The organism is Klebsiella michiganensis, assembly GCA_000963575.1.
Classification (GTDB): Bacteria; Pseudomonadota; Gammaproteobacteria; order Enterobacterales; family Enterobacteriaceae; genus Cedecea; species Cedecea michiganensis_A.
In genome coordinates this window covers 1-115,343 of record CP011077.1, presented here as the reverse complement: position 1 = coordinate 115,343, position 115,343 = coordinate 1, and the positions used below count along the sequence as shown (strand labels likewise).

The 115,343-nt window shown below is 52.7% G+C and carries 103 protein-coding genes and 2 rRNA genes; 49 read left to right on the top strand and 56 right to left on the bottom strand.

The features are described from left to right. Window positions 1–76: 76 nt before the first annotated feature. Window positions 77–1,477, top strand: coding sequence for a pyridine nucleotide transhydrogenase (locus tag VW41_00525; protein AJZ87637.1), 1,401 nt, complete (start codon window positions 77–79; stop codon window positions 1,475–1,477). Here VW41_00525 and VW41_00520 read toward each other — a convergent pair. The 5 genes from VW41_00520 to VW41_00500 all read right to left on the bottom strand — a co-directional run bounded on the left by VW41_00520 (window position 1,460) and on the right by VW41_00500 (window position 7,117). Beyond that, entirely contained in the window at window positions 1,460–2,377 is a 918-nt protein-coding gene (locus tag VW41_00520; protein ID AJZ87636.1) for a transcriptional regulator, read from the bottom strand. The two genes, VW41_00525 and VW41_00520, sit on opposite strands and share 18 nt — an antisense overlap. A 242-nt stretch (window positions 2,378–2,619) precedes the next feature. Continuing rightward, window positions 2,620–3,993: an argininosuccinate lyase gene (locus tag VW41_00515; protein ID AJZ87635.1), complete on the bottom strand. Its 1,374-nt coding sequence runs from the start codon at window positions 3,991–3,993 to the stop codon at window positions 2,620–2,622. Window positions 3,994–4,071: 78 nt separating this feature from the next. Continuing rightward, window positions 4,072–5,289, bottom strand: a complete 1,218-nt coding sequence (locus VW41_00510) for an argininosuccinate synthase (GenBank protein AJZ87634.1) — start codon at window positions 5,287–5,289, stop codon at window positions 4,072–4,074. Window positions 5,290–5,319: 30 nt separating this feature from the next. Beyond that, window positions 5,320–6,093, bottom strand: coding sequence for an acetylglutamate kinase (locus VW41_00505; protein ID AJZ91806.1), 774 nt, complete (start codon window positions 6,091–6,093; stop codon window positions 5,320–5,322). A 19-nt stretch (window positions 6,094–6,112) separates the two neighbouring features. Continuing rightward, window positions 6,113–7,117 carry an N-acetyl-gamma-glutamyl-phosphate reductase gene (locus VW41_00500; GenBank protein AJZ87633.1) on the bottom strand — a complete coding sequence of 335 codons (1,005 nt, stop codon included), beginning with the start codon at window positions 7,115–7,117 and terminating at the stop codon, window positions 6,113–6,115. 186 nt (window positions 7,118–7,303) lie between these two features. Between VW41_00500 and VW41_00495 the strand changes: the two genes are divergently transcribed. The 3 genes from VW41_00495 to VW41_00485 all read left to right on the top strand — a co-directional run bounded on the left by VW41_00495 (window position 7,304) and on the right by VW41_00485 (window position 13,409). Then, window positions 7,304–8,455, top strand: a complete 1,152-nt coding sequence (locus VW41_00495; protein ID AJZ87632.1) for an acetylornithine deacetylase — start codon at window positions 7,304–7,306, stop codon at window positions 8,453–8,455. Window positions 8,456–8,690: 235 nt separating this feature from the next. After that, the gene (locus VW41_00490) at window positions 8,691–11,342 is read left to right on the top strand and encodes a phosphoenolpyruvate carboxylase (protein ID AJZ87631.1); all 2,652 of its coding nucleotides are present in this window, start codon (window positions 8,691–8,693) and stop codon (window positions 11,340–11,342) included. A gap of 333 nt (window positions 11,343–11,675) precedes the next feature. Continuing rightward, window positions 11,676–13,409, top strand: a complete 1,734-nt coding sequence (locus VW41_00485; protein AJZ87630.1) for a hypothetical protein — start codon at window positions 11,676–11,678, stop codon at window positions 13,407–13,409. A 61-nt stretch (window positions 13,410–13,470) separates the two neighbouring features. Here the strand turns inward: VW41_00485 and metF are convergent, their stop codons facing one another. The 3 genes from metF to VW41_00470 all read right to left on the bottom strand — a co-directional run bounded on the left by metF (window position 13,471) and on the right by VW41_00470 (window position 18,185). Beyond that, window positions 13,471–14,361: a 5,10-methylenetetrahydrofolate reductase gene (metF, locus tag VW41_00480; protein ID AJZ87629.1), complete on the bottom strand. Its 891-nt coding sequence runs from the start codon at window positions 14,359–14,361 to the stop codon at window positions 13,471–13,473. A 228-nt stretch (window positions 14,362–14,589) separates the two neighbouring features. Further along, complete coding sequence (gene metL, locus VW41_00475; protein AJZ87628.1) at window positions 14,590–17,022, bottom strand: aspartate kinase; 2,433 nt, start codon at window positions 17,020–17,022, stop codon at window positions 14,590–14,592. A 2-nt stretch (window positions 17,023–17,024) separates the two neighbouring features. Beyond that, window positions 17,025–18,185, bottom strand: coding sequence for a cystathionine gamma-synthase (locus VW41_00470; protein AJZ87627.1), 1,161 nt, complete (start codon window positions 18,183–18,185; stop codon window positions 17,025–17,027). A gap of 276 nt (window positions 18,186–18,461) precedes the next feature. On the opposite strand from VW41_00470, the gene VW41_00465 reads away from it, so the two are divergent. Then, window positions 18,462–18,779, top strand: coding sequence for a transcriptional repressor protein MetJ (locus VW41_00465; GenBank protein AJZ87626.1), 318 nt, complete (start codon window positions 18,462–18,464; stop codon window positions 18,777–18,779). A 105-nt stretch (window positions 18,780–18,884) separates the two neighbouring features. Here VW41_00465 and rpmE read toward each other — a convergent pair whose 3' ends face one another. Continuing rightward, window positions 18,885–19,100 (bottom strand): 50S ribosomal protein L31, encoded by a 216-nt coding sequence (gene rpmE, locus VW41_00460; protein AJZ87625.1) that lies wholly within the window; start codon window positions 19,098–19,100, stop codon window positions 18,885–18,887. A 206-nt stretch (window positions 19,101–19,306) separates the two neighbouring features. Here rpmE and VW41_00455 point away from each other — a divergent pair, with 206 nt between their 5' ends. From VW41_00455 to VW41_00425, 7 genes are all read left to right on the top strand, one after another. Further along, window positions 19,307–21,505, top strand: coding sequence for a primosome assembly protein PriA (locus VW41_00455; protein ID AJZ87624.1), 2,199 nt, complete (start codon window positions 19,307–19,309; stop codon window positions 21,503–21,505). Window positions 21,506–21,666: 161 nt separating this feature from the next. Then, a complete protein-coding gene (locus tag VW41_00450; GenBank protein AJZ87623.1) occupies window positions 21,667–22,701 on the top strand; it encodes a transcriptional regulator in 1,035 nt (344 codons plus the stop codon). 89 nt (window positions 22,702–22,790) lie between these two features. Continuing rightward, on the top strand, window positions 22,791–23,831 hold the full coding sequence (locus VW41_00445) for a cell division protein FtsN (GenBank protein AJZ87622.1): 1,041 nt from the start codon (window positions 22,791–22,793) through the stop codon (window positions 23,829–23,831). Window positions 23,832–23,920: 89 nt separating this feature from the next. Beyond that, the gene (locus VW41_00440; protein ID AJZ87621.1) at window positions 23,921–24,451 is read left to right on the top strand and encodes an ATP-dependent protease subunit HslV; all 531 of its coding nucleotides are present in this window, start codon (window positions 23,921–23,923) and stop codon (window positions 24,449–24,451) included. Window positions 24,452–24,460: 9 nt separating this feature from the next. Next, on the top strand, window positions 24,461–25,795 hold the full coding sequence (gene hslU / locus VW41_00435) for an ATP-dependent protease ATP-binding subunit HslU (protein AJZ87620.1): 1,335 nt from the start codon (window positions 24,461–24,463) through the stop codon (window positions 25,793–25,795). A 77-nt stretch (window positions 25,796–25,872) separates the two neighbouring features. Next, window positions 25,873–26,799: a 1,4-dihydroxy-2-naphthoate octaprenyltransferase gene (locus VW41_00430; protein AJZ87619.1), complete on the top strand. Its 927-nt coding sequence runs from the start codon at window positions 25,873–25,875 to the stop codon at window positions 26,797–26,799. A gap of 95 nt (window positions 26,800–26,894) precedes the next feature. After that, complete coding sequence (locus tag VW41_00425) at window positions 26,895–27,380, top strand: ribonuclease activity regulator protein RraA (GenBank protein ID AJZ91805.1); 486 nt, start codon at window positions 26,895–26,897, stop codon at window positions 27,378–27,380. Window positions 27,381–27,443: 63 nt separating this feature from the next. Here the strand turns inward: VW41_00425 and VW41_00420 are convergent, their stop codons facing one another. After that, on the bottom strand, window positions 27,444–27,683 hold the full coding sequence (locus tag VW41_00420) for a septal ring assembly protein ZapB (GenBank protein ID AJZ87618.1): 240 nt from the start codon (window positions 27,681–27,683) through the stop codon (window positions 27,444–27,446). 434 nt (window positions 27,684–28,117) lie between these two features. Here VW41_00420 and VW41_00415 point away from each other — a divergent pair, with 434 nt between their 5' ends. From VW41_00415 to VW41_00400, 4 genes are all read left to right on the top strand, one after another. After that, a complete protein-coding gene (locus tag VW41_00415) occupies window positions 28,118–28,972 on the top strand; it encodes a glycerol uptake facilitator GlpF (protein ID AJZ87617.1) in 855 nt (284 codons plus the stop codon). A 21-nt stretch (window positions 28,973–28,993) separates the two neighbouring features. Next, a complete protein-coding gene (gene glpK / locus VW41_00410) occupies window positions 28,994–30,508 on the top strand; it encodes a glycerol kinase (protein ID AJZ87616.1) in 1,515 nt (504 codons plus the stop codon). A 106-nt stretch (window positions 30,509–30,614) separates the two neighbouring features. Beyond that, a complete protein-coding gene (locus tag VW41_00405) occupies window positions 30,615–31,625 on the top strand; it encodes a fructose 1,6-bisphosphatase (protein AJZ87615.1) in 1,011 nt (336 codons plus the stop codon). 99 nt (window positions 31,626–31,724) lie between these two features. Next, window positions 31,725–32,471, top strand: a complete 747-nt coding sequence (locus VW41_00400; protein AJZ87614.1) for a ferredoxin-NADP reductase — start codon at window positions 31,725–31,727, stop codon at window positions 32,469–32,471. Between the two features lies 1 nt (window position 32,472). Here the strand turns inward: VW41_00400 and VW41_00395 are convergent, their stop codons facing one another. Then, window positions 32,473–32,892, bottom strand: a complete 420-nt coding sequence (locus tag VW41_00395) for a membrane protein (GenBank protein AJZ87613.1) — start codon at window positions 32,890–32,892, stop codon at window positions 32,473–32,475. A gap of 117 nt (window positions 32,893–33,009) precedes the next feature. On the opposite strand from VW41_00395, the gene VW41_00390 reads away from it, so the two are divergent. After that, window positions 33,010–33,609, top strand: coding sequence for a hypothetical protein (locus tag VW41_00390; protein AJZ87612.1), 600 nt, complete (start codon window positions 33,010–33,012; stop codon window positions 33,607–33,609). 108 nt (window positions 33,610–33,717) lie between these two features. Further along, on the top strand, window positions 33,718–34,485 hold the full coding sequence (locus tag VW41_00385) for a triosephosphate isomerase (protein ID AJZ87611.1): 768 nt from the start codon (window positions 33,718–33,720) through the stop codon (window positions 34,483–34,485). A gap of 48 nt (window positions 34,486–34,533) precedes the next feature. Here the strand turns inward: VW41_00385 and VW41_00380 are convergent, their stop codons facing one another. The 10 genes from VW41_00380 to cpxP all read right to left on the bottom strand — a co-directional run bounded on the left by VW41_00380 (window position 34,534) and on the right by cpxP (window position 44,814). Further along, window positions 34,534–35,838 (bottom strand): citrate transporter, encoded by a 1,305-nt coding sequence (locus VW41_00380; GenBank protein ID AJZ87610.1) that lies wholly within the window; start codon window positions 35,836–35,838, stop codon window positions 34,534–34,536. A gap of 9 nt (window positions 35,839–35,847) precedes the next feature. Continuing rightward, window positions 35,848–36,570 (bottom strand): GntR family transcriptional regulator, encoded by a 723-nt coding sequence (locus VW41_00375; GenBank protein ID AJZ87609.1) that lies wholly within the window; start codon window positions 36,568–36,570, stop codon window positions 35,848–35,850. 59 nt (window positions 36,571–36,629) lie between these two features. After that, window positions 36,630–37,670, bottom strand: coding sequence for an ADP-ribosylglycohydrolase (locus VW41_00370; protein ID AJZ87608.1), 1,041 nt, complete (start codon window positions 37,668–37,670; stop codon window positions 36,630–36,632). Window positions 37,671–37,673: 3 nt separating this feature from the next. Further along, complete coding sequence (locus VW41_00365) at window positions 37,674–38,636, bottom strand: aminoimidazole riboside kinase (GenBank protein AJZ87607.1); 963 nt, start codon at window positions 38,634–38,636, stop codon at window positions 37,674–37,676. Between the two features lie 10 nt (window positions 38,637–38,646). After that, on the bottom strand, window positions 38,647–39,981 hold the full coding sequence (locus VW41_00360; GenBank protein ID AJZ87606.1) for a sodium:galactoside symporter: 1,335 nt from the start codon (window positions 39,979–39,981) through the stop codon (window positions 38,647–38,649). Between the two features lie 365 nt (window positions 39,982–40,346). Beyond that, window positions 40,347–41,336, bottom strand: coding sequence for a sulfate transporter subunit (locus VW41_00355; GenBank protein AJZ87605.1), 990 nt, complete (start codon window positions 41,334–41,336; stop codon window positions 40,347–40,349). Between the two features lie 151 nt (window positions 41,337–41,487). Further along, the gene (locus VW41_00350) at window positions 41,488–42,450 is read right to left on the bottom strand and encodes a 6-phosphofructokinase (GenBank protein AJZ87604.1); all 963 of its coding nucleotides are present in this window, start codon (window positions 42,448–42,450) and stop codon (window positions 41,488–41,490) included. A gap of 182 nt (window positions 42,451–42,632) precedes the next feature. Continuing rightward, on the bottom strand, window positions 42,633–43,535 hold the full coding sequence (gene fieF, locus VW41_00345; GenBank protein AJZ87603.1) for a ferrous iron transporter: 903 nt from the start codon (window positions 43,533–43,535) through the stop codon (window positions 42,633–42,635). Between the two features lie 105 nt (window positions 43,536–43,640). Beyond that, a complete protein-coding gene (locus tag VW41_00340) occupies window positions 43,641–43,943 on the bottom strand; it encodes a hypothetical protein (protein ID AJZ87602.1) in 303 nt (100 codons plus the stop codon). 361 nt (window positions 43,944–44,304) lie between these two features. Further along, window positions 44,305–44,814, bottom strand: coding sequence for a periplasmic repressor CpxP (gene cpxP, locus VW41_00335; GenBank protein AJZ87601.1), 510 nt, complete (start codon window positions 44,812–44,814; stop codon window positions 44,305–44,307). 151 nt (window positions 44,815–44,965) lie between these two features. Between cpxP and VW41_00330 the strand changes: the two genes are divergently transcribed. The 3 genes from VW41_00330 to VW41_00320 all read left to right on the top strand — a co-directional run bounded on the left by VW41_00330 (window position 44,966) and on the right by VW41_00320 (window position 47,606). Further along, window positions 44,966–45,664 carry a transcriptional regulator gene (locus VW41_00330; GenBank protein ID AJZ87600.1) on the top strand — a complete coding sequence of 233 codons (699 nt, stop codon included), beginning with the start codon at window positions 44,966–44,968 and terminating at the stop codon, window positions 45,662–45,664. Further along, complete coding sequence (cpxA, locus tag VW41_00325) at window positions 45,661–47,031, top strand: two-component sensor protein (protein ID AJZ87599.1); 1,371 nt, start codon at window positions 45,661–45,663, stop codon at window positions 47,029–47,031. The genes VW41_00330 and cpxA overlap by 4 nt, the downstream gene beginning before the upstream one ends. A 101-nt stretch (window positions 47,032–47,132) precedes the next feature. Then, window positions 47,133–47,606: an rRNA methylase gene (locus tag VW41_00320; GenBank protein ID AJZ87598.1), complete on the top strand. Its 474-nt coding sequence runs from the start codon at window positions 47,133–47,135 to the stop codon at window positions 47,604–47,606. Here the strand turns inward: VW41_00320 and cysE are convergent. The 5 genes from cysE to VW41_00295 all read right to left on the bottom strand — a co-directional run bounded on the left by cysE (window position 47,603) and on the right by VW41_00295 (window position 50,744). Further along, on the bottom strand, window positions 47,603–48,418 hold the full coding sequence (gene cysE / locus VW41_00315; protein ID AJZ87597.1) for a serine acetyltransferase: 816 nt from the start codon (window positions 48,416–48,418) through the stop codon (window positions 47,603–47,605). The two genes, VW41_00320 and cysE, sit on opposite strands and share 4 nt — an antisense overlap. A gap of 78 nt (window positions 48,419–48,496) precedes the next feature. Then, window positions 48,497–49,516 carry a glycerol-3-phosphate dehydrogenase gene (locus VW41_00310; protein AJZ87596.1) on the bottom strand — a complete coding sequence of 340 codons (1,020 nt, stop codon included), beginning with the start codon at window positions 49,514–49,516 and terminating at the stop codon, window positions 48,497–48,499. Beyond that, window positions 49,516–49,983: a preprotein translocase subunit SecB gene (locus VW41_00305; GenBank protein AJZ87595.1), complete on the bottom strand. Its 468-nt coding sequence runs from the start codon at window positions 49,981–49,983 to the stop codon at window positions 49,516–49,518. Before VW41_00305 ends, VW41_00310 begins: the two co-directional genes overlap by 1 nt. Window positions 49,984–50,039: 56 nt before the next feature. After that, complete coding sequence (locus VW41_00300; GenBank protein AJZ87594.1) at window positions 50,040–50,291, bottom strand: glutaredoxin; 252 nt, start codon at window positions 50,289–50,291, stop codon at window positions 50,040–50,042. A gap of 21 nt (window positions 50,292–50,312) precedes the next feature. Then, entirely contained in the window at window positions 50,313–50,744 is a 432-nt protein-coding gene (locus VW41_00295; GenBank protein AJZ87593.1) for a hypothetical protein, read from the bottom strand. A 247-nt stretch (window positions 50,745–50,991) separates the two neighbouring features. Between VW41_00295 and VW41_00290 the strand changes: the two genes are divergently transcribed. From VW41_00290 to VW41_00280, 3 genes are read left to right on the top strand one after another with little or no spacing between them, the layout of a single operon-like run. After that, window positions 50,992–52,539, top strand: a complete 1,548-nt coding sequence (locus VW41_00290) for a phosphoglyceromutase (protein ID AJZ87592.1) — start codon at window positions 50,992–50,994, stop codon at window positions 52,537–52,539. A 9-nt stretch (window positions 52,540–52,548) separates the two neighbouring features. Then, complete coding sequence (locus VW41_00285; protein ID AJZ87591.1) at window positions 52,549–53,811, top strand: AmiB activator; 1,263 nt, start codon at window positions 52,549–52,551, stop codon at window positions 53,809–53,811. 3 nt (window positions 53,812–53,814) lie between these two features. Beyond that, entirely contained in the window at window positions 53,815–54,750 is a 936-nt protein-coding gene (locus tag VW41_00280) for a hypothetical protein (GenBank protein AJZ87590.1), read from the top strand. Window positions 54,751–54,789: 39 nt separating this feature from the next. Here the strand turns inward: VW41_00280 and tdh are convergent, their stop codons facing one another. The 3 genes from tdh to VW41_00265 form a co-directional block, all read right to left on the bottom strand. Then, entirely contained in the window at window positions 54,790–55,815 is a 1,026-nt protein-coding gene (tdh, locus tag VW41_00275; GenBank protein AJZ87589.1) for an L-threonine 3-dehydrogenase, read from the bottom strand. A gap of 10 nt (window positions 55,816–55,825) precedes the next feature. Beyond that, entirely contained in the window at window positions 55,826–57,022 is a 1,197-nt protein-coding gene (locus VW41_00270) for a 2-amino-3-ketobutyrate CoA ligase (GenBank protein AJZ87588.1), read from the bottom strand. A gap of 280 nt (window positions 57,023–57,302) precedes the next feature. Then, the gene (locus tag VW41_00265; GenBank protein ID AJZ87587.1) at window positions 57,303–58,160 is read right to left on the bottom strand and encodes a hypothetical protein; all 858 of its coding nucleotides are present in this window, start codon (window positions 58,158–58,160) and stop codon (window positions 57,303–57,305) included. A gap of 301 nt (window positions 58,161–58,461) precedes the next feature. Here VW41_00265 and rfaD point away from each other — a divergent pair, with 301 nt between their 5' ends. The 4 genes from rfaD to VW41_00245 are packed head-to-tail and all read left to right on the top strand — an operon-like array spanning window position 58,462 to window position 62,659. Next, on the top strand, window positions 58,462–59,394 hold the full coding sequence (gene rfaD, locus VW41_00260; GenBank protein ID AJZ87586.1) for an ADP-L-glycero-D-manno-heptose-6-epimerase: 933 nt from the start codon (window positions 58,462–58,464) through the stop codon (window positions 59,392–59,394). A 16-nt stretch (window positions 59,395–59,410) separates the two neighbouring features. Next, on the top strand, window positions 59,411–60,460 hold the full coding sequence (locus VW41_00255; GenBank protein AJZ87585.1) for an ADP-heptose--LPS heptosyltransferase: 1,050 nt from the start codon (window positions 59,411–59,413) through the stop codon (window positions 60,458–60,460). Beyond that, entirely contained in the window at window positions 60,460–61,422 is a 963-nt protein-coding gene (locus VW41_00250; protein AJZ87584.1) for an ADP-heptose--LPS heptosyltransferase, read from the top strand. Before VW41_00255 ends, VW41_00250 begins: the two co-directional genes overlap by 1 nt. Window positions 61,423–61,450: 28 nt before the next feature. Further along, entirely contained in the window at window positions 61,451–62,659 is a 1,209-nt protein-coding gene (locus VW41_00245) for a ligase (protein ID AJZ87583.1), read from the top strand. Between the two features lie 72 nt (window positions 62,660–62,731). On the opposite strand, the gene VW41_00240 is transcribed toward VW41_00245, so the two are convergent. The 6 genes from VW41_00240 to VW41_00215 form a co-directional block, all read right to left on the bottom strand. Continuing rightward, window positions 62,732–63,874: a lipopolysaccharide 1,2-N-acetylglucosaminetransferase gene (locus VW41_00240; protein AJZ87582.1), complete on the bottom strand. Its 1,143-nt coding sequence runs from the start codon at window positions 63,872–63,874 to the stop codon at window positions 62,732–62,734. 7 nt (window positions 63,875–63,881) lie between these two features. Then, the gene (locus VW41_00235; protein ID AJZ87581.1) at window positions 63,882–64,895 is read right to left on the bottom strand and encodes a glucosyltransferase; all 1,014 of its coding nucleotides are present in this window, start codon (window positions 64,893–64,895) and stop codon (window positions 63,882–63,884) included. Window positions 64,896–64,979: 84 nt separating this feature from the next. Further along, window positions 64,980–65,990, bottom strand: coding sequence for a lipopolysaccharide 1,3-galactosyltransferase (locus tag VW41_00230; protein ID AJZ87580.1), 1,011 nt, complete (start codon window positions 65,988–65,990; stop codon window positions 64,980–64,982). A gap of 65 nt (window positions 65,991–66,055) precedes the next feature. Further along, window positions 66,056–66,853 carry a heptose kinase gene (locus VW41_00225; protein ID AJZ87579.1) on the bottom strand — a complete coding sequence of 266 codons (798 nt, stop codon included), beginning with the start codon at window positions 66,851–66,853 and terminating at the stop codon, window positions 66,056–66,058. Then, window positions 66,846–67,970, bottom strand: coding sequence for a glucosyltransferase I RfaG (locus tag VW41_00220; GenBank protein ID AJZ87578.1), 1,125 nt, complete (start codon window positions 67,968–67,970; stop codon window positions 66,846–66,848). The genes VW41_00225 and VW41_00220 overlap by 8 nt, the downstream gene beginning before the upstream one ends. Then, a complete protein-coding gene (locus VW41_00215; GenBank protein AJZ91804.1) occupies window positions 67,970–69,001 on the bottom strand; it encodes a lipopolysaccharide core heptosyltransferase RfaQ in 1,032 nt (343 codons plus the stop codon). Before VW41_00215 ends, VW41_00220 begins: the two co-directional genes overlap by 1 nt. Window positions 69,002–69,411: 410 nt before the next feature. Here VW41_00215 and VW41_00210 point away from each other — a divergent pair, with 410 nt between their 5' ends. Continuing rightward, complete coding sequence (locus VW41_00210; protein AJZ87577.1) at window positions 69,412–70,689, top strand: 3-deoxy-D-manno-octulosonic acid transferase; 1,278 nt, start codon at window positions 69,412–69,414, stop codon at window positions 70,687–70,689. A gap of 8 nt (window positions 70,690–70,697) precedes the next feature. Further along, window positions 70,698–71,177: a phosphopantetheine adenylyltransferase gene (gene coaD / locus VW41_00205; protein AJZ87576.1), complete on the top strand. Its 480-nt coding sequence runs from the start codon at window positions 70,698–70,700 to the stop codon at window positions 71,175–71,177. Here coaD and VW41_00200 read toward each other — a convergent pair whose 3' ends face one another. The 4 genes from VW41_00200 to VW41_00185 form a co-directional block, all read right to left on the bottom strand. Next, the gene (locus VW41_00200) at window positions 71,178–71,987 is read right to left on the bottom strand and encodes a formamidopyrimidine-DNA glycosylase (GenBank protein ID AJZ87575.1); all 810 of its coding nucleotides are present in this window, start codon (window positions 71,985–71,987) and stop codon (window positions 71,178–71,180) included. A 68-nt stretch (window positions 71,988–72,055) separates the two neighbouring features. After that, window positions 72,056–72,223 (bottom strand): 50S ribosomal protein L33, encoded by a 168-nt coding sequence (gene rpmG / locus VW41_00195; GenBank protein ID AJZ87574.1) that lies wholly within the window; start codon window positions 72,221–72,223, stop codon window positions 72,056–72,058. Between the two features lie 20 nt (window positions 72,224–72,243). Beyond that, window positions 72,244–72,480: a 50S ribosomal protein L28 gene (gene rpmB, locus VW41_00190; GenBank protein AJZ87573.1), complete on the bottom strand. Its 237-nt coding sequence runs from the start codon at window positions 72,478–72,480 to the stop codon at window positions 72,244–72,246. A 214-nt stretch (window positions 72,481–72,694) separates the two neighbouring features. Further along, window positions 72,695–73,372, bottom strand: a complete 678-nt coding sequence (locus VW41_00185; GenBank protein AJZ87572.1) for a hypothetical protein — start codon at window positions 73,370–73,372, stop codon at window positions 72,695–72,697. A gap of 161 nt (window positions 73,373–73,533) precedes the next feature. Between VW41_00185 and VW41_00180 the strand changes: the two genes are divergently transcribed. The 3 genes from VW41_00180 (at window position 73,534) to slmA (ending at window position 75,901) form a co-directional block, all read left to right on the top strand. Next, the gene (locus tag VW41_00180) at window positions 73,534–74,748 is read left to right on the top strand and encodes a bifunctional phosphopantothenoylcysteine decarboxylase/phosphopantothenate synthase (GenBank protein AJZ87571.1); all 1,215 of its coding nucleotides are present in this window, start codon (window positions 73,534–73,536) and stop codon (window positions 74,746–74,748) included. Further along, complete coding sequence (locus tag VW41_00175; protein AJZ87570.1) at window positions 74,726–75,184, top strand: deoxyuridine 5'-triphosphate nucleotidohydrolase; 459 nt, start codon at window positions 74,726–74,728, stop codon at window positions 75,182–75,184. Before VW41_00180 ends, VW41_00175 begins: the two co-directional genes overlap by 23 nt. Window positions 75,185–75,304: 120 nt before the next feature. Then, window positions 75,305–75,901, top strand: coding sequence for a division inhibitor protein (gene slmA / locus VW41_00170; GenBank protein AJZ87569.1), 597 nt, complete (start codon window positions 75,305–75,307; stop codon window positions 75,899–75,901). 35 nt (window positions 75,902–75,936) lie between these two features. On the opposite strand, the gene pyrE is transcribed toward slmA, so the two are convergent. Both pyrE and rph read right to left on the bottom strand, forming a co-directional pair. Continuing rightward, window positions 75,937–76,578, bottom strand: a complete 642-nt coding sequence (gene pyrE / locus VW41_00165) for an orotate phosphoribosyltransferase (GenBank protein ID AJZ87568.1) — start codon at window positions 76,576–76,578, stop codon at window positions 75,937–75,939. Window positions 76,579–76,643: 65 nt separating this feature from the next. Further along, the gene (rph, locus tag VW41_00160; GenBank protein ID AJZ87567.1) at window positions 76,644–77,360 is read right to left on the bottom strand and encodes a ribonuclease PH; all 717 of its coding nucleotides are present in this window, start codon (window positions 77,358–77,360) and stop codon (window positions 76,644–76,646) included. 125 nt (window positions 77,361–77,485) lie between these two features. On the opposite strand from rph, the gene VW41_00155 reads away from it, so the two are divergent. Next, window positions 77,486–78,349, top strand: coding sequence for a hypothetical protein (locus tag VW41_00155; GenBank protein ID AJZ87566.1), 864 nt, complete (start codon window positions 77,486–77,488; stop codon window positions 78,347–78,349). Between the two features lie 324 nt (window positions 78,350–78,673). Then, a complete protein-coding gene (locus VW41_00150) occupies window positions 78,674–79,291 on the top strand; it encodes a membrane protein (GenBank protein ID AJZ87565.1) in 618 nt (205 codons plus the stop codon). On the opposite strand, the gene ligB is transcribed toward VW41_00150, so the two are convergent. Beyond that, window positions 79,285–80,976 carry an NAD-dependent DNA ligase LigB gene (gene ligB / locus VW41_00145; GenBank protein ID AJZ91803.1) on the bottom strand — a complete coding sequence of 564 codons (1,692 nt, stop codon included), beginning with the start codon at window positions 80,974–80,976 and terminating at the stop codon, window positions 79,285–79,287. The genes VW41_00150 and ligB overlap by 7 nt on opposite strands. Window positions 80,977–81,232: 256 nt before the next feature. On the opposite strand from ligB, the gene VW41_00140 reads away from it, so the two are divergent. The 5 genes from VW41_00140 to VW41_00120 are packed head-to-tail and all read left to right on the top strand — an operon-like array spanning window position 81,233 to window position 87,104. Further along, window positions 81,233–81,856 (top strand): guanylate kinase, encoded by a 624-nt coding sequence (locus VW41_00140; GenBank protein ID AJZ87564.1) that lies wholly within the window; start codon window positions 81,233–81,235, stop codon window positions 81,854–81,856. 54 nt (window positions 81,857–81,910) lie between these two features. Beyond that, window positions 81,911–82,186: a DNA-directed RNA polymerase subunit omega gene (gene rpoZ / locus VW41_00135; protein AJZ87563.1), complete on the top strand. Its 276-nt coding sequence runs from the start codon at window positions 81,911–81,913 to the stop codon at window positions 82,184–82,186. Window positions 82,187–82,204: 18 nt separating this feature from the next. Then, a complete protein-coding gene (locus VW41_00130) occupies window positions 82,205–84,325 on the top strand; it encodes a (p)ppGpp synthetase (protein ID AJZ87562.1) in 2,121 nt (706 codons plus the stop codon). A gap of 4 nt (window positions 84,326–84,329) precedes the next feature. Continuing rightward, window positions 84,330–85,019, top strand: a complete 690-nt coding sequence (locus VW41_00125) for a tRNA guanosine-2'-O-methyltransferase (protein ID AJZ87561.1) — start codon at window positions 84,330–84,332, stop codon at window positions 85,017–85,019. 3 nt (window positions 85,020–85,022) lie between these two features. Then, window positions 85,023–87,104, top strand: coding sequence for an ATP-dependent DNA helicase RecG (locus tag VW41_00120; GenBank protein ID AJZ87560.1), 2,082 nt, complete (start codon window positions 85,023–85,025; stop codon window positions 87,102–87,104). On the opposite strand, the gene VW41_00115 is transcribed toward VW41_00120, so the two are convergent. After that, on the bottom strand, window positions 87,101–88,303 hold the full coding sequence (locus tag VW41_00115) for a sodium:glutamate symporter (GenBank protein ID AJZ87559.1): 1,203 nt from the start codon (window positions 88,301–88,303) through the stop codon (window positions 87,101–87,103). The two genes, VW41_00120 and VW41_00115, sit on opposite strands and share 4 nt — an antisense overlap. 228 nt (window positions 88,304–88,531) lie before the next feature. On the opposite strand from VW41_00115, the gene VW41_00110 reads away from it, so the two are divergent. Together VW41_00110 and VW41_00105 are read left to right on the top strand one after the other, a co-directional pair. Continuing rightward, window positions 88,532–89,923 (top strand): xanthine permease XanP, encoded by a 1,392-nt coding sequence (locus VW41_00110; protein AJZ87558.1) that lies wholly within the window; start codon window positions 88,532–88,534, stop codon window positions 89,921–89,923. Window positions 89,924–90,044: 121 nt separating this feature from the next. Then, window positions 90,045–91,727 carry a hypothetical protein gene (locus VW41_00105; protein ID AJZ87557.1) on the top strand — a complete coding sequence of 561 codons (1,683 nt, stop codon included), beginning with the start codon at window positions 90,045–90,047 and terminating at the stop codon, window positions 91,725–91,727. 12 nt (window positions 91,728–91,739) lie between these two features. On the opposite strand, the gene VW41_00100 is transcribed toward VW41_00105, so the two are convergent. The 5 genes from VW41_00100 to VW41_00080 all read right to left on the bottom strand — a co-directional run bounded on the left by VW41_00100 (window position 91,740) and on the right by VW41_00080 (window position 96,590). Beyond that, window positions 91,740–92,681 carry a hypothetical protein gene (locus VW41_00100; GenBank protein ID AJZ87556.1) on the bottom strand — a complete coding sequence of 314 codons (942 nt, stop codon included), beginning with the start codon at window positions 92,679–92,681 and terminating at the stop codon, window positions 91,740–91,742. A 37-nt stretch (window positions 92,682–92,718) separates the two neighbouring features. Continuing rightward, a complete protein-coding gene (locus VW41_00095; protein ID AJZ87555.1) occupies window positions 92,719–93,156 on the bottom strand; it encodes a D-tyrosyl-tRNA(Tyr) deacylase in 438 nt (145 codons plus the stop codon). After that, entirely contained in the window at window positions 93,153–94,025 is an 873-nt protein-coding gene (locus tag VW41_00090) for a hypothetical protein (GenBank protein AJZ87554.1), read from the bottom strand. Before VW41_00090 ends, VW41_00095 begins: the two co-directional genes overlap by 4 nt. After that, a complete protein-coding gene (locus VW41_00085) occupies window positions 94,022–94,618 on the bottom strand; it encodes an alpha-D-glucose-1-phosphatase (GenBank protein ID AJZ87553.1) in 597 nt (198 codons plus the stop codon). Before VW41_00085 ends, VW41_00090 begins: the two co-directional genes overlap by 4 nt. Window positions 94,619–94,766: 148 nt before the next feature. Continuing rightward, the gene (locus tag VW41_00080) at window positions 94,767–96,590 is read right to left on the bottom strand and encodes a GTP-binding protein TypA (GenBank protein ID AJZ87552.1); all 1,824 of its coding nucleotides are present in this window, start codon (window positions 96,588–96,590) and stop codon (window positions 94,767–94,769) included. Between the two features lie 376 nt (window positions 96,591–96,966). Here VW41_00080 and glnA point away from each other — a divergent pair, with 376 nt between their 5' ends. The 3 genes from glnA to glnG all read left to right on the top strand — a co-directional run bounded on the left by glnA (window position 96,967) and on the right by glnG (window position 101,109). Next, window positions 96,967–98,376: a glutamine synthetase gene (glnA, locus tag VW41_00075; GenBank protein ID AJZ87551.1), complete on the top strand. Its 1,410-nt coding sequence runs from the start codon at window positions 96,967–96,969 to the stop codon at window positions 98,374–98,376. A 259-nt stretch (window positions 98,377–98,635) separates the two neighbouring features. Beyond that, window positions 98,636–99,685, top strand: a complete 1,050-nt coding sequence (gene glnL, locus VW41_00070; GenBank protein ID AJZ87550.1) for a nitrogen regulation protein NR(II) — start codon at window positions 98,636–98,638, stop codon at window positions 99,683–99,685. Window positions 99,686–99,693: 8 nt separating this feature from the next. Continuing rightward, window positions 99,694–101,109 carry a nitrogen regulation protein NR(I) gene (gene glnG, locus VW41_00065; GenBank protein ID AJZ87549.1) on the top strand — a complete coding sequence of 472 codons (1,416 nt, stop codon included), beginning with the start codon at window positions 99,694–99,696 and terminating at the stop codon, window positions 101,107–101,109. Between the two features lie 263 nt (window positions 101,110–101,372). Here glnG and VW41_00060 read toward each other — a convergent pair whose 3' ends face one another. Both VW41_00060 and VW41_00055 read right to left on the bottom strand, forming a co-directional pair. Continuing rightward, on the bottom strand, window positions 101,373–102,746 hold the full coding sequence (locus VW41_00060; GenBank protein ID AJZ87548.1) for a coproporphyrinogen III oxidase: 1,374 nt from the start codon (window positions 102,744–102,746) through the stop codon (window positions 101,373–101,375). Between the two features lie 190 nt (window positions 102,747–102,936). Further along, entirely contained in the window at window positions 102,937–103,452 is a 516-nt protein-coding gene (locus VW41_00055) for a GTPase activator (GenBank protein AJZ87547.1), read from the bottom strand. A 450-nt stretch (window positions 103,453–103,902) separates the two neighbouring features. Here VW41_00055 and VW41_00050 point away from each other — a divergent pair, with 450 nt between their 5' ends. Continuing rightward, window positions 103,903–104,538 carry a GTP-binding protein gene (locus VW41_00050; protein ID AJZ87546.1) on the top strand — a complete coding sequence of 212 codons (636 nt, stop codon included), beginning with the start codon at window positions 103,903–103,905 and terminating at the stop codon, window positions 104,536–104,538. Window positions 104,539–104,869: 331 nt separating this feature from the next. On the opposite strand, the gene VW41_00045 is transcribed toward VW41_00050, so the two are convergent. After that, entirely contained in the window at window positions 104,870–107,656 is a 2,787-nt protein-coding gene (locus VW41_00045; GenBank protein ID AJZ87545.1) for a DNA polymerase I, read from the bottom strand. Between the two features lie 446 nt (window positions 107,657–108,102). On the opposite strand from VW41_00045, the gene VW41_00040 reads away from it, so the two are divergent. Continuing rightward, a complete protein-coding gene (locus tag VW41_00040; protein AJZ87544.1) occupies window positions 108,103–109,011 on the top strand; it encodes an acyltransferase in 909 nt (302 codons plus the stop codon). Window positions 109,012–109,026: 15 nt separating this feature from the next. Here the strand turns inward: VW41_00040 and VW41_00035 are convergent, their stop codons facing one another. The 3 genes from VW41_00035 to VW41_00025 form a co-directional block, all read right to left on the bottom strand. Next, on the bottom strand, window positions 109,027–109,650 hold the full coding sequence (locus tag VW41_00035; GenBank protein AJZ87543.1) for a protein disulfide isomerase: 624 nt from the start codon (window positions 109,648–109,650) through the stop codon (window positions 109,027–109,029). A gap of 27 nt (window positions 109,651–109,677) precedes the next feature. After that, window positions 109,678–110,664: a serine/threonine protein kinase gene (locus VW41_00030; protein AJZ87542.1), complete on the bottom strand. Its 987-nt coding sequence runs from the start codon at window positions 110,662–110,664 to the stop codon at window positions 109,678–109,680. An 85-nt stretch (window positions 110,665–110,749) separates the two neighbouring features. Further along, window positions 110,750–111,019 (bottom strand): hypothetical protein, encoded by a 270-nt coding sequence (locus VW41_00025; protein ID AJZ87541.1) that lies wholly within the window; start codon window positions 111,017–111,019, stop codon window positions 110,750–110,752. Between the two features lie 130 nt (window positions 111,020–111,149). Between VW41_00025 and mobA the strand changes: the two genes are divergently transcribed. Further along, complete coding sequence (gene mobA, locus VW41_00020) at window positions 111,150–111,677, top strand: molybdopterin-guanine dinucleotide biosynthesis protein MobA (GenBank protein AJZ91802.1); 528 nt, start codon at window positions 111,150–111,152, stop codon at window positions 111,675–111,677. Further along, window positions 111,659–112,183 (top strand): molybdopterin-guanine dinucleotide biosynthesis protein B, encoded by a 525-nt coding sequence (locus tag VW41_00015; protein AJZ87540.1) that lies wholly within the window; start codon window positions 111,659–111,661, stop codon window positions 112,181–112,183. Before mobA ends, VW41_00015 begins: the two co-directional genes overlap by 19 nt. Before the next feature lie 315 nt (window positions 112,184–112,498). On the opposite strand, the gene VW41_00010 is transcribed toward VW41_00015, so the two are convergent. After that, window positions 112,499–112,614 (bottom strand): 5S ribosomal RNA (locus VW41_00010). A 67-nt stretch (window positions 112,615–112,681) separates the two neighbouring features. Further along, window positions 112,682–115,343, bottom strand: a 23S ribosomal RNA gene (locus VW41_00005).

Below are 115,343 nucleotides of genomic sequence, written 5' to 3'. Positions count from 1 at the left end.
CAACGAGAATTGGGGAAATTCCTGGTTGATGTTACCATCGTGTTGCCTTTATGTATAAAAACAGGTAAGCCTTACCATGCCACAAACCTACGATTATGACGCAATAGTGATTGGTTCCGGTCCCGGGGGCGAAGGTGCCGCCATGGGGCTGGTGAAACAAGGAGCCAGGGTAGCGGTGATTGAGCGCTACCACAATGTCGGCGGCGGTTGCACCCATTGGGGCACCATCCCTTCGAAAGCCCTCCGCCACGCCGTTAGCCGCATTATTGAATTCAATCAAAACCCGTTATACAGCGACCACACTCACCTTCTCCGCTCCTCTTTTGCCGACATCCTGAACCACGCCGACAGCGTGATTAACCAGCAAACCCGCATGCGCCAGGGCTTTTACGAGCGTAACCGCTGCGAGATGCTGCAGGGCGATGCGCACTTTGTGGATGAGCACACTATCGAGCTTCTTTGCCACGATGGGTCGGTCGAGACCTACACCGCCGAGAAATTTGTGATCGCCTGCGGCTCTCGCCCTTACCGCCCGCCGGAAGTGGATTTTACCCACCCGCGCATCTACGACAGCGACTCAATCCTAAGCCTGCATCACGAGCCACGCCATGTGATCATCTATGGTGCCGGGGTGATCGGTTGTGAATACGCTTCTATCTTCCGTGGGATGAACGTCAAAGTTGATCTGATCAACACCCGCGATCGCCTGCTCGCTTTCCTCGATCAGGAAATGTCGGACTCGCTCTCTTATCACTTCTGGAACAGCGGTGTAGTCATCCGCCACAACGAAGAGTTTGAGAAGATTGAAGGCGTGGACGACGGCGTGATTGTCTCTCTGAAGTCCGGCAAAAAAGTGAAGGCAGATTGCCTGCTTTACGCCAATGGACGTACCGGGAATACAGATTCGCTGACGCTGGAAAATATCGGGCTCGAAGCCGACAGCCGTGGACTCATCAAGGTCAACAGCATGTACCAGACTGCGCTGCCGCATATTTACGCGGTAGGTGACGTTATTGGTTATCCAAGTCTGGCTTCAGCAGCTTACGATCAGGGGCGTATCGCCGCTCAAGCGCTGGTGAAAGGTGAAGCCACGGGTCATCTGATCGAAGATATTCCGACCGGCATTTATACCATTCCGGAAATCAGCTCCGTGGGCAAAACGGAACAACAACTCACCTCGATGAAAGTGCCTTACGAAGTGGGCCGGGCGCAGTTTAAGCATCTCGCTCGGGCGCAAATCGTGGGCATGAACGTTGGGACGCTGAAAATTCTGTTCCACCGTGAGACAAAAGAAATTTTGGGGATCCACTGCTTTGGCGAGCGCGCGGCCGAAATTATTCACATCGGCCAGGCGATTATGGAGCAGAAAGGTGGCGGTAACACCATTGAGTACTTCGTTAACACCACCTTTAACTACCCAACCATGGCGGAAGCCTATCGGGTAGCGGCGCTTAACGGCTTAAATCGCCTGTTTTAGCGCTGAGTCGAAATGGCCATCCATCTGCGTGCGGATGGCCTCTGCCAGCTGCTCATAGCGGCTGCGCAGCGGTGACCCCGGACGATAAACCAGGCCGATGGTACGACGCGGTTCTGGTTTATAACACGGCAGATAAACTACACCGTCGCGCTGGCGTTCGTGCGGCACGGCAAGGGCTGGCAAGAGCGTAATGCCACTTCCTGCCGCCACCATGTTACGCAGCGTCTCTAAGCTTGTTGCCCGGAAATGGGTATCTTCATCCGCGCCCGCTTCAAAACAAAAGCCCATGGCCTGATCGCGCAGGCAGTGCCCGTCTTCCAGCATCAGCAGCTTTTCACCGGCCAAATCGGACATCGGCACGCGGTCGCGGTTTGCCCAAGGGTGATCCTGATAAACCGCCAGCACCATCGGCTCATCAAACAGCGGCACTTCGATAAACGCTTCGCTCTCTTTTACCAGCGCCAGAATGGCACAGTCCAGCTTGCCGCTGTCGAGCTGCGCCAGCAACTGATGGGTCTGAGCTTCATGCAGATACATTTCCAGCTTAGGGAAGGTCTGATGCAGCATAGGAATAATTTGCGGCAGCAGGTAAGGCCCCACGGTAGGGATCAGGCCAATATGCAGCGGCCCGGACATCGCCTCACCCTGCTGGCTTGCCATCTCTTTCAGTACTTTGACTTCACGCAGCACCGTTCGCGCCTGATCCACCAGCAACAAACCAGCCTGGGTGAACAGCACTTTACGGCTGGTGCGTTCCAGCAGCATAACGCCCAGCTCATCTTCCAGCTTGCGGATCTGGCCGCTCAGGGTCGGCTGGCTAACGTGACAGGCATCCGCTGCCCGACGAAAATGGCGGTGCTCGGCCAGCGCCACCAGGTATTCAAGATCTCGAATATTCATTCTCTATCCTCCTGCGCCACGATAGTTCATGGCGATAGATAGCATAGCAACGAACGATTATCCCTATCAAGCGGTGTTGGTGAATAATAGCCAGCAACAGCAAGACGCCTCGCTCCGACTTACCCCGGAACGATGCGCCGCTGCAGAGACTCTCTGTTCTCTGAACCTGACGAATTATTAAAGCCAACGTGAACTTTTAGCGGACAGTATGTCCGCTTTTTTTTGTTCAAATTTCGAGGGAGTTAGACCAGGCGCTGTTTAGCGTCGGCTATTGCCAGGGCAACCTGCTTAGGTGAAACCCCGCCTTTAGCGGCACGTTTGTCAAGACAGGATTGCAGCGACAGGATCGGATAAACGTCTTCACCAATGACCGCGCTGAACTTCTGCAAATCGGCAAGGGTTAAGGCTTCCAGCGCTTTACCTTGTTTAATCGCTTCGACGACAGCCTCACCTACAATGTGGTGGGCTTCACGGAACGGCACGCCTTTGGCAACCAGGTAATCCGCCAGCTCGGTAGCGTTGGCATAGCCCTGTTCAGCCGCTTCCTGGCAGCGAGGACGTTTCACCTGAATGCCGTCCAGCACCAGCCCGGACATATGCAAGCAATCGAGCCAGGTATCAAGCGCGTCGAACAGGCCTTCTTTGTCTTCCTGCATGTCTTTGTTATACGCCAGCGGCAGACCTTTCAGAGTCATCATCATGCCGGTCAGCGCACCCTGGACGCGGCCGCACTTGCCGCGGATAAGCTCCAGCGCATCTGGGTTCTTCTTCTGCGGCATCAGTGAAGAGCCTGAAGTCACGCGATCGGACAGCTCAACAAAACCCGCTTCCCCGGTGTTGAAGAAGATCAGGTCTTCTGCAAAACGGGACAGGTGAACCATGCCAATAGAAGCGTTGGACAGCAATTCCAGCACATGATCGCGGTCAGAGACGCTGTCGAGGCTGTTGCGGGTCGCGGAAGCAAAACCTAACCAGCCAGCAAGCTGTTCACGGTCAATTTCATAGGCTGTACCTGCCAGCGCGCCGCTGCCCAGCGGGCTAACGTCCAGGCGCTGTAGAGTACTTTGCAAACGGCTTTCATCACGCGCCAGCATCTCAACGTAAGCCAGGCACCAGTGGGCAAAAGTGACCGGCTGCGCGCGCTGCAGGTGTGTATAACCCGGCATCACCGCATCCTGATTGGCTTCGGCGGTTTCAATTAACGCCTGCTGTACCTGACGAGTGGCAGCCAGCAGCTCGCCGATCTGCATTTTGCACCACAGCTTCAGGTCGGTTGCGACCTGATCGTTGCGGCTACGGCCAGTGTGGAGTTTTTTACCCAGCGCACCGACTTTATCGATAAGCTTGCCTTCCACCCAGCTGTGAATATCTTCTGCATCGCTTTCCAGGATAGCCTGCGGATTAACCTGCACTTCTTCCAGCAAGACTTTCAGGGCCTGCTCAAGCTGCTGTTGCTCAGCTTCAGTCAGCACGCCCACGGTGACCAACGCTTTGGACCAGGCGACAGAACCTACGATGTCTTGCTCAGCCAGGCGATAGTCAAAGCGTAAAGAGTCATTGAATTGCTTAAACCGTTGATCGGCTGCCTGAGTAAAACGCCCACCCCAAAGTGCCATAGTCATGCTCCATTCATCATATTGATATTCGTTTGCCCCTCACGCACTCCCAGCCTGGGAACACGTGAGGGTAAAAAATTACTTCTTAAGTTCGTTCAGCGCACGGATACGGGAAGAGAGCGAGAACAGACGGATAAAGCCGCCGGCATGGCTGTGATCGTAAACTTCATCTTCACCGAAAGTTGCAAACTCTTCGCTGTAGAGGCTGTTTGGTGATTTTTTCTGAATTGCCGTCACCTGGCCTTTGTACAGCTGCAGCACAACTTCACCGTTCACTTCTTCCGCCAGCGACTCGGCAGACGCCTGCAGAGATTTACGCAGCGGTGCAAACCAGCGGCCATCGTACACGACGTAGGACATTTCGAGACCCAGCTGCTCACGCCATTTGAAGGAATCGCGATCCAGCACCAGCTGCTCAACGCCACGCAGCGCGGCCATAATAATCGTGCCCCCTGGGGTTTCATAGCAGCCACGGGACTTAATGCCCACCAGACGGTTTTCTACGATATCAATACGGCCAATACCGTGCTTAGAACCAATCGCATTCAGGGTTTCCAGGCACTTGAACGGGCTCATCGCTTCGCCGTTAACGGCGACAACTTTGCCCTGTTTAACGGTAACGGTCACCTGCTCGGCCTGATCCGGCGCTTCCTGCGGGTCAACGGTCCACACCCAGCAATCTTTGTTCGGCGCATTCCACGGGCTTTCCAGCACGCCGCCTTCGGTAGAAATGTGCCAGGCGTTTTCGTCACGGCTATAGATTTTTTCAAGCGTTGCGGTTGTCGGGATATCACGCTCTTTCAGGTAGTCGAGCAGCGCTTCACGGGAACGCAGGTTCCACTCACGCCACGGCGCAACAACCTTCAGATGTGGAGCCAGCGCGGCCCAGGTGGATTCAAAACGTACCTGGTCATTACCTTTGCCGGTTGCACCGTGGCACAGCGCATCTGCACCCACTTTATTCGCCACGTCCACCAGCGCCTTAGCGATCAGCGGACGCGCCATAGAGGTCCCGAGCAGATAGCTGCCTTCATACAGCGCCCCGGTCTGCAGCACAGGGTAAACATAGTCGCTGATAAACTCTTCACGCGCATCTACCACGTAGCACTCTGAAGCCCCGGAGCGCAGCGCTTTCTGCTCAACGCCTTTAAGATCTTCACGATCCTGACCGATATCCACCACGCAGGCGACAACTTCGCAGCCGCCGTAGTTCTCTTTCAGCCATGGAATGATGGCTGAAGTGTCGAGGCCGCCAGAGTATGCGAGAACGATTTTTTTGATGCCGTGATTTTGCATTGTCTTGTCCTTGTTAAAACTATTCTTTGTCTATGCCAGAATCCGGGTGCCGATAGCCACACCGTTGAATAAAGAGGGTAGCTGATCCGCGTGGCGCCATGAGGCAATATCCACCGGACGCCCCAGGGTACGGGCCGCATCCAGCGCCGCGTTCACTTTCACAATCATGCCGTCGGTAATAATACCTTGCTCAATCAGCTGTTCAGCTTTGGCAGCCGTCATCTCAGCGATGCGCTGGCCTTTACCGTCCAGGATACCGCTCACATCAGAGAGCAGGATTAAATCCGCCCCAAGCGTTGCGGCCAGCGCCGTTGCCGCCTGGTCCGCATTGACGTTCATCAGTTCACCTTCTGTGGTCACGCCGATGGAGCTAACAATCGGCAGAAAGCCGTTTTCCAGCAGCGTATTAATCAGTTTTGGCGAACCCGGTTTAGCGAGGCCGACGTGGCCAAGCGCTTCGTCAAGCTGAGTCACCGTGACGCTATCCCCGTCGCCGAGGCTTAAGCCCACCCCGTTAATCCCATGCTTCTTCGCCCATGCCAGCAGAGTCTTGTTGGCCGTGCCCGCCAGCGCACCGGTAATAATGTCAATCTGGTCAGCAGGCGTCACACGCAGGCCATTTTTCTTTTCCACCGGTAACGCCAGCTTTTTCATTAACTCATCCACCAGGCAACCGCCGCCGTGGACAATCACCAGCGGACGCTGATGTGACTGACGATAGTTCACCAGGGCGGTAAACAGGCGCTCCAGCGCCTCTTCGCTATCCAGCAGTACGCCGCCCAATTTGATAATTAAAGGATTCATCATTTCACCCGACCGACGGTTAAATAAGGGACTGCGTTTCGGCGAAGCCAAAACGAATATTAAGACACTGTACTGCCTGCGCCGCGGCGCCTTTAAGCAGGTTATCCTCTGTGGCAACAACAATCAGGTGCTCATCCTGCACGGCAAAACCGATGTCGCAGAACGGCAGGCCAACCACATTTTTCAGCGCCGGTACGCCTTTTTCATACAAGCGAACCAGCGGCTTGTCGCCATAGGCCTGAGTAAACGTCTCCGCGATTTGCTGCTGCGTTACGCCAGCTTTCAGGCGACAGGTAATCGTCGCCAGAATGCCGCGTGGGAAATTACCGAGGTGCGGGGTGAAAATAACCGGCGCGCCAAGATGGGTGGCGATTTCTGGCTGATGGCGGTGATTAAACACGCCGTAAGGCTGCAGGCTGACTTCGCAGAAGCTGTTGGAAATCGCAGCCTTGCGCCCGGCACCGCTTACGCCACTGGTGGCGTTGATCACCGGCCACTGGTTCAAATCCAGCAGATCGGCGTCGATCAGCGGCTTCAGCGCCAGCTGAGACGCCGTCGGGTAGCAGCCCGGCACGGCAATTAAATTACTCTCTTTTAGCTCAGCGCCCTGCCATTCGGCCAGGCCGTAAACCGCTTTTTCCAGCAGCTCTGGATGCTGATGGGTAAAACCGTAATAACGTTCATAGAACGCAGGATCGTTAACACGGAACGCGCCGGAGAGATCGATCACCACGCAGCCTGCAGCCAGGAACTGCGGGGCCAGGTCGTGGCTGACTTCGTGGGCGGTGGCAAGGAATACCACATCCACGCCTTCGCTAAACTCGCTGATGTCTGACATCGCCTGCAGCGGCAGATCAACGATGCCTTTTAACTGTGGATGCAAATCAGATATCAATTTTCCTGCATCTGAACTTTGCGCTGAAACCGTCAAAGCGGTTATGTTCATATCAGGATGGCGATTCAAATAGCTTACAAGCTCTGCGCCTGCATAACCGCTTGCACCCACAATCAGCGTATTCAACATCTGGGTCGTTCACCTTGTCTTTTCGGTCTGCTCAGAGTGCCAGCCTGACGCTTTCACCCACGTCCGTTAGCGTGGTTTTTTATTCACCGGAACGCTTAACTGTTCCTTTACGCTCAACGTTATTGTATTTTTATTCACAATTACTGCATGAATATTGATACTATCCTAACCTAAGGCCTGTCAACAGTGAAGATGAAATTACCGCCTTTTATCGAGATCTACCGCGCCCTGATCGCGACACCTTCCATCAGCGCCACCGACAGCGCGCTGGACCAAAGCAATGAGTCTTTAATCAATTTACTGGCCGGCTGGTTCCGTGACCTCGGTTTTAACGTCGAAATTCAGCCCGTACCAGGCACACGCAATAAATTCAATATGCTGGCGAGCAGTGGCCAGGGCGCTGGCGGCCTGCTGCTGGCAGGGCACACCGATACCGTGCCGTTTGACGATGGCCGCTGGACGCGGGACCCGTTTACCCTGACCGAGCACGACAACAAGCTTTACGGCCTGGGTACTGCCGACATGAAAGGGTTCTTCGCGTTTATTCTGGATGCACTGCGCGACGTAGATGTGACAACCCTGAAAAAGCCGCTCTACATCCTGGCTACCGCCGATGAAGAGACCACCATGGCAGGTGCACGCTATTTCTCTGAAACAACCTCGCTGCGCCCGGACTGCGCAATCATCGGCGAACCGACATCTTTACAGCCGGTACGCGCGCACAAAGGCCACTTGTCGAACGCCATTCGTATTCTTGGGCAGTCCGGCCACTCGAGCGATCCCGCGCGCGGTGTCAACGCGATTGAACTGATGCATGATGCCATCGGCCACATCCTCGCGCTGCGCAATACCCTGAAAGATCGCTATCACCATGATGCCTTCACTGTGCCATACCCAACCCTTAACCTCGGACACATTAGCGGCGGCGACGCGGCAAACCGCATTTGTGCATGTTGCGAACTTCACATGGACATTCGCCCGCTGCCGGGCATGACATTAAACGATCTGAACGGTTTACTGACTGAAGCACTAGAACCGGTAAGCCAGCGCTGGCCTGGCCGACTGACGGTCTCTGAACTACATCCGCCGATTCCAGGCTACGAATGCCCGCCGGACCACCAGCTCGTGCAGGTCGTTGAGAAACTGCTCGGGGCGCAAACGGAAGTGGTGAACTATTGCACCGAGGCGCCGTTTATCCAGACAGTGTGCCCGACGTTGGTTCTTGGGCCAGGCTCCATCAACCAGGCGCACCAGCCGGATGAATACATCGACACCCGCTTTATCAAGCCAACCCGGGAATTAATTACTCAGGTAGTGCATCATTTTTGTTGGCATTAATTAATCGCGGCAAAAGGGGGTTTTACCCCCTTTTTAATCTGCAATAATCACTATTCCTATAAGAATTGCTTATGAGCGAAGTTGGTAATTAAATTTCATAAATTCGCGCCATTTCCTCGTTTGCTGAAACGATTTCGTAGCAATTGACGAATGGTTTATGACGTGGCTTTATAAAAGGCGGTGTTGAACCTTCACGGGTGAAATTAAGTTACATAATAGATTGGGCTGGAGTCATATGAACGAACGCTATTCTGCTTTGCGAAGTAATGTCAGCATGCTCGGAAAACTGCTCGGAGATACCATCAAAGATGCGCTGGGGGAAAATATCCTCGACCGCGTAGAAACGATCCGTAAGTTATCCAAGTCCTCCCGCGCCGGTAATGAAGCCAATCGTCAGGAGCTGCTGAGCACGCTGCAGAACCTCTCAAATGATGAACTGCTCCCCGTCGCCCGTGCTTTTAGCCAGTTTCTTAATCTTGCCAACACCGCAGAGCAGTATCACAGCATCTCCGCGACGGGCGAAGCGGCCAGCAACCCGGAAGTCATCGCTAACACGCTGCAAAAACTAAAAAATCAGCCGGGTATCAGTGAAGCAGACATTCGGGCAGCCGTTGAGTCTCTTTCTCTGGAGCTGGTACTCACCGCTCACCCGACCGAGATCACTCGCCGCACCCTGATTCACAAACTGGTTGAAGTGAACAGCTGCCTGAAGCAACTCGACCACAGCGATCTCGCCGACTACGAACGCAACCAGATCATGCGCCGCCTGCGCCAGTTGGTTGCTCAGGCGTGGCATACCGACGAAATTCGTAAGCACCGTCCTTCTCCGGTCGACGAAGCCAAATGGGGCTTCGCGGTGGTAGAAAACAGTCTGTGGGAAGGGGTGCCAAATTACCTGCGCGAGCTGAACGAACAGCTCGAAGAAAACCTGAATTACAAACTGCCGGTCGACTTCGTCCCGGTACGCTTTACCTCCTGGATGGGCGGCGACCGCGACGGCAACCCGAACGTGACTTCCGAGATCACCCGCCACGTCCTGCTCCTCAGCCGCTGGAAGGCCACCGATCTGTTCCTGCGCGATATCGCGGTGCTGGTTTCCGAGCTGTCGATGGTGGAATGCACGGCGGAGCTTAGCGAACTTGCGAGGCCGGATGCAGGCCAGGAACCTTATCGCCACATCATGAAAGGCCTGCGCCAGCAGCTGCTCGCCACCCAGGCCTGGCTTGAAGCTCGCCTTAAAGGCCAGCGCCTGCCGAAACCGGAAGGTTTGCTCATTCAAAACGAGCAACTTTGGGACCCGCTCTACGCCTGTTATCAGTCCCTCCAGGCTTGCGGCATGGGCATCATCGCTAACGGGCAGCTGCTGGATACCCTGCGCCGCGTGAAATGCTTCGGTGTGCCGCTGGTACGCATTGATATTCGTCAGGAAAGCACGCGCCACAGCGAAGCGTTGGGCGAAATGACCCGCTATATTGGCATCGGCGACTACGAAAGCTGGTCAGAGGCCGATAAACAAGCCTTCCTGATCCGCGAACTGAACTCCAAGCGCCCTCTGCTGCCTCGTCAATGGGAGCCCAGCGAAGAAACCCGGGAAGTCCTGGAAACCTGTAAAGTGGTGGCTGAAGCCCCACGCGGGTCTATCGCGGCCTACGTGATTTCGATGGCAAAAACGCCGTCCGACGTCCTGGCCGTTCACCTGCTCCTGAAAGAAGCGGGCTGTACCTTCGCCCTACCGGTGGCGCCGCTGTTTGAAACCCTGGACGACCTGAATAACGCCGACGACGTCATGACTCAGCTGCTGAATATTGACTGGTACCGTGGCTTTATCCAGGGCAAGCAGATGGTAATGATTGGTTATTCTGACTCGGCGAAGGACGCGGGCGTGATGGCCGCATCCTGGGCACAGTACGAAGCACAAGATGCCCTGATCAAAACCTGTGAGAAAGCCGGTATCGCCCTGACGTTGTTCCACGGTCGCGGCGGCTCCATCGGCCGTGGCGGTGCGCCAGCGCACGCAGCCCTGCTTTCTCAGCCGCCGGGAAGCCTGAAAGGCGGCCTGCGCGTAACCGAGCAAGGCGAGATGATTCGCTTTAAATACGGCCTGCCGGAAATCACCATCAGCAGCCTGTCGCTCTACACCAGCGCGATCCTTGAAGCTAACCTGTTGCCGCCGCCGGAGCCGAAGAAAGAGTGGATTCAGATCATGAACTCCCTCTCTGCGACGTCGTGCGAAATGTATCGCGGCTATATTCGGGAGAACAAAGACTTCGTGCCGTATTTCCGTTCCGCCACACCGGAGCTGGAATTGGGCAAGCTGCCATTGGGTTCTCGCCCGGCGAAACGTCGTCCAAACGGCGGGGTAGAATCTTTACGTGCGATTCCGTGGATTTTTGCCTGGACCCAAAACCGCCTGATGCTGCCGGCCTGGCTGGGCGCAGGTGCGGCACTGCAAAAAGTCGTGGAAGAAGGAAAACAAAGCGAGCTGGAAACAATGTGCCGCGACTGGCCGTTCTTCTCTACTCGCCTCGGCATGCTGGAGATGGTGTTTGCGAAAGCTGACCTTTGGCTGGCGGAATACTACGATCAGCGTCTGGTGAAGCCTGAGCTATGGAAGCTAGGCACACAGCTGCGTGACCAGCTGGAAGCCGACATCAAAGTCGTGCTGGATATCGCCAACGATTCGCATCTGATGGAAGATTTACCATGGATTGCCGAGTCCATTACTCTGCGTAACATCTATACAGACCCGCTGAACGTCCTGCAGGCCGAGCTGCTGCATCGTTCACGTCAGTCGGAAGAGAAAGGTGAAGCGCCAGATGCCCGCGTAGAGCAAGCCCTGATGGTCACCATCGCCGGCGTTGCGGCCGGGATGCGTAATACCGGTTAATTCTTTTCTAGCTCCATCAAAACCCCGCTTCGGCGGGGTTTTTTATTGCAGGCTAATTAAAAGGTTCATCATTATTGCGATTCGCCTTAACGTCTTATTCTTCTTAAATAAAAAGACAATGAACGCTTAAAAAAATCGCTAGCTTAAATCGCACCAGAACAAGCACAAATTTCCGCTGTCATTATTTCGACACATTTCCTATATTGTGCGCAAAAGTCACCCAACTATGGGTGACTTTTTTCGTGAGTACAAGCCACCGTAGCGTTCATAACTAAGGCTTACTTAAGGTTTTCTCATTACGGTTAATGATAATTTTATAGCACAGGCAAGAGTATGCACTTCACATTGAAACAGTCTGAACGCAAGTTCAGCATTAAAGCCCTTGGATGGGTTTTACTCTACTTTTGGTATTTTTCCTCAGTTTTGCAGATTGCCATATTAGCGACAGGCTACAGCGGTACAACGGGGCTTCGTGACTCCTTACTGTTTAGCTCCCTGTGGTTTATTCCTGTATTTCTGTTCCCACAGCGCACGCGCATTATTGCCGCCTTCATCGGCGTTATCCTTTGGGCAGCCTCAATAGCCGCCCTGGGCTATTACGTTGTCTACGGGCAGGAGTTCTCACAAAGCGTTCTGTTCGTGATGTTCGAAACAAACGCTAACGAAGCCAGCGAATACCTGAGTCAGTACTTCAGCCTGAAGCTGCTGTTCATTGCGGTTGCCTATACGCTGGTAGCTATCTTTCTTTGGACACGTCTGCGCCCGGTTTATATTCCAAACCCGTGGCGCTGGCTGGTTTCCTTCGCCATTCTATTTGGCCTGGTGCTTAACCCGGTGGGCAAAGAGTGGCTCATCAACAAACGCAGCATCGCGGAGTCATTCTCCAGCATTTCTTATCGCCTTGAGCCTGCGGCTCCCTGGCAGTTTATCGTCGCCTATACCGAATATCGCCAGCAGTTGGACAGCCTGAACAACATGCTAACCTCCAATAACGCGCTGCCGCCGTTGGCTAACCTGAAAGACGCCTCCGGTAACGCCCCGCGCACTTTGGTGCTGGTTATTGGCGAGTCAACGCAGCGCGGCCGCATGAGCCTTTACGGCTATCACCGCCAGACAACGCCGGGACTGGATGAGCTGCATAAAACTGACCCGCAAATGACGGTGTTTAATAACGTCGTTACTTCACGTCCTTACACCATTGAAATTCTGCAGCAGGCGCTGACTTTCGCGGACGAGAAAGAACCCGACCTCTACCTGACTAAGCCTTCGCTGATGAACCTGATGAAGCAGGCAGGCTACAAAACCTTCTGGATCACTAACCAGCAGACAATGACCGAACGCAACACCATGCTGGCCGTATTCTCGAAGCAGACCGACAAGCAATATTACATGAACCAGCAGCGCACCCAGAGCGCTCGCGAGTATGACACCAACGTCCTGGCGCCGTTTAAAGAAGTGCTTGCCGATCCGGCACCGAAGAAATTTATTATCGTGCACCTGCTCGGGACGCATATTCGCTACGACTTCCGCTACCCGGAAAACTGGGGCAAGTTTGACGGTAAAACCGATGATTTACCTGCAGGGTTAACCAAAGCTCAGCAAGAAGCCTACAACAGCTACGATAACGCCAACCTGTTTAACGACCACGTGGTTTCCACGCTGATCAAGGACTACAAGGCCAGCGATCCTAACGGCTTCCTGCTCTATTTCTCTGACCATGGTGAAGAGGTGTACGACACACCGCCGTACCAGACCCAGGGCCGTAACGAAAGCAACCCAACGCGGCATATGTACACCATACCGTTTATTGTCTGGACGTCACCGACCTGGCAGCAGGCTCACCCTCGTGACCTCTCGCAAGATATAAACCGTAAATACAGCAGCTCTGAGCTGATCCATACCTGGTCTGATTTGGCCGGTTTAAGCTATGACGGCTACGACGCGACGCGTGCCATCGCCAGCCCACAGTTTGTCGAAGCGACACGCTGGATTGGCAACCCGTATGAGAAGAACGCCCTGCGGGATTACGACGCGCTGCCTTACGGCAAGCAGGTGGGGAATCAGTAACCCTTTTGCTCAAAACAAAAAGCCCCGCTCAGCAGAGCGGGGCTTTTTTTTCAACTACGGCTTACAACGTAGGACGAACACCCAGAGTGTGGCAAATCGCGTAGCTCATTTCCGCACGGTTAAGGGTATAGAAATGAAAATCCTTCACGCCTTCACGACTTAAGATCTTCACCATATCCATCGCGATATTCGCCCCAACCAGTTGGCGAGTTTCCGCGTCGTTGTCCAAACCTTCAAACATTTGCGCCATCCACGACGGAATACGCACGTTGGTCATATCGGCAAATTTTTTCGCCTGCTTAAAGTTAGACACCGGCAGAATGCCTGGGATTATCTCTACATCAATACCGGTCGCCGCACAGCGATCGCGGAAACGAAGATAGCTTTCAACATCGAAGAAGAATTGAGTAATCGCGCGATTAGCCCCGGCTTCAATTTTACGGCGCAGGCTGAGTAAATCCGCCTGCGCACTTTTGGCTTCGGGATGAACTTCCGGATAGGCCGCAACGGAAATATCGAAGTCGCCGACATCCTTCAGCAGCCCCACCAGGTCAGAAGCATACATATCTGGCTTACCGCTGCCAGGCGGCAGGTCGCCACGCAACGCGACGATATGGCGAATGCCGTTGTTCCAGTAGTCCTGCGCGATCGCGCGCAGTTCATCACGCGTTGCATCGACGCAGGTCAGATGCGGGGCCGCCTCAAGACCAGTGCGTTCTTTAATGCCTTTGATAATGCTGTGGGTACGGTCACGCTCGCCGGAGTTCGCGCCGTAAGTCACGGAAACAAACGTTGGCTTCAGGATGCTCAGCCTGTCGATAGACTTCCAAAGGGTTTGTTCCATTTCACTGCTGCGCGGCGGGAAAAACTCAAAGGAAACATGAATATGCCCGGCCACTTCGGCCAGACTCTGGTTCAGCGCTTCCCGCTGATTCGCGTGAAAAAAGCTCATACCCTTACCTCGTCAATCGCATCATTATCGTGTGGTGGCGTTTATTGCTATCCAGACGTTTAGACGTCCAGATAGAAAGATGACCGAAAAGGCGAAAGTCGTCAATGAAAATGTCACCACAAAAAGTGGAGGAATTCTCACTCAAGTTGAATTTTTTTCAGGATAGGCAGAGAAAGGGGGTACAGGAAGCGCACTCTCCTCGGGAGGAGGAGAGTGCGGCAAAGAGAACTACAGCAGTTGCGCCAGGCGGTTCAGATCGGACTGAATAGCCCCGGCGGTAACATCACGGCCGGCACCTGGCCCGCGGATCACCAGCGGATTATCACGGTACCAGCGGCTTTCAATGGCGAAGACATTGTCGCACGGCAGCAGAGCGGCCAGCGGATGCTCTGCCCGCACGGCTTCAACGCCAACGCGCGCCTTGCCGTTCGCATCAAACCGGGCCACGTAACGCAGCACCAGCCCCATTTCCTGCGCAGCCTCCAGCCGTTGCAGCATTTGTTCGTTCAGCTCATCACCATTTTCAAAGAAATGATCGATGGAGCCGCCTTCACAGCCAGCGGGCACCAGGGATTCCACGCGAACCTGATCCGGCTCGATGTCATAACCCGCTTCACGAGCCAGGATCACCAGCTTACGCATGACGTCCTTACCGGACAGGTCAACGCGCGGATCCGGCTCGGTCAGCCCCTGCTGCCAGGCCTGATCAACCAGTTCAGTAAACGGCACGGTGCCGTCAAACTGCAGGAATAACCATGACAACGTCCCCGAGAAAATACCGCTGATAGCCAAAATGGCATCGCCGCTGTCGCGCAGGTCGCGAACCGTGTGGTTAACCGGCAGGCCTGCGCCGACTGTGGCGTTATACAGCCAGTGCCGGCCCGTTTTCTCAAACGCATCGCGAATCTGGCGATACTTCTGGCCGTTCCCCGCGCCGGCAAGCTTGTTGGCGCTGATCACATGGAAGCCGTGGCTGGCGAAGTCCAGGTATTGATCGGCGAGCTGCTCGCTGGCGGTCACGTCCAGTACCACTAAATCATCATACGGGTGAGCCCGCATCCACAGGAACAGCGACTCTTCGTCCTGCTGTACAGCTTCATCATTGAAGAAAGCCAGTGCCCGGCTGGCATCCAGACCTTCGTAGTTGAGCAAGCTACGGCTGCTGTCCACCACGCCGGCCAACACAAATTCAAACCCGGTACGAGCGGAGAGAATTTCCTGCTCACGGGCAAACAACTCAAGCCAGCGGGAGCCGATGTTGCCTTTGCCAAACAGCATCAGGCCAATACGCTTCTCCGCACGAAACAAGGACTTGTGCAACCCCTGAATCAGGCTTTCCGTTGGGCCTACGCGCAGCACAGCCACCAGGCTAATCCCGTCTTCCGACTGCCAGATAAACTCCACGGGATGATCTTTCAGCTGTTGCCAGAAACGGTGGCTATGCAGTGGGTTGCGGCAAACACCGGCCCCGACCATTGCCACCAGCGCCAGGCCTTCACGCAGGCGAAGCTCACCCTGCAAACTGGCATCCTGAAGAAGTTGCAGCACGCTGTTCGCTACTTCAGAGGTGTAGCAAAGCTGCAGCAGGCTGCGGTCAGGATGCACGCCAATCGACAGCGGACGCACCTGACCACGCTTGAGGATCAGATCCAGCTCTTTTTGCGCCAGCTTGAAATCCTGATGCGACGGTACCTGATACTCAATAAGGCAAACATCGTCGTGACTGGTCACAATCCGGGCGCCCGTGCCGGACGCCAGAACGCGCTCAATACGGGTAGAACCTTGTTCTGGCGAGTAGCTGCAGCGCAGTTGAAGGTCGATATCGCTTCCTGACACCGGCTGTAGAGTACGAGCGTGCAGTACCGGCGCTGCCAGGCGAGCCAGTTCGCTGGCTTCATCCAGGCGCAGCAGAGGCAACAGGCAGGCATCTTTCACTTTACGCGGATCGGCGCTGTAAACCCCGGCAACGTCGCTCCAGATAGTCACGCGAGAAACCCCAGCCAGGGCACCAATTTGCGTCGCTGAGTAGTCAGACCCGTTACGCCCCAGCAGAACGGTTTCACCGGCTTCGTTGCTACAGATGAAACCCGTCACGACCAGGCGTTTATTTGGATGTTGAGCAAGCAAGTTTTGCAACAGCGGCCAGGAACGGCCTTCGTCAACCTGTGGCTGAGCCGCACGCTCAGCGCGCATAAAATCACGAGCATCCAGCCAGGCGGCTTCAACGCCCTGCTGATTCAGCACCGCGGCCATCAAACGCGCAGACCAGACTTCCCCATGGCCAACCACTTCTGCATAAACGGCATCGGTCATTTTGCCGTCCAGCAGAACGGCAAGCCGCTCCAGGTCGTGGATAAACCCGGCAATCAGGCCATCGGCCACTTCCGGCGGCAGTAGGCCACTAATAAGATCGCTCTGGTAACGGCGCAGCGTTTGCTGCACCTGATGCGCGGAAAGCCTGTCGCTCTGGCTCAGTTTGAGCCAGTTAATCAACTGGTTAGTGGTACTGCCGGCGGCCGAAACCACCATCATGTCACCCGGTCTGGAATATTCGGTCATGATACCCGCCACGCGCAGGTAACATTTCACATCGGCAAGACTGCTGCCCCCAAACTTGTGCAGTTGACGAACCGGCGTCCCTGCTGGTGCTGAAACACTCATGCTTACCCCTCGGCAGCGACCCGGAAGGCATTTTCCAGATCGGCAATTAAATCTTCACTATCTTCTATACCTGTTGAAACGCGTAGCAGCGTCTCAGAAATTCCGGCGGCGGCACGCGCCTCCGGTGCCATGCCCGCATGGGTCATGGTTGCGGCGTGAGAAATCAAGCTTTCCACTCCCCCCAGCGATTCAGCCAGGGTAAACAGCGACAGCGCCCCCAGGAAACGACGCAGCGTTTGCTCATCACCGTCCAGCTCAAAGCTCAGCATCGCGCCAAACCCTTTTTGCTGACGAGCGGCAATCTCGTGGCCCTGGTTTTCCGGCAGTGAAGGATGATACAGCTTTTTCACCAGCGGTTGCTGCTTGAGAAACTCAACAATAGCTAAAGCATTACGCTGAGCCACTTCCATACGCGGCGACAAGGTACGCAGGCCGCGCAGCAGCAGGTAGCTGTCAAATGCGCTGCCGGTCACACCAATGTTATTCGCCCACCATGCCAGTTCGGTGACCGTGGCCGGATCTTTTGCAATCACCACGCCTGCAACCACGTCCGAATGGCCGTTGAGATACTTGGTGCAAGAGTGCAGAACCAGGTCGGCCCCCAGCGCCAGCGGGTTTTGCAGTGCCGGGCTCAGGAAGGTGTTGTCCACCACGCTAATCGCGCCCGCTTCACGGGCTGCGGCACAGATTTTCGCAATATCTACGACGCGCAACAATGGATTACTTGGACTTTCTACCAGCACCAGCTTTGGTTTTTCCGCCAGCGCAGAGTTTAAAGCTTCTTCATCGTTCTGATCGACGAATAAAACGCGGTAAGCCCCACGTTTTGCAAGACTATCGAACAGACGGTAGCTGCCCCCATAACAGTCGTGAGGCGCAACCAGCAGATCGCCAGGCTTGAGGAATACGGTGGTAACCAGGTGAATGGCCGACATGCCGGTATTAGTCATTACGGCCCCGGCGCCGCCTTCCAGCTCCGCCAGCGCCCGCTGTACAACGTCGCGCGTTGGGTTACCCCGGCGTGAATAATCATGGGCACGCGGTTCATTAAAGCCGGTGAAGTTATAGGTGCTGGACAGGTGGATAGGTGGAACGACGCAGCCGTACTGCTCGTCATCATTCAAACCGCTACGAACTGCTATGGTTGCCTGTTTACGCGTCATGGTGTGCCCGATCCTTGCTGGTCGAATAAAAGTCAGGCCTCAGAGTAAACAACCGCAGTATAGACGTCAATACATCTGGACATCTAAACCTCTTTGCGTATAGATTGAGCAAAAGGCAAATAGCCGTTAAAATTATGCGTTTTAGAGTGTATATGTCTGAGTTTCGCGCTCAGGAAAGGGTTATCCTACGCTGTACACTAAAAGAGATAATCGTCAACGCCGCGGATTTACCCGGCTTTGGCATGTTTTCATAGATTAAGAGGATTAAGGTATCTCATGGCTGAATGGAGCGGCGAATATATCAGCCCCTACGCTGAGCACGGTAAGAAGAGTGAACAAGTAAAGAAAATTACGGTTTCCATTCCTCTGAAAGTGTTGAAGATCCTCACCGATGAGCGCACGCGTCGCCAGGTGAATAACCTGCGTCATGCGACCAACAGTGAACTGCTGTGTGAAGCTTTTCTGCACGCGTTCACCGGCCAACCGCTGCCGAACGATGCTGACCTGCGTAAAGAGCGCAGCGATGAAATCCCGGAAGATGCTAAGGTCATCATGCGTGAACTGGGGATCGATCCGGATACGTGGGAATATTAAGACCTGTGGTTAAGGCGTCTCCGGGCGCCTTTTCTTATTGCTTTACCGGATAACAGATACAAAAAAGGCGCCTTCAGGCGCCTTTCTCTTTCCAGAGTGCGAAACTTATTTTTTCGCGCCTGGTACGCTGAAGCGCTTGTTGAAGCGATCAACACGGCCGCCGGTAGCAACATCACGCTGTTTACCAGTGTAGAACGGGTGGCACTGACCACATACGTCCAGGTTCAGATCGTGACCTACGGTGGAGCGGATCTTGATAACATTACCGCAAGAGCAGTTTGCAGTAATTTCTTCGTATTTAGGATGGATATCTTTTTTCATGGTAAACCTCGGTAAAGGCCGCGTCGCTCTTCCAGCCCTAACGCCAGACACCACGCGATGTTAATAAATTAGGTTTTTCGATACCAAAACTGCGCATCAAAGGCGGCGAATCATACAGAAATTACTCAGCCGGTGCAAACTGATCCGCAATTTTGCAAGCGCACAGTGTACACTAATACGTCATTTTTTTCAGCCTGGATGCTTTCATGCCCGTAGCCCACGTTGCTCTGCCGGTTCCGCTGGCCCGTACCTTCGACTATCTGCTGCCAGAGGGCGTGCAGGTTAGCGCAGGCTGCCGCGTGCAGGTGCCGTTTGGCAAGCAACGCGAAGCTGTCGGTATTGTTATGGCGGTCAGCCAGACGAGCGACCTGCCGCTCGAAAAACTCAAACCCGTTGGCGAAGTCCTGGATGGCCGCTCGCTCTTCACGCCGTCACTCTGGCGCGTGCTGCTGTGGGCAGCAGAGTATTATCACCACCCGATTGGCGAAGTGCTCTTTCACGCTCTGCCGATCCTTCTGCGCCAGGGAAAACCTGCGCATCATGCTCCACTCTGGTACTGGTTTGCTACGGAAGAAGGCAAAGCCGTTGATCTGAACAGTCTTAAACGTGCGCCTAAGCAGCAGCAGGCGCTGGCAGCCCTGCGGCACAATATTGTCTGGCGCCATCAAATCGGCGAGCTGGAAATCAGTGAGCCAGGGCTACAGGCGCTGAGAACAAAAGGCCTGTGTGATTTAAAAAGCGCGGCGCCTGCGGAAGAAGACTGGCGGGCAAACTATGCCGTTGCCGGTGAACGGCTGAGACTGAATACGGAGCAAGCCACCGCTGTGGGCGCTATCCACAGCGAATCCGATCGCTTCTCCGCCTGGTTACTCGCCGGCATCACCGGCTCCGGCAAAACTGAGGTTTATCTCAGCGTGCTTGAAAACGTACTGGCGCAGGGAAAGCAGGCTTTAGTGCTGGTACCGGAAATTGGTCTGACCCCGCAAACGATCGCCCGCTTCCGGGAGCGCTTTAACGCGCCGGTTGAAGTCCTTCACTCCGGGCTTAATGACAGCGAAAGGCTCAGCGTGTGGCTAAAAGCACGCAGCGGCGAGGCGGCCATCGTCATTGGCACCCGCTCCTCTCTGTTCACGCCGTTCTGCCGTCTCGGGGTCATCGTTATCGATGAGGAACATGACAGCTCCTATAAGCAGCAAGAAGGCTGGCGCTATCACGCTCGCGACTTAGCCGTTTACCGGGCGCATGCTGAAAACATTCCGATCATTCTTGGCTCGGCAACGCCGGCGTTAGAAACCCTGCACAATGTTCAGGTGGGAAAATATCGCCAGCTACGTCTGACCAAACGAGCCGGAAACGCACGCCCGGCGCATCAGCAGGTTGTCGATCTGAAAGGGCAGCAGCTCAAGGCAGGATTAGCCCCCGCACTTCTCAAAAAGATCGGCGAGCATCTTGCCGCGGATAACCAGGTAATCCTTTTCCTTAACCGCCGCGGCTTCGCACCTGCCCTGCTCTGTCACGAATGCGGTTGGATTGCGGAATGCGCACGGTGCGATCATTACTACACGCTGCACCAGGGCCAGCGCCACCTGCGTTGTCACCATTGCGACAGCCAGCGCGCTATCCCGCAGCAATGCCCGCAGTGCGGCTCCACGCATCTGGTTCCGGTGGGAATGGGGACCGAACAGCTTGAACACAGCCTTGAGCCGCTCTTCCCGAACGTACCGATATCCCGTATCGACCGCGATACCACCAGCCGCAAAGGGGCCCTGGAACAACAACTGGCCGAAGTTCATCGGGGCGGGGCACGGATCCTAATCGGCACACAAATGCTGGCTAAAGGGCATCACTTCCCTGATGTCACGCTTGTCGCCCTGCTCGACGTAGACGGCGCGCTTTTCTCCGCGGATTTCCGAGCCGCCGAGCGTTTTGCCCAGCTCTATGTCCAGGTTTCTGGTCGGGCGGGACGGGCCGGTAAGCAAGGGGAGGTTCTGCTGCAAACGCATCATCCCGAACACCCTTTGCTGCAAACTCTGCTGACCAAAGGCTACGATGCGTTTTCCAGCCAGGCATTGAACGAGCGCAAAACGGTATTTTTACCGCCTTACACCAGCCATGTATTGATTCGGGCCGAAGATCAGAACAACCACCAGGCACCGCTATTTTTGCAGCAGTTGCGTAATCTGCTGGAAGCCAGCCCGCTGCGCGATGAGCAACTCTGGATCATGGGTCCGGTCCCTTCACTGCAGCCAAAACGCGGCGGTCGTTTTCGCTGGCAAATACTGCTGCAGCACCCGTCGCGCGCGCGCCTGCAAAAGCTGGTCAGCCACTCGCTGACGCTGATCAACACGCTCCCCGAAGCCCGGAAAGTGAAATGGATGCTGGATGTCGACCCTATCGACGGGTAGCACAATCGGGCTGGTTATGCGAAGCCGATCGAAAAATCTAATACTCATCACATTTCTTGTGAAAAATTTGTAACCGCTTACAGCCAACTTCTGCTAAGAATGTGATGACTGTCAGACACACAGGAGTGTTGACGATAGCGGCGTGCATGTGAGGAGAAGAAGTGAAGCCCAAGAAACCGGTGGTGAATGCCACCATGAAAGATGTCGCCGTGCAGGCAAAAGTGTCTACTGCAACGGTATCCCGCGCCTTAATGAACCCGGACAAAGTTTCACAAAGCACCCGTAATCGCGTGGAACAGGCGGCGATTGAGGTGGGGTATTTGCCTCATTCTCTGGGGCGTAACATCAAGCGCAGCGAATCACGTACTATTCTGGTCATCGTGCCCGATATTTGCGATCCGTTTTTCAGCGAAATCATTCGCGGGATTGAAGTTACCGCAGCTTCACACGGCTATCTCGTGCTGATTGGCGATTGCGCCCACCAAAATCAGCAGGAAAAAACCTTCATCGACCTGATAATCACCAAACAAATTGATGGCATGCTGCTGCTGGGCTCGCGTCTGCCATTTGACGCCAGCAAAGAAGAGCAACGCAATCTGCCGCCGATGGTAATGGCCAACGAATTTGCACCTGAGCTGGAGCTGCCCACGGTGCATATCGACAACCTGACCGCCGCCTTTAACGCCGTTTACTATTTGCAAGAGCTTGGGCATCAGCGCATCGCCTGTATCGCCGGGCCCGAAGAAATGCCGCTTTGCCATTATCGCTTGCAGGGATACGTGCAGGCGCTTCGCCGCAACGGCATCGCCGTCGATCCTCACTACATTGCACGCGGTGATTTTACCTATGAAGCTGGCGCCGCTGCTCTGGCACAGCTTATTGCCCTGCCTGAACCGCCAACAGCCATTTTCTGCCATAGCGATGTGATGGCACTGGGGGCGCTGTCTCAGGCGAAGCGCAGCGGACTGAAAGTACCGGAAGATCTATCAATTATGGGCTTCGATGACATCGCCCTGTCGCAGTTCTGTGACCCGCCCCTCACCACCGTCGCACAACCCCGTTTCGATATTGGTAAGGAGGCTATGCTGCTATTGCTGGACAACATGAATGGCCAAAACGTTAACAGCGGCTCACGCCTGCTGGACTGCGATCTTATTGAACGAGGCAGCACCGCCGCGCCCGGCAGCAGAAATTGAGCCGTTTTTAAGACTGCATAAACTGGTCAAAGCCCCGCCCCTTAAGTAACATGGCGGACTGATAAACGAATAAAGACAGCGAAACGATAGTGGCACAACGAGATTATGTAAGCCGCGGGCAATCGGCAGGGACGCGGCGCAAAAAAAGTACACCCCGCAAAAAGCAACGTAGTCTGCCCTCCGTCTCTCCAACGATGGTTGCCATTGCGGCCGCAGTCGTGGTGGCCTTTGTCGGTGCTCTTTACTTTATTACTCACCATAAGAAAGAAGAGATTGACGCTCTCCCTGGCCACAAAGTGACCGCCAATGGCTTACCGCCAAAACCGGAAGAGCGCTGGCGTTACATCAAAGAGCTGGAGAACCGCCAGCCTGGCGTGCGTGCGCCTACCGAACCGACCGCCGGCGGTGAAGTCATGAATCAAAGCCAGCTAACCAACGAACAGCGCCAGTTGCTGGAGCAAATGCAGGCGGATATGCGCCAGCAGCCAACGCAGTTGAATGAAGTTCCGTGGAACGAGCAAACGCCTGCCCAGCGCCAGCAAACGCTGCAGCGCCAGAAACAGATTGTTCAGCAAACTCAGCCTGCTCAACAGCAGCAGTGGAATACGCAAACGCAGCAGCCACGGGTTCAGCAGCGCGTCGCCGAGCAGCCATACCAGCAGCCGCGCAACACGCAGCAAACTACGCAGCCTTATCAGCAGCCAAAAACCGTGCAGCAGCCGCCGAAAACCTCAACGGCAAATAATCAGCAACCTTATCAGGATCTGCTGCAAACGCCGCCGCACAGCCAGCAAAAGGCGCCACAGCAAGCCAAACCAGTTCAGCGTGAAGCTCAGCCGGCACCAATTACTCGTGAACCGGAAGTGGCTAAACAGGCTCCTGCTGTTCAGGAGAAAAAAGATGAAAAACGCTGGATGGTGCAGTGTGGTTCATTCAAAGGTAGCGAACAGGCCGAAACCGTTCGTGCCCAGCTGGCGTTTGAAGGCTTTGACTCCCGCATTACCACCAATAACGGCTGGAACCGCGTCGTTATTGGGCCAATCAAAGGCAAAGACAATGCTGATGGCACCATTAATCGGCTGAAGATGGCTGGACATACCAGCTGTATTCGTCTTGCCGCCGGGGGTTGAAACCCCAAAATTGCCCCCCATTTATAATGGCATTAGGCCCTGCGCACCGCGCAGGGCTCCTGTTTAGCTGATGCAAAAGGGGTCCGATCGTGACAACAATAGTAAGTGTACGTCGTAACGGCCATGTGGTTATTGCCGGCGATGGCCAGGCCACGCTGGGTAATACCGTCATGAAAGGTAACGTCAAAAAAGTACGTCGCCTGTACAACGATAAAGTGATCGCGGGTTTTGCCGGCGGTACTGCGGATGCCTTCACGCTGTTCGAACTGTTTGAGCGCAAGCTGGAAATGCATCAGGGTCACCTGGTGAAAGCCGCCGTTGAGCTGGCGAAGGATTGGCGTACCGACCGTATGCTGCGCAAGCTTGAAGCGCTACTGGCCGTGGCCGACGAAAGCGCATCGCTTATCATCACCGGCAACGGCGACGTCATCCAGCCTGAAAACGATCTGATTGCCATTGGCTCCGGCGGCCCGTACGCCCAGGCCGCAGCCCGTGCCCTTCTGGAAAACACCGAAATGGGCGCGCGTGATATCGCTGTGAAAGCGTTGGATATTGCAGGTGATATCTGCGTTTATACCAACCACTTCCATACCATCGAAGAATTACCGTCTAAAGCGTAAGGATCTCCCATGTCTGAAATGACCCCACGCGAAATTGTTAGCGAGCTGAATAAACACATTATCGGCCAGGACAACGCCAAGCGCTCAGTCGCTATCGCCTTACGTAACCGCTGGCGCCGTATGCAGCTTGATGAAGAGCTGCGCCATGAAGTTACCCCTAAAAACATTTTGATGATCGGCCCGACGGGCGTGGGTAAAACCGAAATTGCCCGCCGCCTGGCAAAACTGGCTAACGCGCCGTTCATCAAAGTTGAAGCGACTAAATTCACCGAAGTCGGCTATGTTGGCAAAGAAGTGGATTCCATTATCCGCGATCTGACCGATGCTGCGGTGAAAATGGTACGCATGCAGTCTATCGAAAAAAACCGCTATCGCGCTGAAGAGATGGCCGAAGAGCGTATTCTCGACGTGCTTATCCCGCCGGCGAAGAATAACTGGGGCCAGGCAGAAGCCCAGCAGGAACCTTCTGCTGCTCGCCAGTCGTTCCGCAAAAAGCTGCGTGAAGGCCAACTGGATGATAAAGAGATCGAAATCGATCTCGCCGCTGCGCCTATGGGCGTAGAAATTATGGCTCCTCCAGGCATGGAAGAGATGACCAGCCAGCTCCAGTCCATGTTCCAGAACCTGGGCGGCCAGAAGCAAAAACCACGCAAGCTGAAAATCAAAGATGCGATGAAGCTTCTGGTAGAGGAAGAAGCCGCGAAGCTGGTGAACCCGGAAGAGCTGAAGCAGGACGCCATCGACGCCGTTGAACAACACGGGATCGTGTTTATCGACGAAATTGACAAAATTTGTAAGCGCGGCGGCAACAGTTCCGGCCCGGATGTGTCCCGCGAAGGCGTACAGCGCGACCTGCTGCCATTGGTTGAAGGGTGCACCGTATCCACCAAGCATGGCATGGTTAAAACTGACCACATTCTGTTTATCGCTTCCGGCGCATTCCAGGTTGCCAGCCCGTCAGATCTTATTCCTGAGCTGCAGGGGCGTTTGCCTATCCGCGTTGAGCTGCAGGCGCTGACCGTGGACGATTTTGAGCGCATCCTGACCGAACCTAACGCGTCCGTCACCGTACAGTACAAAGCGCTGATGGCGACCGAAGGCGTGAATATCGACTTTACCGATGATGGTATTCGTCGTATTGCTCAGGCGGCCTGGCAGGTGAATGAGTCCACCGAAAACATCGGTGCTCGCCGCCTTCACACCGTGCTTGAACGCCTGATGGAAGATATCTCCTATGACGCCAGCGAGTTAGATGGCCAGTCCATCCTGATCGATGCCGAATACGTCGGCAAACATCTGGATGAGTTGGTTGCAGATGAAGACCTGAGTCGTTTTATCCTATAATCCGGCTAACGCATTTTCTTCATTTGAAATGGAGGGCTTATGCCCTCCATTTTTTTATCTAAACTGGCAACCAAATAATGAGCGATTCGCAACCTACAAGTGTCACCCAGGCCTGGCTGGAAAGCCTTCGCCCACGCACGCTGCCTCTGGCGTTTGCTTCAATCGTCTGCGGTTCGGCCCTGACTTACTGGCAAGGTGTCTTTGACCCCGCGGTGGCATTGCTGGCGCTGTTGACCGCCGGGCTCCTGCAAATTCTGTCTAACCTCGCCAATGACTATGGTGATGCGGTCAAAGGCAGCGACAAAGAAGACCGTCTCGGGCCGCTACGCGGGATGCAAAAAGGGATGATTACTCAGGCACAGATGAAACGTGCGCTGGTCATTACCATTGTCCTCATTTGTCTGTCGGGCCTGTCGCTGGTCGCTCTCGCCTGCCACACTTTCTCCGACTTCATGGGCTTTTTGCTGCTTGGGTTGTTGTCGATCGTCGCCGCCATTACCTATACCGTCGGCACCCGCCCTTATGGCTACATGGGGCTGGGAGATATCTCAGTGCTGGTGTTCTTCGGCTGGATTAGCGTGGCGGGCACCTGGTATCTGCAGGCTAACTCACTGTCAGCACTGGTTATTCTGCCTGCCACGGCCTGTGGATTACTCGCCACTGCGGTGCTGAACATCAATAACCTGCGTGATATCGATAGCGATCGTGAGAACGGTAAAAATACCCTTGCCGTGCGCCTTGGGCCTATTGTTGCGCGTCGCTATCATGCCGCTCTGCTCATAGGGGCTTTGGTCTGTCTCGCGCTGTTTAACCTTATCTGGCTCAAGAGCCTGTGGGGATGGTTGTTTGTTCTGGCCGCGCCGCTTCTGCTCAAGCAGGTTGCCTACGTTATACGGGAACAAGATCCCGTTGCGATGCGCCCGATGCTGGAACGTACCGTCAAAGCTGCATTACTGACAAACCTGCTGTTTGCTCTGGGCGTCGTCCTCAGCACCGTCGCCTGAGGACTGACAAATATCAATTAACAATTGATGATTTTGCCAACAGTTAACAGAACGAGATATACTGACAATTCCTGCAGCAAATGAACCTTAATCCTATGAAATACGATACTTCTGAGCTTTGTGACATCTACCAGGAAGAGGTCAACGTCGTTGAGCCGTTGTTCTCTAACTTTGGTGGCCGCTCGTCATTTGGTGGGCAAATCATCACGGTGAAATGTTTCGAGGACAACGGGTTGCTGTACGATCTGCTCGAAGAGAATGGCCGTGGGCGAGTCCTGCTGATAGACGGCGGTGGTTCGGTACGCCGGGCGCTAATTGATGCGGAACTGGCTCGTCTTGCGCTGCAAAACGAGTGGGAAGGCATTGTGGTTTACGGCGCGGTGCGTCAGGTGGACGATCTGGAAGAGCTGGACATTGGCATTCAGGCTATTGCCGCCATCCCGGCTGGCTCCGCGGGCGAAGGCATCGGCGAAAGCGATGTGCGCGTCAACTTTGGTGGTGTGACCTTCTTCTCAGGCGACCATCTGTATGCAGATAATACCGGTATCATTCTCTCTGAAGATCCACTGGATATTGAATAATCCAGCCGATAGATAGCAAAACGGGCGCCTGAGGCGCCCGTTCTTTTTTGTCGGAAGCGGGAGTTACACTTCTTCCATTTTGCCCAGCAGCGCGTGCAAACGCTCCTGCCAGACGTGCTGTTGTTCTTTCAGGCTGCTGTTTTCACGCACCAGCTCTTCATGGTTGCTTTGTGCCTGCTGAACTTCCTGAGCCAGACCGTTATTTTTCTCTTTCAGCTCTTCGATTTCCATCTGTAACAACGTAATCGTGTCAACCGCCTGCTGAACTTTTGCTTCCAGTTTCTCAAACACTTCAAATGACATTTCGAACTCTCCTGAATGGCAAGGCGTTGATGGATGGCTATCCTCGTCCCGATTCTTCGGCGACGCCTTTATGAACGTATGCGCAACACGTAGCGTAACTCGATTGTAAGTAGCCCGGATGCCCGTGTCCAGCGGCTTACCGCGCTCTTTGCGTAACATGACGTTTTTCAGCCTATGCCGAAAGTTACACTTCCAGGCCGACCCGAAGTGTTAGATAAACGTTAACAAAACGCGTAATCTCCCCAGTCCCTCCATGAGGCGTCGTTCATTTTTTAGCGCGAAAACGCTCATTTTCTTGACGCACCACGCACATTTTAAGTTCGATATTTCTCGTTTTTGCTCGTTAACGATAAATTAACACCATGCCTACATGGCATAAAGGTGACAAGGATGCTCAACAACAATAATCATCAATTTGCCTTCAGGACCCCACTATGAGTCAGACCGCTACAACAACCTTAAAAGGCCAGTGCATCGCCGAATTCATGGGTACCGCGTTGTTGATCTTCTTCGGTGTGGGATGTGTAGCTGCATTGAAAGTGGCCGGCGCCACCTTCGGGCAGTGGGAAATCAGCATCATCTGGGGCTTAGGGGTGGCGATGGCCATCTATATGACCGCAGGGGTTTCCGGCGCACATCTTAACCCGGCAGTAACGATCGCACTCTGGCTGTTCGCTTGTTTTGACGGACGCAAAGTCGTGCCGTTTATTATTTCACAGTTCCTTGGCGCATTCAGCGCCGCCGCGTTGGTTTATGGCTTATATTACAATCTGTTCCTCGACTACGAACAAACGCATCATATGGTGCGCGGTAGCGTAGAAAGTCTGGATTTGGCCGGTATATTCTCCACTTATCCAAACCCACACATTAACTTCGTTCAGGCATTCGCCGTAGAAATGGTGATCACTGCCATCCTGATGGGCGTCATTCTGGCGCTGACCGACGATGGCAACGGCGTGCCACGTGGCCCGCTGGCGCCGCTGCTGATTGGTCTGCTGATCGCGGTTATCGGCGCATCAATGGGCCCTCTGACCGGGTTCGCGATGAACCCAGCGCGTGACCTTGGGCCGAAGACCTTTGCGTGGCTGGCTGGCTGGGGCGACGTCGCCTTCACCGGTGGGAAAGATATTCCTTACTTCCTGGTGCCGCTGTTTGCGCCTATTCTCGGCGCATCCCTTGGCGCATTCGGCTACCGTAAATTGATTGGTCGCCACCTGCCATGCGACGTCTGCGTTGTCGAAGAAGACAAGCCGGACAGCAAGGTGACCTCTCAGCAAAAAGCACTGTAATACTGACTTCAGGACTTGATTATGACTACAGAAAAAAAGTACATCGTCGCTCTCGACCAGGGAACAACCAGCTCGCGTGCCGTCGTCCTGGATCATGACGCCAACATTATTAGCGTTGCGCAGCGTGAATTTGAGCAAATCTATCCTAAGCCAGGCTGGGTAGAGCATGACCCGATGGAAATTTGGGCCACCCAAAGCTCCACGCTGGTAGAAGTGCTGGCGAAAGCCGACATCAACTACGACGGAATTGCGGCCATCGGTATCACCAACCAGCGTGAAACCACGGTGGTGTGGGAGCGTGAAACCGGTAAGCCAATTTACAACGCTATCGTCTGGCAGTGCCGCCGTACCGCTGATATCTGTGAAGAACTGAAGCGCAACGGCATGGAAGAGTACGTGCGCCACAACACCGGCCTGGTGGTGGACCCTTACTTCTCCGGCACCAAGGTGAAATGGATCCTCGACCACGTCGAAGGCTCCCGTGAACGTGCTCGCCGCGGCGAACTGCTGTTCGGCACCGTCGATACCTGGCTCATCTGGAAGATGACGCAGGGGCGTGTACACGTCACGGACTACACTAACGCCTCTCGTACTATGCTGTTCAACATCCACGAGCTGGACTGGGATGACCGCATGCTGGAAGCGCTGGATATTCCTCGCGCTATGCTGCCGGAAGTGCGCAAGTCTTCCGAAGTTTATGGCCAGACCAACATCGGCGGTAAGGGCGGCACGCGTATTCCAATTGCCGGGATCGCCGGTGACCAGCAGGCCGCGCTATTTGGTCAGCTGTGCGTGAAAGAAGGTATGGCGAAGAACACCTACGGTACCGGCTGCTTTATGCTGATGAACACCGGTGAGAAAGCCGTTGCCTCCACCAATGGTCTGCTGACTACCATCGCCTGCGGCCCGAAAGGTGAAGTGAACTACGCGCTGGAAGGTGCCGTGTTTATGGCTGGCGCATCCATTCAGTGGCTGCGCGACGAAATGAAACTGATTGGCGACGCGTTCGACTCCGAGTACTTCGCCAACAAGGTGAAGGATACCAACGGCGTATACGTTGTACCTGCTTTCACCGGCCTCGGCGCACCTTACTGGGATCCGTATGCACGCGGTGCTATCTTCGGCCTGACCCGTGGGGTGAACTCTAACCACATCATTCGCGCCACGCTGGAATCAATCGCTTACCAGACTCGTGACGTGCTGGAAGCAATGCAGGCAGACTCCGGTATTCGCCTGCATGCGCTGCGCGTGGACGGCGGTGCGGTAGCCAACAACTTCCTGATGCAGTTCCAGTCAGACATCCTGGGTACTCGCGTTGAGCGTCCTGAAGTTCGCGAAGTCACCGCGCTGGGCGCCGCTTACCTGGCCGGCCTGGCCGTGGGCTTCTGGCAGAATCTCGACGAACTGCAGGAGAAATCCGTCATCGAGAAAGAGTTCCGCCCGGGGATTGAAACCACCGAGCGTAACTACCGCTACGCCGGCTGGCAAAAGGCGGTTAAACGCGCGCTTGCCTGGGAAGATCACGAAGAGAAGTAATCGCTACAAGGCCCCTGAAAAGGGGCCTTTCAGTCTCTGCCTTTCCCGCCCGCCTCCCCGCCTGTGCTAAACTCCCCGGCAATTCTGTTTGCTAAATGAGTCTGCTATGAAACGTGAACTTGCCATCGAATTCTCCCGCGTGACCGAAGCCGCCGCCCTTGCTGGCTACAAATGGCTCGGCCGTGGCGATAAAAATGTCGCCGACGGCGCAGCGGTAAACGCGATGCGTATCGTCCTTAACCAAATCAATATTGACGGCGAAATCGTCATCGGCGAAGGCGAAATCGACGAAGCACCGATGCTCTACATCGGTGAAAAAGTCGGAACCGGCAAGGGCGATGCGGTAGATATCGCCGTTGACCCAATCGAAGGCACGCGCATGACGGCGATGGGTCAGGCCAACGCTCTGGCCGTTCTCGCCGTGGGAGATAAAGGCACATTTTTGAATGCGCCCGATATGTATATGGAAAAACTGATTGTCGGGCCCGGAGCCAAAGGCGTCATCGATCTAAATCTCAGTCTTGAGGACAACCTCCGCCGCATCGCCGCTGCGCTGGAAAAACCGCTTAGCGAGCTGACAGTGACCATCCTGGCCAAGCCGCGTCACGACCAAACAATCAAAGAGATGCAGAAGCTTGGCGTGCGCGTGTTTGCTATTCCCGATGGCGACGTGGCCGCCTCTATTCTGACCTGCATGCCGGACAGCGAAGTTGACGTCCTCTACGGCGTTGGCGGAGCCCCGGAAGGTGTGGTTTCAGCGGCGGTGATCCGCGCGCTGGACGGCGACATGCAGGGCCGCCTGCTGGCCCGCCACCACGTAAAAGGCGACAGTGAAGAAAACCGTCGTATTGGCGAACAGGAGCTGGTGCGCTGCAAAGCTATGGGCATTGAGGCTGAACGCGTACTGAAGCTCGATGAAATGGCGCGTAACGACAACGTGATTTTCTCTGCCACGGGGATTACCAAAGGTGACCTGCTGGAAGGGATCACCCGTAAAGGCAATATGGCGACCACGGAGACGCTGCTGATTCGCGGTAAGTCCCGCACGATTCGCCGCATTCAGTCTATCCACTATCTCGATCGTAAAGATACCGAGGTACAGAAGCATATTCTGTAACGTTTCTCGTTTGTTGGTTCGAGCTTTCCGGCTCGTTTGGGCTGGAAATGCTGCCACATTCTGGTGAATATAGGTAAAAAGCAACGACGGGAGTACAACATGGCGGAGTGGGTAACAGGTAAAGTCACCAGGGTTCAAAACTGGACGGATTCTCTCTTCAGCCTGACGGTTCACGCGCCGGTACATGCGTTTACCGCCGGGCAATTCACCAAGCTTGGGCTGGAAATTGACGGTGAACGCGTGCAGCGTGCTTACTCCTACGTGAATGCCCCCAGCAATCCCGATCTCGAGTTCTACCTGGTCACCGTTCCGGAAGGTAAACTCAGCCCTCGTCTGCATGCACTTCGGCCAGGCGATGAAGTGCAACTGGTAAGCGAAGCCGCCGGGTTCTTCGTGCTTGAGGAAATCCCCGAGTGCAAAACGCTCTGGATGCTTGCGACCGGCACCGCGCTGGGGCCTTATCTTTCCATTCTGCAGGAAGGAAAAGACCTTGAGCGTTTTGAGAATATCGTGCTGCTCCATGCGGTACGCTACGCCAGCGACCTGAGCTATCTCCCGCTGATGATTGAGCTGCAAGAGCGCTACCAGGGCAAACTGCGCATTCAAACCGTAGTCAGTCGCGAAACCGTCGCAGGATCGCTCACCGGCCGTGTTCCAGCCCTCATTGAAAGCGGTGAGCTGGAAGCCGCCGTTGGTTTACCGATGGATATCGATACCAGCCATGTGATGCTGTGCGGTAACCCGCAAATGGTGCGTGATACTCAACAACTTCTGAAAGATACCCGGCAAATGGCCAAACATCTGCGCCGCAGGCCTGGCCATATGACCGCCGAGCATTACTGGTAAATCAGCGGAATTTAACTTCGCTGGTCTCTTTCCCGAAGCGGTTTTCACCCTGGGTGCCCACAAAAGCCCCCAGGTCCATCAGCACCATGACGAAAATAAGCGTCGGGATAAAACGCCCTAATCCCCACTGCCACAGAGTGCCAAAGGTTTCCCAGTTTCCCGCAACCAGCAGCCAGGCAGGAATAAACAGCAGCGCCCACCAGCCTTTTTTATCCCTGTCGTGCAGGCGCTTCACAATCACCGCCGCAGTAGGAATCAGCGAGCCGGTGAGGAAAAATCCCGCCGTGGAATACGGCATGATTTCGGCTCCGGCCAGGGTAAACAGAATAATCAGCCCGACTATCCACGCGCCGATCCAAATCCAAAAGTCGCGGCGTCCAATACGCCCTTTAAAAGAGAACAACCATTGCTGTATGGTCATAGGTAAGGTCCTTATTATTTTATCGCGGCGTAGTGTACCCCGATCACCGCCCGTTTTGACAAGCCAACGGATTGCCGATTTAATCGGGATGATGAATCCATCAGGAGAAGTGTGTCGATGAAATACCTGCTGCCTGCCCTTGCGCTGATGGCGCTGCCTTTGGCGGTGAGCTGGGCAGATCCTGCGTCAGACGCAGCTTCTCAGCTTCCAGCGGCGCCATATCTGCTGCCCGGCGCGCCCACTTTCGATCTGACCATTACCCAATTCCGTGGCAAATTTGATATCGATAATCCGTCGCTGCCGCTGAACGAATTTCGCGCCGTGGAGAAGAGCCGCGACAAAGCCAACCTGACCCGCGCCGCCACCAAGATCAACGAAAACCTTTATGCTTCTGCAGCCCTGGAACTCGGCACCCTAAAAATTAAGTCGATGCAGATAACCTGGCTACCCATTCAGGGGCCGGAGCAAAAGGCCGCCCGGGGCAAGGCGCTGGAGTACATGGCCGCGATTATCCGCAGCTTCACGCCAACGCTCTCGAAGGCGCAAAGCCAGCAGAAACTGACCAAACTGCTCAGCGACGGCAAAAATAAACGCTATTTCGCTCAGAACGATGGTGCTATTCGCTATGTTGTGGCAGATAACGGCGAAAAAGGGCTAACCTTCGCCGTTGAACCGATTAAGCTAACGCTATCTGAGACGCTAAACAGCGGCGAATAAATGACGAAAAGCAAAGCCTTTCGCCCGCTGACTCTCTATACTGTTTCACAGACCAAGCTGCCCAACGGGCAGTGATTCTTTTTATTGCTTACCGCGTGGAGAATTAAAATGCGACATCCTTTAGTGATGGGTAACTGGAAACTGAACGGCAGCAAACACATGGTTAACGAGCTTGTTGCTAACCTGCGTAAAGAGCTGTCTGGCGTGGAAGGCTGCGGCGTGGCTATCGCCCCACCAACCATGTACCTGGACCTGGCGAAACACGCTGCTGCCGGTAGCCACATCATTCTTGGCGCGCAGAACGTAGACGTTAACCTGTCCGGGGCGTTTACCGGTGAAGTTTCTGCAGACATGCTGAAAGATATCGGTGCTAAATACATCATCATCGGTCACTCCGAGCGTCGTACCTATCACGCTGAGTCTGACGAGTTCATCGCGAAGAAATTTGCTGTACTGAAAGCAGCAGGTCTGGTGCCGGTTCTGTGCATCGGTGAAAGCGAAGCGGAAAACGAAGCGGGTAAAACCGAAGAAGTTTGTGCCCGCCAGATCGACGCCGTGCTGAAAACTCAGGGCGCAGCAGCATTTGAAGGCGCGGTAATCGCTTACGAACCAATCTGGGCTATCGGTACCGGTAAATCGGCAACCCCAGCTCAGGCTCAGGCGGTACACAAATTTATCCGTGACCACATTGCTAAAGCAGACGCGAAAGTGGCTGAGCAAGTGATCATCCAGTACGGCGGTTCCGTTAACGATAAAAACGCAGCAGAGCTGTTTGCTCAGCCGGACATCGACGGCGCGCTGGTTGGCGGTGCATCCCTGAAAGCGGACGCTTTCGCGGTTATCGTTAAAGCTGCGGCTGAAGCGAAAAAAGCGTAATTACGCGAATAATTTTGATGAACGGCTCCGCTTGCGGAGCCGTTTTTTTTAGAGTTTGTGCAGTAGCTGGAACCAGCCATAGTCCAGCGGCAGCAAAATCAAAAACGTCACCATGGCCAACGCCAGACAAAGCTTCAGCCCTTCCCTTGCCGGAACTTTTCCCAGCCCCATAGCCACCACAATCGGCGACGCCATATACGGCAGGAGCGGCGTTGAGTACCCCAGCACCTGAATCATAATCACGGACAAAAGTGGGAAACCGGTCGCCTGCGAAAAACTCTCGGCAAAGGTGGTATACAGCGCGGGAACACCATTAGCGGTAACGATAAAGTTGAGCAGGCTGGTGATGCCGGTTAGCGCCGCAAAGCTGGTGAACGGCCTGCTGGCATCCAGCGGCATGACAGCCATTAGCTTCTCGCCCACGAGGGCCCCAAGGCCGATATGCGTCACGGTCGTGGCCAGAGCCAGAATGCCCGCCACATAAAAACAAGTACGCACATTCACGCCGCTGGCAAACTCCTCGCCACTGATGAATCCAATACGCGGCAAGAGAGTCAGGCAGGCGGCAATCAGCCCAATCCATGCGGGACCAATCCCGTGCCAGCTTTCCGTGACCCACAGCCCCAGAACGGCGACCAGCAGCCATGCCAGCCGCTTTTCTTCGGGGCTCATAGGCCCCGGGCTATCCATTTGCTTTGGCGGCAGAGGCTTGCCGGGAAAGAGCCAGGCAATCAGGCCTATCAACACGAATCCTTTCAGAATGCCGAGCACCGGAGTGTGCAGCAGCAAATAAGGCAGATAGTTAAGATGCAGACCATAAGAGCCTTCAGCCGCCCCGCTCATCACCAGATTCGGCACGTTCGCGGGTAAAATCGTGGCCGAGAGCTGGAAAGTGCCAAACCCCACGGCCAGCGCCAGGCCATACCAGGCGCGGGTGCCTTCGCCAATGGACGCTCTTTTCGCCATCGCCGCAGCAATCGGCATCAGCAGGGCAATACGTCCCATATTGGAAGGCATAACAAATGCCAGGGCATAGCTTAGTAGTACGACAATGCCCACCATATGTAGCCAGGAATCCGTCAGCCGGGCAGAAAGCGCCCGCGCAACCCTATCGGCCAGACCCGTTTTGCGGATCGCTATACCCAGCACAAAACCGCTGAACACCAGCCAGAAGGCTGACGAGGCAAAACCACTAAAAATCACCTCGGCCGGGGCTATTTTCGCCACCATCGCCGCGGCGAAAAATAACAGTGCAGTCAGGTATTCCGGGAGCGCAGACGTGGCCCAAAGGACAATAGTGATGAGGATAATAATGCCGGGCAGGAACAGAGGATCTGACAACCAGAGCGACATACCTGTCTCCTAGTGATAATGGATCTCACCGAAATAGTCAGAGAGAACGTAATAGCGGCAATATTCAAAGGGCCGGGTTTCTCCGGCCATAAAAGTCTGGCGGGACACCGAAAGTAGCGGCTTATTCTGTTCGATTTGCAGTTTTTCGCAGAGATCGGCCCCCGGCAAAATCGCATCCACTTTTTCGATAGCTGAGTCACTTTTCACCTTCAACAGGCTGTAAAGCGAAGCATTTTCCAGCGCCTCTGCCGTCAACGTTAAGCCGGGAAAGAAAGAGAGATCGAGATAGATTTTCTCATGGTTAAACGGACGGTTATTCAGGCTGCGGATGCGTGAAATATAGAGATAATGGTGGTGGGCGGGCAAACTGAGCCCATCCTCCTGGGCATCACGCGCGCGACGCGGGGCGATATCAAGAATGCGGTTTTCAACTGCTACGCTGGCATCGCGCAGATCGGTAGTAATGCCGCGGTACGTGTGCCCGTAGCTCACGCCTTCCGGCACGGCGCTGACCACCGACCCGCTGCCGCGTTGAGAAGTGATAATGCCGGCGCCAATCAATTCACTCCAGGCCTGTTTAACCACAATCAGCGAAACATTATAGGTTTGGGCCAATGCCTTTTGCGTTGGAAGCTGGCTCCCCAGCGGCAGAGCCCCGCTTTGGATTTGCTGACAGATGATGTAAAACAACTGTTTGTATAGCGGGGTAAAACTCGTCTTATCAACCTGCAAGCTGCTTACCTCAAAGTCTGCCAGACGGGGACGGCATGACCGCCCCACAGAGCACAACGTTAGCCTGTAATCTGCCTGGCGAGTTCTGCCAAATCGAAATGGTTCATGCGATTAATGGTCGTCAAATAATCGACAGGGAAAGCATCAGCACCATGGAAAGCGCCGGAAAGTGCCCCAACCATGGTGGCGACGGTATCGGTATCATTGCCGATATTAACGCCAGAAATAATAGCATCAACGGCAGAATCCGAACAACAAGCGAACAGACCAAATGCGGCAGGCACCGCTTCGCTCACATGCAGCCCGGAACCAATAATATCCGCCAGTTCAACAATCGCCGTTTCCCAGCTCAGGTGACGCTTACCGATGGACACGGCCAGCTCTATGCGCCTTGCCACAGAAGGCCCTGCGACCATCATTGCACCTTGCTCCTGCGCCAGCGCATAGCCACGGTCTGCACCATAAATACCGGCAGCAATAATACTTTCTGCGCTAGTGACGTTTTGTAGTGCTTCACTGGTCGCGGCCGCCATCGCCGCCGCGCCGGACATCGCCAGTACGTTGTTATGGGTAAAGCGCGTGATGTCCAGGGCGGACTGGATTGCTGCCTCTATGTCTCCAGGGTGTAGCACCGCCGCTGGCCAAATTTTCATCGCCGCGCCGTTGGTCGCTTCCGCATTGCCCTTGTTCACTATCTGCACGGATTGCTTTTCACCTTCCAGCTCGCCCTGTAGAGATGCGCGGTTATCGTTGAAAATAGCTTTCATCGCAGCCCGGGTTGTTGGGCCGGTAAAGTTGGCGTAGAACGGATAATCCAGCCAGCGTTGAAACGCCTCGCGCATTGCACCATCGCTCACTTTGCGCTGATGATGTAGCAGGGCGTCAATGATGTATTTTGCCTGTATAAAGTCATCGGTACACATCCCTGCTTCGTTGCAACGGCCAAAGGTATCGGCCGGCGGTTTTTCAAAACCGGTTACCCAGCCACCAAAATAATCGCGAATCTGCCGCTGAGTCCGCACCTCGGTTGCCGCCCCCATGGCATCGGCGGCAGCGGCGCCAATCAGGCACCCGAGAATTTTATTGTGTTCAACGTTCATACATCACTCCTGAAGGGTTGAGGTTATTTTTATCGGATGGCTGGCTTTAAAAGCCGCAAACTGTTCCGGGTAAGGCAATGCCGTCATTGCCCCTTTTGCCGTTACCACCATGGCGCCGCAGACGTTGGCATTTTCAATGGCTTCCACAAGCAGGCGGTGATCCCAGCTTCCCGACCGGGAAAGCGTGTAAAGCAGCCCGCCCACAAAGGCATCTCCTGCCCCGGTGGTGTCTACCACCGTGATTTTCGGGGCAGGGAAGCTAAATTCGCCCTCCGGCGAAATCAGCAGGGCTCCCTGCTCCCCGAGGGAGATAATGGTCGTCGTACAGCCCAGGTCATGAATAAGGTGGCGAGCATCCTGCCAATGCTCTACCTCGCCCAGCCAGCAAAGTTCTTCCGCTGACACTTTGCAGATAGACGCCTGACCAATGGCTTCGGCCAACAATGGCCTGATTTCACCTACGTCTCGCCACATGTTGAGGCGCAGGTTAACGTCAAACATCACATGACCTCCGGCGGCTTTAATCCGACTGGCACCTGCCAGACAGGCTTCACGCGCTGGACTGTCAGTCAGCCCTATTGAGCTGAAGTAGAACCATTGCTCAGCCGAAAACTCGGGGAGATCCTGAGGAGAAACAAAGGCATCAGCCCCCGGATGAACCAGATAAGTAAAGCTGCGCTCTCCCTCAGGCGTAAGATTCACAATCAGTACCGCACTGGTCTGTCGTGGATCGAGGCGCAATGCCGTGACATCAACGCCATCATCGCGGAGCGTGTGCTGCAGAAAATGCCCGGTATCATCATCGCCAAGGCAGCCAATAAACCCGCAGTTCCCCCCCAGCCGCGCAACACAAACCGCGACATTTGCCGATGCGCCACCTGGGCATTTCAGGTAGGTATTGACCTGCTCAGGCACCAGATCCACCGAAGCATCGCCAATAACCCAAACCTTGTTGCGTTGATGCATAAAGCCCTCCTCAGGCCTGGCGGTGAGCCAGATCGGCCTGAATATCACGGTAGTAATGGTTATTAATCAGATACTTTTTCATTAATAGCCCGACGGCCAGGTGGAACAGTGCCGGGATCATCGTCATCATCAATGCGATCCCGGCCAGCGAGCGTGCGCTTTGCTGAACGTCGGCTTGATAATCAAAGTGGCTAAGCAGGAACCCTAGTACTCCGCCGGCGATGCCCATACCAAATTTCTGGAAGAACAGGATGCCACCGAAGGCCAGGCCTGATACCCGCAACCCCGTCTTCTTCTCCCCATAATCCACCGCTTCAGCAATCGAGGACCAAAACACCGGCATTTGCATGTCGCAGAAGAAGTTGATCAGGAAGTAGAAAATGAATGCCAGGACCAGGCTTTGTTGGCCAACGCAGAAATACATCGCCAGGCTCAGGGCGAAAGTGATCAGTTGGGTGTAACGGAACATTTTAATTTTGTCCCAAAATTTCGTCACCCAGGTGGTGGCGACCATAGCCAGAATAGAAGCGACCACGCCAGTCGTCAGGAAGGGAGATATCAGGGCATCACCGCCGCCCAGGTAATACTTCGCATAATAAGCCGCGACGGAACCACGAATCACATAGCCACACATCAGCAGCATGATCACGACACCCAGAATCAACCACTGATCGTTACGCAGTAAATTAGCAAACTGCTGTTTTATACTCAGCGACGGTAATTCCGGTTCGCTGCGCTCGCGAGTCGTCAAAAAACAAAAAATAAAGAGAAGGGTTCCCATCGCCCCCATCAGTCCCATCGAAAGCTGGTAACCATGCGCTTTGCTACCCTGCCCCAGCCAAACCGCCAGCATAGGCACCACGATAGTGACTAAAAACGCGGCAATTTTTGTCATGACGAAGCGGTAGCCATTGGCACTCAGTCGTTCGACAGGATCGTTACTGATCACACCAATCAGCGAAATATAGGGAATGGTGATCGCGGTATAGACCACTGTCATCAGGATATAGGTGAAATAGGCCCATGCCAGTTTTGCCGTATAAGCAACATCCGGCGTAATAAACATTAGGTACACGGCAAAGCCGAATGGAACAGCAAACCAAATCAGCCACGGACGATAGCGCCCCCAGCGGGTTGATATCTTATCGGTTAGCATGCCCATTGCCGGGTCAATAAAAGCATCGATCATGCGGACAACAATCAGTAATACGCCAACATCCGCTGCCTTAAGGCCATAGATATCGGTATAGAAATAGGCCAACAGGAGCTGCATGGCCACAATCACTACGTTAATCGCCATATCCCCGGCGCCAAACCCCACTTTTTCCACGATTGACAGTTTCATATCGGTATTCCTTTGGCACCTTAGGGCGCAAGAATGTCGAACAAGAGAAGAGATAACTGCGTGAAATAAATAATTTTTAACGATATCTGTAGCCGAACAGCGCGGGGATAGCGTCAGGGAGGAGAGTACGCTAACGGCAAAAGATATAAAGGTATGCTTTTATATCTTTAGATCGATTTCACATTATTTAAATATGGGATGCACGGGCAAGACGTGAGAGTGTGATTTTGATCAAAAAAAAGCCACCAGGAATTTAAGATGTCGCGTAATCTGAACCCATATCATAAAAAAGCCCGGGGGCATGACGCCACCGGGCTTTTTTATTTTACTCCCCGGCAGGCCTTTAGCCCGCCAGTTTGTAGAGATTAACGCTTACTGATTTGGTCGAAGCTGCCACCATTAGAGAAGTGATCCTGCTGCGCTTTGGTCCAGCCGCCAAACTCTTCATCAATCGTGTAGAGCTTCAGTTTCGGGAACACTTTTTCGTATTTCTTTGCTACTTCCGGATCGCGCGGGCGATAGTAATTTTTGGCCGCAATTTCCTGACCTTCAGGTGAGTAGAGATACTTCAGGTAGGCTTCCGCCACGGCCTGCGTGCCTTTCTTCTCAACAACCTTGTCCACTACAGACACCGTCGGTTCCGCAAGAATAGATTCGCTCGGAGTCACAATCTCAAACTTGTCTTTACCCAGTTCATTAGTAGCCAGTAACGCCTCGTTTTCCCACGCAATCAGCACATCGCCAATACCGCGTTCAACAAAGGTGTTAGTCGAGCCACGGGCACCGGAGTCCAGCACCTCTACGTTTTTGAATAAGGCTTTAACGAAGTCCTGTGCTTTAGCCTGATCGTTATTGTTATGGTGCAGCGCATAACCCCATGCGGCTAAATAGTTCCAGCGCGCTCCGCCTGAGCTTTTCGGGTTTGGCGTGATGACAGAAACACCGGGTTTAATCAGATCGTTCCAGTCATGAATTTGTTTAGGGTTGCCTTTGCGTACCAGGAACACGATGGTGGAAGTATAGGGCGCAGAGTTATCCGGCAGACGCTTGATCCAGTTTTTATCAATGCGCCCCCGCTCGGCGATGGCATCAACGTCATAGGCTAGTGCCAGGGTCACGACATCGGCTTCAATACCATTGATGACCGACGTAGCCTGTTTCCCGGAGCCGCCGTGGGACTGGCGCACGGTAACCGTATCTCCGGTTTGCTGCTTCCAGTGCGCGCTAAACGCTTTGTTGTACTCTTCATACAGTTCACGAGTCGGATCGTAAGACACGTTGAGTAACTGAATGTCCTTCGCCAGTACGCCACCAGAAGCCAAAAGTAATGTTAAACCCACGCCCCACTTGTTCATCGCTCGCTCTCTTTATGAAGTTTGATGAAGCCAGCGTGCCAGAAACCATTTCAAGGATTAAAGAATAAAAAAAGATTGGCTATAACTTTTGGCGATATAACAGGCAATAAAAAACCGGGCAATGCCCGGTTTTCGCTGATAGCAGCTCGGCTTAGTACAGCTTTTTAGCGCAATCCAGCCAGTCACCTTTAAACGGACGCTTCATGTTTTCAATGGCGTCGATGATGTCATGGTGAACCAGTTTTTCGTTCTGAATACCTACGCAACGACCACCAAAGCCCTGCAGCAGCAGTTCGATGGAGTAAGCCCCCATGCGTGACGCCAGGATACGGTCATACGCTACCGGAGAACCGCCGCGCTGAATGTGGCCCAGAACGGTTGCACGGGTTTCACGCTTGGTTTCGGTTTCGATGTATTTAGCCAGCTCATCGACATCACAAATATGCTCGGTGATGGCAACAATGGCGTGTTTCTTACCTTTCGCAATCCCGGCTTTGATTTCTGCCACCAGATCTTCGCGACTGAATTCAACTTCCGGCAGCACCACAAACTCGCAGCCACCGGCGATAGCCGCAGCAAGGGTTAAGTCACCGCAGTAGCGCCCCATCACTTCAACGATGGAGATACGCTGGTGTGAAGAGGAGGTATCACGCAGACGGTCAATCGCTTCAACCACGGTTTCCAGGGCGGTGAAGTAACCGATGGTGTAGTCGGTGCCTTTGATATCGTTATCAATGGTGCCTGGCAGGCCGATGCAAGGGAAGCCCATTTCGGTCAGGCGCATAGCCCCCATGTAAGAGCCATCACCACCGATAACCACGAGAGCATCAATGCCGCGTTTTTTCAGGTTTTCGATAGCCACGGCGCGAACGTTTTCATCGCGGAACTCAGGGAAGCGAGCAGAACCGAGGAAAGTACCGCCCCGGTTGATCATGTCGGACACGCTGTAGCGGTCCAGCTGTACCATGCGATCTTCGTACAGACCCAAGTAGCCATCATAAACACCCATGACTTCCAGGCCTTCTGACAGTGCTGCACGCACCACACCGCGGATCGCCGCGTTCATGCCCGGCGCATCGCCGCCGCTCGTCAACACACCAATTTTTTTGATCATGACTACCTCTGAACTTTGAAAGCAAAATTAATCCTGTTGCCGGAAAACGCTGCGGGCAATCCGAAGCTTCGACGCTGCCCAAATAGTATAACAACGGCTTCCAGCTGAATTGATTCAGGTCAGGCCAAATGGCGGTACATTATGCAAAAACTGCCAATCAGCGCCAACTTTCCAACGTAAAACTAAAGCTCGAAATGCCCCTGCCGTCCCGTCGGAACAACAGAGCAAGGGTCCTGATGGATAATCACATCCGATCCCGGGAAACGATGCAGAATCGCCTGCTCCACCTGTTCAGCAACAACATGTGCCTGAACCAGCGGCAAATTATCTTCCATCTCAATATGAAGCTGTATAAAGCGGGTCGGCCCTGACTGCCGCGTTCGGAGATCGTGGGCTCCTCTAACGCCGGGCCACGCATTCACGATATCAATAATAGCCTGACGTTCCTCGTCTGGTAACGCCCGATCAAGCAGCGATTGCACGGCTTCATAGCCCATTTGCAGTGCGCTATACAAAATGTACACGCCAATACCCAAAGCAAACAGCGAATCCGCACGGTGCCAACCATACCAGGATAAGGCCAGCGCAATAAGAATTGCGCCATTCATCATAACATCAGACTGATAATGAAGCATATCGGCCCGGACGGCCTGGCTTTGCGTTTTTCGCACCACCCAGCGCTGGAACGTCACCAAAAGTAGGGTGCTTATCAGTGCCACAATCGTCACCGCAACGCCAATCCCAGGATCTTTCATCGGGGAAGGATCCGCCAGGTGCTGAATACCGGTTAAAAACAAGAACAAGGCCGATCCCGAAATAAACATACTTTGTGCGAGCGCGGCCAGCGACTCCGCTTTACCGTGACCAAACGTGTGCTCTTCGTCCGCCGGCTGCAGCGAGTAGCGAACCACCAACAGATTCGTTAATGAAGCGGCAATATCAACCAGTGAGTCTACCAACGCCGCCAGGATACTGACCGAGCCGGTATACCACCAGGCGAAAATTTTAATTAACAGTAACAGCGACGCCATGACGGTCGCTGCAATTGCAGCCCGACTAACCAGCTGCCCATATTGTTGATTCATGGGGGCTCCCGCAGGTGAATGCCGCTAGTATAGCGGATCTACTCTGAGCATCAGGCAAAAAAAACCCGCCGGGATAGGCGGGTTTCTTTTAGAAACGCACTTCACTCAACCATACTTTCTGGCGAAATCTTCGTCAGACGAGCACAGGTACAAAATGAATTCAACAAAAGCAATCAGCGCAGGGATAAAGGTCCAGCAGAAGATCAGATAAAGGAATCCCTGACCAATTTTTCCCAAATAAAATTTATGCACCCCAAAACCACCGAGGAAGAAGGCCAGTAGCGCGGCTGCAATACGATTTTTATTACCTTGCACCTGCGTTAGCTGTGGTGCACCACACTGCGGACAGGCTTTAGCCGTCTCGTGAATTTCTTTACCGCAACCACGGCAAAAAACCATCCCAGACATAATCACTCCATAATTAATTTATTTTCAGTCTAAATATTTTATCGACAAGGCGAAGTCAAAAATAACCAAACAGCATGTGTAGTAGCGGCTGATATAAGTAACATTTTTCACCGATAAGCAGGACGCTTCATCGCGGCTAATGAGATTCGCACTTTAGTTTAAGAGATGGCCGGATCATTTTCTATTAAGATTCTTTGCCCACGTATTCGGTATCACCATTCATATTACGCCCTTCCCTGCATAGCACCGCACGCCAACGCCGGGTTGCGTTATTTTGGTTGTAAGATTTTGATAAAAAAAAACCCGCCTGGTGAGGCGGGGAAGACAGGGATGGTGTCTATGGCAAGGAAAACAGGGTTTGTTACTGGTTACTACGGGTACTGCTACTACTCATGGCCTGCAGCGAAATGCCCTGCTGCAGTTCCGACAGTTCACGGAGATTGTCCATGCGCTGCTGGTGTTTCTCATTTAAAGCGGCTTGCTGTTCCGGGCTGAGTAAGTGGTACATTTGGTTGCGTACTTTTGCCATCTCGACCTGGCGGGCAACCTGTTCTTGTGCCATTTTTTCTGCCTGAGCTTTCACTGCCACTTCATCAAATTTATCTGCGGTGACCAGGCGATGCATGATCTCCATTTCGCTAACATTAACGGGTGGGCTATCATGCCTTGCCCGGTGCATAAGATCTCGCATCTGTTGGCGTTGTTGCTCAGTCAAACTTATGCCGTCAAACATGTGATTCTGAGCGTTGTTTCGTTTCGCCAGATTGTCGCTCTGTGGGCAGTTAACGCCGGTCGGCAAATCAGCGGCCAGGCTGGCTAACGAGATAAATGCCAGTGTTGAGGCCATGACGACAGCGGTAACATTGCGCATCACTTGCTCCCAAAATCTGTGTGTGCTGCGATTCAACGAGAGCCAGTCTACGATTCCCGCTGCAAACTAGCGTCAGGGGGTGTAAAACAACGTAAAGTCATGGATTAGCGCGCCTTGATGACGTAATTTCTGCCTCGGAGGTAATTTCACAATGAATAAAATCCTGTTAGTTGATGATGACCGAGAGCTGACTTCCCTGCTAAAGGAATTGCTCGACATGGAAGGTTTTGACGTGATTGTTGCTCACGATGGTGAGCAAGCGTTAACGCTTCTGGACGACAGCATCGACCTGTTATTGCTCGACGTAATGATGCCCAAGAAAAACGGCATTGATACTTTGAAAGAGCTTCGCCAGACACACCAGACACCAGTCATTATGCTTACCGCTCGCGGTAGCGAACTTGACCGCGTGCTCGGCCTTGAGCTGGGTGCCGATGACTACTTACCGAAACCCTTTAACGATCGCGAGCTGGTCGCCCGTATTCGCGCCATCCTGCGACGTTCACACTGGAGCGAGCAGCAACAAAACAGCGACAGCAGTTCACCGACGGTAGAAGTCGATGGGCTGAGCCTCAATCCTGGCCGCCAGGAAGCCAGCTTCGACGGGCAGGCGCTGGACTTAACCGGTACCGAGTTCACGCTGCTGTATCTCCTTGCTCAGCATCTGGGCCAGGTGGTTTCGCGTGAACACCTGAGTCAGGAAGTTTTGGGTAAACGCTTAACACCATTTGACCGTGCAATCGACATGCATATTTCCAACCTGCGTCGTAAATTGCCGGATCGCAAAGATGGCCATCCGTGGTTTAAAACCTTACGTGGCCGTGGTTATCTGATGGTTTCCGCTTCATGATAAGTAGCCTTACCGCGCGCATTTTTGCCATCTTCTGGCTGACGCTGGCTCTGGTACTGATGTTAGTTTTAATGTTGCCGAAGCTGGATTCACGCCAGATGACCGAGCTGATGGAAAATGAGCAACGTCAGGGCTACATGATTGAGCAACACGTCGAAGCTGAACTGGCAACCGACCCACCGAATGACTTGATGTGGTGGCGGCGCTTATTCCGTGCAATCGACAAATGGGCACCTCCTGGCCAGCGTCTGCTGCTGGTCACCAGCGAAGGGCGCGTCATTGGCGCCCAACGCAACGAAATGCAGATTATCCGTAACTTTATCGGTCAATCCGATAACGCCGATCATCCCCAGAAAAAGAAATATGGTCGGGTTGAGCTGGTGGGGCCATTTTCAGTACGTGACGGCGAAGATAACTACCAGCTTTATTTGATTCGACCGGCCAGCAGCTCGCAATCTGACTTTATCAACCTGCTGTTCGACCGCCCTCTCTTACTGCTCATTGTCACGATGCTGGTAAGTTCTCCATTGTTGCTCTGGTTAGCGTGGAGCCTGGCGAAACCCGCGCGTAAGCTGAAGAATGCCGCAGATGAAGTGGCCCAGGGCAACCTGCGCCAGCATCCGGAACTGGAAGCCGGGCCGCAAGAGTTCCAGGCCGCTGGCGCGAGCTTCAACCAGATGGTAACCGCTCTGGAGAGAATGATGACGGCGCAGCAAAGGCTGCTGTCTGATATCTCTCATGAGCTGCGCACGCCTTTAACCCGCCTACAGCTCGGCACGGCGCTGCTTCGTCGGCGCAGCGGAGAGAGTAAAGAACTGGGGCGCATCGAGACGGAAGCCCAGCGCCTGGACGGTATGATTAATGATCTGCTGGTCATGTCGCGCAATCAGCAAAAAAACGCGCTGGTTAGCGAGACCATGAAAGCCAATCAAATCTGGACAGAGATGCTGGATAACGCCGCTTTTGAAGCCGAGCAGATGGGCAAATCACTGGAAGTCACTTACCCGCCGGGCCCGTGGCTAATGTACGGTAACCCGAATGCGCTGGAAAGTGCGCTTGAGAATATTGTCCGCAATGCTCTGCGTTACTCGCACACCAAGATAGCGGTGAATTTCTCCGTCGATAATCAGGGTATTACCGTCACCGTTGACGATGACGGTCCGGGCGTCAGCCCAGAAGACAGAGAGCAAATCTTCCGTCCGTTTTATCGTACGGATGAAGCACGCGATAGAGAATCGGGTGGAACAGGACTCGGTTTGGCCATCGTTGAAACTGCCGTGCAGCAACACCGTGGCTGGGTAAAAGCCGACGACAGCCCCCTCGGCGGCCTACGTCTGACGCTCTGGCTACCGCTTTATCACCGCTGATAACAGGGTAACCACCAGCCATAGCAGGCTCTACGGAGCCTGTTTTCGTTTCTGCCCGATAGCAATTTTGCTATTCTGCGCCCCTAGTCGATGGGGGTTGTATGTTAAATATCGTTTTGTTTGAGCCAGAAATTCCACCCAATACCGGGAACATTATCCGCCTGTGCGCCAATACCGGTTTCCGCCTGCACATCATTGAGCCTATGGGCTTCCCCTGGGATGATAAGCGCCTTCGCCGCGCGGGTCTGGATTATCACGAATTTACGACTGTCCTGCGCCATCGTGACTACAACGCTTTTCTGGAAACCGAAAAGCCTCAGCGCCTGTTTGCTTTAACAACCAAGGGAACGCCCGCCCACAGTGCTGTAAGCTATCAGGCTGGGGATTATTTGATGTTTGGCCCGGAAACTCGTGGGCTGCCAGCGGAGATACTGAATGCCATGCCGCCTGAACAGAAGATCCGCATCCCGATGATGCCGGACAGCCGCAGCATGAACCTCTCTAACTCGGTGTCCGTGGTGGTCTATGAGGCCTGGCGCCAACTGGGATATCAGGGCGCCGTTCTCAGAAGTTAGATACCGTCTCCGTACTCAAAGCCTGCGCCGTTGAAGTGCTGATCCATATCGATTGCCGGTTTATCGCTGCCAGGTGTGCCCACGATCCGAGCCGGTACACCAGCAGCCGTTGTGTGCGGCGGAACAGGCTGTAGCACGACGGAGCCTGCGCCAATTTTTGCGCCAACGCCAACTTCGATATTGCCAAGGATTTTTGCGCCAGCGCCAATCATCACGCCTTCGCGGATCTTCGGATGGCGATCGCCACTGGTTTTACCGGTACCGCCCAGCGTGACCGATTGCAGAATAGATACATCGTTTTCGACGACCGCTGTCTCACCGATAACAATCCCGGTGGCATGATCAAGCATGATCCCACAACCGATTTTTGCCGCCGGGTGAATATCTACCTGAAAAGAGACTGAAACCTGGTTCTGCAAGAAAATAGCCAGCGCCTGTCGCCCCTGTAGCCAAAGCCAGTGACCAATTCGGTACGCCTGTAAAGCATGAAAGCCTTTAAGATAAAGCAGCGGCGTTGAATATTTGTCTACCGCCGGGTCACGGGTGCGTACGGCCTGAATGTCACAAGCGGCAGAAGCAATCATCTGCGGATCGGCCGCGTAAGCCTCTTCAACAACCTCGCGAATGGCAATGGCCGGCATAATCGGCGAAGCCAGCTTATTGGCTAACATATAGCTGAGCGCATTCCCAAGATTATCGTGCTTGAGGAGCGTCGCATGATAAAAACTGGCCAACATGGGTTCACAATCCGCAAGCGCTCGCGCTTCGGCTTTAATATTGCTCCACACCAAATCCAGTTCTTCAGACGACATTGCTCTCTCCAGACATAAAAACAACGCCCGACACCAGGGTCGGGACGTTTCAGTTATTGCGGTGTATTAAGCGATCCTTCATTTGCCGCTTCGTTCATCCTTACGAGTACGACCAAGCAACGTTAATGCTGCCTCGCGCGCATTTTTTCCGCAATACAATACCTGATAAATTTCCTCGGTTATTGGCATTTCGACGCCTACCCGAGCCGCCAGCTCGCGAACTTCTTTCGTATTGCGATAGCCTTCAACCACCTGGCCAATCTTTTGCTGTGCGCCGTCCACATCCATTCCCTGACCGAGCATCATGCCGAAGCGACGGTTACGGGACTGGTTGTCGGTACAGGTCAGCACCAGATCGCCCAGGCCAGCCATCCCCATAAAGGTTTCCGGCGAAGCACCAAGCGCGCTGCCCAGGCGCGTCATCTCAGCGAGACCACGCGTAATAAGCGCCGTACGTGCGTTGGCGCCGAACCCGATGCCGTCTGACATCCCTGCGCCAATAGCGATCACGTTTTTAACCGCACCGCCAAGCTGAACGCCGATGAAATCGGGATTGCTGTAGACGCGGAAACTTTTACCACAGTGCAGCAGATGCTGGAGATCATCCGCAAACTGGTCATCGGTCGCCGCAAGCGCAATCGCCGTCGGTAAACCTGCTGCCAGCTCTTTAGCGAATGTCGGGCCAGAAATAACGGCCAGAGGAACATCATCACCCAGCGCCTCACGGGCAACGTCCTGCAGTAATCGACCCGTTTCAGCTTCCAGCCCTTTTGTCGCCCACACAATACGTGCGTCCGGGCGCATCAGCGGCTTGATTTGGCGTAACACTTGCCCGAACACATGGCTCGGTACGACCACCAAAATATTGCGGCTGGCGGCCAGCGCAGAGGCTAAATCACTCTCGAGATGCAGGGTGTCAGGAAAAGGAACATCGGGCAGGAATGCCACATTGCAGCGATCGGCCTGCAGAGTAGCAATATGTTTGGCATCATGGCCCCACAGCACAACGTGGTGGCCGTTTCTCGCAAGGGTGATAGCGAGAGCGGTGCCGTAAGAGCCGGCACCGATAACAGTCATTGAAGCATTAAGGCTGTTCATCAGGCATCCTGATGGTTTTCAGCACCTTCGCCAGCTTGCTGCTGCAGATAGTTCATGAACAACGCATCGAAGTTAACCGGTGCAAGGTTCAGCTGAGGGAAAGTACCGCGAGAAACCAGGCTAGTGATACATTCACGCGCATACGGGAACAGAATGTTCGGGCAGTATGCACCCAGGCAATGCGCCAGCTGCGTGCCTTCGATGCCTTCAACGGAGAAGATACCCGCCTGCTGAACTTCGCACAGGAAAGCGGTGTCTTCGCCCAGCGTAGCGGTCACGGTTACGCGCAACACAACTTCATAAACATTTTCAGCCAGCTGGCTGGACGCAGTATCCAGATCCAGTTTTACTTCTGGCTGCCAGTCTTTCTGGAAAACGTGCGGCGCGTTAGGTGCTTCGAAAGAGACATCCTTGGTGTAAACACGCTGAATCTGGAAACCCATTTCTGTATTGTTTTGTTCTGACATTGTTAACCCTTAAATTTAAACGTCCTTACTCTGCGATACACGGCAGACAAACCGCACTAGCTCAGCAGGGGATCGAGTCCACCACGCGCATCCAGTGCGTACAAGTCATCGCAACCGCCAATGTGCTGTGCGTCAATAAAAATCTGCGGTACCGTGGTGCGGCCACTGCGTTTGATCATCTCTTCCCGCTTAGCGGCATCACCATCAATAGGTAATTCCTGGAACGCCACGCCTTTTTCATTCAGCAGGGCTTTTGCACGGTGGCAAAAAGGACAAGTCGCTTTGGTATAGATCTCGATGTTCGCCATGGTTTACCTCAGTTTTCCAGATTATTTACCGCGAACCAGCGGCAGGTTTTCCCCGCTCCAGCCAGCAATACCTTCTTTTAACAGCGCAACCTGCTCAAAGCCAGCCTTGTGCAACAAAGCCGCTGATTCTTGTGAAGAAACACCGTTAGCGCATACCACAATAATGGGCTTCGCTTTGTGTTTTTCAAGCTCACCAAAATTGCCGCTTTTGATTTCAGTTGGCAGCACGTTCAGTGAATTCGCAATGTGGCCTTTACGGAAATCATCACGCTGGCGTACATCGACAACCACCGCATCTTCTTTGTTAATTAAGCGAGTGGCTTCCCCGCGGGTGATCACTTTGACTTTAGAAGCCAGGCCTTTAAAGGTCATGAAAAGTACCGCGGCCAGCAGACCAACCCACGCCAGACTAAGTATGGGGTGGCGGCCAACGAATTGCATAATTTCTTGCATGGGGGGTAGTAACTCCCGACTAAGTAATGATGAGAAAACCAGGTGGGGAGTATACCTTCGCGTTGTGGCAATTACAGCCAGTCTGAATAATGTTATGTGGATTCTGCGGGCTGTTACGAAAAAAAAGAACCAGACTGATGAAATCCGATCGCCATCCGGCCTCTTTCTTTGATCTTCTGCGGCTATTCGACGAGATCGGCTGTAGTAAAATTACGCAAATTTTGTCTTAGACTCAGAGGTTGTTGCAATGTCGGTTACTAAAAAACCTATGGTCCTGGTGATTCTCGATGGCTATGGCCACCGTGAAGAGCAGCAGGATAACGCGATTCTTAATGCTAAAACGCCGGTGATGGATAGCCTGTGGGCCCAGCGACCACATACCTTGATCAATGCGTCTGGCCTGGAAGTCGGTCTGCCAGACGGGCAAATGGGCAACTCCGAAGTGGGCCACGTCAACCTCGGTGCTGGCCGCATCGTTTATCAGGATCTGACTCGCCTGGATGTTGAAATTAAAGAACGTACTTTCTTTAATAACCCGGTATTGACTGGTGCAGTCGACAAAGCCGTTTCCGCCGGTAAAGCCGTGCATATCATGGGCCTGGTTTCTCCAGGCGGCGTTCACAGTCATGAAGACCATATTCTGGCGATGATAGAGCTGGCAGCAGAACGAGGAGCAGAAGCTATCTATCTGCATGCTTTCCTTGATGGCCGCGACACGCCGCCACGCAGTGCTGAGTCTTCCCTGAAGAAATTTGCCGACAAATTCGCTGAGCTCGGCAAAGGCCGTGTAGCAACGCTGATTGGCCGCTATTACGCGATGGACCGCGACAACCGCTGGGATCGCGTTGAACTGGCCTATGACCTGATGACTCAGGCCAAAGGTGAGTTTCAGGCAGACAACGCCGTTGCCGGTCTCGAAGCCGCTTATGCCCGTGATGAAAACGATGAATTCGTTAAGCCAACGGTCATCCGCGCCGCAGGCGAAGTCGAATCCGCTATGAATGACGGCGATGCATTAATTTTCATGAACTTCCGTGCGGACCGTGCCCGTCAGATCACCCGCGCCTTTGTTAACGCCGATTTCGACGGTTTCAGCCGCAAAAAAGTGGTGCAGTTTGGCGACTTCGTGATGCTGACTGAATATGCCGCAGACATTAAAACGGCCTGCGCTTACCCACCAGCTTCACTGACCAATACTTTTGGCGAGTGGATGGCGAAGCACAACAAAACCCAGCTGCGCATCTCCGAAACCGAGAAATACGCCCACGTAACCTTCTTCTACAACGGCGGGGTTGAAGAGCCGTTCGCTGGTGAAGACCGCGTGCTGGTGAATTCACCGAAAGTGGCAACCTACGATCTGCAGCCTGAAATGAGCTCCGCAGAGCTGACTGACAAGCTGCTGAGCGCCATCAACAGCGGTAAATACGATACCATCATCTGCAACTACCCGAACGGTGACATGGTCGGTCATACCGGCGTTTATGATGCTGCGATTTCCGCCGTTGAGGCGCTGGATAATTGCGTTGCTCAGGTGGTTAATGCCGTTGAGGCCGTTGGCGGTCAGCTGTTGATCACCGCAGACCACGGCAACGCAGAGCAAATGCGCGACCCGGCTACCGGCCAGGCACATACTGCGCATACCAGCCTGCCGGTTCCGCTGATCTACGTAGGTAAGAAAAACCTGAAAGCTGTCGCTGGCGGCAAGCTCTCTGACATCGCGCCAACCATGTTGAGCCTGATGGGAATGGAAATCCCGCACGAGATGACTGGCAAGCCGCTGTTCATCGTGGAATAATCCCTCCCCATGAGGGGAAAGGCGATTTTTTCAAAGACATGGGCTGTGAAGCCCGTTATCTACGCCAGCGTGTTTAGCGCTGGCGTCTTGTTATTGCCTTTTTCCAGCCATGCTGACGACAAGCAGCAGCTGCAATCCATTCAGCAGGATATCGCCGCCAAAGAGCGTGCGGTACGTCAGCAACAGCAGCAACGTTCCGTTTTACTCGCTCAGCTAAAAGCGCAGGAAGAAGCAATTTCTGCGGCCAGCCGCAAGCTGCGTGAAACCCAGAACACTCTCGCGGATTTAAACAATCAAATCGCGACGCTGAACAACTCACTAGCAAAACTTCAAAAACAGCAGGCGACTCAGGAACGTAACCTGGCCGCTCAGCTGGATGCTGCGTTTCGTCAGGGTCAGCATACCGGTATTCAGTTGATTCTCAGCGGTGAAGAAAGCCAGCGAGGCCAGCGACTGCAGGCCTATTTTGGCTATCTTAACGCTGCGCGCCAGCAGACTATCGAAGAGTTAAAGCAGACCAAAGCGGAAGCCGCTCAGCAGAAAGTCGAGCTGGAAAGTAAGCAGAGTGAGCAGCAAACGTTGCTGTACGACCAGCAGGCGCAGCAGGCCAAACTGGAAAGCGCCCGCAACGAACGCAAAAAGACCCTGGCAGGCCTTGAGTCCTCCATTCAGCAGGATCAGCAGAAGCTGAGCGAAATGCGCCAGAACCAGGCGCGCTTGCAGAATCAGATTGCCCGCGCAGAAGCCGCGGCAAAAGCGCGCGCCGAGCGTGAGGCACGCGAGGCAGAGCAGGTGCGCAATAAGCAACAGGAAGCCTCCAATAAAGGCACAACCTACAAGCCTACCGAAAGCGAGCGTTCGCTGATGTCGAGGACAGGTGGCCTGGGAGCGCCACGCGGGCAGGCTTACTGGCCAGTACGCGGCTCGTTGCTGCATCGTTATGGCGAACAGCTGCAAGGTGAACTACGTTGGAAAGGTATCGTTATTGCGGCGTCGGAAGGCACGGAAGTTAAAGCCATTGCCGATGGACGCGTGATCCTTGCCGACTGGCTGCAGGGCTACGGCCTTGTGGTCGTTATTGAACACGGTAAAGGCGATATGAGTCTCTACGGCTACAACCAAAGCGCGTTGGTCAGCGTCGGCACCCAGGTACGTGCCGGACAACCTATTGCCTTGGTCGGTAGCAGTGGCGGCCAGGGCCGTCCGTCACTCTATTTCGAAATTCGTCGCCAGGGCCAGGCAGTCAATCCACAACCGTGGTTGGGAAGATAAGTTTTGCCTCAGTTTCGCACCGTTTTTTTCGCCACCGCCAGCGGGCTAATGCTGGCAACCTCCGCATGGGCCGGTAAGCTCTCGATTGTTATTGATGACTTTGGCTATCGTCCTCAGCAGGAAAACCAGGTACTGGCCTTGCCGACTAACGTCTCCGTTGCCGTGCTGCCCAATGCGCCTCACGCTCGTGAAATGGCCACTAAAGCCCATAACGCCGGGCACGAAGTCCTGATCCATCTGCCGATGGCACCGCTCAGCAAGCAGCCGCTTGAGAAAGATACTTTACGCCCGGACATGAGCAGCAGCGAGATCGAGAGAATTATTCGCGACGCGGTGAACAAAGTCCCTTATGCGGTTGGGATGAATAACCATATGGGCAGCGCGATGACCTCCAGCCTGTTCGGTATGCAAAAGGTGATGCAGTCGCTGGAGCAGTACAATCTCTATTTCCTGGACAGCATGACCATCGGTAACAGCCAGGCCACGCGCGCTGCGGCCGGGACTCGTGTCAAAGTCATTAAGCGCAAAGTATTCCTCGACGATACTCAGAACGAAGCGGATATTCGCTTTCAGTTCAACCGCGCTATCCAGCTGGCTCGCAAAACCGGATCAGCGATCGCCATCGGTCACCCCCATCCCTCAACCGTTCGCGTCCTCCAGCAGATGGTCTATAACCTTCCGCCGGACATTACTCTGGTGCGCCCGAGCAGCCTGCTTAATGAGCCACAGGTAGATAACTCGACGCCAAATAATACGCAGCCGGGCAAACTGCCACCACCGCGTAACCCATTCCGTGGCGTGAAGCTGTGTAAACCGAAACAGCCTATCGAGCCGGTGTACGCCATCGTCTACTTCAAGGTTATCAGCGAAAGTATTGCCGAGAGCGCGCTGGTGAAATATCTCCAGCATCAGTGGCAAGGTTGGGGCAAACAGGCCTGATTGAAAAACCAGAGGGCGCGATGCCCTCTGGCTTAATGATTAATCCCAGCTGAGGATAACTTTGCCGGACTGACCGGAGCGCATCGCGTCAAAGCCTTTCTGGAACTCATCGATGGAGAAGCGGTGGGTGATAATCGGGGACAGATCCAGGCCAGACTGAATCAGTGCGGCCATCTTGTACCAGGTTTCAAACATCTCGCGCCCATAGATACCTTTAATAAACAGCCCTTTAAAGATAACCTTGGTCCAGTCGATAGACATATCTGATGGCGGGATGCCCAGCATCGCAATGCGGCCACCGTGATTCATGGTATCCAGCATGGTGCGGAACGCCGGTGGCGCACCGGACATCTCCAGCCCCACGTCAAACCCTTCGGTCATCCCCAGCTCGCTCATCACGTCCTGCAGGCTTTCTTTACTGACGTTAACCGCGCGAGTAATACCCATTTCACGCGCCAGCTCGAGGCGATATTCGTTCACGTCGGTAATCACCACGTTACGCGCACCAACATGCTTCGCTACTGCCGCGGCCATGATCCCGATAGGGCCAGCGCCGGAGACCAGTACATCTTCGCCCACCAGGTCGAACGAAAGTGCCGTGTGCACTGCGTTGCCGAACGGGTCGAAGATGGAAGCCAGGTCGTCTGAGATATTGTCCGGAATCTTGAACGCATTAAATGCCGGGATCACCAAATACTCAGCAAAACAGCCTGGGCGGTTCACACCAACCCCGGTGGTGTTGCGGCACAGGTGGGTGCGCCCGCCGCGGCAGTTACGGCAGTGGCCACAGGTGATGTGCCCTTCGCCGGAAACGCGATCGCCAATCTTAAAACCTTTCACTTCCTGGCCAATGCCGACCACTTCACCCACATATTCGTGGCCCACAACCATAGGAACAGGAATGGTTTTTTGCGACCATTCGTCCCAGTTGTAAATATGGACGTCGGTCCCGCAAATCGCCGTTTTACGAATTTTGATCAGCAGATCGTTATGACCCATCTCCGGCTTAGGAGCATCCGTCATCCAGATGCCTTCTTCCGCTTTCAGTTTTGCTAATGCTTTCATGACCGCTCCCTTAAGCGATAACGCCTAATTGCTTACCGATGCGCGTAAACGCATCTACCGCACGTTCAATTTGCTCAGGGGTATGCGCCGCCGACATTTGGGTGCGTATACGCGCCTGACCTTTTGGCACCACCGGGTAGAAGAAACCGGTGACGTAAATACCTTCTTTTTGTAGCTCACGCGCAAAGTTCTGCGCCACAACCGCTTCGCCAAGCATCACCGGGATAATGGCGTGATCGGCACCAGCAAGCGTAAACCCGGCTGCACTCATTTTTTCGCGGAACAGGCGGGCATTTGACCACAGGCGTTCACGCAGCTCTTCACCTGACTCCAGCATCTCCAGAACCTTAATGGAGGCCGAAACAATGGCCGGAGCGAGTGAGTTAGAGAATAGATAAGGCCGAGAGCGCTGGCGCAGCCACTCGATAACTTCTTTGCGTCCTGCGGTATAGCCGCCAGAAGCACCACCCAGCGCTTTGCCCAGCGTACCGGTGATAATATCAACGCGGTCCATGACATCGCAGTATTCGTGCGTACCGCGCCCGTTAGCGCCCACAAAGCCCACGGCGTGAGAGTCATCCACCATCACCAGCGCGTTGTACTTGTCAGCCAGGTCACACACCCCCTGCAGGTTGGCAATCACACCGTCCATCGAGAATACGCCGTCGGTGGCGATCATCACGTGGCGAGCACCTGCCGCGCGAGCCTCTTTCAGGCGATCTTCCAGCTCCTGCATGTCGTTATTGGCGTAGCGATAGCGCTGCGCTTTGCACAGGCGAACACCATCAATAATTGAAGCATGGTTTAGCGCATCAGAGATGATGGCGTCTTCTGGCCCGAGCAGCGTCTCAAACAGGCCACCATTGGCGTCGAAGCAGGAGGAGTACAGAATCGCATCGTCCGTTCCCAGGAAATCTGCCAGCTTGCTTTCCAACTGTTTATGGCTGTCCTGAGTTCCACAAATGAAGCGGACCGAAGCCATACCAAAGCCGTGTTTATCCATCCCGTGCTTTGCCGCTTCAATCAGCTGCGGATGGTTTGCAAGGCCCAGATAGTTATTGGCGCAGAAGTTAATAACGTGGCTGCCGTCAGCGACGGTGATATCCGCCTGCTGAGCGGAGGTGATGATACGTTCTTCTTTAAAAAGCCCTTCCGCTCGAGCCGTTTCGAGTTGGGAAGTCAGCTGTTGGTAAAAATCTTCGCGCATCGCGATTCTCCAGACATGGCAATTTTTGGCACATATTACCCAAACCTATATCACCAGGCGAGATGACGCTTCAGGGATTCTTAATTTTGCAGGATAAATCACGCAAGAAAGCACGAACAGCCGGGGCTTTTAACGGTATGTTAACTGGGGGAATAAAAAAGATAAGGCATTGAATGTAAATTGAAAATTGAACTCTTTACGATATTAAAAGGTCAGATGAATCTACCCCCACCCAACCTGTTGAAATCATGTTCAGATGATTTTCACTTCAGCAAGAGGGCTACTTCCTGGAGAGAAAAATTCTAAGCGCCTGCAGTCTGGCACCAAAAGCAGAGTGCCTGAAGCAACGGAACAGATCGAACCATTTTCCTTTCCCAAGATAATTCAGGGTGAATAATTCAGGGCGTTTATAATAGCTGAGAACAAATATGCCCTGGTCATCATCAACAATATTATTTTCCAGTGTAATCTTCTGACTTTGCGTTACCAGAGAATAAAATTCTTTCCATTTATCCTGAGAGCCAACAATAGCACCACCGATAATATAGACATGGTTACCAATCATAAAGTCAAATGCCTGTTTCAACGACGTGACATTCAACCCTTTCTTGATGGTAAAAAGGTGCATGGTATTTTTATTAAATGGAAAATCCCAAACTTTTAAACCACGCATTACTTTAGCCTCTCGGCAATATCCAAAGTCAACCCATGCAACCAGCGGCGTTCTTATTAACCCATCGTTAATTGCCTTATTAACAAAATAGGATTTTAAGTTACAGACCAATACATATTCTGGCGACCAATACTCAGGGTTTTTTAATTGCCTGGTCTCTAATTTATTAGTAAAATCATCGTCCTGCTGAATTTTAGCAATAAGACGGCGAATGTGCTTAAATTTGTTTTTTATATCAATAGCAATAACTGTCGTAGGTTTTCCCTGTCGAATAGCTTCAACTCTTTCCTTGAGATCGGGTGAAGTGAATACCACCATATCATTTTCTAAAGCGGCCAATCTCTCGAAGTAATTAAAATAAAGGTCTACAGAGCGGGCAAGATTATCACGGAACCCTTTATTAGCAGTCCACTCCCCTCTACCGAGGTCAAAATAAGCCGTTACAATTGTGGTAGATGATTTCATCGCTAATAAAAACCATTAATATAAATAAATATTATATCACACTCGTTTACCCTATGTACACAGTACACTTTGTGTTCAGGTCAGCTTTTACTAATACAAAAATCCCACGCTAAACATTAAAATACAACTAATATGAAATTAAATAGTAGGTAGCTCTTGGTAATGTCAATCTGGATTAAACCAGCAAGACGACTAACCTGGCGCATAGTGTAAATGGCTGAAGCGATGCAAATGTAATGGTATGATTATGCACATTCATGTCTGAGATTGTCTCTGACTCCATAATTTGAAGGCTACAGTTATGATCATCGTTACTGGTGGCGCCGGCATGATCGGCAGCAACATTGTTAAGTCCCTGAATGAGCAAGGCTACCGCGATATCCTGGTAGTAGATAACCTCAAAGACGGTACTAAATTTGTTAACCTGGTTGACCTGGACATCACCGACTACATGGATAAGGAAGATTTCCTGATCCAGATTATGGCCGGGGAAGAGTTCGGCGATATCGACGCCATCTTCCATGAAGGTGCCTGCTCCTCCACCACCGAGTGGGACGGCAAGTACATGATGGACAACAACTATCAGTACTCTAAAGAAATTCTGCACTACTGCCTGGAGCGTGAAATTCCGTTCCTGTATGCCTCTTCCGCCGCGACCTACGGTGGGCGCAATAAAGACTTCATCGAATCACGCGAATATGAACAACCGCTGAACGTATACGGTTACTCAAAATTCCTGTTTGATGAATATGTTCGCCAGATCCTGCCAGAAGCTAACTCTCAGGTGACCGGCTTCCGCTACTTTAACGTCTATGGGCCACGTGAAGGCCACAAAGGCAGCATGGCTAGCGTCGCCTTCCACCTCAACACCCAGTTGAATAACGGTGAAAACCCTAAACTCTTTGAAGGCAGTGACGGCTTCAAGCGTGACTTCATCTATGTAGGTGATGTGGCCGCCGTTAATCTGTGGTTCTGGCAAAATGGCGTTTCCGGTATTTTCAACTGTGGTACCGGCCGGGCAGAATCCTTCCAGGCCGTGGCGGACGCTGCGCTGGCGTACCACAGCAAAGGTAGCATCGAGTACATTCCTTTCCCGGACAAGCTGAAGGGCCGCTACCAGGCTTATACCGAAGCTGACTTAACCAACCTGCGCGCTGCGGGCTACGACAAGCCGTTCAAAACCGTAGCCGAAGGGGTTACGGAATACATGGCATGGCTAAATCGCGACGCATAAGCTGCACAGGGAAAGCATGAAGATTCTGGTGATTGGCCCGTCATGGGTGGGCGACATGATGATGTCGCAAAGTCTCTATCGCACGCTCAAGGCGCGTTATCCCCAGGCGATCATTGACGTGATGGCACCCGCGTGGTGCCGTCCGCTATTATCGCGTATGCAGGAAGTGAACGAAGCGATCGCTATGCCGCTGGGCCACGGTGCGCTGCAAATCGCAGAACGTCGCCGGCTGGGTCATAGCCTTCGGGATAAGCGCTATGATCGTGCTTACGTTCTGCCGAACTCCTTTAAGTCTGCGCTAGTTCCTTTTTTTGCCAACATTCCTCACCGCACTGGCTGGCTGGGCGAAATGCGCTATGGCCTGCTGAATGACAGCCGCAAGTTGGACAAACAAGCCTGGCCTTTAATGGTAGAACGCTACGTCGCCTTAGGTTACGACAAGGGCGTAATGCAGTCGGCTAAGGATCTCCCTCAGCCACTACTTTGGCCTCAACTGCATGTCAGTGAAGGTGAAAAAGCACAGGCCTGTGCTGCCTTTAACCTTGAGCCACAGCGCCCGATGATAGGTTTCTGCCCGGGAGCAGAGTTCGGCCCGGCAAAACGCTGGCCGCACTATCACTACGCCACGCTCGCGGCAAAACTCATTGATGCTGGCTATCAGGTGGTGCTTTTCGGCTCTGCCAAGGATAAAGACGCGGGTAAAGAGATTCTTGCTTCCCTCACCGCTGAGCAGCAGGCATGGTGCCGTAACCTTGCCGGAGATACCCAGCTCGAACAGGCCGTTATCTTGCTCGCAGCTTGTCAGGGCGTAGTCACTAATGACTCCGGCCTGATGCACGTCGCGGCTGCGCTCGACCGCCCACTGGTGGCACTTTATGGCCCGAGCAGTCCAGACTTTACGCCCCCCCTTTCCCATAAAGCGAGAGTTATTCGCCTGATCGGTGGCTATCATAAAATCCGTAAAGGCGATGCCGCAGAGGGATATCATCAGAGCCTGATCGATATCACGCCAGAAAGCGTGCTGGTTACATTGACTGAACTGCTAACCAGCAGCAAGGAAGACTGATGCGTGTGCTTCTCGTGAAAACGTCCTCCATGGGCGATGTGCTCCACTCGCTTCCTGCGCTGACGGATGCGATGCATGCCATTCCAGGTATCAAATTCGACTGGGTAGTTGAAGAAGGCTTTGCCCAGATCCCAGGCTGGCACCCGGCCGTGGATACCGTCTTCCCGGTGGCGATCCGTCGCTGGCGTAAAAGCTGGTTTGCGTCTAAAACACGCAGCGAACGCAAAGCATTCTATCAGGCACTGAAGGCCAGAGAATATGACTGCATTATCGATGCTCAAGGGCTGGTAAAGAGTGCGGCGCTGGTCACTCGTAAGGCACATGGTATAAAGCACGGCATGGACTGGAACAGCGCACGTGAGCCATTAGCCAGTCTGTTCTACAACGTAAGACACAGCGTGGCTAAGCAGCAACACGCGGTTGAACGCGTGCGTGAGCTTTTTGCTCAGAGTCTGGGATATACCAAATCCGATCGGCAGGGCGATTATGCAATCGCACCACATTTCCTGAACTATCTGAACGCGGATAATGGTCAGTATGCCGTATTCTTACATGCGACTACGCGAGATGATAAACATTGGCCGGAGACGCACTGGCGTGAGCTAATTGGCTTGCTGGATGGTTCAGGGGTTCGCATTAAGCTTCCATGGGGAGCGCCACATGAAGAAGCAAGAGCAAAGCGGTTGGCGGAAGGGTTTGATTTTGTCGACGTCTTACCGAAAATGACGCTTGAAGAAGTGGCTAAAGTATTGGCGGGAGCAAAATATGTGGTTTCCGTTGATACAGGATTAAGCCATCTTACCGCAGCATTAGACCGGCCGAATGTGACGCTTTACGGACCGACAGATCCGGGTCTTATTGGTGGGTATGGGAAAAATCAGATTGTGTGTCGCTCACCGAGTAACAAACTTGAAGATTTAACGGCCCCTACAGTATTTAATCAACTTACGACGAGCCTGTAAGTACTCGAATTTCGATATCGGAGAAGAGATGGCCCCTACATTATTTTTTTCTAATGAGAAAAAAAACTGGACCTTATACTGGAATAGAACACTTGTATTCTTATTTATTGCCACTTATTTTTTAGGTGATATCACTCGTTATAAACATTTGATTGTTATACTGATGGCGATAACAACAATCGTATATCTATACAAGCAACCAAGGCACTTCCTATCTGTTTTCAAAACATCACTTTTCTACAGTATCGTTTTTTTGACTGTCGCCGTATTGCTTTCTCTGTTTCATACTCCTGATTTCAAAGCAAGTCTGAAACAAATCAGCCGATCGGTTCTGGAAAACACGCTCTTATGTACAATAGTTATTCCAGTATTGCTGAGAAATGAAAGTAAAGAGTTGATTTCTAAACTCATTTTCTTTTCATTTATTACAGCACTGAGCCTGCGCTGCTTAACAGAACTCGTGCTTTACTATCAGGATTATAAGCAAGGTGTGATGCCATTTATCGATTACCGGCATCGCGGTATATCAGACTCTATGGTATTTCTTTTCCCTGCACTCCTGAGCATGTGGCTAATAAAATCAACTAAATACAGAGTTGCATTTGTTATCCTCAGCATTGCCTATTTATTCCTTATTTTGGGCACACTTTCCCGTGGTGCATGGCTTTCCGTACTGATCGTTAGTCTTCTGTGGATTTTACTTAATAAGCAATGGAAACTATTGATTACGGGTGCGATTATTGCAGCCGTTGCGCTTGCCTTGATATTCACACACAAACAAGCCTCTACCACTCTTATATTTAAACTTCAACAGGCCGATAGTTCCTATCGCTATACAAATGGTACTCAAGGTAGCGCCTGGGATCTTATTATGGAAAACCCTGTTGTTGGGTATGGCTTTGGAAATATAGCCTACAAAGACGTCTACAACAAGCGTGTGGTAGATTATCCAGACTGGACTTTTCGTGAATCTATCGGGCCGCACAATCTGGCATTATTTGTCTGGTTCGGTACGGGTCTGCTCGGATTAGCTGCCCTACTGATGACTTATATAGCGATAGCTAAAGAGTGTATCGCCAACGCCTTAAACAGAAATCAATCATTCCCAATAAATGCCTACATGATAATATTATTATCATTTATCGGCTATTTCATCATTCGAGGGAATGTTGAACAAATACAGCTAGACCTGCTAGGCATATTGGTTGGGTTACTGATAGCGATGAAAAATAAGTAATCACAGTAAAAAAGGCTACATCAAGTAGCCTTTTATTATTCAAATTAAAGAAAAAGCCAAGAGCGACTTTAGCTAGTGAAACCAGTTATTAATCACTTCTTCAAATCTCTGGGTGACTCCGGCCCAACTAAAATGCTTATAAACATAGTTCTGGCCACCTTTCGCCATGACATTTATTTCCGAATTTTGCAGTGTGCTCATTATATCCTGAGCAATAGAGTCCGCTGTCATGGGTTCTCGCAGATGAAAACCCGTCTCTTCTTCCCTGACAAATTCAACCATGCCACCACGGGTACTAACCAGTACCGGCTTGCCTCCCCCCATTGCCTCAATAGCCACCATACAAAATGGCTCCTGAAACTGAGAAGGAATGACAACTAAATCACCAAGAGGGTAGTAACGGTGCATTTGTTCTGGTGCGATACTTCCGAGCAGAATGCATCGCCCCTGCAAACGCTCAGCAATTTCTCTGACTTCACGCTGATAAGCACCGTTATCTTTTTTGCTCACTTCGAGGTAATCACCCACCACGACAAGTTTCATATCCTCGTGCAGCCTGGCGAGTTTTTCAAACGCCTGCATAAGCAGTAATATCCCTTTATCCGGAACAATGCGCCCCGCATAGAAGATAACTTTATCATTCTCAGAAATGCCCAGCTCTGCTTTAGAAACCGGCGTGTAAGCAGATTGGTAAATATCCAAATCAATGCCATTAGCGACAACTTTAATATCGGCCTTCGGCAAAAAATTCTGATAAAAATCTTTTAAGAACATGCTTGGTACAAGCATTTTTACATCCTGGTCCAACCCTTTTGGCTCGAACGCATTATGCATATGTATAACGATTTTCTGCTGAGGAGCACGCTGCCTGATTTGCCGATAAAGCTTCATGCTGTTATGCACAACGACAATGCTGTCATCCGTAATATGAAAATCTTTGGCAACATTAAGTATGCGCTGCGAATATGGCAGAGGATCAAGGCGCGTCCATTTTTGGAAGAGGCGCTTATATATTCGGCTAAATCCAATGCGATGGATACTACAGTTATCATTTACAGAGGAAAAATCCGTGTACCCTTCATTTTTAATGCAAACGAGACGGTTAGGAATAGACGTTCTCTGCGCAACCTGGTACATCCATGTTTCTACAGCAGCGGCGCCTCGTGGAGGGATAGAGAAAATAGGTGTGACAGTAAATATAATTTTATCAACCATATGATTTTCAACTCTGCATTAAATTATATTTAACAGCAGCACACAGGCCACCAAATACCTTACCTTGATAAAGCAGGTGCTTATACTTCTCTCTATACTCATGCTTTTTAACTGCGCTCTGATAAGGTATTTTCTTCCAGGGTGAAACATCATATACATTACGGAAAAACTGTGCCGATGGATAATTCGCCCAGTCATGCCAGGGTTTAGTAACACCCGTATAATGTATAAATACTGTATTCTCCTGAATAAACTCCCGGTAATACCTCTGGTTTTTCTTCTCGAATTCTGATTTCAAAGAATAAATGGTATTGTATTCTTTAGGCAATATCTTTGCGTGATTAAGAAATATAATATTTAGAATATCTTGATCAGGATATTTTAATTTATCCACTATACTCTCATCCGAAAGCAAGCTGAAGAATTGTTCCGTTAAATTTGCTTTATGCCACTGTTTTAAATTTATGTACATCACTCCGGAATTGAAATATCTACCGTCAAATTCTGGATTTTGCAAACGTACTGCACTTTTATTTTGCATGGAATCGACATCAATAGCCACCGCGCCATACTCTTCATCAAACTCTAAAGAGATTAAAGACTTCAACGATCCCTTGCATATAACATCAGCATCGAGGTACAACAAACTATCAAGACGCTCAGAAAAATAATCAAAAGAAAGCAAACGGTAGTATATTGATACTGGCCAGATATTAGTTTTAGGTAAAGATTTCAGCGGCGCATCATCAATATGATAAACTTTTATGACCGTTTTATATTGCTCTGCCAACTGTGTTAACAGGGCAACATATTCATTATCTAAATAATCTGCTATAATGTGAAAAGTAAAATCATACTGTTTATTGTTTTCAAGAACAGACGCAATCGATATCGCGGCGCCTACTTGATAATTTTTATCGATGCCCCATGAAATATTGAAAGTTTCCCGCTCATCACACTTTACAAGGCGTCGATCCAGAACAATAATATCGTTAAACTTCGTGATTTGTTTAAAGTTCAATGTTAATTACCTTTAATCACAATTAGTTGTGTATTACGAAGACTTCCATAATATTCCACACCAGCAACACAGTAGCACGCACAACTACTCTTTAAATTTAGCCACATAATAGTTAAAGTAATTTAGAACACCCTGCAGATAAAGCTTTTGATTGAATTTATGTTTTGCAGAGTATCGATATTGATGGCTGTTTATGGGCTTTAAAAGCTCGACATTACGCCAGGGTGAAGCTTCTTTCGCTGTTAAAAAACTCAGAGAAACGGGATAAGTGGCCCAGTCATGCCAAGGTTTTGTCGGCCCGACATAATGAATAAAAACAGTTTCATTAGTGACAGGATTCACTACGTTATCTTTCAGCTCATAATTAATACTGAAACGAGTATTATACTTTCCTTCAATGAAATTAACTTTCCCTACCAACAGGACATTCAGAACATCCTGGTCAAGGTGAGTGATTTTTTCTACCCACTGGGGATCTCGCAGCATTTCTATTGCTTTAGAAGAAATATTGTTGATATTCCATTCATTGATGTTTATAAGCAAAAAACCCGCATTGAAGTAACCGGACATCAACTCTGGTGTCGAAAGCGTTGTGGCCCGATTCGACCACCACTCGATATCCCTCTCCACAACCACAGCGGCAATTTCATTCTCTGCAAAAACATAATCGACTAACGGCTGAATACTACCTTTGCAGGCGATATCCGCATCCAGATAAAGAAGCTTATCAACTTTGTGATAAAGATAATCTGCAATTATAAAACGGAAGTATGTCGCGTAACTCCAGTTTTTTGTGCTCGGTAACGATTTTAGCTTCTCACAGTTAATCACATAGATATTAATATGTGTTTTATATTGCTTAGCTAATTCTTCAAATCGAGTCTGATCGGCCTCACTGAATGAGTCAGTGAATACATGAAACTCAAAAAATGCAGATGCATTACTCAACAATACGGAGGAAATTGCAACGCCACACCCGAAAAGGAAATTTTTATCAATACCAAATGCTATATTTAGAACATTGGTGGCATTCTTTTCCTGGTAGTTAAAATCGAAAACCGAAAGGATGATATCTTCATCACTGAATTGAGACATTTTGATTCTTATCCGACTAAGATGAATAGACGACTGTAACCGGCAAGGGCGCCCTTCACAGGCTACTACAATGATTTTCTAATCGTTCGTTCTTTGATTTTTTCTGCTTTATCTTCTGCTTTAGCCAGCAGTGCATGTTCTATTTCTATCACTTCTCTAAGTGACTTATTAGAATACGTCATCATAAAGCGCCAAATATCTCGCTGCGTCAGCCCAATATTCATCGATGAAAAATAGAGTCCAATGAGATCTTTGTCCCGCCAGCGCCGAGGAACTTTTCCTCGAATTTGCGCACGATGCAGATCAATCACCGAAATTTTCAGATCGCTTTCCTGACCAGTAAAAGGTAGATGCAATAAGAAATGACAAATGTAACAATCGCGATGATTTACACCGCCACCGTGCATTTTACGCATCATCGAGGCAACACGCCCAATCAGCATCCGCTTAATTTTTACATCAGGTGGATTCGTCGCCCAACCAACGCAGTAATCTTCGAGACTGATCGTGGGCGTTAAATCTTCCGTAATGATAAACGACGTTTTGTTGATTGGATTTAACCCTTTTTCACCAAAACCAACGCCCTGCATCGTATCGACATCCAGGGCTTTCAGTCGATGAATCGCCTTCCACTCACGATCGGCCCCTAATACCGGCATTCGCAGTGAAATAAGATTTTTTATCACTTCTTTGAGAGATGTTCCCTGGTGCCATTTTAGGAAATAGCTTTTTCCTGCGGTCTCGAAACGCAACGTGCGGCGTGTTTCCAGTTCGCGAAAAACTTCCCCCTGAAGTTTTCTGACTTCAGCAAAAACGTCTTTACCTCTCCAAAGAGAGGTAAAAGGTTCTTTTAACTCAACCACGCGACTCTCCCACAATGATATCTGCTGCCTTTTCAGCCAGGCTATAAATATCCTGGGTTGAGGCATAATGACGAGCGTGCTCAGCCCAGCCCTGACGCTGCTCTGTATTACCCAGAACCCCAGACAAAGTCTCATTAAGCGAAGCCTGGCTAAACGGTTCTTGGATTACAGCCCCACATTTAGCGTCTGCGATATAATGTGCATAGCCGCAAACTTCCGTCACAAGGATAGGCAATCCGGCAGCTATTGCCTCAAGTAAGACAATACCGGCAGCTTCCTGATAGGCAGGATGAATCAAAACATCAGCAGCCATCATCAGTTCAGACACATCATCTCTTCCGGAGAAGAAACTAATCCGGCTCTCTACGCCACGTTTCTGCGCTAATGCCTTAAACCGCCCGGGTTTATCCTGGCCGACGACAAACAGAGTGGTTCTACTACGGATGGCTTCAGGCAAAGCAGCCAGTGCTTCAATAGAGCGATCAACGCCTTTACGTGAGAAATCGGAGCCTACCTGTAAAACAAGGTAGTCATTCACACCAATGCCGTTTTTTTCTCTATAACGCTCCCGGCTACCATGTGGGTGGTTGTCGAATCGACGATCGGGGTAAATACCTGGAGGCAGGATCAGAAAACGTGAAGATTCCGTACCATAGTGTTTTTCAAAATCAGCAATTTGCTTATCAGTCAGCATCAACAACTTGGTTGATTTACCTTTCTCGAATGTGGCTTTTTCAAACTGTGAATAATGCCGATATCGCGAGGTCAGGCGATAAAAGAAACCTTTCTCTTTTGCTACTTTTTCGGCGTAACAAACGTCTGCAGCATAATAAATATCGAGATCCGGCATCTTATTAAAGCCAACCACGCGGTCTACCGGATGCTGGCGCAGTTGTGCCTTCACCCATTGATAATATTCAGCATTACGACCGTGGTTTGTTTTTGAACGCACAGGAACGATAATAATATCAAAGGCATCAGGTTTCTCACCCTGCCAGGACTGCACATAAACCCGGACTTTATGCCCACGCGATGCAACAGCCCCGGCAATACGCATAAAATCGCGCTGCAGGCCGCCAAAGGGAAAATATTTATACAGGCAAAAAGCAACTGTCATCACGCTTCGTCTCTTGGTGGTCGTGCCGCAGCGACAGGCAGCATTTTAGAAATGGCGGCAATAACATCCTCAGCAGGGATCACCGACATATATTTTTTATTGCGGTCTAGCTGGGCACGAGACGGCATAGATTGATAGTTACCTGCCCAGAATTGCGTGATTTGCTCTGTCCATGGGCGCCAGTAAACATGGTCCGTTGCACCAAACAGGCTTATGACAGGCGTTTTTACCGCCGCGGCGATATGCCCCGGCGCAGAATCTACCCCAATAAACAATGCCGCATGATCGATTAATGCGCCCAACTCAGGGAAAGTTGTTTTGCCGGCAAGCGCCACAACGGGCGGCTTTTTGCACCCTTGAGCTATCTCATTAACACAGGCGAGATCGTCACTACCCGGTCCAGAGGTCAATACAACCGGGAATTCCTCATCCTGCAAGTAATCAATAACCTGAGAAAACTTATCATTGTCCCAGCACTTGAATAGCTGTCGGGCCGTCGGCTGAATAACAACATATCTGTCTGCAACATTTTCAGCATCAAGCATTTCACGGATCTTTTGCCAGTCGGCCTGAGTGTAGTACAACGCTGTTTCTGTACAAAAATCAGTAATTCCTAAAGGCGACAGTACTGAGAGGCTCGCTTCAACGACATGTTTGCCAACGACAGGGGCAAGGTGAGTGAAGCTTTTTTTCCAGAATGAAGACTGCCGGTGAGCGTAGTCCTGGGAAATTTTTACTGCCGGGCCCAGGCAGCGAACCATCAATGCTACGCTCCACTGATCGGTCAGATTTACGATCAGGTCATAGTGATTGTTTCGCAGGCGACGCACCAAAGAGAGAAAATTGCTGATTTTCTTTCCTGTTTTAACACCCTTGTTGCTTATACCGTAGCCCGCATTTATTTCTGGGTTCCCAGAAAGAATGGGAAGGGTATCCTGGTACTGCAGGACATCTATTTTTGCTTCAGGATAGTTGCGCTTAAGGGTGCTGATCACCGGCGTTGTCAGCAACATATCGCCGTGAAAGCGCATTTTAATCACCAAAATTCTTTTAAATGTCGTATTCACCGTCAGCTCTTAATCTCAGCAATACCGAAAAATAAAAAACACGCTACCGCCCCAGGCTCCACAGCTACCTGTTCACTGACAACGTGTTCATTTTTACGTGTAGTGTATCACTTATCGCCACCCATTCCGAAGGATACGAATGCCAACACAACGCAGTGATAACTAGATGAATTAAAATGGATTTACATCATTAAACGCCAAGACAATCCAACTTTTGATTTTTGTACAACGCCTCAATCCGATAATTGCCCGGCAATACATATCTTTGACGATACCCATCAACCCGGTTTTCGCCCAATTTCCGCAAAAGTAATGGCAAAGCTCAGGTTAAATACATAGAATCCCCAGCACATTCATAATGCCAGCCGTGTCCTATGCTCCAATTGCTTTACACCATACTGCTTTACCTCATACAGCCACTCATCTGGCTGCGATTGTGGGTGCGCGGTCGTAAAGCTCCGGCATACCGCAAACGCATCGGCGAGCGCTACGGCTTTTATAAAAAGCCGCTCAAGCCCGGCGGCATCATGCTGCATTCGGTCTCGGTGGGTGAAACACTGGCCGCAATCCCTCTGGTTCGCGCTCTTCGTCACCGCTATCCAGAGTTGCCGATTACCGTCACGACAATGACACCAACCGGCTCAGAAAGAGTCATGTCCGCATTCGGAGAAGACGTTCAGCACGTCTATCTGCCTTACGATTTACCGTGTGCGCTAAACCGTTTCCTGGATAAAGTCGATCCCAAGCTAGTGCTTATTATGGAGACCGAACTTTGGCCAAACCTGATAGCCGCGCTACACAAACGCTATATTCCGCTAGTGATTGCCAATGCCAGACTTTCCGCACGCTCGGCGAAAGGCTACGCAAAACTGGGTGACTTTGTCCGAACGCTGCTGCAGCGTATTACGCTTATCGCCGCGCAGAACGAAGAAGACGGTGAACGCTTCATCTCGCTAGGCGCAAAACGAAGCCAATTGACGGTTACCGGCAGCCTTAAATTTGATATCTCTGTAACGCCACAGCTGGCCGCTCGCGCCGTCACACTTCGCCGCCAGTGGGCACCGCACCGCCCTGTCTGGATAGCAACCAGCACGCATGAAGGCGAAGAAAGCATTGTCGTGCAGGCTCATCAGTCGCTTTTAAAGCAGTTTCCTAATTTATTACTGATTCTTGTTCCACGTCACCCGGAACGCTTCCCTGACGCCATCAATCTGGTCAGAAATGCAGGATTGAGCTTCATCACTCGCTCTTCTGGGGAAGTTCCATCCTCCAGCACGCAGGTCGTCATTGGCGATACAATGGGTGAACTGATGCTGCTCTACGGTATTGCCGATTTGGCCTTTGTGGGGGGGTCGTTAGTTGAACGTGGTGGTCATAACCCACTCGAACCTGCCGCACACGCTATTCCAGTGTTAATGGGGCCACATACCTTTAATTTCAAAGATATCTGTGCGCGTCTGTCCAAGGCAGATGGCCTAATCACCGTGACCGACGAGCAGTCATTAGTAAAAGAGATTGCGTCTTTGCTCACAGATGAGGATTATCGTAACTTCTACGGGCGCCATGCTGTGGAAGTGCTTTACCAGAACCAGGGTGCATTACAGCGCCTGTTGCAGCTACTGGAACCTTATCTCCCCCCTAAAACACACTAAGGTCAGATATGCAAAAGCGGGCAATCTATCCGGGGACTTTCGATCCTATCACCAACGGTCATATTGATATCGTTACCCGTGCAGCCAGTATGTTTGACCAGGTGATCCTTGCGATTGCGGCAAGCCCCAGCAAAAACGCCTTGTTCACCCTGGATGAACGCGTCGCGCTGGCACAGCAGGCGATTGCACATTTACCTAACGTTCAGGTTCTGGGCTTCAGCGATTTAATGGCAAGCTTTGCACGCAACCAGCAGGCAAACGTCCTGGTGCGTGGGCTACGTACCGCGGCAGATTTTGAATATGAGATGCAGCTGGCACATATGAATCGCCATCTCATGCCCGAACTGGAAAGCGTCTTCCTGATGCCGTCGAAAGAGTGGTCGTTTGTCTCTTCTTCCCTGGTCAAAGAAGTGGCACGCCATCACGGGGACGTCGCGCACTTCCTGCCTGAACATGTCTGTAAAGCGCTTATCGAAAGGCTTAAATAGCTATCGCTGACAGCGGCGGCAATAGTAAGTGCTACGCTGTGCGTGCTTAGCGGCAACAATTGGCGTACCACATACACGGCAAGGCTCTCCTTCTCGCCCATATACCTGCAGCTCCTGAGCAAAATAGCCTGGTTTACCATCAGACTGGAGGAAGTCTTTTAAAGTCGTTCCACCTTGCTCTATTGAGCGTTGCAACACCGCTTTGATCGCTGCAACCAGGGTTTCAGACTCTTTTTTTGATAACGACTGCGCGCTGCGGTCAGGATGGATCCCCGCCGCGAACAAAGATTCGCTGGCATAGATATTCCCCACTCCCACAACCAATTTGTTATCCATCAGCCAGGGCTTAATGGCCGTTTTCTTTTTGGCAGATTTTTCGCGCAAGTATTCTGCACTGAATGCCTCACTCAGCGGCTCTGGCCCAAGATGTGCCAATACGTTGCTGCCTTCAAGCTCTTTGACCCATAGCCAGGCGCCAAAGCGGCGGGGATCGGTATAGCGGAGGACTTTACCATTACTCATGATCAGATCGACATGATCGTGTTTTTCCGCGGGAAGCTCTTCCGCGAGGATCCTCAGACTACCGGACATTCCCAAGTGAATGATTATCCAGCCATCCGGAAGCTCCAGCAGCAAATACTTTGCGCGTCGCTGCACGCTTAGCACCGGTTTATCGCTCAAGGCATGTATTTCATCAGAAACCGGCCAGCGCAGCCGGGCATTACGTACCACGGCATGCAAGATGGTTTCACCCACCAGGTGCGGCTCAATACCGCGTCGACTGGTTTCTACCTCTGGTAATTCAGGCATCTCTCCTCCGAAAAGCAGACATAAAAAAACCCGGCCTGAGCCGGGTTTCTTCAACAAAGTTACCAGAATTATTTAATTTTGGCTTCTTTGTATACAACGTGCTGACGGACAACTGGATCGAACTTTTTCAGTTCCAGTTTTTCCGGCTTAGTACGTTTGTTCTTCGTGGTGGTATAGAAGTGACCAGTACCAGCAGAAGAAACCAGCTTGATTTTCTCACGAATACCTTTAGCCATGATTTATTTCCTCTAAGTACTTAGTACTTTTCGCCACGGGCACGCAGTTCGGACAGAACTGTATCGATGCCTTTCTTATCGATTACACGCATACCTTTAGCAGATACACGCAGGGTGACAAAACGCTTCTCGCTCTCAACCCAGAAACGGTGAGAGTGCAGGTTCGGCAGGAAACGGCGTTTAGTCGCGTTCAGTGCGTGGGAACGGTTATTACCGGTCGCCGGACGCTTGCCAGTAACTTGGCAGACTCGGGACATGTCTATTCTCCAAAAATCAAATTAGCTCGAGCTTCGTATAGGGTTAGGCGCCTCGTCAGGCTGCAAGCCTGGTCCCTGGCGGTTCAATGTGAACCACAGTGCCAGGCGCATAATGCCAAACCCGAGATTCTCAAAGGTGGCGTAGTATACGCTGTGTGAGGCATGTGCTCAAGTCCCGAACAGACAAAGATCCCTATGGATCGCGCCTGATGGCTTAAATCCACCCTCGTTCAGCGAAAGAAACGTATTCTCCGTGACCAATAACCAGATGATCAAGCACTCGAATTTCCATAAACAGGCAAACTTTCACGATGCGTTCCGTAATAGCCCGGTCTGCTTTACTGGGTTCGGCCTTACCTGACGGGTGGTTGTGCGCCAGTATAATGGCACCGGCGTTGCATTTCATCGCTTCGCGGACAATTTCTCTCGGATGAACTTCAACGTGGCTTAGCGTGCCGGCGAACAAACGCTCACATTTAATAACCTGATGCTGGTTATTCAAAAACAGCACCATAAAGATTTCACGCTGTTCGGTCGTCAGCTGACTCTGAACATACTCCCGCACTTTCTCGGGCGTAAGCAAAGAGAGCTCTTTGACGCCCTGAGATGAATAATAACGCCTCGCCAGCTCGGCAATCGCGTTTAGTTGGGTGTATTTTGCTTCGCCAATCCCCTTCACTTTTTTGAAATGGGAATAATCTGCCGACAACAAACGGTGCAGGGAACCAAACTTACGCAACAGCATATTGGCGAAAACAAGAACATGCATCCCCTGGTGGCCCGTGCGCAGAAAGAGTGCCAGCAGTTCTGTGTCCGTGAGAGAACCGACACCAAATTGCAGCAGTTTTTCCCTGGGTAAATACGCTTCTTCAATCTCAAGATCCCTGTCCATCACATACTCCTTCTGTTATCACCCTCATCATGCGGCCTTTTTTCTTGTCAGGCGACCAGCGGGTTTTGCTCTTGCGTAGCGCCTCGCAAACTGCAAAAAGGCGCATGTCAGGGATTGTGATAAAATGGCGATTCGACTGTGACCTCCAACGGATAAAAATCATGATGGGACTTTCCGGCAAGAAAATTGTTCTTGGTGTCAGCGGCGGTATTGCTGCCTATAAAACACCTGAGCTGGTTCGTCGTCTGCGCGATCGCGGAGCGGATGTACGAGTGGTAATGACCGAGGCGGCGAAGGCCTTCATCACGCCACTAAGTTTACAGGCAGTGTCCGGTTATCCGGTGTCCGACAGTTTGCTAGATCCCGCGGCAGAAGCTGCCATGGGCCACATCGAACTCGGCAAATGGGCAGATTTAGTGATACTGGCACCCGCAACGGCAGACCTGATCGCCCGCGTGGCTGCTGGAATGGCAAACGACCTGGTCAGCACTATCTGCCTGGCAACCCCCGCTCCGGTTGCCGTTGTTCCGGCAATGAACCAACAAATGTTCCGCGCGGCGGCCACCCAACATAATCTGGGCGTGCTAAGCGCCCGGGGTCTTTTGATTTGGGGCCCGGATAGCGGGAGCCAGGCCTGTGGCGATATTGGACCGGGCCGGATGTTGGATCCGCTAACGCTGGTTGATATGGCCGTTGAACATTTCTCCGTAGTCAAAGATCTGCAACATCTGAACGTCATGATTACCGCCGGCCCAACTCGCGAACGCCTGGATCCCGTCAGATACATTACTAACGACAGCTCGGGAAAAATGGGGTTTGCTATCGCTGCAGCAGCGGCAGCTCGCGGGGCCAACGTCACCCTGATTTCAGGCCCGGTAAATCTGCCTACTCCGGCATGGGTTAACCGTATTGACGTCACTACAGCACTGGAAATGAATGAGGCGGTCCAAAAACGCGCCGTCGGGCAGCATATATTCATTGGCTGTGCCGCCGTTGCCGACTATCGAGCAGCCGTGGTTGCGGACGAGAAAATTAAAAAGCAAGGCGATGAAATTACGATAAAAATGGTCAAAAACCCGGATGTTGTTGCGGGAGTGGCGGCACTTTCAGAAGGACGTCCCTATGTCGTAGGGTTTGCCGCCGAAACAAATAATGTGGAAGAATACGCCCGGAAAAAGCGTGCCGCTAAAAACCTGGATCTGATCTGCGCCAATGACGTATCTCAGAATAATCAGGGCTTTAATAGCGACAATAACGCATTGCACCTTTTCTGGCAGGAGGGAGACAAAGTCTTACCGCTTGAGCGTAAAGCACTCCTTGGCCACCTTTTACTGGACGAGATCGTTACCCGCTATGATGAAAAAAATCGACGTTAAAATTCTGGACCCGCGAGTTGGTCAGCAATTCCCATTACCAACTTACGCCACCTCCGGCTCTGCCGGTCTTGACCTGCGCGCTTGCCTGGATGACGCCGTAGAACTTGCACCTGGTGCAACCACGCTGCTGCCAACCGGCCTGGCTATTCACATTGCTGACGCCTCCCTGGCCGCGGTCATCCTGCCTCGCTCCGGTCTGGGCCACAAACACGGCGTTGTGCTGGGTAACCTGGTGGGGCTGATTGACTCCGATTATCAAGGTCAGTTGATGGTTTCTGTGTGGAACCGCGGCCAGGACAGCTTCACTATTCAGCCTGGTGAACGCATTGCACAGATGGTCTTTGTGCCTGTTGTGCAGGCCGAATTTAACCTGGTCGAAGATTTTGACGCCAGCGACCGTGGCGAAGGCGGCTTTGGCCATTCAGGCCGCCAGTAATACCGTTTTATCAACGTAACCCTACCGCGCAGATAACGTTAAAACAGACCGCAAACCAGGCGTTTGCGGGCGCGGTTCGGTGCTTACCTGACAAGGTATTTTTCAGGGGTATTTTAGAACATGGCAGAAAAACAGACCGCGAAAAGGAATCGTCGCGAGGAAATACTTCAGTCTCTGGCCCAAATGCTCGAATCCAGCGACGGCAGCCAACGCATTACGACCGCTAAACTGGCAGCAACCGTAGGCGTGTCGGAAGCCGCACTTTATCGGCATTTTCCCAGCAAAATGAAAATGTTCGATAGCCTGATTGAGTTTATCGAAGATAGCCTGATAACTCGTATCAACCTGATTCTGAAAGATGAAAAAGACACCCTGGCTCGCCTGCGGTTGATCGTGCTTTTGGTATTGGGTTTTGGTGAACGGAATCCGGGCCTGACGCGCATTCTCACCGGTCACGCGCTGATGTTTGAACAGGACCGTCTGCAGGATCGTATCAACCAGCTTTTTGAACGCATTGAGGTTCAACTGCGCCAGGTTATGCGTGAAAAGAAAATGCGCGAAGGCGAAGGGTTTAGCACCGATGAGGCCCTGTTGGCGAGCCAGCTGCTGGCTTTCTGTGAAGGAATGCTGTCTCGATTTGTGAGAAGTGATTTCCGCTATCTGCCCACGGATGATTTTGATACCCGCTGGCCGCTGATTGCCGCTCAGCTTTACTAGTAAAAAGGGCCGGCAGGCCCTTTTTACTGCCGGATTTATACGCCAAACTCTTCGCGATATTGACGCACCGCCGCCAGCTTGTCGGCCATTTCTGGCTTTTCTTCCAGATAAGAAATCAGGTCTTTAAGCGTGATGATCGAGATGACTTTGCACTGATAATCGCGCTCAACTTCCTGAATGGCGGAGATATCCGCACGGCCACGCTCCTGCCGGTCGAGAGAAATAAGAACCCCTGCCAGGCTCGCACCGTTCGCGGCAATAATCTCCATTGACTCACGAATAGCGGTCCCGGCGGTTATCACGTCGTCCACCAGCATAACGCGGCCCTGAAGCGCACTGCCCACCAGATTACCGCCTTCGCCATGATCTTTTGCCTCTTTGCGGTTAAAGCAGTAAGGCACATCGCGCTCATGGTGCTCAGCCAGCGCCACCGCAGTCGTTGTCGCGATAGGAATGCCTTTATAGGCCGGGCCAAAGAGCAGGTCAAAATCGATACCGGCATCCATCAGCGCGGCAGCATAGAAACGCCCTAATAACGCCAGATCGCGCCCGGTATTAAACAGCCCGGCGTTGAAGAAATAGGGGCTGGTACGCCCGGATTTCAGCGTGAACTCGCCAAACTTGAGTACCTGTTTGTTAAGCGCAAACTCAATAAACTGGCGCTGATACGGTTTCATGGATTTGCTCCTTAGCATTGTGACACGGACATAAAAAAAGCGACTTCTCAGTCGCTTTTAAAAAATTAATTTTCTAACGCCGCCTTCTGCGACGCGATGATGGAATCAATTCCCCCTCGAGCCAGCGCCAGCAGCGCCAGTAGCTCTTCGTGGGAGAACGGCTCGCCTTCCGCGGTGCCCTGCACCTCAATCATGCGCCCGTCTTCCATCATGACAACATTCATATCGGTTTCGGCTGCCGAGTCTTCGACATATTCCAGGTCGCAGAGAGCTTCACCGTTGACGATACCAACGGAAACCGCCGCCACCATCCCTTTCATTGGGTTAGTTTTCAGTTTACCAGAAGCGACCAGACCGTTTAACGCATCGGCCAGCGCTACGCAGGCACCGGTGATAGAAGCCGTACGGGTACCGCCATCGGCCTGCAGAACGTCGCAGTCCAGGGTGATGGTAAATTCACCTAATGCTTTTAAATCCACCGCCGCGCGTAATGAGCGGGCGATAAGACGTTGAATCTCGAGAGTACGGCCCCCTTGTTTGCCTTTTGCCGCTTCACGGGCATTGCGGCTATGGGTTGCACGCGGCAGCATGCCGTATTCAGCGGTGATCCATCCCTGGCCCTGGCCTTTCAGAAAGCGAGGTACGCCTTCTTCAAGGGTCGCAGTGCACAGCACTTTGGTATCACCGAACTCGACAAGCACGGAGCCTTCAGCGTGTTTAGTGTAATGACGGGTCAGGGTAACTGGGCGCACTTGTTCGGCGCTACGACCTGATGGACGCATGGGCTTCTCTCCGGCTAAAACGAATGTGGCTGCGCATTATACGGACTTCAGGCGCTTATTCCTATCCTGCAAGACCCCTGATGGCTATAATCCCCCCATACATTAGCTGAAAACGGGTACGTACTATGATCCGCAGTATGACCGCCTACGCCCGGCGTGAAGTAAAAGGTGAATGGGGCTCTGCCTCCTGGGAATTACGCTCGGTAAACCAGCGCTATCTCGAAACGTATATCCGCATGCCGGAACAGTTCCGTAGTCTTGAACCCGTAGCTCGTGAGCGCATTCGCAACCGCCTCACACGCGGCAAAATTGAGTGCAACCTGCGCTTTGAACCTGATGCTCGAGCGCAAGGGTCGCTGATCCTTAACGAAAAACTGGCTAAGCAACTGGTTGAAGCCGCTAACTGGGTCAAAATGCAAAGCGATGAAGGTGAAATCAACCCGGTTGATATTCTTCGCTGGCCAGGCGTGATGGCAGCTCAGGAGCAAGATCTTGATGCCATTACCGCTGAAATTCTTTCCGCTCTCGATGGCGCGCTGGATGATTTTATTGTTGCCCGCGAAACCGAAGGTCAGGCGCTGAAAGCGCTGATTGAACAACGTCTGGAAGGCGTTAGCACCGAGGTGGTTAAAGTCCGCGCTCAAATGCCAGAAGTTGTGAAATGGCAGCGCGAGCGCCTGGTTAACAAGCTGGAAGAAGCCGAAGTTCAGCTTGAGAACAACCGCCTTGAACAAGAATTGGTGCTGATGGCACAGCGCATTGACGTAGCGGAAGAGCTGGACCGCCTGGAAGCCCACGTCAAAGAGACTTACAACATCCTGAAAAAGAAAGAAGCCGTGGGCCGCCGCCTCGACTTTATGATGCAGGAGTTTAACCGCGAGTCGAATACGCTGGCCTCTAAGTCTATCAATGCCGACGTGACCAATTCAGCTATCGAGCTGAAAGTGCTGATCGAGCAGATGCGCGAGCAGATTCAGAACATCGAATAGCGAGATATAAGCCTGCGCTCAGCAGGCTTTTTCTTTTGAGCCGTACCAGCTATACGCCAACAGTTGCTCCGCAGTGATGAGATCCACCTTTTCAAGCTGAAAAGCTACCGCTCTCGAAGAACAGTCAAGCTCCCCCACAGCGCCACTTTGAATAATTTTACTCATCCATTACTACCAAAAAGAATCAATCAAACCCTATAAATAAAGAACAAAACTTATATTTTGAATAAGTAAAACTAATCCTTTTTCATTCGACTTAGAAAATCTCAATCGTGACGTGGTGCACAAAACGTTACCCTCTGCCGGTATTCTGAGGGGACAAACATGCTGCTACACATCCTTTATCTGATTGGTATCACGGCGGAAGCCATGACCGGAGCACTGGCCGCCGGGCGTCGCCGCATGGATACATTTGGCGTCATTATTATCGCCACTGCCACAGCGCTGGGCGGCGGTTCAGTCCGCGATATTCTGCTGGGCCACTATCCCCTAGGCTGGGTGAAACATCCTGAGTACGTTGTGATTGTTGCCGTAGCGGCAGTACTTACAACCATCATGGCTCCGGTAATGCCACACCTGCGCAAACTCTTTTTGGTTTTGGATGCGCTGGGGCTCGTTGTCTTTTCTATCATCGGTGCGCAGGTTGCTCTGGATATGGGCGAAGGCCCCGTTATTGCGACCATTGCCGCCGTTGTCACCGGCGTCTTTGGGGGCGTGCTGAGGGATATGTTCTGCAAACGTATTCCTCTGGTATTCCAGAAAGAACTGTACGCCGGTATCGCCTTTGCCTCGGCCGTGCTTTATATCGCGCTGCAGCACTACGTCAGCAGCCATGACGTCGTGGTGATTGCCACCTTACTATTCGGATTCACAGCTCGGCTACTGGCCTTGCGCCTGCGGCTTGGGCTGCCTGTATTTCATTACAAGCACGCCGATCACTGACGCTCAAACCCCGGAATGTTGTGCTGGCCAAGTAAAATGGCCAGGGCAACCACCTGTGGATGCCTCATAAAATCGACTAACTGCCTTGCTCGCTTAGCCCCCACCCCGGGTAAAATTTGCCATCGGGATTCATCCCAGCCCCCAAGCTGCTGCCAGCTTTTGTCCTTAAGAGTTTCGTGTGCGCTTCGCGGCAGGGGCATCCCTAACGCCAATACCCAACGAATAAACGGCTGCTTTCGGGATAAAGAAAACTGATGCCATAACAACTCGGCTTTTTTCACCGAGACTCCCGGTAAATCAGACAGCGTCATTCTGTTCAGATCCAGCCATGAAAAAATGTGCTGGAAGCGTGTCGTCATGTGCAAATGCCGCCAGGTGCTTTGACTAACGCCAGCCAAATCCAAAACTGGCTTTTGACTCATCCCTGTGAGGCGGGCGATAAATTGTTCTGCGCATTCGGATGATGCATAGAGGCAAGTCACTGGCGTAAACGCCATCATTTCGGGTACGGACTTGTCTCGCTGACTGACACGCCAGACAACCTCGTCCATGCGAGGTATTCCCTGCCCGGCCAGGCTAATTCTCACTTTATCGCCGGCCACAACATCCCATTCCTGCCAGCGTTTTAGCGAACCGATATTCACACGCCGAACGCGTTTATCGTCGAGCTGGACCGCTTCCAGTTCAAGCACGACAGACACCTTACCCGTTCGCCCAACGGCAAAATCAACGTTACGAACCACAGCGATTTGCTCTGCAGGAGGGTATTTCCATGCTACCGCCCATTCCCCCTGGCCCGGCTGCCAGAATTTAGCCTCAGGTTCACGAGCCTGACGGATCACGATGCCATCCGTGACAAAGGGAAGCGGCTGGCGAAACCAGCTCTCGCGTAAGCGAGCAATCTCATCAATATTTATTACTGGTTTCGACCATTCAGAAGTTAATGAAAAACCAGCGTCACGTAATGCTCTTCCTTTTTCAACAAGGCTTTCGGGGCCATCAGGCCATGCCCAGATAAAAATGCCCAGCGCGTTTGGAGCACTGACCGCCCCGGTACGAAGCATTTCTCCGGCAACTTTAGATCTCGCATTCACTCCCCCGACCTGGCTTTGAATATGACCATCTCGTTTCAGGAAAAGCTCGCCTTGCAATACGCTGTTCGCAAGAGGCCCGGCCAGATGAAGTGGTATGGCATTAATACCGGCAGCTTTGTGCGTCCAGTCCTCTCCGTTAATGCCGTTACCACGGCTTAGCATTTTCACCAGCCGGCCATGCTGGTAGACCAACGTGATTGCCACCCCGTCAATTTTGGGCTGTACCCATAAACTCCGACGGCCTGCTGCCCATAACTCGACGGCTCGTTTATCCGGTAACTTTTTTAGCCCGGTGTGCGCAACGGGGTGAGTTGAGTTTCCTGCCGCTCCCATCCTTGCAGATTCAGCCTCTTCTCTCTGTTTAATGCAGCGCCGCCAGGTGGACAGCGTCTCCTTTAAATCATCGTAAACGGCATCGCTCACCAGACTCTTTCCCTGCTGGTAATAGGCGTCATCCCAAAGAGCTAGCTGATGTGCAAGCCTTTCTATCTCCTTCTGCGTTCTGACATCAGGCCATGCCGGACACGATGCCGAAGCAGCGGACGTGGCGCTAAGCAAAACAACGATAAATGCTAATACTGTCCCTTTCATGCAGCCCCCATTGTTTTTCTCAGGGGAGGTATAACCGGGCCTGGCATTAATCACGAGCATGAAAGATCCCGCATACGAGATGCGTCCCTAAAAACCAACCTCGTTGCATTGAGAGTGACAAAAAAGCGGAAAACATCACGTAAAACACGAGAAAAAACGTGTCAGATAATGACAAAACCTACGTACTGAGGCAGCGGTGTGTATAATATGCCGGTAGACGCTCTTCCTTTTATGCATACCGATTAAGTTAGAACTCATGGCTCAAGGCACGCTTTATATTGTTTCCGCTCCTAGTGGCGCGGGTAAATCCAGCCTCATCCAGGCTTTGTTAAAGACACAACCGCTGTATGACACCCAGGTTTCCATCTCTCATACCACCCGTGGTGTGCGCCCAGGTGAAAATCACGGGGAACATTACTTCTTCGTCAGTAAAGACGAATTCAAGCAGATGATTGCTGAAGACGCTTTCCTTGAGCATGCGGAAGTGTTTGGTAACTACTACGGTACGTCGCGCCAGGCGATCGAAAATGTACTGGCAACCGGCGTGGATGTATTTTTGGATATCGACTGGCAGGGTGCAGAGCAGATTCGTCAGAAAATGCCTCAATCCCGCAGTATCTTTATTCTGCCGCCGTCAAAAGACGAGCTGGACCGCCGCCTGCGTGGTCGCGGCCAGGACAGCGAAGAGGTGATTGCAAAACGCATGGCGCAAGCCGTTGCGGAAATGAGTCACTATGCGGAGTATGATTACCTTATCGTTAATGATGACTTCGATACTGCCCTGTCTGATTTAAAGATAATCATTCGTGCCGAGCGTCTACGAATGGGTCGCCAAAAGATGCGACATGACGCTTTAATCAGCAAACTATTGGCAGACTGACACCAGTTTCAGTATCATGCCCAGTCATTTCTTCACCTGTGGAGCATTTTAATTATGGCACGCGTAACCGTTCAGGACGCTGTAGAGAAAATTGGTAACCGTTTTGACCTGGTACTTGTGGCCGCGCGTCGCGCTCGTCAGATGCAGGTAGGCGGTAAAGATCCGCTGGTACCGGAAGAAAACGATAAAACGACCGTTATCGCACTGCGTGAAATCGAAGAAGGGTTGATCACCAACCAGATTCTCGATGTTCGTGAGCGCCAGGAACAGCAAGAGCAGGAAGCCGCAGAACTGCAGGCCGTTACTGCTATTGCTGAAGGTCGTCGTTAATTAGCCTGCGGGTAGCCCTTGTATCTGTTTGAAAGCCTGAATCAGCTGATTCAAAACTATCTGCCAGAGGAGCAAATTAAGCGCCTCCGGCAGGCATACCTTGTCGCACGTGATGCTCACGAGGGACAAACACGTTCAAGCGGTGAACCCTATATCACCCATCCCGTCGCCGTTGCCTGTATCCTGGCCGAGATGAAACTCGACCATGAAACGCTAATGGCAGCGCTTCTGCATGACGTGATTGAAGACACCCCGGCCACCTACCAGGATATGGAACAACTGTTTGGCAAAAGCGTTGCCGAGCTGGTGGAAGGGGTTTCTAAGCTAGACAAACTGAAGTTCCGCGATAAGAAAGAGGCTCAGGCCGAAAACTTCCGCAAAATGATCATGGCGATGGTGCAGGATATCCGCGTCATTTTGATCAAGCTTGCTGACCGCACGCACAATATGCGCACGCTTGGGTCATTGCGCCCGGACAAACGTCGCCGTATTGCCCGTGAAACCCTCGAAATTTATAGCCCACTCGCTCACCGCCTCGGTATTCATCATCTGAAAACCGAACTGGAAGAGCTTGGCTTTGAAGCGCTTTACCCGAACCGCTACCGCGTCATTAAAGAAGTGGTAAAAGCGGCGCGAGGTAACCGCAAAGAGATGATTCAAAAAATCCTCTCTGAAATCGACGGGCGTCTTCAGGAAGCCGGCATTGCCTGCCGCGTGAGCGGTCGCGAAAAGCACCTTTACTCCATTTACTGCAAGATGACGCTCAAAGAACAGCGTTTCCATTCGATCATGGATATCTACGCGTTTCGCGTCATCGTCCATGATATGGACACTTGTTATCGCGTCCTCGGGCAGATGCACAGCCTCTACAAACCTCGTCCTGGTCGGGTAAAAGACTACATCGCTATTCCGAAAGCGAACGGCTATCAGTCTCTGCACACCTCAATGATTGGGCCGCACGGCGTCCCGGTTGAAGTGCAAATCCGTACCGAAGACATGGATCAGATGGCGGAAATGGGGGTTGCTGCTCACTGGGCTTATAAGGAGCAGGGCGAAAGCAGCACGACTGCACAAATCCGTGCTCAGCGCTGGATGCAAAGCCTGCTGGAGTTGCAGCAAAGCGCTGGTAGTTCGTTTGAATTTATCGAGAGCGTAAAATCCGATCTATTCCCGGATGAGATTTACGTTTTCACCCCGGAAGGCCGTATTGTAGAGCTGCCCGCAGGCGCAACGCCGGTGGACTTCGCCTACGCGGTACATACCGATATCGGCCACGCCTGCGTAGGCGCACGCGTCGATCGCCAGCCTTATCCGCTTTCACAGTCGTTGACCAGCGGGCAGACTATCGAAATCATCACCGCACCGGGCGCGCGTCCAAACGCCGCATGGCTTAATTTTGTCGTCAGCTCCAAAGCGCGCGCCAAAATTCGCCAGATGCTGAAAAACCTGAAGCGTGATGATTCCGTTAGCTTAGGGCGTCGCCTGCTCAACCATGCGCTCGGTGGCAGCCGTAAACTGGCTGAAATTCCGGCCGAAAATCTCCAGCGTGAACTGGATCGCATGAAGCTTGCATCGCTTGACGACCTGCTGGCCGAGATTGGCCTCGGGAACGCAATGAGCGTCGTCGTGGCAAAAAATCTGCAAGGGGAATCACCGGTTGCCGCTCAGCCAGGCACGGCACCTGCAGCAAATAACAGCAACTTGCCAATCAAAGGTGCGGACGGCGTTCTGATTACCTTCGCCAAGTGCTGCCGCCCGATTCCGGGAGATCCTATCGTCGCTCACGTCAGCCCAGGTAAAGGGTTGGTTATCCATCATGAGTCTTGCCGAAATATTCGTGGCTACCAGAAAGAGCCTGAAAAATTCATGGCCGTGGAGTGGGATAAAGAGACCGAGCAGGAGTTTATCACCGAGATCAAGGTGGACATGTTTAACCACCAGGGTGCGCTGGCCAACCTGACCGCGGCAATCAATACCGCAGCCTCTAACATTCAGAGCCTGAATACCGAAGAGAAAGATGGCCGCGTATACAGCGCCTTCATTCGCCTGACCGCCCGGGATCGTGTCCATCTGGCTAACATCATGCGTAAAATCCGCGTGATGCCGGATGTGATTAAAGTGACCCGCAACAGAAACTAGAGTTATGAATCCTCAACGTTATGCGCGTATTTGCGAGATGCTCGCCAGACGCCAGCCGGACCTGACCGTGTGTATGGAGCAGGTGCATAAGCCCCATAACGTCTCCGCCATCATCCGTACCGCCGATGCCGTAGGCGTGCATGAAGTGCACGCCGTTTGGCCGGGAAGCCGGATGCGCACTATGGCGTCTTCCGCCGCAGGCAGTAATTCCTGGGTTCAAGTCAAAACGCACAAAACTATCGGCGAAGCCGTCAGTCTGCTAAAAAGCAGCGGCATGCAAATTCTGGCCACTCATCTTTCCGATAAAGCCGTCGATTTCCGTGAAATAGATTACACACGCCCCACCTGTATTCTGATGGGTCAGGAAAAAACCGGCATTACCGAAGAGGCGCTCGCGCTTGCGGACCAGGACATTATCATTCCTATGATCGGTATGGTGCAGTCCCTGAACGTGTCCGTCGCCTCCGCGCTGATTCTGTACGAAGCCCAGCGCCAGCGCCAAAACGCAGGCATGTATCAGCGTGAAAACAGTACGTTACCGGAATCTGAGCAGCAGAGGTTGCTGTTTGAAGGCGGCTATCCGGTGCTGGCGAACGTTTCCCGCCGTAAAGGCTTACCGTACCCACATGTCAATCAGCAGGGTGAGATAGAAGCTGATGCCGCATGGTGGGCAACGATGCAGTCGGCGAAATAAGCCATGAAAGGCCGCCTGCTGGACGCCATACCGTTAAGCACGCTTGCCGGAGTGGGCGCCAGCCAGAGCGGTAAGCTGGCCAAAATAGGCCTGCACACAATCCAGGATCTGCTGCTGCACCTGCCGCTACGCTACGAAGACCGTACCCATCTTTATCCTATTAACGACCTCCAGCCTGGCCTGTACGCCACGGTGGAAGGCGAAGTGCTGAACAGCAATATCACCTTCGGCGGCCGCCGGATGATGACCTGCCAGATTAGCGACGGCACCGGCATTCTCACGATGCGTTTCTTCAATTTCAACGCCGCAATGAAGAACAGCCTTTCCGTAGGCAAGCGCGTGCTCGCCTACGGTGAAGCCAAACGTGGTAAATACGGCGCTGAGATGTTCCACCCTGAATACCGCATTCAGGGCGATCTCAGCACCCCTGATCTGCAGGAAACACTCACGCCGGTTTACCCGACCACCGAAGGCATCCGCCAGGCCACCTTGCGTAAGTTGACCGATCAGGCGCTTGAGTTGCTGGACACCTGCGCGATTACAGAGCTTCTTCCCGCAGAACTGAGCCAGGGCATGATGAGCCTGCCGGAAGCATTGCGCACCTTGCACAGACCGCCGCCGGACATGAAACTTGCCGATCTCGAAACCGGCAAACATCCGGCTCAGCAGAGGCTAATCCTTGAAGAGCTGCTTGCCCATAATCTGAGTATGCTGGCGCTGCGAGCCGGGGCACAGCGCTACCATGCGCTGCCGCTGGTCAACCATGACGAGCTAAAAAACCAGCTGCTTGCTGCCCTACCTTTTAAGCCAACCGGGGCTCAGGAACGGGTAGTCGCAGAAATAGAGCGCGATATGGCGCTGGACGTGCCCATGATGCGTCTGGTGCAGGGTGACGTAGGCTCCGGTAAAACGCTGGTTGCCGCACTAGCAGCCCTTCGCGCCATCGCACACGGCAAGCAGGTTGGCCTGATGGCGCCGACTGAGTTGCTGGCGGAACAACACGCGAATAACTTCCGTCAGTGGTTTGCACCGTTAGGTATCGAGGTAGGCTGGCTGGCCGGGAAGCAAAAAGGGAAAGCCAGAATTGCGCAACAGGAAGCAATTGCCAGCGGCCAGGTCTCGATGGTGGTCGGCACTCACGCCATTTTCCAGGAGCAGGTTCAGTTTGCCGGGCTGGCGCTGGTTATCATTGATGAGCAGCACCGTTTTGGCGTGCACCAACGCCTGGCGCTGTGGGAAAAAGGTCAGATTCAGGGCTTCCACCCTCATCAGCTGATCATGACCGCGACTCCTATTCCGCGCACCCTGGCGATGACCGCCTATGCCGACCTCGACACCTCCGTCATCGATGAACTGCCGCCGGGACGAACACCGGTTACCACCGTGGCGATAGCGGATACCCGACGCAGCGAGATAATCGAACGTGTACGTAACGCCTGCCGCGACGAAAAGCGCCAGGCGTACTGGGTTTGTACGCTGATTGAAGAGTCTGAACTGCTGGAAGCTCAGGCCGCAGAAGTGACCTGGGCAGAACTTAAAGCCGCGCTGCCGGAGCTTAACGTTGGCCTGGTGCATGGGCGAATGAAGCCCCAGGAAAAACAGGCAGTGATGCAGGCCTTTAAGCAGGGCGAACTGCATCTTCTGGTGGCAACCACGGTGATTGAAGTCGGCGTGGATGTGCCTAACGCCAGCCTGATGATCATCGAAAACCCTGAGCGCTTAGGGCTGGCGCAACTCCACCAGCTGCGTGGCCGCGTAGGCCGTGGCGCAGTGGCCTCTCATTGCGTTCTGCTGTACAAATCTCCGCTATCCAAAACAGCGCAGCTTCGCCTGCAGGTTCTGAGAGACAGCAATGATGGCTTTGTTATTGCGCAAAAAGACCTTGAGATCCGCGGGCCTGGAGAGCTGCTTGGGACTCGTCAGACGGGTAACGCAGAATTCAAAGTGGCCGATCTGCTGCGAGACCAGGGGATGATCCCGCAGGTTCAGCGCCTTGCGCGCCATATTCACGAACGCTACCCTGAACAGGCGAAGGCGCTGATTGAACGCTGGATGCCGGAAACCGAACGTTACTCTAACGCTTAGGCAAACAGCGGCAGCATCAGGAACAGCTTGATCACCACCGCATTCACGATGTCGATAAAGAACGCCCCCACCATCGGTACCACCAGAAACGCCATATGCGACGGACCAAAACGCTCGGTAATCGCCTGCATATTAGCGATCGCCGTCGGTGTGGCGCCCATACCAAAACCACAGTGACCGGCGGCCAGCACCGCTGCATCGTAGTTTTTGCCCATCAAACGCCAGGTGACAAAAATCGCGTACAGCGCCATAAACAGCGTTTGTACCGCCAGAATAGCCAGCATCGGCAGCGCCAGAGAGGCCAGTTCCCAGAGTTTCAGGCTCATCAGCGCCATCGCCAGGAACAGCGACAGGCTTACGTTGCCGAGCACGGAAACCGCCCGCTCAAAGACACGATAGAATCCCACGGCCGCCAACAAATTACTGAGAAGAACGCCGATAAACAGCACACAGACAAACGTCGGCAGCTCAAACAGTGTCCCCTGCAATAATCCGGCTACAACACGGCCCACCGTCAGGCAGATAGCAATCAGGGCGATGGTTTCAATCATCACCAAAGAGGTAATGACTCGCCCGACATCTGGTTTTTCAAACGCCCCGGGGATTTCATTATCTTCGGGGGCACCATTTGGTGTAGAAGAGTGCTTCACCAGATAGCGAGCTACCGGGCCGCCAATTAAACCGCCCAGCACCAGGCCAAAGGTCGCACAGGCCATAGCGACTTCAGTCGCATTCTGGAAGCCGTAGCGTTCAGTGAAGAGTTTGCCCCAGGCGGCACCCGTACCGTGCCCACCGGACAACGTTATCGAACCTGCCAGCAGCCCCATCAGCGGATCAAGCCCCAACATACTGGCCATACCGATGCCGATGGCGTTCTGCATGACCAGCAGCCCAACGACGATAAACAGGAAAATCCCCACCACTTTCCCGCCCTTGCGCAAACTGGCGATATTCGCATTCAGGCCTATAGTTGCGAAGAAAGCGAGCATCAAAGGATCTTTGAGGCTCATATCAAACTCAATTTCCCAGCCCATGCTTTTTTTCAGAACAAGCAGGGCTATCGCAACCAGCAGCCCGCCGGCTACGGGTTCAGGAATGGTGTATTTTTTGAGGAAAGGGACCGAATGGACCATTTTACGCCCCAGAAGCAGCACTAACGTGGCGGCCACCAGGGTAGAAAGGGTATCAAGATGAAACATTGCAGAGCTCCTTTTATTGCGCATCCGTCACTCGCGCTTATTTATCCTTCGCTGCTATTTCCTTCATGGATGAAATCAGCCGGCATATTTTAACCAAAAAATGCGCCTTCGTTATAACTAATACTCAATTTATGACATTTCGCTCTTATCATCTTAGGCTGGCAATCGTTTGCTTTTACCGTTCAGTCCGTTAAAATCAGCGCTTTTCCAGCCATGAGATCGTCTCTGATGTCCGTAAATGCCGTAGAGTCAGAAAGTGCGCAACCGGTTGCGCAGACTCGCCCGAGCGAACTAATTTATCGCCTTGAAGACCGCCCGCCGCTTCCACAAACCCTTTTTGCCGCCTGCCAACACCTGCTGGCGATGTTTGTGGCGGTGATTACCCCGGCATTGTTAATTTGCCAGGCGTTGGGGTTACCGGCATCAGACACTCAGCACATTATCAGCATGTCTTTGTTTGCCTCTGGCGTGGCTTCGATTATTCAAATCAAAGCCTGGGGTCCGGTAGGTTCAGGCCTGCTGTCGATTCAGGGCACCAGCTTTAACTTTGTCTCACCGCTGATTATGGGCGGGATGGCACTGAAAAATGGCGGCGCTGACGTACCGACTATGATGGCGGCACTCTTTGGCACGCTGATGCTTGCCAGCTGCACGGAAATGCTGATTTCACGCGTGCTACATCTCGCTCGCCGTATTATTACCCCTCTGGTTTCCGGCGTGGTGGTGATGATAATCGGCCTGTCCCTGATTCAGGTTGGGCTCACTTCTATCGGCGGTGGCTATGGTGCAATGGCCGATCACACGTTTGGCGCACCGAAAAATCTGCTGCTGGCCGGCGCAGTCCTGCTGGTTATCATCTTGTTGAACCGCCAGCGTAATCCGTACCTGCGCGTCGCGTCGCTGGTCATCGCGATGGCCGTGGGCTACCTGCTGGCCTGGGCGCTGGATATGCTGCCAGCCACGACCCAGGCGACTAACACCGATCTCATCATGGTCCCTACGCCGTTGTATTACGGCCTTGGCATCGACTGGAGCCTGCTTATCCCGCTGATGCTGGTCTTTATGGTGACCTCGCTGGAAACCATCGGCGATATCACAGCAACCTCCGACGTCTCCGAACAGCCTGTTTCCGGGCCGCTGTACATGAAGCGTCTGAAAGGCGGCGTGCTGGCTAACGGCCTGAACTCCTGCGTTTCTGCCGTGTTCAATACTTTCCCGAACTCCTGCTTTGGCCAGAACAACGGGGTTATTCAATTGACCGGCGTTGCCAGCCGCTATGTAGGCTTTGTTGTCGCTCTGATGCTGATCGTGCTTGGCCTGTTCCCGGCGGTCAGCGGTTTTGTACAGCATATCCCTGAGCCAGTGCTCGGCGGCGCGACGATTGTTATGTTCGGCACCATTGCCGCTTCCGGGGTACGTATTGTCTCCCGCGAGCCGCTGAACCGCCGGGCGATTATGATTATCGCCCTGTCGCTCGCCGTCGGTCTTGGTGTGTCCCAGCAGCCGCTGATCCTTCAGTTCGCCCCTGACTGGCTGAAAACGCTGCTCTCTTCGGGCATTGCTGCCGGCGGGATCACGGCCATCGTGCTGAACCTGATTTTCCCACCGGAAAAAGAGTAATCCCCCCTACGCGCCGGCGGTAAATTTGCCGGCGCGAAATCTCCTTTGACAATCCCCTCCTTGAGCTACAGCCATAAATCGGGCATAACACCCTTAGCGAAACTGAAAGGGGTGGAAGGCAATGAAATTCCTCGGAAAGCTGGTTCTTATTCTGCTGGGCCTTGTCATACTGGCGCTGGCTGCCTTTTACATCCTGCTGCAAACCCGCTGGGGCGCGGGCCAAATCAGCAGTTGGGTGAATGAAAAAACGAACTACCACCTCTCTTTCAATGAGATGGAACATGACTGGTCTTCGCCCACCCACCTGATGTTCCATAACGTCACTTTTGGCCGCACAGGCCAGCCGGCAACGCTGGTCGCGAAGAACGTAGATATCGGCCTGAGTACCCGGCAGTTCACACAGCCACTCTACGTTGACACCATTTTGCTCCAGCAAGGGACGTTAAATCTCAGTGCAAGCGCGGTACCGCTCCCGCTGGAAGCAGATAAACTGCAATTGCAGGATATGGCTATTAACAGCCCTGGCAGCGAGTGGGATCTCAGCGCGCAGCGCGTTGAAGGTGGCGTTGCCCCCTGGCAGCCTCAGGCCGGCAAAGTGCTCGGTAACAAAGCCACTATCGCTTTCAGCGCAGGTTCTCTGACCCTCAACGGTGTTAACGCCAGCAATGTCCTGCTGCAAGGCTCGCTGGATAATGAACAGGTCACGCTGACGACTATCGGGGCGGATGTTGCCCGCGGCTCCCTGACGGGCAATGCCCACCGCAATGCCGACGGCTCGTGGCAGGTTGGCAGCCTGCGTCTCAATGACATTCGCCTGCAAACCGCAAAATCACTCACTGACTTCCTTGCGCCAGTAACGGCGGTTCCCTCGTTAACCATCGATCGCCTTGAAATAACCGATGCGCGGCTGGAAGGGAAAGAGTGGGCGGTAAGCGACCTGGCCCTTAGCCTGCGGAATCTGACGCTGGCCAACGGGGGATGGCAAAGCGATGACGGCCAGCTGTCGATGAACGCCAGCGAATTCATTAACGGCTCGCTGCATTTGCAGGATCCTATCGTGAACGTCGATTTTGCTCCGTCCGGCGCCACGCTCCGGCAATTTAGTTCGCGCTGGGAGGGCGGCCTGGTTCGCGCTTCCGGGCAATGGCTGCGCGACGGCAATCAAGCGGTGATGGATGAAGTGGTCGTAGGCGGGCTGGAGTACACGCTTCCATCCAACTGGAAAGTCCTGTGGACGGAGGCGCTCCCTGACTGGCTGCACAGCGTCACGGTGAAAAAATTTTCGGCAAACCGTAATCTGATTATCGATATTGATCCGGCGTGGCCATTCCAGCTCACCGGGCTGGATGGCTCCGCAACGAATATCCAGCTGGCACGGGATCATCAATGGGGAATTTGGTCCGGCAATGCATCATTTAATGCCGCGGCGGCCACCTTTAATCGCGTTGACGTCCGCCGACCGTCGCTGTCGCTCACGGCGAACCAGAGCCAGGTCGCGATAACCGAGCTAAGTGCCTTCGCGGGTAAAGGCTTACTGGAAGCCACAGCAAACGTAAGCCAGACGCCTCAACGAGCGGTGAGCGTTAGCCTGAAAGGCCAGAGTGTGCCGGTGAATGTGTTACACGCCTGGGGCTGGCCTTCTCTGCCGCTCGAAGGGGACGGAAACCTGCAGCTTTCGGCGACCGGCCAGATGAGCGCAGGCACAGCGCTGAAGCCCACCGTAAACGGCACCCTGCAGGCCACCAGCGCCAGCGGACAACAGATTCAGCAGACTATGCGCAACGGAGATGTTCCCGGCGCGTAGCCTGCCCCTGATCTACTCCTCTTCGTTTCCGCCCTCTTCCAGAGGGCCGAACGGCTTAGCGGGCAGCACAAGATAGACGCCTTCAAACACCGCGCCGAGCGTTTCATTGCCGTAAAGCTCCACTTCAAGCGCCACGCGGGCTTTGCGGCCCCGGGCCAGCCTGTCCAGATCGCCACTCAGCGATCCCAGGTCAGCCGTTGCCCCCGGTTTGCCGGTGATCGGTTTGCTGTAGCGGATATGGGCATCGGCCAGAATAATCGTCCCGCCCAGGTGACGTTCACGCAGCATCAGCCAGATAAGCCCCCAGCCGGTTAACGTGGCCAGAGAGAACAAACTCCCCGCGAAGAGCGTGTGGTGCGGGTTTTGATTACCCGTTTCCGGCATCGTGGTGATAAATTTCTGCCCGGTATACTGCTGAATACGCACGCCCATTTTCTCGCTAAGCGGAATATGTTCGTACCAGGCCTGCTGGAGCTGCCCGCACCAATCGCCCCGGTGAAGAATATCGTCAAGGGTGGCGACGGGCTTGATCATCAGGAAATGCCGTACCGGCGTGGTTTGCGGGGTGGTAATTTCCCCCTGGTTCACAAACCCAAGTTTGGCAAAAAACGGGACGGCATCTTCTCGTGCGCTACAGGTCACGCGCTTAACGCCTTCCTGACGCGCCACGGACTCCAGGGCCATCGCCACCAGCGTCCCTAAGCCTTTATCCTGGACCGACGGATGCACCGCCATAAAGCGAATCGCGGCTTCGTTATCGGCATTGATATAAAGGCGGCCCACGGCAACGGTATTGCCCTCTTCATCTACCACCATCTGGTGATGCGCCATTGCATCCCAGGCATCGCGCTCGGAACCTTTTGGCTGGTGCAGCGGTTTGCGCAACATTTCCCAGCGGAACTGGTAATAACGGTCTAGTTCTTCTTCTGTTTGTGGCACACGAAGGTGGTACATACATTGCTCTCTCGTTGCGCGAGCCGGATGGCGAGGGTTACACCTGCAGCCAGAACGTCACCGGCCCGTCATTAATTAGCGAAACCTGCATATCGGCGGCGAATCGCCCGGTTGGGGCGTCGATGCCTTGTTGTTTGCAGCGCTCGACAAAGTATTCATACAGGGCTTCTGCCTGCTGTGGCGCTGCACCACCGGAGAAGCTGGGACGCATGCCGCGTTCCGTGTCAGCAGCCAGAGTAAACTGAGACACCACCAGCAGGCTTCCGCCCGCCTGCTGGACGTTCAGGTTCATTTTTCCCTGCCCGTCACTGAAAATTCGATACCCTAATACACGCTCGCACAGGCGATTAGCTTTCTGTTCGTTATCTTCTTTTTCGACACCCAGCAACACCAAAAGTCCGGGACCAATTTCACCCGTCACCTCACCCTCCACGGTGACGCTGGCACGGGTTACGCGCTGAATTAATGCAATCATTGTTCTTCCAGTTCTTCCTGCTCTGCAGCCTGTCGCAATTTACGGTAGTCGCCCAGCGAGGCGGTGATTTCCGCCCCCAGCAACACAATACACCAGGTCCAGTAGACCCAGACAAATAATATGGGGATAACCGCCAGCACGCCGTAAATCAACTGATAAGAGGGGAACATGGTGATGTAGAGGGCAAAGCCCTTCTTACCCAGCTCAAACAGCAACGCGGCAACCAACGAGCCTATCATGGCGTCCTTTGCCCGTACGCTGGTCGTCGGGACCAGACTGTAAAGCAGCCAAAACGCAAGCCAGGAAAGCAGCAGAGGAAAAATGCGCAGTACTTCATCAAGCACGCTGTTAAGTTCTGAGGCCCAGCGTAGAGAAAGAAGGTAAGAGCTTATGGCCAGACTGGCCCCGGCTAACAGCGGGCCAAGCGTCAGGATCATCCAGTAAATGGCAAAGGAGTAAACTTTTGGCCGCACGCGTTTACTGCGCCAGATAGTATTCAGCGCGCTGTCCACCGCATACATCAGCAACAGCGAGGTTACGATAAGCCCAATGGCCCCCACGGCCGTCATTCTATTGGAGTTCGCGACAAACTGTTCGATGTAGCGCTGAATGACATCCCCGGTTGCGGGCATAAAATTGGCAAAGATAAAATGGCGCAGCTGGACGCTGATATCAGCAAACATCGGGAAGGCGGCAAACAGCGCAAAGACAACGGCCACCAGCGGCACCAGAGACAGCAATGACACATAGGCAAGGTTGCCGGCCAGGGTCGTCATGTTGTCCTGATCGATGCGCTGCCACAGCAGTTTACCCCAGGCCCAGAGCGGCCTGAGGCGATACGCAGTTTTACGGGGCACGCTTTTGATCATCCCTGTTTAGCAAACCAGTCGGGAATAGTTTGCTTGTCGATCACCTGAATACTCGTGATACCTACCGCCCGGGCGCCGTGAATGTTGTCGGCATTATCATCGAAGAACACGGCCTGATCGGCAGGGAATCCCTCTTCCTGCAGCACCTTAAGGTAGATTTCCGCGTCCGGCTTGCGCATCCCCATTTCCTGGGAGAGGTAGATTTTATCTGCCGACTGCGCCACTTCAGGATATTCATCAGGCCAGAAACCGGTGTGCAGCCGGTTGGTATTGGAAAGGACCACCACGCGATGCCCCTGCCCGCGAAGCTTCTGCATGACGCCAATCGTCTCTTTGCGCAGGCCAATGAAAATCGCCTGCCAGCCCGCGGCAAACTGCTCGTAGCTCAGCGCAACGTCCATTTCGTGGCATAAGCGTTCGGCAAACACTTCATCTGATATTTGCCCGCGTTCATGCTGATGGAAGGTTTCTCCCATCGCGAAACTTTTCTGCAGGTTGGCTAACGGTACCCGGCTGTAATCGCTCCAGACACCCAGCACGCGATTAAAGTCGATATCAACGATGACGTTACCTAAATCAAAGATATACAGCATGCGCACCTCCTTTCCGACATGGAGAAATAACTGTAGCGGGAAAGGCTGACTTTGACTATCAGAGGAAGGCGAGGTTGCGCATTTTGAGGCACAAATAAAAAAGCCCCGCCTTTACAGGCAGGGCTTCAGCAGACTGCAGAAAAGAAACTTAAGCTTCTTTGCTACCACGACCCGCACGTTTACGGTCGTTTTCAGTCAGGTGGCGCTTACGGATACGCACGGACAGCGGGGTCACTTCTACCAGTTCGTCGTCATCGATGAACTCCAGAGCTTGCTCCAGGGTCATTTTCTGCGCAGGAACCAAGGTGGTCGCTTCGTCAGTACCGGAAGCACGCATGTTGGTCAGCTTCTTACCGGTCAGGCAGTTTACGGTCAGGTCGTTAGAACGACTGTGAATACCGATGATCTGGCCTTCGTAAACTTCAGCCCCGTGGCCCAGGAACAGCTTGCCGCGATCCTGCAGACCGAACAGCGCAAACGCAACCGCTTTGCCCTGACCGTTTGAGATCAGTACGCCGTTCTGGCGCTGGCCAACTTCGCCCTGACGAATATCGTCATAGTGGCTGAAGGTGGAGTACAGCAGACCGGTACCGGAGGTCATGGTCATGAATTCGTTACGGAAGCCGATCAAACCACGGCTTGGGATAACGTAGTCAAGACGCACGCGGCCTTTGCCGTCCGGATTCATGTTTTTCAGGTCGCCTTTACGCTCACCGAGCGCCTGCATCACGGAACCCTGATGCTGCTCTTCAACGTCCAGAGTCACGTTTTCGAACGGCTCTTGTTTACGACCATCGATTTCACGGAAGATAACTTTCGGACGGGATACCGCCAGTTCGAAACCTTCACGACGCATGTTTTCGATCAGTACGGACAGGTGCAGTTCACCACGACCGGAAACGCGGAATGCGTCCGCATCTTCGGTTTCTTCAACGCGCAGCGCAACGTTGTGTACCAGCTCTTTGTTCAGACGATCAAGAATCTGACGAGAGGTCACGAACTTACCTTCTTTACCGCAGAACGGAGAAGTGTTGACGTTGAAGAACATGGAAACGGTTGGCTCATCTACGGACAGCGCAGGCAGCGCTTCAACATTTTGCGTGTCGCAAATGGTGTCGGAGATGTTCAGCTCGCCCAGGCCGGTGATAGCGATGATGTCGCCGGCTTCAGCTTCGGTAGACTCGATACGCTCCAGACCCAGGTGGGTCAGTACTTTACCGACTTTACCGTTACGGGTTTTCCCTTCGCTATCAATGATAGTGATCTGCTGGTTTGGCTTCACTTTACCGCGTTTGATACGGCCGATGCCGATAACGCCAACGTAGTTGTTGTAGTCCAGCTGGGAAATTTGCATCTGCAGTGGACCGTCAAGGTCAACGCTCGGTGCCGGTACACGATCAACGATAGCCTGGTACAGCGGGGTCATGTCTTCCGCCATATCAGTGTGATCCATACCCGCGATACCGTTCAATGCGGATGCATAGATGATTGGGAAGTCGAGCTGTTCGTCGGTCGCATCAAGGTTAACGAACAGGTCGAAGACCTGATCCACAACCCAGTCAGGACGCGCGCCAGGGCGGTCAACTTTGTTGATAACCACGATCGGCTTCAAACCATGGGCAAACGCCTTCTTGGTTACGAAGCGCGTCTGCGGCATTGGGCCATCCATTGCGTCAACCACCAGCAGAACGGAGTCAACCATTGACATTACGCGCTCAACTTCACCACCGAAGTCGGCGTGTCCTGGGGTATCAACGATGTTGATACGGTAGTCATTCCATTTGATAGCGGTGTTTTTAGCGAGGATGGTAATCCCACGCTCTTTCTCCAGGTCATTGGAGTCCATCACGCGTTCAGTAGTTTCAGCACGCTCACTGAAGGTACCAGACTGCTGCAGCAGCTTATCAACCAGGGTAGTTTTACCGTGGTCAACGTGCGCGATGATGGCGATATTACGCAGATTTTCGATCACAACTTTGCCTCAGGCATTAGAAATAGCGCGTTATTGTACACGTATTAATCGAAGGACAGAACAGGATCACAAAGAACCTTTACAAACAATGCAGAAAGTAAGGGTTTGTGATCGCTTTCACGGAGCTAAAAAGGGAGCCATAACGTAAATTGCACCAATATGGTGCTCAGGCTTTAATCTGAAGCACTATATTGGTGCAAATTATTCATCCTGGTGCAGCCCTTTTGCACTATGGTGCGCATGATAGCGCCTTTTTAGGGTGATTTAAAAGTTGGCACAGATTTCGCTTTAAACATTTTATGGCGAAAAGCCACATTAAGAAGTGTTTGATTACCTCGTTACCACGACGACTACACCAATCCGGGAGAGTTTAAGTATGTCCGCTGAACACGTTTTGACGATGCTGAATGAGCATGAAGTGAAGTTTGTTGATCTGCGCTTTACCGACACTAAAGGTAAAGAACAGCACGTCACTATCCCTGCTCATCAGGTAAATGCTGACTTCTTCGAAGAAGGCAAAATGTTTGACGGCTCCTCGATTGGTGGCTGGAAAGGTATCAACGAATCCGACATGGTTCTGATGCCAGACCCAACGACCGCGGTTATTGACCCGTTCTTCGCGGACTCTACCCTGATTATCCGCTGTGACATTCTCGAGCCAGGCACCATGCAGGGCTACGATCGTGACCCGCGCTCTATTGCAAAACGCGCTGAAGACTACCTGCGTTCTACCGGCATCGCGGACACCGTTCTGTTCGGGCCAGAGCCAGAATTCTTCCTGTTCGACGACATTCGCTTCGGCAGCTCTATCTCCGGCTCCCACGTTGCTATCGATGATATCGAAGGCGCATGGAACACCGGCACCAAATACGAAGGCGGTAACAAAGGTCACCGTCCAGCCGTTAAAGGCGGTTACTTCCCGGTGCCACCGGTCGACTCTTCTCAGGACCTGCGTTCTGCTATGTGTCTGACCATGGAGCAGATGGGCCTGGTTGTTGAAGCTCACCACCACGAAGTGGCTACCGCTGGTCAGAACGAAGTGGCTACCCGCTTCAACACCATGACCAAAAAAGCTGACGAAATTCAGATCTACAAATACGTTGTGCACAACGTTGCTCACGCCTACGGCAAAACCGCGACCTTTATGCCAAAACCAATGTTTGGCGATAACGGTTCCGGCATGCACTGCCACATGTCCCTGTCCAAGAACGGCGTAAACCTGTTCTCCGGTGACAAATATGCTGGCCTGTCTGAGCAAGCGCTGTACTACATCGGTGGTGTTATCAAACACGCTAAAGCGATCAACGCCCTGGCGAACCCAACCACCAACTCCTACAAACGTCTGGTCCCAGGCTACGAAGCACCAGTTATGCTGGCTTACTCTGCCCGTAACCGTTCTGCTTCTATCCGTATCCCGGTTGTTGCGTCTCCGAAAGCACGTCGTATCGAAGTGCGCTTCCCGGATCCAGCGGCTAACCCATACCTGTGCTTCGCAGCGCTGCTGATGGCCGGTCTGGACGGTATTAAGAACAAGATCCACCCAGGCGAAGCCATGGACAAAAACCTGTATGACCTGCCGCCAGAAGAAGCGAAAGAGATCCCACAGGTTGCTGGCTCTCTGGAAGAAGCACTGAATGCACTGAGCGAAGACCGTGAGTTCCTGACTGCCGGTGGCGTATTCACCGACGACGCTATCGATGCTTACATCGCACTGCGCACTGAAGAAAACGACCGCGTGCGCATGACTCCGCATCCGGTAGAGTTCGAGCTGTACTACAGCGTCTAATAATTTAGAAATCCAACGAATTTCGCGTTGCAGCAAGACGGCAACTGAGTGAATCCCTGGGAGCATAGAGAACTATGTGACCAGGGTGAATGAGGGCAGCCAACGTAGCGGTGGCGTGAAGGGCGTTAGGAGTTTTTGTTGCCGTGGAAACTTTAGCCCATCTTCGGATGGGCTTTTTTCTCCATCGGATCCCCCTGTGACGCTGTTTTTTGTCACTCAAAGACTATAATGCACTAAAACGGTGCACGGAGACTGCTGTATGGCAACTGGCGCGCTGCCCGATGCTGGGCAGATTCTGAATTCTCTCATCAACAGCATCCTGCTCGTGGATGACGAGCTGGCGGTTCATTACGCCAACCCTGCGGCACAGCAGCTGCTGGCGCAGAGTTCACGCAAGCTATACGGCACACCGTTGCCGGACCTGTTGAGTTATTTCTCGTTGAATATTGGCGTCATGCAGGAAAGCCTGATGGCAGGCCAGGGGTTTACCGACAACGAAGTGACGCTGGTCATTGATGGCCGATCGCACATTCTTTCCCTGACGGCGCAAAAGCTGCCGGAAGGGTACATCCTGATGGAGATGGCGCCGATGGATAATCAGCGTCGATTGAGTCAGGAACAGCTGCAACATGCGCAGCAGATTGCCGCGCGAGATTTAGTTCGCGGCCTTGCGCATGAGATTAAAAACCCGTTAGGCGGCTTGCGCGGCGCGGCGCAATTGTTGAGTAAAGCGCTCCCCGACCCGTCGCTGACGGAGTACACCAAAGTCATTATTGAACAGGCAGACCGCTTACGTAATCTGGTCGATCGCCTGTTAGGGCCTCAGCAGCCGGGAATGCACGTCACCGAAAGTATTCACAAGGTTGCCGAGCGCGTGGTGAAGCTCGTGTCGATGGAGCTGCCGGATAACGTCACCCTTGTACGGGATTACGATCCAAGTTTGCCTGAGTTTGCGCACGATCCTGATCAAATCGAGCAAGTTTTACTGAATATCGTTCGTAATGCGCTGCAGGCACTGGGTAGTGAAGGGGGCGAAATTATCTTACGCACCCGTACCGCTTTCCAGCTGACGCTGCACGGTTCTCGCTATCGTCTTGCGGCACGCATAGATGTTGAAGATAACGGCCCGGGTATCCCGGCACATTTGCAGGACACGTTGTTCTACCCGATGGTCAGTGGGCGAGAAGGCGGCACCGGGCTGGGTCTTTCCATAGCGCGTAGCCTTATCGACCAGCATTCGGGGAAAATCGAATTCAACAGTTGGCCTGGTCATACCGAATTTTCGGTTTACCTGCCTATTCGGAAGTAGAGGTCTTTATGCAACGAGGGATAGTTTGGGTCGTTGACGACGATAGCTCCATCCGCTGGGTCCTTGAGCGCGCGTTAACCGGGGCCGGGTTAAGCTGCACCACCTTTGAAAATGGCAATGAGGTACTGGACGCGCTGGCGACCAAAACCCCGGACGTGCTGCTGTCGGATATTCGTATGCCCGGCATGGATGGTCTTGCCCTGTTAAAGCAGATCAAGCAGCGCCACCCGATGCTGCCGGTCATCATAATGACCGCGCATTCGGATTTAGACGCGGCCGTCAGCGCCTATCAGCAGGGGGCTTTCGATTATCTGCCAAAACCGTTTGATATTGATGAGGCGGTAGCGCTGGTTGAGCGCGCTATCAGCCACTATCAGGAACAGCAGCAGCCGAGAAATGCGCCGGATAACGGGCCAACGACCGACATTATCGGGGAAGCCCCGGCGATGCAGGACGTATTTCGTATTATTGGCCGCCTGTCGCGCTCCTCCATCAGCGTACTGATTAACGGCGAGTCGGGCACCGGCAAAGAGCTTGTGGCGCACGCGCTGCATCGCCACAGCCCGCGGGTTAAATCGCCGTTTATCGCGCTCAACATGGCGGCAATTCCGAAAGATTTAATTGAGTCAGAGCTGTTCGGGCACGAAAAAGGGGCTTTTACCGGCGCCAACCAGATCCGACAGGGGCGCTTTGAGCAGGCCGACGGCGGCACGCTGTTTCTCGATGAAATAGGTGATATGCCGCTGGACGTTCAGACGCGTCTGCTGCGCGTGCTGGCTGACGGCCAGTTTTACCGCGTGGGCGGTTACGCGGCGGTAAAAGTGGATGTTCGCATCATAGCGGCAACCCACCAAAACCTTGAGCAGCGGGTGCAGGAAGGTAAGTTTCGAGAGGACTTGTTCCACCGCCTGAACGTGATTCGCGTCCACCTGCCTCCGCTTCGCGAGCGCCGGGAAGATATTCCGCGTCTGGCACGCCATTTCCTGCAAGTGGCCGCCCGCGAACTGGGTGTGGAAGCAAAACTGCTGCATCCGGAAACGGAAAATGCCTTAACCCGCCTCGCCTGGCCCGGCAACGTGCGCCAGCTGGAAAACACCTGTCGCTGGCTGACGGTCATGGCGGCAGGTCAGGAAGTCCTGATTCAGGATCTTCCCAGCGAATTGTTTGAAACGACGGTGGCCGAGAGCGGGGGGATCACGCAAACCAACCCCGACAGCTGGGCCATGCTGCTGGCGCAGTGGGCAGAACGAGCGTTACGCTCGGGTCATCAGGATCTGCTTTCTGAGGCTCAGCCGGAAATGGAGCGCACGCTGCTGACCACCGCGCTGAGACACACTCAGGGACATAAACAGGAAGCGGCTCGTCTGCTGGGATGGGGGCGGAACACGCTGACTCGTAAGCTAAAAGAGCTGGGTATGGAGTAACGTCCGGCCATTTTGTAAAGAAGCAAATTAGCCCGCAAATTGCTGCTATTTTGTACTTTACTGTCGCGCCGGGTTAAGTATGATCGGGCGCGTTCAGGCAGGAGAGTCAGTTATGTTGGAATCCATCATTCATATGGTAACGCGTGGGGCTGAGACTGGTGCAGCCGCGGGGCATTCGCCGCAAACGGCAGTAGCCGCGGTGATGTGCGCGTTACTGGTTAGCTTCTTTAGCTAAAGAGAAGGCGGGGGAAACCCCGCCTTTTTTATATCACTCTGGAAAACTGCTGCAGGCGCGCCTTTTGCCTCAGGTAGGCATCAAAGCACATACAAATGTTGCGAATAAGCAGACGCCCTTTGCCGGTCACCTGGATCCCCTGCCCACTTATCTCCACCAGCCCATCTTTTGCCAGCGGCGCCAGCAAACCCATGTCTTCGGCAAAGTAATCCGCAAAGGTCAGCGACCATGCTTGTTCAATGTCGGCAAAATTAAGCTGGAAGTTGCAGATTAGCGCCTTGATGACATCGCGACGAATGCAGTCATCCCGCGTGAGCGCCAGCCCGCGCCACAGCGCATTGCCCTGCTCATCCACCTGCTGATAATAGCGCTTCGGCTCTTTCTGGTTCTGCGCATAACAGTCGCCAATCATGCTAATAGCCGAAACGCCAAGCCCCAGCAGATCGGTATCTCCCTGGGTGGTATATCCCTGGAAATTACGGTGTAGTTTGCCTTCGCGCTGGGCAATCGCCAGTTCGTCGTCGGGGCGGGCAAAGTGATCCATACCGATAAACTGATAGCCAGAACCCGTCAGCGAGGCGATGGTTTCCTGCAGAATATCCAGCTTCTGCTGCGCGCTCGGTAAGTCAGCGTCTTTAATCTTGCGCTGGGCGGCAAATAGCGTCGGCAGGTGTGCGTAATTGAAAACGCTGAGGCGATGTGGGCTTAGCTCGGCCACGCGCTTGAGCGTGAAGGCAAAGCTTTCCGGCGTTTGTTTTGGCAGGCCGTAAATCAGGTCAATGTTTGTGGAAGTAAACCCCAGCGCACGCGCACGCTCGATCAGCGCGAAGATAAACTCTTCGTCCTGCTCGCGGTTGACGAGGCGCTGTACTTCTTTATTAAAGTCCTGAACCCCCATGCTAAGGCGGGTAAAGCCTTCCTGCCGAAGATGGTCGAGCACATCCAGCTCGATTTCACGCGGGTCAACTTCAATGGACAGTTCAGCATCATCATTAAAGTGGAAATTGCCGCGCAGCAGCGCCATCAGGCGGCTGATTTGAGCTTTGCTCAGGTAAGTTGGCGTCCCGCCGCCCCAGTGCATTTGGCTAACCAGACGGCCCGCAAACAGCGGCGCCCGATGGATAATTTCCTGCTCAAGGGCATCGAGATACTGATCGGCTTTGTGCTGCTGGCGGGTCACAATTTTATTGCAGCCACAGAAATAACAAAGTTTGTGGCAGAACGGGATATGCACGTAGAGCGACAGCGGCCGCTCCGGGTAACGGGCTACCGCCTGTAAAAATGTTGGCTCGCCAAAGGCTTCAGAAAATTCCAGTGCGGTTGGATAAGAGGTGTAACGCGGCCCTGAATAATTATATTTCTGGATCAGAGCCAGATCCCAGTCGATTAACTGCTCAGACATACTCACTCCTTGCGGTGTTGTCGCCGACGCCGACGGGGCGAAGCTGGCCCACTCGTTCCGCGAGCCATAACCCTTCGCCGCAGCGAATTCTGCAGCCGCGACAGCCGCCGTAGTTTAACGAATAACCACAGCAGATAACACACCAGCGGAATAACCATAATAAGAACAGGTAATCCCATAGAGGTAAACGTCAGTTACCGCCTTTCAACAGACGCATCAAATCATCCGCTTTTTCTTCTTCTTCCTCTTCATCGTCTTCCCAGGCGATGCCGAGTTGTTCCATCAGCGCGTCGATGCGATCGAGCTTCGCATCCACCCAGGACTGCTCTTCTTTGCTAAGAGTTTCGCCCGCTTCCAGACGTTCCAGCAGCCCATCCAGGCGCTCATCGTTTTCCAGCATATCCAGCTCAGCCTGCGGTGTTAGCATAGGTTTCTCGCTCTTCGGTTTGTGCTGTTTAGCGACCGGTGCTGCATCGGTCACGCCCAGTTGAATGGGTTTTTTACTGCCAATGCGAGGGTCTTTTGCCTGACCCGATGATTTACCACCTTTTGCCTGGTTTTCGCCATTAGCGCGGCTGCCCGCTGCGTGGCCACGGTGTTTTTTCTGGCGCTTACGCTCACGCGCTTCCTGATCGATCTCTTCGCGCGATTTACGGCGTGCTTTTGCCGGTTTTTTACCTTGTGGTGCCGAGTTTTGTTGCTTCATGATAAGTCGTCTTAAGCCATTTTATTCAGTATAGAATTGCGGCGGAATCTAGCAGAAAGCAAGCAAAGAAAAAAGGCGACAGGTTAACCTGTCGCCTTTTTCTTATTCTGGCCCCCGTAAAGGAGCAATTTATTCCATGTTAGCTTGAGACAACCCTGTCCTTCCTTCGCCGACACACTCACTTTACCGCTATGCTTGTCATTAACAAGGTAGCCGCTCAAGCTCACGACAACCCCCGCGATAGGCAAATAAATTAATCATTTGAAAATAAACGACTATTTTACATATGATTCTCCAGACTCACCGGGATATCTGCCATTTGCTATAGCAAATGGCTTACAAAATCGATCCACTCCACTGTAAGCCTTCTGCTTCTGGCGAGAAACACGGCGTTTTCTTCTCGTTCAGGTATAATCCCCGGCAAATGCTCACCTGACGGAGACAACCGTTTTGAAAAACTGGAACTATCAACTGACTAAGTTCGTGCTCAGCGCACCGGACATTCGCCATCTGCCTTCTGATACCGGTATTGAGGTTGCTTTCGCAGGCCGCTCTAACGCGGGGAAATCCAGCTCACTGAACACGCTGACCAATCAGAAAAGCCTGGCGCGTACCAGTAAAACCCCTGGCCGTACTCAGCTTATCAACCTGTTTGAAGTTGCCGAAGGCAAACGCCTGGTAGACTTACCGGGCTACGGCTACGCCGAAGTCCCGGAAGAGGTCAAACACAAGTGGCAGCGCGCGCTGGGTGAATACCTGCAAAAGCGTAACAGCCTGAAAGGCCTGGTCGTGCTGATGGATATCCGCCATCCGCTAAAAGATCTCGACCAACAGATGATTCAGTGGGCCGTAGCCAGCAATATCGAAGTCATGCTGCTGCTGACCAAAGCCGATAAGCTGGCATCGGGTGCGCGTAAGGCGCAGCTGAATATGGTACGTGAAGCGGTTCTGGCGTTTGGCGGCAATATCGAGGTTGAGGCGTTCTCTTCCCTGAAGAAAACCGGCGTTGATAAATTGCGTCTGAAACTGGATAGCTGGTACAACGATCTTCCTCCGGCGGTGGAAGAAGAGGCAGCTGAAGAGTAATGAGTCCCTTAAGGGTCGTCTGTTCACTCACTGTCCAAAACGCGGCCCCGGCCGCGTTTTTCTTTTCTTTCACGCAATAAAAAACGCCCCAGTCATTTCTGACTGGGGCGGCTAAATATTCAGCCAAATCCGATTACGTGAAGTAAAAGGTCTGAAAGATAGAACATCTTACCTCTGTACCCTACGCGAATAACTTTACTCCTTTTTAATCGCTCAAAAAAGCATTTTTTGTAGTTTTTTTTCACTTTTTGCATCACATTCTTGAAGCATCATCACAAAAAGCTATGACTTATGTTGCTTAGTTACAAAAACATGACCTGAGCATTGAGTATTAATGCGCCTCATCCCAGTTCTTACCGCTGCCCACTTCCACCAGCAGCGGCACGTCGAGCTTCATGCTGCTTTCCATCAGCTCATGTACCTTTTTAGACACCGCTTCCACGTCGTCTTTATGCACTTCGAACACCAATTCATCGTGCACCTGCATGATCATTTTCACCCGAGGCTTTTCTGTCTCCAGCCAGGCATCGACAGCGATCATCGCGCGCTTGATGATATCGGCGGCGGTACCCTGCATCGGGGCGTTAATCGCGGCACGTTCCGCACCGGCACGGCGAGCGCCGTTGCTGGAATTGATATCCGGCAGGTAGAGACGGCGGCCATCCAGCGTCTCAACATAGCCCTGATATTTCGCCTGAGCACGCGTACGCTCCATGTACTCCAGCACGCCAGGATAACGCTCGAAGTAGAGATCCATATACTTCTGGGACTCTTTGCGCGGGATGTTGAGCTGGCGGGAAAGACCAAATGCGCTCATCCCGTAGATCAGACCAAAGTTAATCGCCTTCGCGCTGCGACGCTGCTCTCCGGTAACGCTTTCCAGAGGCAGCCCAAAGACTTCCGCAGCGGTGGCGCGGTGGATATCTTTTCCTTCTGCAAAGGCGCTTAACAGACCTTTGTCGCGGGAGAGATGGGCCATGATGCGCAGTTCAATTTGTGAGTAGTCCGCAGAAAGAATCACGTAATCCTCAGGCGCAATAAAGGCCTGGCGAATACGGCGCCCTTCCTCGTTGCGAACAGGAATGTTCTGCAGGTTAGGATCGGTAGAGGATAAACGCCCGGTGGCCGTGACCGCCTGGTGATAAGACGTATGCACGCGCCCGGTTATCGGGCTAATCATCAGCGGTAACTTGTCGGTATAGGTGGATTTCAGCTTCGCAAGGCCACGGTATTCCAGAATCACTTTAGGCAGCGGATAGTCGAGCGCCAGTTCTTCAAGTACCTCTTCAGACGTCGACGGCGCGCCGCCCGGCGTTTTCTTCAGCGGCTTAATGCCTTGCTTTTCAAAAAGAATGGTTTGCAGCTGCTTCGTAGAAGAGAGATTGAACTCTTCCCCGGCGATTTCATGCGCCTTCAGCTCAAGCTCAGCCAGACGTTTAGTCAGCTCGCCAGAATGCGCGTGCAAAATAGCCGGGTCGATTTTAACGCCGTTGCGTTCAATGCGTGAAATCACCGGCACCAGCGGCATTTCAACGTTTTTAAAGATGTTGAGTGGGCCTGCAACCTTCTCGAGCTTCGGCCACATCTTCAGATGCAGCTGCAGGGTGACGTCGGCGTCTTCTGCCGCATAGCGCCCGGCAGTTTCCAGATCGATCTGGTTAAAGGTCAGCTGTTTTTTGCCTTTGCCGGCAATCTCTTCAAAGGAGATGGTTTGGTGCTTCAGCCAGCGTTCGGCCAGGCTGTCCATATCATGGCGGCCTGCAACGCTGTCCAGCGTGTAGGATTCCAGCATGGTGTCAAAAGCGATGCCCCGTAGCTCAATGCCATAGTTCTGCATGATGCCGCGATCGTATTTCAGGTTTTGCCCGACTTTCAGTGCGTTCTCGTCTTCCAGCAGCGGCTTAAGTAACTCCAGCGCGCGCGCGCTGGAAATCTGCTCTGGAGCATCAAGATAATCATGTGCGACGGGGATATAACAGGCCACGCCTGGTTCCGTGGCGAAGGAGAGCCCCACCAGCCTGGCACTGACGTTGTCCAGGCTGTCGGTCTCGGTATCAAACGCAAAGAGCGGCGCTTTTTTCAGCCGTTCAATCCATTCAACCAGCACCTTCTCATCGAGGATAGTGATGTAGTTGTCATAAGAGAGTTGGCTGGCTGGCGCTTCGGGTTCAGCGTCAACCTCCGCGGCTTTCTGCGGCTGCGCGGTCGGTTTAGCCCCTTTAGCCTGCATCCATTTCCCGGCTTCTACGTCGGTTATCCAGCGTTTGAATTCATACTGCTTAAAGAGTGCCAACAGTTCGTCTGCCGCCGGCTGCTGGACTTCAAGCTGTTCACAGCCCAGTTCCAGCTCAACGTCGGTCTTGATGGTAGCAAGCTTGTAGGAGAGATAGGCCAGCTCTTTGCTCTGTTCGAGCTTAGCGGCCATGGTTTTCGCCCCACGGAAGGAGAGTTCGGCAATTTTTTCCGGGGTGGCGTAAAGCGTATCCAGCCCACCCAGCCCCTGAAGCAGCGCCTGTGCCGTTTTTTCACCTACGCCCGGCACGCCAGGAATATTGTCCGAAGAATCCCCCATCAGCGCCAGGAAGTCGATAATCAACTCCGGAGGCACGCCGTATTTTGTCTGCACCTCTTCCGGCCCAAGAATGGTGTTGGTCATGGTGTTAATCAGCGTCACGCCCGGCGTCACCAGCTGCGCCATGTCTTTATCACCGGTACTGATCAACACCGGGCGACCGGCTTTTTCAGCCTCCAGCGCCAGCGTACCAATAACGTCATCAGCTTCAACGCCTGACACGGCCAGTAAAGGCAGGCCCATCGCTTTAACCATCGCGTGCAGCGGCTCAATCTGCGCTCTGAGATCGTCCGGCATTGGGGGGCGATGCGATTTATAGTCCTCAAACAACTCATCACGGAACGTTTTGCCTTTGGCATCAAACACCACGGCAGCGTGCGTCGGCTGGTATTGCAAAATCAGGCTACGCAGCATGTTCAGCACGCCGTACATCGCCCCTGTTGGCTCGCCACGGCTGTTCGTCAACGGTGGGAAGGCGTGATATGCCCGATAAAGATAGGAGGAGCCATCAACGAGGATAAGCGGGTTGTCTGCGATCTGGACCATAATGTTCCGTTCCATGCCTGTGATTAATGTATTGCTAAAGGATGCCATAGCCAGGCCAAAAACATGAACTATTGGGCGCAATATGCTGAAAAGAATTCCAGGATCGGGAGATCCTGCGTGAGATCGTTTTTGTGGATAACTTTGTGCATATTTTTTTAACCAACTAATTTCATAGCATTATTTTTATCGCATCCTTATTAAATACATTTTAATTTCAGTAAGTTAAACAAATGTTAGTTTAGCAATACTGAATTAACTAACGATCGTTTGATGTGGATATATACTCAGGCGAGTAAAAAAAACAGGCCCTTGTTCTCCCCATAAATGCGATAGGTGAAAATCCTGTTCATTTGGCGAGTCGTCATTATAGGTTTTCTGATAAGATCCGCCTCTTATTGCCGTTAATACCAGCGTTCCATACACCCTAACCTGCAAAAACATTACCTATGTCGAGATTACTCGCTGCGATCACATTGGTGTTAAGTATTGCACTGACTATTTTGGTCACGATCGCCTGCTCTGTTCCTATCATTTTGGCCGGGATCGTTAAGCTAGTGCTGCCTGTTCCGGCTGTCTGGCGCTCGATCTCGATATTTGCTGACTTCATGATGTACTGCTGGTGCGAAGGGCTGGCGTTGCTGCTACGCCTCAATCCTTATTTAAAATGGGATGTTGAGGGATTAGAGGGGCTGAATAAAAAGAACTGGTATTTGTTAATCTGCAACCATCAGAGTTGGGCAGACATCGTGATCCTATGCGTGTTATTCCGCAAACATATTCCCATGAACAAATACTTTCTTAAACAGCAACTTGCCTGGGTTCCTTTCATGGGACTGGCCTGCTGGGCGCTGGATATGCCGTTTATGAAGCGATATTCACGAGCCTATTTACTGCGCCATCCTGAGCGCAGGGGGAAAGATGTCGAAACGACGCGTCGTTCCTGCATGAAGTTTCGTGCTCACCCAACCACCATTGTGAATTTTGTTGAGGGATCGCGCTTCACCGCAGAGAAAAAGGGACAGACCCGTTCGCCATTTAACTATCTGTTACCGCCCAAAGCCGCCGGTATAGCGATGGCAATGAATGTACTGGGCAAACAGTTTGATAAGATGCTGAACGTCACGCTGTGTTATCCGGAGAATAACCGCTTGCCGTTTTACGATATGCTGTCAGGGAAAATGACCAAAATCGTTGTCCGGGTCTCTTTGGTGCCCATTACCGAAGAGCTTCACGGGGATTACGTTAACGATAAAAGCTTTAAGCGCCGTTTTCAGCTCTGGCTAAATATGCTGTGGAGCGAGAAAGATAAGCAGCTGGAAACGCTGCACGCTGAGGGCAAAAAAGCCGGTCAATGACCGGCTTTTTTAATCTTATTTCTTCTCAACCAGGAATTTCACTGTGTCAGCATATTGCTGCACGAAGATGTCCATGCTGCTGGTATCCATGCCCTGCATGTTCAGCTGATATTTACCGTTAACGTACATGGCTGGTACGCCCTGCAGTTGAAGATCGGCTGCTGCCTTCTCTTGTTGAGCAACCAGAGATTTCACCACAAAGCTATTCCAGGCCGCATCGTATTCTTCCGGTTTCACACCCGCATCGATGAACACCTTACGGATGTCAGCATCATTCTGCACGGTTTGTGTTTTCTGAACGGCTTCGAACATTGGGGATGAAATTTTGTCCTCTACGCCCAGAGCCATAGCGACAGCCCAGGCCTGAGTCAGATCTTTGCCTAATGGGCCAAGGAACTCAACGTGGTATTTGGTCATTTTAGTGCCTTCCGGCAGCTTCTTCTTCACGTTGTCAGAAACATGAAGCACCTGTTCAAACTGGTAACAGTGCGGGCAGTAGAATGAGAAAAATTCTAAGACCTGTGGCTCACCGGCAACCGGCTTATCCAGGGTAATGTACTGTTTACCGTCGGTGAACTGTGCTGCAGAAGCGCTAAATGCCAGGATCATGCCCGCCAGCGCCAGCCAAATCTTCTTCATAATCAACTCTCTCCTGAAATTTACTGATTAATACATTGGCGTTAATTGTAATGGAGGTTCTCGTAGAACCCGGACCTGCTCTGTAAAGGTTACAGTCTGTCTTCTCCAGAAATCCTCCTCACTAAACCAGGGGAAATTTCGGGGGAATGCGGGGTCATCCCAGCGTCGCATTAGCCACGCGAGATAATAGACAATGCGCATAGCGCGTAACGGTTCAATCAGGGTTAGCTCGCCGGTATCAAATGACGAAAACTCTTCGTAAGCTTCAATGATGGTTTCTAACTGAATGCGCTGTTCGGCTTTATCACCGTTTAGCAGCATCCAGATGTCCTGCACGGCCGGGCCGTTACGGGCATCATCGAGGTCAACGAACAGGGGGCCGTCGCGCCAGAGGATATTTCCCGGGTGGCAATCACCGTGCAGACGCAGTGGTACAAAATCAGTATGCCAGGTACGTTTAACTTCCTCTATCAGCGCGTCCGTTGCCGCCAGAAAATCTTTCTTAAGGGCACGGGGAATAAGCTCGCTATATTCAAATAGCTCGCGCGGCTGGGAGAGATATTCATCCAGGCTAAAGGTTGGGCGATGCTGAAAGAGCTGCTGACGACCCGTTTGATGAATGCGGCCAAGATAACGGCCCACCCATTCCATTTGATCAATGTTATCGGTTTCGTATTGCCGCCCTCCCAAACTAGGGAACACGGCAAACATAAACCCTTGATGATGAAGGAGAGTCTTTCCCGCAAAATGAAGAGGGGCGGCTAAAGGCACCTCATCGGCCTGCAGTTCCAGCGCAAATTGATGCTCTTCTTCAATTTGCGCCGCTGACCAGCGATGAGGGCGATAAAACTTCACTACAAAACGCTGGCGCTCTTCATCCTGGAATTGGTAGACGCGGTTTTCAAAACTGTTTAACGGCGTCAGCCCCGAATCCACCCGAATACCCTGTTCAAAAAGAGCATCGAGGATTGTATCCGGATGTAGAGTCTGGAAATTAAATGCGCTGTCTGTCATCCCGGTAACCGGAAGTAAATACGAATGCTTTCAGGATAACATTTCAAAGCCTCTTAAGTGTTTCGGCTTACAAGCTTTTACTCTTTTACTCCTTAATTACACCGCGAGCGCGCAGCAGTGCCGTTTTAAAGTCTTCTTCATAATCTTTTTTCAGGCCTGGGATCGCATCATCTTTTGCAGAATCGCGCATTTTCAGGTGGTAGATCAGTACATCATCAGTGAGATCGGTCAGTTCACCGCGATAACCTGACTCCGCGGCCAGTTTCTGCAAGAATTGTATCAGGTTAAGATCTGGCTCTTTCTGCCATGCAGGCTGAAGCAGTTCAAGAAGTTCGTTCAGGCGTTTACATTTCATGTTGGTGTTCCATATCACATGTGAAAGGCAACACGTTAGCAGGCTCAAACCCACATTAAAAGAGGCGATATTCGTGCAGCGATTAACAGAGGTCACCGGCGCTGTGTTAGCCGGCGGCAGGGGAAGCAGAATGGGCGGCAATGATAAGGGATTAGCCCTGCTAAACGGCCAGCCGCTTTTCCAGCACGTCCTCAAGGTATTAAAACCACAGGTAGGTGATGTGGTTATCAGCGCCAACAGGAATCTCGAGATTTACCGGAAAAGCGGAGTTCCGGTTATCCAGGACGCAATTGCCGACTACCAAGGACCACTGGCCGGCATGTTAGCCGTTATGGAGCAAACAGAAAGCGAGTGGCTGCTATTTTGCCCTTGCGATACTCCTAATATTCCCGCCGACCTTGCCCGGAAACTTTGGCAAACGCGTGGTAACACGTTGGCAGTCTGGGTCAATGATGGGCAACGAGATCACCCCGGCGTAGCATTACTTCACCATTCACTTTGTTTGCCATTGAGAGAATATCTGCTCGCTGGCGAAAGGCGAGTGATGCAGTTTTTACTTAGCGTTGGCGGACATTCAGCCTCTTTCGATGGTCAGGCCACTTGTTTTACCAATATAAACACTCTCGATGAGCTTTCACGATGGCAGAAAAACGAATAGCACCACCTCTTCTGGCAATTGCGGCCTGGAGCGGGACAGGAAAAACCACACTGCTGAAGCAACTGATCCCATTGTTACTCGCTAAAGGCATCAGACCAGGGCTCATCAAACACACACATCATGATATGGATGTAGATACACCGGGAAAGGATAGCTATGAACTCCGGAAAGCTGGCGCCGCGCAGACCATTGTCGCCAGCCAAAAGCGCTGGGCGTTAATGACGGAAACCCCCGAAAATCCTGACCTGGATTTGAACTATCTTGTATCAAGAATGGATGGTAGCAAGCTGGATTTGATTCTGGTCGAAGGTTTTAAACACGAATCCGTAGCCAAAATCCTCTTATTCAGAGAGGAAACGGGTCATAAAGCTGAAGCATTAGAGATAGATCGGCATGCCGTTGCTATAGCCAGCAATGTGCCGCTAACTGTATCTGTCCCTGTATTGGATCTCAATAATGCAGAGGAGATTGCTGATTTCATCCATAAATGGGTAAAACTGCAGTAATGGGGGAGAAATATGCCGCTTACGGCATTTTTTAGAGATCGTCAGAAAGCAAAAAACCCCGGCCTTTCGGGCGGGGTTAATGCTTAATTTGGTGTCTGGCAGTTGTATGCCGGGCTTTCCTGCCCGTCAGGCTGAGGTTTAGTTCCCTACAATACTCGTATCATCCTGATACTCGCCCCTTCGGGGCCGACGCAGGCGGCGTTCAAAAGTGCTCCCGGCACTTTTGTCGCATGCCCATGCTCGTGTAATCAATTCCCGGACAGCTCATAAGCAAAAAACCCCGGCCTTTCGGTCGGGGTTATTGCTTAATTTGATGCCTGGCAGTTCCCTACTCTCGCATGGGGAGACCCCACACTACCATCGGCGCTACGGCGTTTCACTTCTGAGTTCGGCATGGGGTCAGGTGGGACCACCGCGCTACGGCCGCCAGGCAAATTCTGTCATTGACCGTCACTTTCGTGACCATCAATCTAATCCTGAACTAAGCTGAAAATCTCTCTAAAACACCTTCGGTGTTGTAAGGTTAAGCCTCACGGATCATTAGTACTGGTTAGCTCAACGTATCGCTACGCTTACACACCCAGCCTATCAACGTCGTAGTCTTCAACGTTCCTTCAGGACTCTCAAGGAGTCAGGGAGAACTCATCTCGGGGCAAGTTTCGCGCTTAGATGCTTTCAGCGCTTATCTTTTCCGCATTTAGCTACCGGGCAATGCCATTGGCATGACAACCCGAACACCAGTGATGCGTCCACTCCGGTCCTCTCGTACTAGGAGCAGCCCCCCTCAATTCTCCAGCGCCCACGGCAGATAGGGACCGAACTGTCTCACGACGTTCTAAACCCAGCTCGCGTACCACTTTAAATGGCGAACAGCCATACCCTTGGGACCTACTTCAGCCCCAGGATGTGATGAGCCGACATCGAGGTGCCAAACACCGCCGTCGATATGAACTCTTGGGCGGTATCAGCCTGTTATCCCCGGAGTACCTTTTATCCGTTGAGCGATGGCCCTTCCATTCAGAACCACCGGATCACTAAGACCTGCTTTCGCACCTGCTCGAGCCGTCACTCTCGCAGTCAAGCTAGCTTATGCCTTTGCACTAACCTCACGATGTCCGACCGTGATTAGCTAACCTTCGTGCTCCTCCGTTACGCTTTAGGAGGAGACCGCCCCAGTCAAACTACCCACCAGACACTGTCCGCAACCCGGATCACGGGTCTACGTTAGAACATCAAACATTAAAGGGTGGTATTTCAAGGTTGGCTCCACGCAGACTGGCGTCCACGCTTCAAAGCCTCCCACCTATCCTACACATCAAGGCTCAATGTTCAGTGTCAAGCTATAGTAAAGGTTCACGGGGTCTTTCCGTCTTGCCGCGGGTACACTGCATCTTCACAGCGATTTCAATTTCACTGAGTCTCGGGTGGAGACAGCCTGGCCATCATTACGCCATTCGTGCAGGTCGGAACTTACCCGACAAGGAATTTCGCTACCTTAGGACCGTTATAGTTACGGCCGCCGTTTACCGGGGCTTCGATCAAGAGCTTCTCCTTACGGATAACCCCATCAATTAACCTTCCGGCACCGGGCAGGCGTCACACCGTATACGTCCACTTTCGTGTTTGCACAGTGCTGTGTTTTTAATAAACAGTTGCAGCCAGCTGGTATCTTCGACTGCCTTCAGCTCCACCCGCGAGGGGTTTCACTTACCGACAGCGTGCCTTCTCCCGAAGTTACGGCACCATTTTGCCTAGTTCCTTCACCCGAGTTCTCTCAAGCGCCTTGGTATTCTCTACCTGACCACCTGTGTCGGTTTGGGGTACGATTTAATGTTACCTGATGCTTAGAGGCTTTTCCTGGAAGCAGGGCATTTGTTACTTCAGCACCGTAGTGCCTCGTCGTCACACCTCAGCGTTAACAGAAGTCCGGATTTACCTAAACTTCCCGCCTACATGCTTAAACCGGGACAACCGTCGCCCGGCTAACATAGCCTTCTCCGTCCCCCCTTCGCAGTAACACCAAGTACAGGAATATTAACCTGTTTCCCATCGACTACGCCTTTCGGCCTCGCCTTAGGGGTCGACTCACCCTGCCCGATTAACGTTGGACAGGAACCCTTGGTCTTCCGGCGAGCGGGCTTTTCACCCGCTTTATCGTTACTTATGTCAGCATTCGCACTTCTGATACCTCCAGCAAACCTCACAGTTCACCTTCGACGGCTTACAGAACGCTCCCCTACCCAACAACACATAGTGTCGCTGCCGCAGCTTCGGTGCATGGTTTAGCCCCGTTACATCTTCCGCGCAGGCCGACTCGACCAGTGAGCTATTACGCTTTCTTTAAATGATGGCTGCTTCTAAGCCAACATCCTGGCTGTCTGTGCCTTCCCACATCGTTTCCCACTTAACCATGACTTTGGGACCTTAGCTGGCGGTCTGGGTTGTTTCCCTCTTCACGACGGACGTTAGCACCGCCGTGTGTCTCCCGTGATAACATTCTTCGGTATTCGTAGTTTGCATCGGGTTGGTAAGCCGGGATGGCCCCTAGCCGAAACAGTGCTCTACCCCGAAGATGAGTTCACGAGGCGCTACCTAAATAGCTTTCGGGGAGAACCAGCTATCTCCCGGTTTGATTGGCCTTTCACCCCCAGCCACAAGTCATCCGCTAATTTTTCAACATTAGTCGGTTCGGTCCTCCAGTTAGTGTTACCCAACCTTCAACCTGCCATGGCTAGATCACCGGGTTTCGGGTCTATACCCTGCAACTTAACGCCCAGTTAAGACTCGGTTTCCCTGCGGCTCCCCTATACGGTTAACCTTGCTACAGAATATAAGTCGCTGACCCATTATACAAAAGGTACGCAGTCACCCCATAAAGAGGCTCCCACTGCTTGTACGTACACGGTTTCAGGTTCTTTTTCACTCCCCTCGCCGGGGTTCTTTTCGCCTTTCCCTCACGGTACTGGTTCACTATCGGTCAGTCAGGAGTATTTAGCCTTGGAGGATGGTCCCCCCATATTCAGACAGGATCACACGTGTCCCGCCCTACTCTTCGAACTCACAGTATGTGCATTTTAGTGTACGGGAGTATCACCCTGTACCCTGCGACTTTCCAGACGCTTCCACTAACACACAAAACTGATTCAGGTTCTGGGCTGCT

Excerpts from the sequence above, each read along its gene's own strand:
- VW41_00525 (AJZ87637.1), top strand. The coding sequence starts at position 77 with ATGCCACAAACCTACGATTATGACGCAATAGTGATTGGTTCCGGTCCC.
- VW41_00520 (AJZ87636.1), bottom strand. The coding sequence starts at position 2,377 with ATGAATATTCGAGATCTTGAATACCTGGTGGCGCTGGCCGAGCACCGC.
- VW41_00515 (AJZ87635.1), bottom strand. The coding sequence starts at position 3,993 with ATGGCACTTTGGGGTGGGCGTTTTACTCAGGCAGCCGATCAACGGTTT.
- VW41_00510 (AJZ87634.1), bottom strand. The coding sequence starts at position 5,289 with ATGCAAAATCACGGCATCAAAAAAATCGTTCTCGCATACTCTGGCGGC.
- VW41_00505 (AJZ91806.1), bottom strand. The coding sequence starts at position 6,093 with ATGAATCCTTTAATTATCAAATTGGGCGGCGTACTGCTGGATAGCGAA.
- VW41_00500 (AJZ87633.1), bottom strand. The coding sequence starts at position 7,117 with ATGTTGAATACGCTGATTGTGGGTGCAAGCGGTTATGCAGGCGCAGAG.
- VW41_00490 (AJZ87631.1), top strand. The coding sequence starts at position 8,691 with ATGAACGAACGCTATTCTGCTTTGCGAAGTAATGTCAGCATGCTCGGA.
- VW41_00485 (AJZ87630.1), top strand. The coding sequence starts at position 11,676 with ATGCACTTCACATTGAAACAGTCTGAACGCAAGTTCAGCATTAAAGCC.
- metF (AJZ87629.1), bottom strand. The coding sequence starts at position 14,361 with ATGAGCTTTTTTCACGCGAATCAGCGGGAAGCGCTGAACCAGAGTCTG.
- metL (AJZ87628.1), bottom strand. The coding sequence starts at position 17,022 with ATGAGTGTTTCAGCACCAGCAGGGACGCCGGTTCGTCAACTGCACAAG.
- VW41_00470 (AJZ87627.1), bottom strand. The coding sequence starts at position 18,185 with ATGACGCGTAAACAGGCAACCATAGCAGTTCGTAGCGGTTTGAATGAT.
- VW41_00465 (AJZ87626.1), top strand. The coding sequence starts at position 18,462 with ATGGCTGAATGGAGCGGCGAATATATCAGCCCCTACGCTGAGCACGGT.
- rpmE (AJZ87625.1), bottom strand. The coding sequence starts at position 19,100 with ATGAAAAAAGATATCCATCCTAAATACGAAGAAATTACTGCAAACTGC.
- VW41_00455 (AJZ87624.1), top strand. The coding sequence starts at position 19,307 with ATGCCCGTAGCCCACGTTGCTCTGCCGGTTCCGCTGGCCCGTACCTTC.
- hslU (AJZ87620.1), top strand. The coding sequence starts at position 24,461 with ATGTCTGAAATGACCCCACGCGAAATTGTTAGCGAGCTGAATAAACAC.
- VW41_00430 (AJZ87619.1), top strand. The coding sequence starts at position 25,873 with ATGAGCGATTCGCAACCTACAAGTGTCACCCAGGCCTGGCTGGAAAGC.
- VW41_00425 (AJZ91805.1), top strand. The coding sequence starts at position 26,895 with ATGAAATACGATACTTCTGAGCTTTGTGACATCTACCAGGAAGAGGTC.
- VW41_00420 (AJZ87618.1), bottom strand. The coding sequence starts at position 27,683 with ATGTCATTTGAAGTGTTTGAGAAACTGGAAGCAAAAGTTCAGCAGGCG.
- VW41_00415 (AJZ87617.1), top strand. The coding sequence starts at position 28,118 with ATGAGTCAGACCGCTACAACAACCTTAAAAGGCCAGTGCATCGCCGAA.
- glpK (AJZ87616.1), top strand. The coding sequence starts at position 28,994 with ATGACTACAGAAAAAAAGTACATCGTCGCTCTCGACCAGGGAACAACC.
- VW41_00405 (AJZ87615.1), top strand. The coding sequence starts at position 30,615 with ATGAAACGTGAACTTGCCATCGAATTCTCCCGCGTGACCGAAGCCGCC.
- VW41_00400 (AJZ87614.1), top strand. The coding sequence starts at position 31,725 with ATGGCGGAGTGGGTAACAGGTAAAGTCACCAGGGTTCAAAACTGGACG.
- VW41_00395 (AJZ87613.1), bottom strand. The coding sequence starts at position 32,892 with ATGACCATACAGCAATGGTTGTTCTCTTTTAAAGGGCGTATTGGACGC.
- VW41_00390 (AJZ87612.1), top strand. The coding sequence starts at position 33,010 with ATGAAATACCTGCTGCCTGCCCTTGCGCTGATGGCGCTGCCTTTGGCG.
- VW41_00385 (AJZ87611.1), top strand. The coding sequence starts at position 33,718 with ATGCGACATCCTTTAGTGATGGGTAACTGGAAACTGAACGGCAGCAAA.
- VW41_00380 (AJZ87610.1), bottom strand. The coding sequence starts at position 35,838 with ATGTCGCTCTGGTTGTCAGATCCTCTGTTCCTGCCCGGCATTATTATC.
- VW41_00370 (AJZ87608.1), bottom strand. The coding sequence starts at position 37,670 with ATGAACGTTGAACACAATAAAATTCTCGGGTGCCTGATTGGCGCCGCT.
- VW41_00365 (AJZ87607.1), bottom strand. The coding sequence starts at position 38,636 with ATGCATCAACGCAACAAGGTTTGGGTTATTGGCGATGCTTCGGTGGAT.
- VW41_00360 (AJZ87606.1), bottom strand. The coding sequence starts at position 39,981 with ATGAAACTGTCAATCGTGGAAAAAGTGGGGTTTGGCGCCGGGGATATG.
- VW41_00355 (AJZ87605.1), bottom strand. The coding sequence starts at position 41,336 with ATGAACAAGTGGGGCGTGGGTTTAACATTACTTTTGGCTTCTGGTGGC.
- VW41_00350 (AJZ87604.1), bottom strand. The coding sequence starts at position 42,450 with ATGATCAAAAAAATTGGTGTGTTGACGAGCGGCGGCGATGCGCCGGGC.
- fieF (AJZ87603.1), bottom strand. The coding sequence starts at position 43,535 with ATGAATCAACAATATGGGCAGCTGGTTAGTCGGGCTGCAATTGCAGCG.
- VW41_00340 (AJZ87602.1), bottom strand. The coding sequence starts at position 43,943 with ATGTCTGGGATGGTTTTTTGCCGTGGTTGCGGTAAAGAAATTCACGAG.
- cpxP (AJZ87601.1), bottom strand. The coding sequence starts at position 44,814 with ATGCGCAATGTTACCGCTGTCGTCATGGCCTCAACACTGGCATTTATC.
- VW41_00330 (AJZ87600.1), top strand. The coding sequence starts at position 44,966 with ATGAATAAAATCCTGTTAGTTGATGATGACCGAGAGCTGACTTCCCTG.
- cpxA (AJZ87599.1), top strand. The coding sequence starts at position 45,661 with ATGATAAGTAGCCTTACCGCGCGCATTTTTGCCATCTTCTGGCTGACG.
- VW41_00320 (AJZ87598.1), top strand. The coding sequence starts at position 47,133 with ATGTTAAATATCGTTTTGTTTGAGCCAGAAATTCCACCCAATACCGGG.
- cysE (AJZ87597.1), bottom strand. The coding sequence starts at position 48,418 with ATGTCGTCTGAAGAACTGGATTTGGTGTGGAGCAATATTAAAGCCGAA.
- VW41_00310 (AJZ87596.1), bottom strand. The coding sequence starts at position 49,516 with ATGAACAGCCTTAATGCTTCAATGACTGTTATCGGTGCCGGCTCTTAC.
- VW41_00305 (AJZ87595.1), bottom strand. The coding sequence starts at position 49,983 with ATGTCAGAACAAAACAATACAGAAATGGGTTTCCAGATTCAGCGTGTT.
- VW41_00300 (AJZ87594.1), bottom strand. The coding sequence starts at position 50,291 with ATGGCGAACATCGAGATCTATACCAAAGCGACTTGTCCTTTTTGCCAC.
- VW41_00295 (AJZ87593.1), bottom strand. The coding sequence starts at position 50,744 with ATGCAAGAAATTATGCAATTCGTTGGCCGCCACCCCATACTTAGTCTG.
- VW41_00290 (AJZ87592.1), top strand. The coding sequence starts at position 50,992 with ATGTCGGTTACTAAAAAACCTATGGTCCTGGTGATTCTCGATGGCTAT.
- VW41_00285 (AJZ87591.1), top strand. The coding sequence starts at position 52,549 with ATGAGGGGAAAGGCGATTTTTTCAAAGACATGGGCTGTGAAGCCCGTT.
- tdh (AJZ87589.1), bottom strand. The coding sequence starts at position 55,815 with ATGAAAGCATTAGCAAAACTGAAAGCGGAAGAAGGCATCTGGATGACG.
- VW41_00270 (AJZ87588.1), bottom strand. The coding sequence starts at position 57,022 with ATGCGCGAAGATTTTTACCAACAGCTGACTTCCCAACTCGAAACGGCT.
- VW41_00265 (AJZ87587.1), bottom strand. The coding sequence starts at position 58,160 with ATGAAATCATCTACCACAATTGTAACGGCTTATTTTGACCTCGGTAGA.
- rfaD (AJZ87586.1), top strand. The coding sequence starts at position 58,462 with ATGATCATCGTTACTGGTGGCGCCGGCATGATCGGCAGCAACATTGTT.
- VW41_00255 (AJZ87585.1), top strand. The coding sequence starts at position 59,411 with ATGAAGATTCTGGTGATTGGCCCGTCATGGGTGGGCGACATGATGATG.
- VW41_00250 (AJZ87584.1), top strand. The coding sequence starts at position 60,460 with ATGCGTGTGCTTCTCGTGAAAACGTCCTCCATGGGCGATGTGCTCCAC.
- VW41_00245 (AJZ87583.1), top strand. The coding sequence starts at position 61,451 with ATGGCCCCTACATTATTTTTTTCTAATGAGAAAAAAAACTGGACCTTA.
- VW41_00240 (AJZ87582.1), bottom strand. The coding sequence starts at position 63,874 with ATGGTTGATAAAATTATATTTACTGTCACACCTATTTTCTCTATCCCT.
- VW41_00230 (AJZ87580.1), bottom strand. The coding sequence starts at position 65,990 with ATGTCTCAATTCAGTGATGAAGATATCATCCTTTCGGTTTTCGATTTT.
- VW41_00220 (AJZ87578.1), bottom strand. The coding sequence starts at position 67,970 with ATGACAGTTGCTTTTTGCCTGTATAAATATTTTCCCTTTGGCGGCCTG.
- VW41_00215 (AJZ91804.1), bottom strand. The coding sequence starts at position 69,001 with ATGCGCTTTCACGGCGATATGTTGCTGACAACGCCGGTGATCAGCACC.
- VW41_00210 (AJZ87577.1), top strand. The coding sequence starts at position 69,412 with ATGCTCCAATTGCTTTACACCATACTGCTTTACCTCATACAGCCACTC.
- coaD (AJZ87576.1), top strand. The coding sequence starts at position 70,698 with ATGCAAAAGCGGGCAATCTATCCGGGGACTTTCGATCCTATCACCAAC.
- VW41_00200 (AJZ87575.1), bottom strand. The coding sequence starts at position 71,987 with ATGCCTGAATTACCAGAGGTAGAAACCAGTCGACGCGGTATTGAGCCG.
- rpmG (AJZ87574.1), bottom strand. The coding sequence starts at position 72,223 with ATGGCTAAAGGTATTCGTGAGAAAATCAAGCTGGTTTCTTCTGCTGGT.
- rpmB (AJZ87573.1), bottom strand. The coding sequence starts at position 72,480 with ATGTCCCGAGTCTGCCAAGTTACTGGCAAGCGTCCGGCGACCGGTAAT.
- VW41_00185 (AJZ87572.1), bottom strand. The coding sequence starts at position 73,372 with ATGGACAGGGATCTTGAGATTGAAGAAGCGTATTTACCCAGGGAAAAA.
- VW41_00180 (AJZ87571.1), top strand. The coding sequence starts at position 73,534 with ATGATGGGACTTTCCGGCAAGAAAATTGTTCTTGGTGTCAGCGGCGGT.
- VW41_00175 (AJZ87570.1), top strand. The coding sequence starts at position 74,726 with ATGATGAAAAAAATCGACGTTAAAATTCTGGACCCGCGAGTTGGTCAG.
- slmA (AJZ87569.1), top strand. The coding sequence starts at position 75,305 with ATGGCAGAAAAACAGACCGCGAAAAGGAATCGTCGCGAGGAAATACTT.
- pyrE (AJZ87568.1), bottom strand. The coding sequence starts at position 76,578 with ATGAAACCGTATCAGCGCCAGTTTATTGAGTTTGCGCTTAACAAACAG.
- rph (AJZ87567.1), bottom strand. The coding sequence starts at position 77,360 with ATGCGTCCATCAGGTCGTAGCGCCGAACAAGTGCGCCCAGTTACCCTG.
- VW41_00155 (AJZ87566.1), top strand. The coding sequence starts at position 77,486 with ATGATCCGCAGTATGACCGCCTACGCCCGGCGTGAAGTAAAAGGTGAA.
- VW41_00150 (AJZ87565.1), top strand. The coding sequence starts at position 78,674 with ATGCTGCTACACATCCTTTATCTGATTGGTATCACGGCGGAAGCCATG.
- ligB (AJZ91803.1), bottom strand. The coding sequence starts at position 80,976 with ATGAAAGGGACAGTATTAGCATTTATCGTTGTTTTGCTTAGCGCCACG.
- VW41_00140 (AJZ87564.1), top strand. The coding sequence starts at position 81,233 with ATGGCTCAAGGCACGCTTTATATTGTTTCCGCTCCTAGTGGCGCGGGT.
- rpoZ (AJZ87563.1), top strand. The coding sequence starts at position 81,911 with ATGGCACGCGTAACCGTTCAGGACGCTGTAGAGAAAATTGGTAACCGT.
- VW41_00125 (AJZ87561.1), top strand. The coding sequence starts at position 84,330 with ATGAATCCTCAACGTTATGCGCGTATTTGCGAGATGCTCGCCAGACGC.
- VW41_00120 (AJZ87560.1), top strand. The coding sequence starts at position 85,023 with ATGAAAGGCCGCCTGCTGGACGCCATACCGTTAAGCACGCTTGCCGGA.
- VW41_00115 (AJZ87559.1), bottom strand. The coding sequence starts at position 88,303 with ATGTTTCATCTTGATACCCTTTCTACCCTGGTGGCCGCCACGTTAGTG.
- VW41_00110 (AJZ87558.1), top strand. The coding sequence starts at position 88,532 with ATGTCCGTAAATGCCGTAGAGTCAGAAAGTGCGCAACCGGTTGCGCAG.
- VW41_00105 (AJZ87557.1), top strand. The coding sequence starts at position 90,045 with ATGAAATTCCTCGGAAAGCTGGTTCTTATTCTGCTGGGCCTTGTCATA.
- VW41_00100 (AJZ87556.1), bottom strand. The coding sequence starts at position 92,681 with ATGTACCACCTTCGTGTGCCACAAACAGAAGAAGAACTAGACCGTTAT.
- VW41_00095 (AJZ87555.1), bottom strand. The coding sequence starts at position 93,156 with ATGATTGCATTAATTCAGCGCGTAACCCGTGCCAGCGTCACCGTGGAG.
- VW41_00090 (AJZ87554.1), bottom strand. The coding sequence starts at position 94,025 with ATGATCAAAAGCGTGCCCCGTAAAACTGCGTATCGCCTCAGGCCGCTC.
- VW41_00085 (AJZ87553.1), bottom strand. The coding sequence starts at position 94,618 with ATGCTGTATATCTTTGATTTAGGTAACGTCATCGTTGATATCGACTTT.
- glnA (AJZ87551.1), top strand. The coding sequence starts at position 96,967 with ATGTCCGCTGAACACGTTTTGACGATGCTGAATGAGCATGAAGTGAAG.
- glnL (AJZ87550.1), top strand. The coding sequence starts at position 98,636 with ATGGCAACTGGCGCGCTGCCCGATGCTGGGCAGATTCTGAATTCTCTC.
- glnG (AJZ87549.1), top strand. The coding sequence starts at position 99,694 with ATGCAACGAGGGATAGTTTGGGTCGTTGACGACGATAGCTCCATCCGC.
- VW41_00060 (AJZ87548.1), bottom strand. The coding sequence starts at position 102,746 with ATGTCTGAGCAGTTAATCGACTGGGATCTGGCTCTGATCCAGAAATAT.
- VW41_00055 (AJZ87547.1), bottom strand. The coding sequence starts at position 103,452 with ATGAAGCAACAAAACTCGGCACCACAAGGTAAAAAACCGGCAAAAGCA.
- VW41_00045 (AJZ87545.1), bottom strand. The coding sequence starts at position 107,656 with ATGGTCCAGATCGCAGACAACCCGCTTATCCTCGTTGATGGCTCCTCC.
- VW41_00040 (AJZ87544.1), top strand. The coding sequence starts at position 108,103 with ATGTCGAGATTACTCGCTGCGATCACATTGGTGTTAAGTATTGCACTG.
- VW41_00035 (AJZ87543.1), bottom strand. The coding sequence starts at position 109,650 with ATGAAGAAGATTTGGCTGGCGCTGGCGGGCATGATCCTGGCATTTAGC.
- VW41_00030 (AJZ87542.1), bottom strand. The coding sequence starts at position 110,664 with ATGACAGACAGCGCATTTAATTTCCAGACTCTACATCCGGATACAATC.
- VW41_00025 (AJZ87541.1), bottom strand. The coding sequence starts at position 111,019 with ATGAAATGTAAACGCCTGAACGAACTTCTTGAACTGCTTCAGCCTGCA.
- mobA (AJZ91802.1), top strand. The coding sequence starts at position 111,150 with ATGGGCGGCAATGATAAGGGATTAGCCCTGCTAAACGGCCAGCCGCTT.
- VW41_00015 (AJZ87540.1), top strand. The coding sequence starts at position 111,659 with ATGGCAGAAAAACGAATAGCACCACCTCTTCTGGCAATTGCGGCCTGG.